Source organism: Methylobacterium sp. P1-11, assembly GCF_008329595.1.
GTDB lineage: Bacteria > Pseudomonadota > Alphaproteobacteria > Rhizobiales > Beijerinckiaceae > Methylobacterium.
Map to the genome: position 1 here is coordinate 1 of NZ_NPKS01000022.1, position 109,184 is coordinate 109,184.

Below are 109,184 nucleotides of genomic sequence, written 5' to 3' on the forward strand. Positions count from 1 at the left end.
GGCACGCGTGTCGGCCTGCGCGGCTGCGGTGGCGAGAGGGGACGCCGTGGTCTGGATCGTGGTCACGCTTTCACTCCGGGTAGTCGGCCGTTCGTAGCCATGTGGCTGTGGTGGCTCAGTCGCGGGTGGCTCAGTCGCGGGTGGCGCTGACGAGCAGGCCGAGGCCGAAGCCGACGGCGCCGGCGATGAGCAGGGAGGCGAGCGGGTACTCGGCGACCTGATGGCTCACCTCGCGGGTGCCCCGGCGCAGGACGTGGCCACCGCGCTCGTAAGCGTCCTCGGCGTAGTCGGCGGCCTCGTCCGCCGCCCGGTACACGGAGCGCTGAGCCCGGTCGACATGATCCTCGGCGCCACCCTGGACCCGGCGGGCGCGGAATCCGAAATCATGCCCGTCGACACCAGCCGTCACAGTTCACGAGCCCCGTCATGCGGTCACTGCGCCGTCAGCAGTGGGGCACAAACGGGTTGCGCACAAGGCGGTTCCGCCGGCCTCGCAAATTTTCCTGGTGTGGCTGCATCATTGATAACGTCATTACCGACCAGAGATAAGTACACAGCTCTTTGGCGTGGTTATCCGCCCGCCGCGACAATATCCCGAGTTCGACGACTCCAGACCTTTCTCGCGTCGCTCGCTTACGAAGAGCTGCACCGGGGCGACACGTCCGATCCCGTCATTTCGTATGTCCACGCGCAGCTTGCCGACAGTCTGCGGCAATACTATTCAGAAGTTGCAGCAGCCGAGGCCGGCTCCCGGCTCGCGGCCATGCTGGATCGGTCATTCGCGGCTGTGGATGTGACCGCGGTGGTGTCAGAATCGAACTCCATGCGAGACTGAACCGATCGCCCGGGCTCCGGGTCTTCGAGGCCGAAGATCGCGTGCCGTGTTCTCAGTCCGGCCCCGATTGATCGTCTCGCTGTTCACGATGCTTGCGACAGCGCAGGATCTGCGCGTCGAGCTGCGCTTGGCCACGGGCTTCACGGACGAGCCCTTGGCCGCGGCGGGCGACGGCCGGACTGTGCCCGCAGGACGTTCACACCCGCGATGCCTTGGCCGAATACGAGGGCACCCGCGGCGTGACGCTGCACAGATCGATGCGCTCGGCATGAGTATCCCGGGCTTGCGGCGTCACTCACAATGGTAGACCGAGCATAGGCCCAGACATGCTCGGATTGTCCATGAAGTTCCGATTGCCGATTCCGTCCCACCGGCGCCGTTCGCTGTTCGGCAATCCGCTTCCCGGCTTCGATTCGGCCTATTACCTGGCCCATAACCCCGATGTCCGAAAGGCCGGGCTGGACCCGCTTCAGCACTTCCTCGCTCATGGCTGGAAGGAGGGACGAGACCCGAGCGCGGGTTTCAGCACCTCGGGCTATCTCGCGGCAAATCCGGACGTGGCAGCCGCAAACCAAAATCCTTTGATTCACTTCCTGCAGAATGGGCTTGCCGAGGGCCGAACGGGATTCACCGTCGGCGACGCTTGGGTGCCGACAGCAGAGCTGAGCCCCGACCAGGATCACCGGGCGCCCGGCTCATCGGATTCTCAAACCAGCGTCGCTCTTCACGGCTTCATCGATGAGGTCGACCACATTCGGATCCGTGGCTGGGCGTTCAATCCCGCGTCACCCGATTCGCCGGCGATCGTCGCCATCATTGTCAATCAATCAACTGTCAACACGGTAATAGCTGGAAAGTATCGTCCCGATCTGCGGGAAGCGAAGATCGGCAACGCGCATCACGGCTTTACCTACGCGTTCTTTCCGCCCCTGAGCACCGACGTTGAACAGACAATCGTGGTTCGCCGTTGCGCGGATGGCCATGAAATCGCGCGCGCCGTGTTGCCTGCAAGGCGCAAGATCTGACACGCGAACCTTTCTCGCTTCACAGTGATCGAGCGAGATGACGTTCCCGACGCTACGGCTGCGTTCTCGCGGCGCTGACGCCAGCGCCAATCCTTGCACCCGAGATCTCGGGTGAGCGGAGGCTGGGAATTGGCACTCTGCGGTTCCGATCCATCCATGCTGTCGATGGGCATTGTCGGATCGGCGAAAGCGAGACGACATTGGCCGTCGGATTCCCGCACCCGCCGAGACGGGCGCCGTCGCCGTTCGGCAACATCACGCGCAGGTCGCACCTGAGCGCGCGGGATCCGCCTCATCGGGTTAGCGCCTTCGAGGTTCGGCCGATGCAAATCATGTCGGTCACGGACGGCGCCGTCCTCGCGTCGTATGCCCAGGGCTGTGCGGCGCCGAGCACCGGACGAATAGCTAGGGTAGGCCTTGGCGCGTCCTCGAAGGCCCGCCTTTCAGCCGTTCCCGGGTGACGCAGCCTTGTCTCGGATCGCCCTGCATCTCTGATACGAAGGCACAGACTGGGTCGTGACGCGGTCGAGCCCAAGGGTGCCGTCCGGTGGCTTGGAACCTGACGTGCATAGCGCTCGCCGGCTCAGCCAGAGCGCTCCTGTTCAGAGAGAAAACCTGACACGTCAATGCGTTGGGGTGCGCGATATGCGATATCGGCAAGGCCGCGCCACGTCACCGCTATCCTCGCTGACCACAGGCTGGACGCCGGCCGGCCCCCGCCGATGACCGGGGAGCGCCGAACGGTGCCGATACGCTTGATGGCGCCAATACATCTTTTGATGAAGACAGCGACGGCCGTTGTTGGGCGTAAGGCGCCGTTGTCGCTGGCCGCATCCATGGAGCGTTCAGTCCCCCACCCATGGGGCCGCCATGGATGCGACCGGCAGGAGGCTCCGACATCCTTTGTACATGGAACAGATCGCGCTCGAGCGCCGCAACGGCATCCGCAAGAAGCCACACCCGGCGCTGGTTGTTGCCTCGATCAGCTTGGCCGTGGGCCTCTGGTTCGTCATCTACGCGGTCTCCGGCCGCGTCATCTGGTTGTGGTAAGGCGTGTCCCGTCCAAGCGCGCTCGGGCCGACCGGTATGTCCGAGGGATTGGAGTGCCACAGCCCGACCGTGATCGTGGCGTGCGGCCGATCCAGGCCAGGATGGCGCGCGCCGCGGACTGGCCGCATTCGCCAAGGTTCGGCGCGGACCCGCAGGAGAAGCAGGCCCGGATCCCGCTTGCGCGAGGTGCCGTACGAGAATGCGGAAACTGCGCTGGTGGCGCTCCCAAGGGGACCGCGCCGAGCCTGATGCATCAATAGCTTAGGGCAGACTGGGACCCGAAATCCGCCCACGGAATCGATGAGCTTTTTGCCCCTGAGGTCCCACTCGCTGGCGCCTCTTCTGCCCGCGCGAGCGTGAGGTGCGCCGTTCTACCAAGGCCGCTGGCACCCCTTCTGATCGCAGACGTAGATCCCCGTATCCGCTTGCATCGTGCAAGGCTTCTTCGGCGGATCGCGGAGCGCAGCGTCTCGGTGGTTCGTCCACTCCTTGACGAAGCGCTCCGAGCAGGCGGTCGGGAACTTCTTGGACTGAGCCCAGGCCGGTGCGGTAAGCAAGGTCGAGATCGAGAGTGTCAGCACGACTTGGGTCATGGACACCGCTCGGAATGATATAGGGGACATTGGCCCGCATAGACGCCTATCGCCAGCCGCGCTAGGCCACTGCCATGGCGAAAGAACCCGCGACCGTCTCCGAGCTGCTCAAGGCCGCCGAGATCACTGACCAGGAGATCGACGCTGCGGTCGACGCCGTGCTCGCGGATCTGGCGGCCGAGGCCTACCCGCTCGCGAAGGGCTAGACGCTCGACCTCGTCGAGACGCTCCGGACGAGCACCCGTGCAGCCGAAGCGCTGACCAACGACAAGCCGGCCTGGAAGCGCAACATGGTCCGGACCGCAATCCTGCTGGCTCACCCGGTGAAGGGATGAGCGCGCCCGATCCGGGTGACGTGCGCTGCCTTTCGGCAGCAGTCGACCAAACGCAGCCGTGCCGAAGGCCATCGGCGCCTCCCGAAAGCGGTCGTTCGTCGCGAGTACCGCAACTTCAGTTCTCGGCGGTGACTCGTCATTGGATTGCGGCCCAAAAGCCGACCGCACGTTCGGCAGCCGCGGCCGGCTTGAGCCGCCTATAGACCGATCCGCGTCAGGCGGCACTCCGCTTGGCGCCAGCCAGCGCAAAGGCGAGCGCATCGGCAGCGCCGAGCGGTTGGCTGAACAGGAAGCCCTGCACCTCCGTGCAGCCCTCCTGCCTCACACGCTCCAGTTGCTCCCAGGTTTCAACGCCCTCTGCCACCACACGCTTGCCGAGCCGCTCGCCAAGGTCGGCTACAGCCCGCACGATCGCTGCTGTCTCCGGTTCGGCGATGTTACAGACGAAGGTACGGTCGATCTTGATCTTGTCGAACGGGAACCGGCGCAGGTAGCTCAAAGACGAGAACCCGGTGCCAAAGTCGTCGAGTGCCACACATATGCCTAGTCCGCGCAGCCGATGCAGGCGTGCCAGCGCGTCGTCCGCGTCGCGCATCAGCATACTCTCCGTCACCTCTAGCGTCAGGCGCTGAGCGTCCAACCCTGCTCCCGCTAGTGCGGTCATCACCGCCTCTTCCAGCCCGTCGCGGATCTGAACGGTCGATACATTCACTGCGACCTGGATCGGCTCAGGCCAACGCCGCGCCTCGCGGCATGCTTGGTCCAGTGCCCAGGCGCCGAGCGGCACGATCAGCCCGGTCTCCTCAGCCACTGGGATGAAGTCTGCTGGTGAGATCGCGCCACGTTCGGGGTGGTGCCAGCGCATCAGCGCCTCGAAGTTCACCACCGCGTTCGTGGTCACGTCGATCACCGGCTGGTAGACGAGCGAGAAGTCGCCGCGCCGGATCGCCTCCTTCATATCGAGGGCCAGCGAGCCCCGCACCGCAGTCCGAGCGTGCGCTCCGGGCCGGAACAGGCGGTAAGTGCCGCGCCCGGCTGCCTTGGCCTCGTAGAGCGCGGCGTCGGCGCGCCTGAACATCTCGTCCGCGTCCGCGTCTCCCACCGGCACCATCGCGAGACCGATGCTGATGCCGACTTCGACGCGCGCGCCGTCGATCTCGACAGGGGCACTGACTGCCGCGATGATCCGCTCCGCCACGCGTCGCGCGCCGCCCTCGCCGTCGAGGCCGCCGAGCACAAGCGCGAACTCGTCACCGCCGAGGCGGGCTGCGGTGTCGGCCTCGTTCAGAACTGCGCGCATGCGTGCGGCCACCACGCAGAGTAGGCGGTCGCCGACGACGTGGCCGAGCGTGTCGTTGACGACTTTGAATCCATCGAGGTCGCAGACTAGGACAGCGAAACGATCATGCGTAGTCGCGGCTGCGCGGATCGCCCAGTCGAGCCGTTCCCGGAACAACAGGCGGTTGGCTAGGCCGGTAAGCGCGTCGTGGTACGCCATATGCTCGACGCGCGCTTCGGCCTCCTTGCGCCGCGAGATATCAATCTGCGTGCCGACCATCCGAGTCGCTTGACCCGTGTCGTCGCGCTCGACGACACGGCCGCGGGTTAGGACCCATGGGTAGCCACCATCCCGGCGGAAGAGCCGGTGCTCGCAGGCGAACGCGGGCGTCAGGCGCTTAAGGTGTTCGCGCAGAGCGGTGGCCACACGCTCGCGGTCCTCTTGATGCACGAACTGCACGTAGGTGGACATCGCGATCCGTTGGCGGCCCTCGTGTCCCAGCCGGTGCATCCAGTGATCCGAGATCCAGATCTCACCGGCCTCGAGATCCCAGTCCCAGATCCCGTCCTCGCCGCTGTCGAGCGCGAGTGCGAGCCGCTCCTCGCTCAGCCGCAGCCGCGCCTCGGCCTCACGGCGGCGCGTCGTGTCGGTGTAGGTGCGCAAGTAGCCGCCTTCCGGTAAGCGCACGACGCGCACCTCTAGACTCGTCCCATCCGGTCGCTGCCGCTCGAACACGTCCGGCAAAATCGCGAGATCGGCGGCCACGAGCGCACCCTCAAGTGTGTTCGGGCTAGTCCGGTACTCTCCGCGCGCAACCTGGAAGGCGTTGATCGCGCTGTAGGGGCTGCCGTCGTACAGGACGGTGTCAGGCAGATCGAGGAGTTCGCGCGCGTCGGTTGTGTAGGCGCACGCGGAGATCAGGGCCATACAGGATCAGCCCCTCGTCCATCGTTTCCAGGGTCGCGCGCAACAGTGCCGCCGTTTCCGCCAACTCCTTGCGCGCAGTGGCAATGTCGTCGATGTCAAGGGCCGTACCGATCCACTCGACGATTTCCCCAGCGCGACGCACCGGGATCACCATGAGCCTGTGCCAGCGGTAGACGCCGTCGTGACGACGCAAACGGCTTTCCTCACTGTGAGCCAGGCCCTTCCCGATGGCTGCGGTCCGCCTCTCTGCGAGGCGCTCAGCGTTGTCAGGATGGTGGGCCGCCAAGCGGTCGGTGTGCGTCGAGCCGATCGGGCCGAGATATGCCTCGAACTGCGCGTTATGGTAGACGGTCGCGCCTGCCTCGCTGTCCATGGCCCAGACCATTTGCGGCAGAGCGTCAGTCAGCGCACGCAAGCGCCCCTCACTCGCCCTGGTCTGCGCATCTGAAGCCTGACGCTGCTCGATCTCACGTGCGAGCAGGAGCAAAGCGACCACGAGCACGATGGTGAGGCTGCCGGCGACAACACCTTGCGTCAGGGCCGACCGACGCCAACCGGCGAGCACGTCGGCGCGGGAAAGAGCGGCGCCAACGTAGAGCGGGTAGCCGTCGAGGAAGCTGTAGGCGATCACTCGCACAACTGCATCCGTTAAGCCCGGCGACCAGAACGGCTTGTCGTCTCTGGGTAGCACGTGCTCCCTGTAGTTCGCCCTGTCCGCGAAGTTCTTGCCCACCAGCTCCGGCATTCTGGGGGAGCGCAAGAGCAGCGTACCGTCCGCGCGCCACAGGTTGAGGGTTGCTCCTGGACCATTGTCGATCTTGGCGTAGACGGCCTGGAAGGTCTCCAGATCGAGCATCGCCTGGACGATGCCCGCGAACGAGCCGTCTGGATTGTCGATGCGGCGGGCTACCGGAAGCAAGAGCTTGCCGGTCAATCGCCCGACCACCGGGCGGCCGATTATCAGTCCATCATCCGGCCGTTCGCGCAAAGCTTGGAAGTAGTCGCGGTCGTGCACGTCGAGCGACCGGGTCGGGAAGGCAGCCGCCTCGACGATCGCCCTTCCATCACGATCGATGATAATGATGTTGTTGAGACGCGAGTGAACGAACTGCTCGTGCAGGGCGGCATGGAGTGCTTGCGACGGTAGGGCATCCGCGCGCGGACCGACGAGGGACGCGACAGCGCGCAGGTAGGTGTCGATGGTCTCGAAGCTGCGCGTGGCGTGCTGCCCCAGAGCGCGAGCGGTGTTGACGGCGCGCGTTTCGGCGTCGGTGAGGTCTTGGCTGTACTGCCGGTACATAGTCCAGGTGACGAGCGCCGGGATGCCCAGACCAACCAATATAGCCGCGACGCGCAGCCAACCACTTAGTCCCAGGGTCGCGTCTGATCTCCTGATTGGTGACAGCATCGTCTCCGCCCCCGCCACATACTAAACCTGCACGGTGGCTGGCAGCAGCACAGCATAGAAACGTAAAGGAGGCTTTCAACTTCAAGGACCTGCCGCTCCGGGTCATCGCGCCGCGCTCCCGAGCCTTGGAAGCTTGCCACTCGCAGCAGCGCTCTCCCGCGCCCGCTTCAAGGTGCCTCTCGGCCTTGGTGAGCACCGAGCAGGGGTCCTGCCCCTTGGTCTTCGCGAGAAACAGCAGATCGGCTGTTAGACCTATAATCTCACAGCCTTACACGTCGCACTGATCAGCTTCTACGCAACACTTGTGCTAAACGGCCCCTTCCGCTTTCGGGCGGGGAGTTGCCAAAGCAAACCCGTCGGATTGCCGGGTGGCTTCAGCGATCATCGGCGCGAGTGCGGCGAGGGGGGCTGGCTGTCGCGTCGCAGGACGCGGGCTCATCCCCGTGACGCCGAGTTCCTGCACGAAGCGTGGCGCATCCCCGCGGTAGGCCGCGAGCAAGCCCCAAGGCATCACGGTCAGGGCCAGCAGGACGAGGCCGCGGTATGCATCATGAGGTGGTACGGCAGGGCCGGCACCCCGAGGATGTTGTGCGCGTCGAGCCAAGCGCGACGTCCTCCTTTCTTCGGCCGGAAAGTGAAGAAGTCCGCGAAGATCCGGCGGTGCGTGATGACCCCGCTGATCAGGGTCACCAGCATCGCCATCGTCGCAGCTCCGACGAGCCAGCGCCCCCAGACGGGCGGCATGTGCAGTTCGTAGTGGAGCCGGTACAGAAAATCGCCGCCGAACGTGTCGCGTACCCGCGCGGGAGTACCCATCGCGGGGTCGAGGAGCAGGGTCTCCCGCGTCCCGCCCCGGCCACGCCGTTGCAGACCGATCGAGGGGTCCGAAGCGCCGGGTAGGCGTTTGAGCCTTCAGTCCGTACGCCGGTCTCGTCGCAGGCGACGACCTCGGCCTTGCGCAGGGCCGAGACGGCCGCGTCACGACCGGCACGGAAGCGGCCTTGCGCGCCGGAGCAGGTTCATCAAGCCGCCCTGGTTGAGCGTCAGGCCGAACAGGTCGGACAGCGCCGCCTGCAACCATTCATAAGACAGGGCTTGGAAGGTCTTCAGGTAGGTGGCCACCGCGCGCAGCCGTGGGCCGAAGGGAGTGCCGCGCGCCGCTTCCGGTACCGGTGCGACGACCCGCTCCCCGCAGCTCGGGCAACATACCGCGAGCCGGCGGTGCTGCGTCATGATCGGCGCCCTTCGGGCAGCTCAATTTGCTCAGAGACGCTGACGACCTGCGCCGGAAGAGCGACGTGCAGGCTGCCGCCGCAGCGTGTACAAGCCTCAGGACGATGCTCCACGATCGTATCGGGATCGGTGCTCAGCACCCGGCTGTGACCCTCATGACCTGGCTTGGCGCCGCCCGGCCTGGAGTGCTCGCGCTGCTCCTTGCGGTCTGTTGCCGGCGGCTTCGAGGAAGTGCGCGAGGTCTTCTCTGGCGGCTGCAGCCGCAGCACCAGCTCGATCACCTCCTCCCGGCTCAGCCGTTCCAGTTCGCTGCGGCCCATCTCGCAACGGAATCAGCGAAATGGGCTCCCGGCAGGTGGCGCCACGAGCGCTCCACATCGCCCCCCGCAGGCGTCACGCCGTGCTTCCGCATCCCTCGTGGGTAATTACTGCGCACTAAATATGATCTTTGATAAAGTGTGCGGCGCCTCCCACAATGCCGCCGTCTACAGCGCCACTCAGGCCGGTGACTAAACCCATGGTGGCGGCAGACCCAGCTACACCAGCAACCGTCACTCCCGTTGCGATCGCCAGAGGTGCAACCGCCACAACTGCTGCAACACCAGCGATAGCGCCAACTGTTCCACCAGCAATTGAGCCAATCTCGGCCCAGCTCATGCCACCATTAACATCGGACAGGATTTCATCAGAGAGCTTCTGATCCGTAGACATTTTGTTTTCCCGTTAGTTTAAATTATCGCTCTATCGAGTGTCCCAATGGGACGCGGCGGAACTCAGCTCCAATACAAATCAAAAGGCAACCAGAATTTTTGGTAAATGTGCCCGATGATTTTCAGTTTGATAAATAAAAGTTAAAATCATATTATTCTACTATATTTTTATTTGATACGGAATGAGGAGATCCGTCTCACTTGCCTATCTTGCAAGAGGTTCGACTTGTCACGAGGCTTAGCTGATGGATGCTGCAGGGCATAGAATCCAATGTATGAGGTATTAGACATGAAAACCAATCATAAACCTTTTTAGTTTACAAAATTAAATCAAATTTCTTGAAAATACAATTTTAATACAAGTCAAGTATCAAGTGTCAAATTTCCCGCAGGCGTCATTGATGACCACCGCTCTCTACCGCGCGGAAGCGCTTGATGAGTTGGCGGGACCTGACCAGCTCGACGAAATGATACACGTCACCTCTCCTCTCGGCTGGGCAGCCTTGAGCACGGCGCTCGTCATTGTCGGCAGCTGCCTTGGTTGGTCGATTTTCGGCACCTATCGCACAACGGTGAGCGGTCAGGGTCTACTTGTGCCGGCCGGAGGGGCCTTCGTCAGCGTATATGCCCCTAAAACCGGGTGGCTCGATAGGTACCGCCAGCGCGGCGAAGCTGTGAAGAAGGGCGACGTGCTCGCCCGACTCAGTTCGCCTGAGGATGCCGCACGGCTTTTCGATGCTGACGGACGCTACAATCAGCTTACGACGCAGCACGCGGCATTAGTCGAACGAATCGACAATCAGATTACCAAAGAAAATGTCGCTGCGCAGCGTAAACGTGAGGCATTACAAGAGACGATTGAGCTTGGCGAAGCGCGAGTGCGTGAGCTCAAGGCACTTCTAGAACAGCGTGAGTTACTTCTATCCAAGGGATTAACGCCGTCAGACCGCGTAATCGATGCCCGCGAACGGCTGTTCGCAGCTCGCGAGTCAATCTCGCGAGCCCGCACGGAATTGGTTTCTCTCGACGCCTCTCTCGTATCCTTGCGCAATCAGTCAGATCAAGAGCTTGCTGCCCTCGACCGGCAGCTGCGTGATGCGGAAGGGCAGCGCGCGCAAATACATTTGAGCGACAAGCTAGCCACGACCATCGTGGCGCGGACCGATGGCATTATCACGACCAACGAAGTCGGGGACCAATCCCTAGTCAGTGCCGGTCAGAAACTGATGGTGATTGAGCACGGTGGCCCACGCCTCGACGCACTGCTCTACGTGCCTGCGGATAGCGGCAAGGAGGTCAGGCTCGGTATGGGGGTGCGCCTGTCGCTCTCGACCGCCAAGAAGGAGGAATACGGAACGCTCATCGGCACCGTCATTCAGGTTGACGAGAGCCCGGAGAATGAAAGCGCGCTCGCGCAACGTCTCGGCAATCCCGATCTCGCGCGCCTCTTCACACGGGCGGGGCCGCCGCTCCAACTCGTGGTACGGATCAACGCCGGACCTCAAGGCCCCGACAGCTACGCCTGGACATCAAAACGCGGTGAGAAGGTCGCACTCACATCAACGACCCTCCTAGAAGGGCAGGTCACAGTGAAGTCGGGCAGGCCGGTCAGCCTGTTCGTCCCCGCTCTGCGTCGGTTCGTCGGCCTATGAGCCGGCAAATCCCGATGCGCTTCCCGCGGACCGCGCGTAGTCGGGTTCCAACCGTCTTGCAGATGGAGGCCGCCGAGTGCGGTGCCGCCTGCCTTGCGATGGTGCTGGCTTATTACGGCAGATGGGTGCCTCTTGAGGAACTACGGGTAGCCTGTGGCGTCTCGCGCGATGGCAGCAAAGCCAAGAACGTGGTGCGGGCCGCCCGCCGTTACGGCCTTGACGCCGAAGGCTGGCGTACGGAGCCGAGTAAGCTCGTCGGCAAGCCTCTACCCGCGATCTTGTTCTGGGAATTCAACCACTTCGTTGTATTGGAGGGTGTCGGTCGCAACGTCGTCCACCTCAATGACCCGGCGAGTGGTCCGCGCACGGTCTCGCACGAGGAGTTCAACCGCGCCTTCACCGGCGTGATGCTGACGATGAAGCCCGGCGCCGAATTTCGGCCTTCCGGCACTCGGCCCGGCGCTTGGCGAGCGGTACGCGATCAACTTGCGTCCTCACGCGGCGCTGTGATGTTCCTGGTCCTAGCCGGCGTGGCAGCGTTGATCCCCGGTGTCTTCGTGCCAGCGGCAATCAAGATTTTTGTCGATGACATCCTCGTCCGCCACCTGACCGATTGGATCCGGCCGCTGCTTCTCGGGCTCGCCTCCGCGGCGCTTCTGGGGGGCTTGCTGACTGGGCTGCAGGGTTATTTCCTGGCGCGATTGAAGTGGAAGCTAGGAGTGTCCTTGGGCCTGCGCCTGACCTGGCACCTGATGAGGCTCTCGCCCAGCTTCTTTTCTCAACGCTACGCAGGCGACGTGGCGAGCCGGCTCGCCACGACGGAGCGGGCCTGCGACCTCATCGGCAGTCAGGTCTCGGCCTTGTTGGTGACGGGGCTAGCGACCGTGTTCTACGGCGCCTTAATGGTTCTCTACGACCCGGTACTCGCTGCGATTGGCCTAACTCTCGCGTTGATTAACGTCACCTTTACCCGCCTCATATCCAGGCGGCAGGAAAACGCCGCCCGTGCGGTGATGCGTGAACAAGCGGTTCTAGGTAGCCTCTCGATCACCGGCATCCAGTCTATTGAAACGCTCAAGGCGACGGCTTCCGAGGACGACTTCCTCAATCGCTTGGCTAATGCCCAGGCCCGCACCATGAATGCGGTCCACCGAATGCAGGTGCCACTCCAACTCCTTAGCCTGATCCCGAAAGCGCTTGGCGCGCTGAGTATAGCGGTAATACTCGGTGTCGGCGGACTGCGCGCCATGGAAGGACTGATCACGATCGGCACGCTTGCAGCGTTCCAGACCGTGCTGTCGAGCTTCCTGTTTCAAGTGAGCGGGCTCGTCGGCGTCGCCTGCGGCATGCGCGAACTCCGCGTTGCAATGGAGCGCGTCAACGACGTACTGCGCTACCCCCTCGATCCCCGTGTCGAGCCGGAGGTGCGGAACGGCGCAGCGAACGACGATGGGGCTCCCCCGCCTCGCTGCCTGTCCGGCGCGGTCGAGATCCGCGATCTCACCTACGGCTACAACCCACTCGACCCGCCGCTTTTCCAAGACTTCTCCCTCTCAGTCATCCCAGGGGCACGCATTGCCCTTGTCGGTCCATCTGGTAGTGGCAAGTCAACAATCGCACGCCTCCTCGTGGGGCTCGCCGAGCCGTGGTCGGGCAGTATCGAGTACGATGGTCATCAGGCCAATCTCATACCGCAGAGTGTGCGGAGTGCCTCGATCGCCTATGTCGGCCAGGGCATCGTCCTAATAGAGGGGAGTGTTCGCGAGAACCTGACCTTGTGGGATCCGCAAATCCCCGAGCGGATCATGGTCGAAGCCGCTCGCGACGCTGGGATTCATGAGATTATAGCCGCCCGTCCCGGCGGCTACGACGCTCCGGTAAGTGAAGGCGGCAACAACTGGTCGGGTGGGGAGGCCCAGCGGCTCGAAATCGCTCGCGCGCTCGCTCTGGAGCCCAGCGTTCTCGTGCTCGATGAGGCCACCTCGGCCTTAGATGCGGCGACCGAAGGGGCGATCCTCGATAATCTCTGGCGACGCGGCTGCACCACCATCCTAATCACCCATCGCCTCAGCGCGATCCGCAACTGCGACGAGATCCTAGTGCTCGACCGCGGCCGGATCATCGAGCGCGGCTCCCATGACGCACTCTTCAGGCAGGCAGGCACCTACGCGGAGTTGATCCGTGCTGCATGAGCTTCTCCACCGGGTAGCCACCTCAACCGCGGCACCGATCGCCCGCACGGAGGCTATAAGCGTCGAGTCCCGCGGCCTGCGGGTCGAGGCCGGGGCGGTCGACCTCTACATCGACTGGCCTAAACGCACTGGGCTCCGGCGTCGCCTCACCACACTTGGGCCCGGTGAGATCGCATTGCCGATCACACCAGCACCTGGAGTCGGAACGGCGCGGCTTCTCGCCTTCCCAAGCTCAAATGCCCAGCTATCGACTTTCGCGCCCAATGCCTTCCTGAGCCGCCTCGAGATAGGCGACCCGGAAGCGATCGCTGCGGCCGAAACCTGGATAGAGCGGACACTTCGTGCCGCCGGTAATCCGCTGCCCGGAGCGCCCGCCCTCCTCGGTGAAGGGACCGGCCCACTCGATCCGGGTCTCGTTGCCCGTCCGGTCCGGGGATTGCTTTGGGTTACCGTCATCCAGGGCGCAGTCCTGAATGACCTTGCCGGTGCCGGCTCCATCCTGCCCGGTGAGCCGCCGGTTCCGGTCACCGCGGCTACTGGTGGGATCACTGCCGAGCGCGGCGCCTTGATTAGCTGCTCGATGAGCGCTGGGCTTGCCGGGGGAGGAATTCTTGCCCGCGCAGTCCTGGCGCACCAGGACCGGCTCGCCCGCACTCTGTCGGTGTCGGAGGTGGACCGGGAAGCTAACGAGACTGCCGCCATCGCTGGTAAGGCTAACCGTGACCGCACCATTCTGGCTGCGACCGTTGCCCCCCTTGTAGCTCGCTCGGTCAAGGGAACACGGAGCGGAACCTCGCTTGAGGCGGCCTTCTGTGCAGTCGCCGAGGCGGCCGCGGTTGTTCTGCCCTCCACGCCGCTGCCCGAAGGCAGCGAGACCGGCACCATGCCAGCCGAAAGACGGTTGGCGCTTCTCGCAGCTTGGGCAGGCGTCCGATTTCGCCGGGTCCGGCTCAGTCGGGCTTGGTGGCGCCGAGGCGGCCAGCCGATGCTTGGTTTTCGCAAGGATGGCGCCCCTGTCGCGCTGATAGCCGGAACCGGATGGCGGGGCGGCTACCACCTATGGGTTGATGGTCGGCCCCAATGCTTCGGGATGCGCGAGGCAATGGCCCTCACCGGGCACGCCGACGTGCTTCAGCGCCGTCTGCCAGACGCACCGATCGACGGTCGCGGCCTGCTGCGATTTGCTGCCCCGCTCGCTTGGCCGGCGCTTATCGCAATCCTGATGATCGGGCTCGCCAGCAGCTTTCTTGGCCTCGTGACGCCAATAGCGACTGAGATCCTATTCGAGACAGTAATACCGGCGGCATCACGCCCAGAACTTATCCAGCTCGCCGCCGGCATCGCTGCGCTTGGGCTCGGTGGCGTCGTGTTCGAACTAGTGCGTAGCTTCCTGCTACTGCGGCTTGCCACCCTCCTGAACACCGACCTCGAAGGGGCGGTGTGGGACCGACTGCTGCGCTTGTCGGCGTCCTTTTTCCGTGACTATTCTGCAGGCGACCTCGCGCTTCGCGCCGCAGCGATCAATCAGATGCGCGATGCGGTGAGCGGGACTGTGATCAGTTCCCTTCTATCCGCAGTCTTCTCAATCTCCAGCCTTGCGCTGATCTTATACTACGAATGGCGACTTGCCCTCGTAGCCATCGGATTGTTGATCGTCCAACTCGCCGTGATGATGACGGTGAACCTCCGGTTGCTTGGTTGGAAGCGGCGTGCCTTGGAAACGGAAGGACGTCTCCAGGCTCTGACACTGCAGCTTATCCAGGGAATCGCCAAGCTGAAGGTCGCGGGAGCGGAGGCGCGAGGCTTTGCCCGCTGGGCGCCATTGTTCATTGAGCGGCGCGCGTTGGATTTCTGGCAAAGCCGCCTCGCGGCCGGCTACTCAGCCTTCGGTACCACCTTCGGCATCGCCGCAGTCGCCCTGATGATCGGGATTGTAGGTCTTGGAGGAATTGAGATCGGGATCCCCCGCTTCATCGCCTTCAACGCTGCCTACGGGCAGTTTATGTCCGCAACCTTATCGCTTGGCAGCACTCTGCCCGCGCTATTTTCTTTGAGACCCCTTTACGGCCGCGCTGCACCTCTTCTCGCCGCACACCCCGAAAACCTCGGCACTCGGGGTGTGGCACACGACCTGAGGGGCAAAATCGAAATCAGCGATGTCGTTTTCCGCTACCAGGCGGATGGCCCGGTGATCTTGGATGGTGTGTCGATCACCGTGCGTCCTGGCGAGTTCGTTGGCATCGTCGGTGCCTCAGGCTCAGGTAAATCGACCTTGATGCGCATTTTGCTCGGCTTCGAGACGCCGGCGAGTGGATCGGTATTCTTCGACGATCAAGAGATGGGTAGCCTTGATCTACGCGTAGTGCGTCAGCAGATGGGCGTCGTACTTCAGTCAAGTCGTGCGATTGGCGGCACCCTCATGGAGTGCATCCTCAACGGTGCCCCGCTCACGGAGGCCAACGCCTGGGAAGCGGCGAGGCTTGCGGGGCTCGATGGCGACATCCAGTCAATGCCGATGCGCATGCACACCTTCGTTGGTGAAGACGGAACGCTTCTGTCAGGTGGTCAGCGACAGCGCCTGCTGATTGCCCGGGCGGTAGTTCGCCGTCCTCGAATCCTGCTCTTTGACGAGGCGACAAGCGCCCTCGACAACCGCACTCAGCAAATTGTCTCCGAAGGACTGGAGCGGCTTGACGTCACTCGCGTCGTTATCGCTCACCGCCTTTCAACAGTGCAGAACGCCAACCGGATCTATATGCTAGACGGTGGCCGCGTAGTCGAGCAAGGCACCTACCAAGAACTAATCGAGCACAACGGCTCGTTCGCATCGCTATTACGTCAGCAGATTGCATGAATTTCAACCTTCTCACATTTCAAGATTTACAATCAAAGCTTTCACTCGCGCTGTGGCGGCGCGCCGATGCGGATGGCAGCTCAAGCTATGGCCAACAATTCTCGGAGCTAGTGCGTGGCTGATGTGCTGATGGCGGCCGGCTCTTGGATTGCGGATATCGCCTGGGCCAATGCGGGAAAGCCGCCGCGCAGATCGGCCGCTCCTACCCAGTATCCGTACCGTCCGAAGACTCGGTTCAAACGGGCCATGCGCCGCGCGCGCTTTGTCCAGGGCAGGCCCGCCTCGGCCACCGGATCGACATTCAGGATCAGCATCCGCTGCCGCTGGATTTGGACCGGCGTCACGCTGCGGATCGCCTCCCACGGAATCCAATCGGTCGAAAGCCTGCGATCGTAGATCCCCCGCGGCCCGACCGACACGACGGGCCCGCGCTGGAACAGCTTCGGGACGAGCAGCACCGTGCCGAGGCCGAAGAACGCGACGCCGACATAAGCCGCGAGCTCGTTGAAGCTGCCGGGCGTCACGACCCTGCGACCCGTTCCCGGGTGGGCATAGATCATCCAAGCGGAGAATGCCGTGAAACAGGCGGAGCCCAGAAAGAGGCAGACGGTCCGCCACGGCGAACGATCGATCTCGACGACATCCACGTAGGCGAACTCCGCAATGGGATCGACACGACAGCGCCCGACGCGGCGTCTCGGCATGGGACTATCGCCCTGCCGAGAGCGATCGCAAAGCTGGGTGGGTCCACTAAGGTAGGTGAAAATCCCCGGGTGGTCCAAACCCGACGCTTGGTACCCGCGGCGAGGGGGCGCTTGCGACCCAACTCCGCCGTAGGAACGCACCGGAGCTCACCTCGGAAGCAGACGCTTCAAGTCCATCAGCCAAGAGTTGTCCGAGGCATCGGTGCACCAGCGATCGCCCGATGGGCCCGACGAGCGCCTCTTTCTTCTTCGTTTGCTCGCCTTCAACACCACGTCCGCGTTGCCCCCGGCGATGCGCATGCGCAGGAACAGCGCCGAACTCCTAATGCAAGTGCTGTCTGGATGCTTGCCGGTACTCAGTGGGTGTCGAACCGAAGCGATCCTTAAAGCGGCGGCAGAAGTGGGATTGAGTGCTGAATCCGCATCCATAGGCAACGGTGCCGACCGGAAGGTGGAGGAAGTAGCGATCGGCCAAGCGATTGGCTGCTAGCGCAAGCCGGCGCTCCCAGATCCAGTCGGAAATGTGCTGGCCGCGCTCGTGGAACAGCTCCTGCAAACGGCGCAACGAAACACCCATTGCGACGGCAAGCTGCCGTGGATCGAGGGCCGGGTCACCCAGGTTCGCCTCGACGTAAACCTTGGCACGCTGGACCAGGAGCGTGCCGTGAATAGGCCGTGGCGCCTCTTGCGAAATTCTCTCAGCAAGGCAGGCCACGATCAGATCAATACCGATCTCCGACATACGGAGAGCTGTATCCGGGGAGAGTTGATGACGGTTCTTGATCAGATCCAGGAAGAACGTCCTTGCAAGGGATGTCGCGCCGAGGATGGCTCCGACCGTCATGGTTGTGAATAGCCGAGCCGGGCCAAGCACCTTCTCGAGCCGCTCACGCGGAAGTTCCAGGTAGAGGGATCGATGGCCTGCACTGGTGGACAGGACGCCCGGGCGATGGTCGAGGACAACGAGATCACCGGCGCGCTGCTCCGAGGACCTATCATCCTGAAGGCTCTTCAAAACATCCGCGAGCTGAAAAATAACGATCAAGGGGTTCGCTTGACCACTTCGCCAGAGCATGGCTTGAGACGTATTTGCTCGTACGGCCCCCTGCGAGAGACGCGTTAAGTTGATCGAGCCTACAGTCGCGGCCTCGATCTTGGCATGAAATGGCACATCTTCGAGCCGCTCCAGCTCGATAGGCAGGCCGCGACCGGACAGCGTTTCGCGCCGGATCTTAAAATTGTTTTGTCTACGCGTTCCTTCTGTTGAGAACAGGGTCTGCATCTCGGTTGTCGGGGTCGGTGCCATCAAATCAGGTGATTTGAGAGAGACTCATTAAGTGTAAGCGCGCCAAGTAATATCTGGCGCCGATCGTCTGATGCCTCGAACAAGGTGATCACAAGAAAAAATCTTTTAATGGATTCACCCAGGCCGAAGTATTGCAGATCCTTTTCTTATTCGGCAGGTCATGATCCGAGGCTCTCGGTCCACGGCTCTTTCGGTCGCTGCGGCGGACGACCGCAACTGTTTTAAACTCATCATTCGCAACCCACACGCCCCCACGGGCGCACTGGCGTTGACCTCAGCAAATTTGCCGACATGCCTGAACCGCAGCGCTTCGACTCTGAATCTTAGGGATGTGCTTTGGCGCACTATGGAGTGTCCAGAGGAGTAGACCGCTTTCATAGCCCCTGCCGATGAGGGACTGAAGCGCGATCCAATCTCAATGAAAGCCATTCTTCGGAGCCCATTCGCGGCGCATAATGTCGCACCAGACTAAAGTTTTTTTAGGCCTCAATGACCGATTTCATGCCATGAATGAAAGCCAATCTATATTGATTTTAATTATCTGCTATCCCGGATATCTATAGACGTGCACTGGTTTCGTTATGTCGTTCGGTGTCATATCATGTTGCGCAGCACCAAGGTTCTCTTCAAGGCAATCGCTCCTATCTTGTTGATGGCGGCAGTGGCCGCCGTGTTGATTGCCTACGCCACTGTCAATCTCAACGCCCTCGCAACACAGACGCGGGAGATTGTCGACCTTCAAGCAGTTCGGCTCGAGAAGATCCTAGGCGTCCGGGTCAACGTGAACGAGGCCGCAGTCCAGGCCCGAAATGTCATCATAGAGACTCGCCAGGACGAAATGGCCCGGTACCGGGAACGCTATAACGCCGCGGTGAAGGCGACCCTTGATGATGTGAACACGCTCATCGCGCTGGCTGACTCCCCTGATCGCAAGGCAACGAACCAGTCGCTCAAGAGCTTGCTTGAGGACTTCTTCGCCGCCTTGGACAAGTCGAATGCTCTTAGTCTCAGCAACGATAACGACGCTGCCATCCACGTACTATTGACCGATGGGGGCGCGGCCCGCGGCAAGGTCCGGGACTTCGTTCAAGGGCGCATCGATCGCTTGACGGCCGAGTTGCGGCAGGCGCGCGACAATGCCGAGCAAGCGGCGGCAACGACGATGTTGGTCCTGATTGGCGCTGCTGCAGCTGGTCTTTTCGGTACGGTCGCTCTGTCTGCCCTGATCGTCGTATTCGGTATCACGCGCCCGCTCGGCAGCCTCGTCGGCGTGCTGCAGCGTATGGCCCGCGGCGAGGTCGACGCCGAGATCGGCGAGGCCGCCCGCGGCGACGAGATCGGCGCCGTCGGCAAGGCAGTGGAGGGCATCAAGGCCATGGTCGCACGCAAGGCCGCCGAGGAGGCCGAGGTCAAGCGCCGCGCCGACGAGGCAGCCGCCGCCGAGCGCCGCCGCACCATGGTCGAGCTCGCCGACGGCTTCGAGCGCGCCGTCGGCGGCATCGTCGGCCTGGTCTCGTCCTCGGCCACCGAGCTCCAGGCCACCGCCCAGCAGATGACCGCAACTGCCCAGGAGACGGCGAGCCAGTCGACCACCGTGGCGGCCGCCGCGGAAGAGGCTGCCACCAACGTCAACACAGTCGCGGCGGCGGCCGAGGAACTCGGCTCGTCGGTGCAGGAGATCGGCCGGCAGGTGCAGGGCTCGGCCCATCTCGCGCAAGCCGCGGTGGGCGAGGCCGACCAGACCGCGCACCTCGTCCAGGCGCTCAGCCAGAACGCCGCGCGGATCGGCGACATGGTCGGGATGATCTCCGGCATCGCCGGCCAGACCAACCTCCTGGCGCTCAACGCGACGATCGAGGCGGCGCGGGCGGGGGCGGCCGGGCGGGGCTTCGCGGTGGTGGCCACCGAGGTGAAGGCGCTGGCCGAGCAGACCGCCCGGGCGACGCAGGAGATCTCGGGGCAGATCGCGCAGATCCAGGCCTCGACCGGGCAGGCGGTGACGGCGATCGGCGGGATCACGGGGCGGATCCGTGAGATCGACAGCGTGGCGACATCGATCGCGGCGGCGGTCGAGCAGCAGGGTGCGGCCACCCAGGAGATCGTGCGCAACGTCAGCCAGGCGGCGGTAGGCGCCAGCGAGGTGACCGGCAACATCGCCGGTGTGGCGCAGGCCTCGGAGGAGACGGGCGCGGCGGCCGGCCAGGTCCTGTCGGCGGCCTCCGAGCTGTCGCGGCAATCCGAGCATCTCGGCGCCGAGGTCGCCCGCTTCCTCGCCACCGTCCGCGCCGCCTGAGGAGGTCATGGCCGATCTCCTCCACTTTCCGGCCCGACCGCTTGTCCGGGACGAAGCAAGCCGGCTGCACGCGGATCCGGCCGCAACGCATGAACGTGGCACGGATCTCGGCCCCCGAGCTCCACACATCCAGGTCGGTGCCGAAAGGCTGCTCGAACTGACCCGCGCCTTGGAACGCGCGATCGAGGATCTGGACCTCACGCTGATTGAGCTCGGTCTCCAGGATCCAGACACGCGTAAAGCCCTGCGGGGCTTCATCGTCAACGCGGAGAGCCTCGCCAACACGGCGCAGAGCGTTGGTCACAGCGCACAGGGCCTCGCCGGTATGGAGCAGCGGCTTCCGGCCGCTCTCTGACCGAGCCCGCGACTTCGAGCCGGACACAGCACCGGCCGCATCATCGAATGGAGGCCGGCATGGGCAGGCTGTTGTTGATCTCGGACGACCTAGCTCGGACCGGGCGCCTAGCTCGTTCCCTCGGCCCGGCCCGTCGCTGCACCGTGCAAAACCTCTATGACGACGCCGTGCCGTCGGGGCAGCCGGACTTGATCGTCGGTGACGTTGCCCGACTAACCTCCGAGGCAATCATGTGCCTGCGGCGGATGCTGGAGCCGCTGCGTTCGGCCGGTGCCCCGTTCCTGTTCCTGACCCACGGCAGCGCCGCCCGCGCGGAGGCCCAGGCGCGGGTCCTCGCCCCGACCGACTTCCTCCCGGCCCTGTCCGTGCTCGAGCGTCTGCTGGCCCGGATCGATCGGCTCCAGGAGGTCGGTGGTTCCGCCATCGCTGCCCGGATGGCGGACGAGGCCCGGCAGTTTTTCGACCGAACCTTCTTATCCGGTCATACGATCACCCCCGAGTTGGCGAGCACAGGCACCGGCCTGATCGCCCGGGCCGTGCAGCATTGTGGCATACGCGACTGGATCGGAGCCGTGCAACGCTTCGACGAGGCTACGCACCGGCACTGCCTGATCGTCACAGGACTGGCCGCCGCGTTCGCGACCAAGCTCGGCTTTGCTGATCTCGACAGCTACCGCCTGACCAAGGCTGCGCTGCTGCACGACGTCGGTAAGACCCAGATCTCGACCGCGATCCTGAACAAGCCCGGCCGGCTCACCGATGAGGAAATGGCCGAGATGCGCACGCATGCGGCACTCGGCTACGACATGCTGGTCGGCAGCGGTTTCTCGCCGGAGATGCTGCAGGTCGTGCGCTCGCATCACGAAATGCTGGACGGCTCCGGCTACCCGGACGGGGTCCGGGCACCCGAGATCCCGAACCTCGTCCGGCTGGTGACGATCTGCGACATCTACGGTGCGCTCATCGAACGGCGCCCCTACAGGGCACCAATGTCGGGCGGGGAGGCCTACGGGATCGTGCAGTCCATGACGGGACGGCTCGACCCTGATCTAGTCACGGCATTCCGCCCGGTGATGACCGCGTTCGATCCGGCCATCACTGCTGCAGCCTAGGGGAGGAATTGAGCGGGACAGCGACGTCCGCGTCGATGCGCTTGCTGCTTCAGAGCTGACCGGCGGCTTTCCACCCTGAGCGGTCAGTCCGATGGCGCCCCATGCCAGCTGTCCCGACGGCCGCCAATGCTTCCCCAAGGCATCGGTCGCCTGGCAACTTCGTCTCGGGAGTAAGCGGCCCCTGCTGGTCGGCGATCAGAGGTTCGACAGCGTGCGTCCGTGGGCTGCCTTGATGACTTCGTGCGCAGGAATGTTGACCCAGGCGTCGCCACTGAGATCGGCCCCCGTCTCCAGCCAGTCGCCTACGATCCGGTAGCCGAGGGTGTAGCCGAGCCAGCGCGGATACCGTCCCCCGAGGCCGAAGAACCATGCGCGGTGGTCGTGTCCGTTGCTCACGAGCGTCGCGTTGTCCGGCAGGTTGGCCGCAAGCACCTCGTCGGTCACGGCGCATTCCCATGGCTCGGGCGGCGAGTTGAACAGGTGGCTGACGAACTGCCCCGCCAAGCCCTCACTCACGAGGGCCTCGCCCAGCGTCCAGCCGTAGCCGGGGCCGGCCATGCGCATGCAGTGGTGAGCCTCGTGCGCCACGGTCCGACGCAGATCCCCATCACGCAGCGCGGGCGCAAAATTGGGGTTGTCGGGATCGATGGTGAGGGCGAACAGGCCAGGGCGCATGGCTTGTCCCGTCGTGCCCGTCTCCGGGATCACCGCGCCAGGCCTGCGCTGCACGAGGATGTCGAGCGGCGACACCGGCAGCACGCCCGCTACAGCCTTTCGAGCGATCTCGACCTCCCCGACGATGGTGCTACGCCAAGGCTCCAGATCGCCGGACGCCTCAAGCCAATGTAGCTGCCACGTCATTTGATACCTCGTCGGCCCACATGGCCTCATCCTGCCGCGGCTGGCACGACGGGACAATTCCGCCTACGAGGCTGAAAATAGGCGAGGCGGCGATGTCCGCTTCAAGCCACTGCCGCCCTGAAACCGGACCGGCTGAAATCCACCGCGAGCGGCCCTTACGGAAACGAACCCGCGCTGCCAGTCTGATAGCGACCCGCAGCAGCCATTCCGATCCCGACCCAATTCGGGCATGCAGACAGCGATCGGCGCTTCCCGAAAGCGGTCATTCGTAAGACATCCATCAGCCTCGGCTTGGGGTAGGAAATACTCGTCCGCTCAACGCGGAGGCGGCACTGTCACATGTCGACCGTCATCGACAGAAGGTAAGTCCGCGGCGCACCTTGGAAGAACGTCCCAAACGAGGCGACGCCGGTCCAATAATTCGTCCCGGTCACGTTGACCACATTGGCACGGAAGGTCGTCCCCGTGCCCTCGATGAGGGTCGTGTAACGCACCCCCAAATCGAGGCGCATCCAGTCCGGCAGGGCCTGTGTGTTGGCGGTGTCGACAAATTGGCGGCTCGTGTAGACCAGCGCGCCGTTGAGGGTCAGGCCTCCGACCCAGGGCAGGTCGTATTCTGCTCCGAGGTTGAGCTGAACCTTGGGAACGCCGATGGGCGTGTTGCCGATGTTCGACGCCAACGCCGTCTTGGTCAGCACGCCGTCGAGCAGGGAGAGGCCGCCGAGCACGCGAAGCTCCGGCGCGAGCTGGCCGTAGACACTGAGTTCCGCCCCCGAGACGCGCTGGACACCGCTCTGTGCGAACACCCGCGTCGAGCTCAACTCGCCGATCGGCCTGTCGATCTGGAAGGCGGCAAAGCCCGCGCCAAACGTGCCCCAATCCAGCTTGAGACCGGCCTCGATTTGGCGAGCGACGTAGGGCGCGAGGATCTGCCCGGAATTTGTCGCCACAGCCGGCGCCACGTCGCCGCGGCTTAGGCCCTCGATGTAGTTGGCATAGACAGAAACGTTGTCGTTGGGCCGCACTACGAGGCCGAAGAGCGGCGTGAGGGCGCTCTTGTCATAGGATGACGCGAGCGTTCCGACATTGGCGGTGTAATTGTGAGCTTCGATGCGCTGCTGGCGCCCGGCCACCGTAAACAGGACGTGCTCATTGAGGACCGAGAGGGTGTCAGCCACCGAAATGCCCGACAGGGTGCTGTCCGAGAGGCGCGGACGAGCGTCGCTCATCGTCACCGGGCGATAGGGCATGAGGCTCGGAGCGTAGATATTCGAGCGGTAGATGCCGCTGCTGGCGGAGAGGAATCGTCCGGTGTCCTCGTTGTAGGCTGAAGCCTGCACGACGAAAGCGTGATGGACGAAGCCCGTATCGAAGTTGGCCCGCATGCCGCCGTCGTAGGTCAAGCGGTCGACGCCCAAGCCGTAGAATTGCGGGCTCGACGATGTGTCGCCCCGTGCGTTGAGGATCGTTGGGGCGGACGTGAAGTAGCGATCGACGTCGGTCCGCGAGCCGCCGACGTCGGCAAACAGCGTGATCTGATTGGTAAGGTCATACTCTGTGCGCAGCAGGCCACCGCGGTCGTAGACGTTTGCGTATTCCCAAGGCTGCGTGAGGTTCAACTTGCCGTCGGGCGCCCTTGGGACTGGCACGCCGGCGGTCAGCAGGAAAGGGCGCAGCGGCGCGGTAAAACTGTCGGTCTGCCCGAGCACGTAGAGCCACGCCCGGAACCGGTCGCCCTGATAGTCGACCGCGAGCGCGCCGACACCGGTCAACTCGGACTGGCGGTCGATCTGCGTATCTCCGCCGCGCACACTCCCAACCAGCCGGACGCCCCACTCTCGCGCGTCACCGTAGCGCCGCGCTACGTCGAACCCGCTGCCACCGCGCGATACCGAATTGTAGTCGAAGGTGACCCGGGTCAGGTCTTCGGAGGCGCGTTTGGGCACCACGTTGATGACGCCGCCGACGCCACCGTTTGGGGCGACGCCGGAAAGTGCCGCGGACGGTCCCTTCAGCACCTCGATGCGCTCAGCATAGTCGGTGAAGACCCGGAAGCTCGGTGCGACGCCATACAGCCCGTCGAAAGCAATCTCGCCGCTGGTGCCCTCGTTGTAGGGAAAACCACGGATGTAGAACGAATCGAACGGTGCGCCGGTCGTCTGGGTCGCCCGCACCGACGGGTCGAGGATGATAGCCTCGGAGACCGTCTTCGCCTGCCGGTCCCTGACGAGCTTGTCGGTGTAGCTCGAAACGCTGAAGGGAGACTTTTTGGTCTCGACGTTGCCGAGCACACCCAGTCGACCACCTTGTGCCACCTGACCGCCGGCATAGGCCGGCACGACACCGCGCGGGCTGCTACCGCTTCCCGCAGCATAACCGGCGGGCGAGCCCGGCGCTCGACCTTGGCCAATCGGCTCCGCAGTGCCTTCGACCGAGATTTCATCGAGCTGGACGCTAGCTTGCTGCGCGATGGCGATCGTCGAGGCAGCAGTCGTTGCAGTCGCGATCGAAATGAATGCTGTGGCTCGGCGGATAGAATGTGTTGGCATTACAGGAGGGGCCTTCCCCGCGCCGAAACTCGGCGCATTCACTCTCGTGGTCTTATGCGCCCAAGACCGCAAGTCCTGTTCCGTGCTATAGAAGCAACACTTTCCTGTTTAATATATTTTTATTGTAATTATTCTAACAAAATATGGCAGATATAAATCATGGGTATGCGGATCAATACTTGCATATATCGAGCGACGAAAGTTTACAGAACCTCTGAATTTTTGCGTTGCGCCGTCGCATTCGGCTATTCACAACGCGAAACTTGAGCATTTCCGCCAGAATACTTTGAGAGCTTGAGGGGCGCAGCGGGACTGTCCGCTTCCGGGCATGGCCACCCCGAAGCGGGCGGGCCGAAAACCACCCGCAGCAGCCATTCCGATCCCGACCCATCTCGGCCGCGCGGACAGCCGTCTCCGCTTTCCAAAAGCAGCCATTCGTCGGTCGTCTGGCAGTTTCGGCTTGGGGCGATTATTAGACATAGCAGGCTGGTAAATCCAACGTCGCTTTAACGGAGAAACGTTGCACATGCAGAACCGGATTAGCCCGACAAGAGCAGGAGCAACTTTTTTACTATTCGGCTTGTGCCTGGCCGTGCTGAAATTTGTTGCGTGAGCCATTTGGCATATAATCATAACTGGTATTATTAAAAACAACCCTCACCGTTCTATATTTCATGTCCTCACCGTTCTTCCGGCAATGAGCGCGATTGCTGGAACAATTACAGTCATAATTCATTTCGCAGGGACAATTTTGCTGGCGGGCTGTGTTGGCGCTATACCGGCCGCGATTTTTGGCCGCGTCCCACAAAGGGGCGCTGGCCTTGATTGTCGCATTGTGTGTTCCGGTGGTCTTCGCGCAAGATGCCGCACTTCCTGATTTCAAATGGTTTAGCGCCCCACCCGAGGATCCTCCTTCTTTAACTTCACCATTTTACCGGCAGCTGAATTTCAACTTATTTCTGCTTCCAGATTTGATCGGTAATGGGCTTAAGTTGCGGATGAAGTCTTCTGCTTAGGCTCGCGAGCGGGCGCGACGGTTGCGGCCGCTTCTTCCATTTCTCACTCAGGAGCGAATTATCGCAAAACCACGCAATCCGCTCCTCCCGCATCCGACCCAACCAAGCCGCTCGGACGGCTGCCGGCATTTCCTGAAAGCAGCCATCCGCAGATCGTCCGGCGGCATATCCGCTCGTCGCTTGTGGACCTACGATGTCTCTGTAGTCCGAGCAGTTCGATGGTTGCCGTACCGCCTTTGCAACGTCACAGCGATGGCCGATCGCCTCTCCGAGTAGCCGGGGGCCACCATCGGGTAGTCGATCGGAAGGCCCCACTTGGCCCGGTACATCTCCGGGGTCAGGCCATAGGCGGTGAGATGCCGCTTGAGCGTCTTGTAGCGCTTGCCATCCTCAAAGCTGATCAGTGCTTCGTGCGTGATCGATCGGCGGATCTTGGCCTGCGACATATCTTCAGCTGCTGAAGCAGCTAGCACATCGGGAGTTGCGAGACCGATAAGAGCATCGGCCGTACTCGTAATCAGCTCAGCCAAGTCCGAGGCCGGCACGCCGTTATGCTTGACGTAGGCGCTCACGAGAGCGGCAGTCATACGTCCATAATCGGCCACAGAAACCACGTTGGCAGTCTTGTTTCGGTCCATGGTGCCCCCACCAGTTGCAGAGACTGTGGCCAATAGCACAACTCAGTTGCCCACAATCTTGATGATCGACGATTGTATCCAAATGTTGCCAACAAGGCACAATAGTATGCTTTCAGACAAAAATGGGAAAATCCTCTGCCAGGGGCCGTACCTGCCAAGATAAACGGTCGTGTGATCTCGCCGTGAAGAACTATTGACCGAGCCTTCGGCGAGCTATTGACCGACTCTTCCAGATCGAGCTCTCGTCGCCTTTTAGATGATCAAGAAACGGCAAGGGCGACGGCGCTGCGGTCGGTTGGTATATCCTGTGCTCGGTATAGCCGAGAGCTCTTGCAGATCAGCGGGAGCGGCTTGGTTTGATGGTGCGGATAATTTCGCCGCGGACGCTTGCCCGCAGGCAGAACCCTGTTGCCCAACCAGCCGCCCTTCCTCTCTCCGTTCGACGCTGTCGACCAGCATTCGAGGCATAAATATCTTCCTCAATACACCTAAATGACACACTCATCATACATATATGCAGCCAACACCAAATGAATATAAGCAATATTATCGCCGCCGACCGCGTGCGCAGCTTATTTACTCCCAATATGGATTTCAGTTTCGGGACAGCATCACTTTATACTAATCCAGCATTAATATCTAATTAGGAGGCGTTATCTATGGTTAGAACGCTAAGCCAGTAACAGTGATAAAATTATGCTGCGCAATTCCAAAGTTCTAATCAAATCAGCTATTCCGCTCTTGATCATGGCAGCAGTCGCCGCCGGCCTGATGTTCTATGCCATCAGCGGGCTCAATCAACTTGCTGCCCAGGCCCGCGACATTGTCGATCTTCAGGCCGTTCGGCTTGAACGAATTATGAGCCTGCGCGTCAACGTCAACGATGTCGCTGTGCAGGCGCGAAATATCATCCTTGAGACCCGCGAGAAGGAGATGGCCGCCTTCAGAGCTCGCTACGATGCGGCGGTGAAGGCCGCGCTCGGAGACGTCGACGCCCTGATCGCTATGGCCGACACACCTGAGCGCAAAGCCGCCAACGAAACACTTCAGAACCTCACTAAGGAATTCGTCGCCCAGGACGACAGGGCAAATGCTCTCGGCCTCAAGAACGACAACGACGCCGCCGCCAAAATCCTGCTGACCGATGCGTCGGTCGCCCGCGCTAAACTCCAGGACTTTCTCGAGAGCCGGATCCGGCAGCTGAGTACCGAGCTGCGGCAGGCGCGCGATGATGCCGAACAGGCGGTAGCTACGGCCAAGTCCGTGCTGATCGCCGCCTCCATGACCGGGCTGCTGACAGCCGTCGCCCTCTCCATCCTCATTGTTGTGTTCGGCATCACCCGTCCGCTTGGTAACCTCGTCGGCGTTCTCCAGCGAATGGCGCGCGGCGAAATCGACGCCGAGATCAAGGAAGCGGCTCGGGGCGACGAGATCGGCGCCGTCGGCAAGGCGGTGGAGGGCATCAAGGCCATGGTCGCCCGCAAGGCCGCCGAAGAAGCCGAGGTGAAGCGCCGCGCCGACGAGGCTGCGGCCGCCGAGCGCCGCCGCACCATGGTCGAACTCGCCGACGGCTTCGAGCGGGCGGTGGGTGGCATCGTCGGCATGGTGTCGTCCTCGGCCACCGAACTGCAGGCCACCGCCCAGCAGATGACTGGCACAGCCAACGAGACCGCCTCGCAATCGACTACGGTCGCCGCTGCCGCGGAAGAGGCCGCCACCAACGTCAATACCGTGGCGGCGGCGGCCGAGGAGCTCGGCTCGTCGGTACAGGAGATCAGCCGGCAGGTGTCCGGCTCAGCCCAACTCGCCCAGGCGGCGGTGGGCGAGGCCGATCAGACCGCACGGCTCGTCCAGGCACTCAGCCAGAACGCCACCCGAATTGGCGACATGGTCGGCATGATCTCCTCGATTGCCGGCCAGACGAACCTGCTGGCGCTCAACGCCACGATCGAAGCAGCGCGCGCCGGCGAGGCTGGACGTGGTTTCGCGGTGGTCGCCGCCGAGGTAAAGGCGCTGGCCGAGCAGACCGCGAAGGCCACATCGGAGATCTCGGGCCAGATCGCCCAAATCCAGGGCTCAACCGGTCAAGCCGTGACAGCGATCGGGGCCATCACTGGGCGTATCCGCGAAATCGACAGCGTGGCGACCTCGATCGCGGCGGCGGTGGAGCAGCAGGGTGCGGCCACGCAGGAGATCGTGCGTAACGTCGCGCAGGCCTCGGCCGGCACCAACGAGGTGACCGGCAACATCGCCGGGGTGGCGCAGGCCTCGGAGGAGACGGGAGCTGCGGCCAGCCAAGTGCTGTCGGCGGCCTCGGAGCTGTCGCGCCAATCCGAGCACCTCGGCGCCGAGGTCAACCGCTTCCTCGCTACCGTCCGGGCAGCCTAACCCGAACTCATCGACGCGATCTCGCGATAAATCGACTGGCTCCTTGAACGTCCGCTTCCGCCTCATCTTCGAGCGGAAGCGGACGGGAAGAAAACCACCCCGTGCGGCCCTTACGGAAACGAATCCGAGCTGCCAGTCTGATAGCGACCCACCCCAGCCATCCGGACCGCCCGCGGCACTTCTCCAAAGCGGCCGTTCTTCAGCCCTCGGGAACTTCGGCTCGGGGTCGCAAGCAGTCGGTGAAGACCGACTGTGCCCCGTTCGGCGATAGCCTGCGGCCCGGGAGGCGATCGGCACTTGCTGATCTATGAGGAGCCGCAGGCCGTCGCCGAGGCGCGGGCGCCGCAAATGACTCTCAGACGAGCTTCGGCTCTGGTTTGGTCGCTCGCGTCAGGCTCTGGATAACCCGCGGCGGTCGACCGACCTTCAGAGAGACCTCAGCCTCTTGCTGCTCAATGAGATCGTGGGCCGGCTGATCACCGTTCAGGCCGCCAAGGATCTCCAACGGCACGCGCCGGTTTGAGGCGCGGCTACCGTCCTCGAAGCCGACGTTAAAAATGGACGAAGCCTCGATCCTGAGGCAGTTGCTTCGCGCGCTTGGCCATGCAGGGCTGATACGCCGGCAGGCTCGGCAGCGCCAGATTGGCGGGCGGCGACAGGCGGCTAGTTGCGGTCAGGGATAAAAAAGGACCGCCCCCGAAAGGTGGACGGGGACGGTCCTCCGACGATGGTGGCTTCAGCTGAAGTGACGAACTACCCTCGCTCAGGCCGCCCGAACAGTGGCGAGAAAACGCCCGACCTCGGCGGTGAGATGCTCGGATTGACGCGACAGTTCCGAGGCCGCGCCCAGAACTTGGCTCGCCGCTGCTCCGGTCTCCTCGGCGGCGCCAGCCACACCGGCGATGTTGCTGGTCACCTCGCCTGTGCCCATTGCCGCCTGGCTCACATTGCGCACGATCTCTTGCGTCGCTGCACCCTGCTCCTCGACGGCGGCCGCGATCGAAGTGGCGACATCGCTGATCTCTCGGATCCGGCCGGTGATACCCGCAATCGACGTCACTGCTTGACCGGTCGAGGCTTGGATCTGCGCGATCTGTCCCGAGATCTCGTTCGTCGCCTTTGCAGTCTGCTCCGCCAGCGCTTTCACTTCCGAGGCCACCACCGCAAAGCCCTTCCCCGCCGCCCCCGCGCGCGCTGCTTCGATGGTTGCGTTGAGCGCCAGAAGGTTGGTCTGCCCGGCGATGGTCGAGATCAACCCCACCACATCGCCGATCCGGGACACGGCCACACTTAGCTCCTGCACCAAGGTGCCGGTCTGGTCGGCCTCGTGCACGGCGCGCTGCGCCAATTCGGCCGAGCCTGCGACCTGTCGGCCGATCTCTTGGACCGAGGAGCCCAGCTCCTCCGCCGCTGCAGCGACGGTGTTGACGTTGGAGGCGGCCTCTTCGGCAGCAGCCGCCACGGTCGTCGATTGGCTGGCGGTCTCCGTCGCCGTCGCGGTCATGGTCTGCGCGGTGGCCTGCAACTCGGTAGCCGAGGAAGACACCATCCCGATGATGCCGCCGACAGCCTGCTCGAAGCCGTCAGCCATCTGGCGCATGCCGGCCTTGCGCTGCTCTTCGACTGAGGCGCGGGCTTGAGCGGTCTCCGCCTCCAGCGCCTGGGTGCGGATCAGGTTGTCCTTGAACACCTGCACGGCAGACGCCATTGCGCCGATCTCGTCATGGCGTCCGATACCCGGGACAGCGACCGTGCTGTCACCAGCAGCCAAGTTACCCATCGCTTCTTCCAGGCGAACGATGGGTTGGGAGACCCACCGCTGCAGGATCAGGAAGCTGACAATGGCAACAGCGAGTATGCCGACTGCTATCCCGGTGAGCATGAGCATCCAAGTCCAAGCCTGACCCGCGGAAGCGGTGGCTTGAGCAGCCAGGACTTCCATCGCGGCAGTCGCAACGGCGAAGACGTTCGATTGCGCATCGCCGGCCAGCTTCAGCCACGTCTCCATGCTGAAGGCGAGCGGTTGGCCGGTCACAGCTGAGGTGTCGATGTCCTTGCGCAGATTCACGAAGGCGCTTCCAGAGAAGCTGTTCTGCGCGGCAGTCAAGGCCGTGCGCAGCTCGGCGGGAGTGTGCTCGTCGATCAGGTCGGTCATGACAGCGAGACCGGACGTGACCTGGTGCGCATATTCGCGCAGCGTCGTCGCCTCTTCCGGCCGCACCGCTCTGTTCTGCGCCAGGATCGTCCGCACCTGGAACCGGAGCAGACCGGCGTTGAGCCGCGCCTGCCACGCTGTCGCGCCGATCTGAATGAGGGGAAACGTCGTTGCATCAAGCGCCGCCATGCGCCGCCCCAGGAGCTTGGCTCCCTTCGAGAGCGCGACCAGCACCGGCTCCAGCCGTTGATCAAGTCGGGTCCGCACCGACATGTCGCGTGCGGCTAGCTCCTGCCCGAGGCCGCGGTCAACCTCTGAGCGGACCGCTTTCCAATCCTCGTAGGTGGCGGCGAGTTCGCGATGGACTTGGCTCGCGCCATCCAGTGACAGGCCGGCCAACCCGTTCAGGCCGGCCTCCAGCGCTTTCGTGGCGACCTGACGGTACTCCAGGGCGGCTTTGCGCTCATTCGCGTTCCGATCGTTTCCGATCAGGAGTGCGGCTGACGAGGAGCCCCATTCGAGACGCGTGGAAGCGAAGCTTTCGAAGATAGCTTTGTCGAGTTGAGCCAGCTTGGCGACCTCACTCGCACTCTCTCCGGCCGTGAGGGCCTGTCGGATGCCGCCGCCTGCGAGGCACAGGGCGATGATGCACATCAGGCCAAACAGGCCTGATAGGAGCGCACGGACCGAGATCTTCATCGCAGGGCCTACGTCAATACGCTGCGCAGCATTCAGCGGCAGCTTCCAGATCATAGCTGGCAAACCGGTTGACGAAGATTTAACCTTGATGGCTGGGCCAGCGAGGCTGCCCGCCTTTGCGTAATTTGATCAGGCTGCCCTCGGCGTGAGGGAATTCGTCAACAGATTGGTTGCCTCGACACGCGCCCCGTCCAAGCCACTCTGATCAAGCCGAAAGAGGGCTCAGCTGCGATGCCGAAGTGCCACCCCGAGGCTCCTGACGCCCCGGCCGTGGTCCCCGTCAAGGTAGTGCCTCGACGCGGGCTGAGCCGGCAGGAGGCTGCCCGCTACAGTGGGGTAGGTGCAGCCAAGTTCGACGAGTCGGTGCGGGATGGACAGGTGTCCGGGCCTTTTCGGCAGCGAATCTCGGGTTCATCTGGGATCTGCGAAAGCTGGACGCTGCCTTCGGCGTGCTGCTCCGGCCTGAGGAAGCCGAGAGCTTTACCGGATGGAAAGACTTGAATCCCTCCTTGCGGGGGAAGAGCAGGGCCCAGCAGAAGAAGCAGCCGGCCAAAGATAATGCGGAGAGGATACAGACTTGAAAAGATGTCAGACGTCGCCATACTGCCCGGATTGTGCCGTCTGAGGACTATCCAAGACGCCCTCAAGTCTGCGACGCTGTGTCGTTGGCCGAGCAGTGGCGCTGCAGCGCGCAGCACATCCGCAACATGATCTGGCGATGCGAGCTACAGGCGTTCCTGCATGGTGGGATGCTGATCCGTATCACGCCGGCTGCCGTCATCGCCTACAAGGAAGCGAAGACGGTCGACGCAACGTGCCAATAGCGGATGCCGTCCGCTTCGGTCGTGAGCGGGGGCAACTTCCGCTTTGATGCCTTTCCGGTCGTAAGCGGACCGACGGAAATCCACGCTGAGCAGCCATTCCTGTAGCGGCCCAACCCGGTCGTACAGTGCCTTTTTGCCAAGTCCGATAAGCAGACGTGCAGGCGCAAGGACGTCGACGGCGATCCTGCGCCAAGACCGACGGAATGACCTTTCGATGTTTCAACGCACCACCCCGGTGATGTAGAAAAGCGCTATAGGACAGGACCCGGTGAAAGCCCGGGTGGCTCTTCCGGCCGCCGATCCGCCGGACAACGCAAATCGTGGTGCCTAAGTCGCGGTCCTCCGAGGAGGCCGACCGGCCCTGTTGCGTGCCCATGCGCCGAACCGAACGCGCTTGGGACAAGGAAAGCTTCCCACAACAATGGATCTCGTCCACCTTGGGAGTGAGTGGGCTCCGAACGTCACGCGCGAGTTGCTCGCGGGCGCAGTCGTTGCGCTAGCGCTCATCCCCGAGGCCAGCGCCTTCTCCATCATCGCAGGCGTCGACCCGAAGGTCGGCCTCTACGCCTCCTTCTGCATCGCCGTCGTCGCCGCCCTCGCCGGCGGTCGGCCCGCGATGATCTCCGCCGCCACGGGCGCCATGGCGTTGCTGATGGTCGGCCTCGTGAGGGACCACGGCGGCCGGGGGCGGCCCTCAGCGCACCCGGCCACTCCGAGCCGCGGGTTGTGCCTGTCGCGGTTCGATGCGATAGGCCCGGCAGGGTGCACGGTCCGTCAATCGGACCGGCAGGTCGAGCGCTGGTCGGGCCGCCAGCGCCGGAGACCCGTGCCCGTGTCGTTGCCCTCCCATGCCGTTCCGCGGCCCCGCCGCCCCCTGTCGGCCGTTCGCAACCTGCTCGTCAGCGAGGCCGGCGGCGGTCTCGTCCTGATGGCCAGCGCGGCGCTGGCGCTCACCGTCGCCAACTCGCCGCTGGCGGACATCTACTTCGCGGCGCTCAAGACCTACCTTGGACCGCTGTCGGTGCTGCACTGGGTGAACGACGCCCTGATGGCGGTCTTCTTCCTGCTCGTCGGCCTGGAGATCAAGCGCGAGGTCTTGGATGGTCGCCTGCGCACGTGGCCAGACCGGGTTTTGCCGGGACTGGCCGCGCTGGGCGGGATGGCCGCGCCGGCAATCGTCTACGCCGCCGTGAACTGGAACTCCCCGGAGACGCTGCGGGGATGGGCCATCCCGGCCGCCACCGACATCGCCTTCGCCTTGGGCGTCCTGGCGCTGCTCGGCTCGCGCGTGCCGGTCTCGCTCAAGATCTTCCTGACGGCGCTCGCCATCATCGACGACCTCGGCGCCGTTCTGATCATCGCCCTGTTCTACACCGCCGATCTTTCGCTCCCGATGCTGGCCGGAGCCGCGGCGACGTTCACCGTGCTCTACGGCCTCAACAAGGCCGGCGTGTCGAGGCTGTAGCCCTACCTGCTGCTCGGAGTCGTCCTCTGGGTGTTCGTGCTCGCCTCGGGCGTCCACGCGACCATCGCCGGCGTGCTGCTGGCCCTGACCATTCCGTTGCGCCTGAGCGTCGGCAAGCCGGACGACCCGACCTCGCCCCTGCACATCCTGGAGCACGCGGTCCATCCCTGGTCGGCCTACCTCATCCTGCCGATCTTCGGCTTCGCCAACGCCGGTATGTCGCTGGCTCGGATCACGCCGCACATGCTCCTCGACCCGGTGACCCTCGGCGTGGCGCTCGGCCTGTTCGTGGGCAAGCAGATCGGCGTGTTCGGCCTCGTCCTCGCCGCCGTGAAGCTCGGGCTGGCGCAGCGCCCGGCCAATGCGGGATGGTGGCAGGTCTACGGGGTCTCGCTCCTCTGTGGCGTCGGCTTCACCATGAGCCTGTTCATCGGCCTGCTCGCCTTCGCGAACGCGCCCGAACTTGAGGCCGAGACCAAAGTCGGCGTGCTGATCGGCTCGCTCGGCTGCATGGCCGCCGGGGCGCTGGTGCTGCGGTTCGCCCCGGCCCGTCCGTCTCACCGCTGAGCCGGGACCGGCCGCGCTCCAACGAGGCGCGGCCCCCTTCTCCAACATCCGAGAACAGGTGAGCATCATGCCTCGTCAGTTCCCACGGCGTCGTCCTGGCGCCGTCGACGGCCGGTTGTCGGACCTCGTCCTCGCCCTCACCGGGGTCCTGCTCCTCGGCATGGGGATGCTGATGCTGCCGTCCTGGCTGTCGGGGGATGCCGAGGGCGCGACGGCCGGGTACGGCATCATGCGGGATTCCTGAACCCCTCCCTCGCCGGCCCGAAGACCGATGACGACTTTCACCGCGACGCTGCGCGAACTCTACGAGGAGGACACCGGGCGGGCGCACCGCTTCCGTTATGCCCTGCTCGTGTTCGACGTTGCGACCATCGCCTTCGTGGTCGTCACCTCGTTCCTGCCGCTGAGCTCCTGGATCGTCGCCTGCGACGTGGCGGTGGGGCTGTGCGTGCTCCTCGACTTCGCAGCGCGCTTGCGCATCAGCCGCGCACCATTGCGCGAGTTCCGACACCTCAGCACTTGGACGGACCTCGTGGCGGTGGCCTCGTTCCTCGCCCCGTTGCTGGTGGAGGGCATCGGCTTCCTGCGCATCCTGAGGACGCTGCGCATGCTGCGCACCTACCACTTGCTGGAGCGGCTGCGGCAGGACAGCGGGCTGTTCCGCCGCAACGAGGACGCGATCCTGGCCGCGACCAACCTCGTGGTGTTCGTGTTCACGATGACCGGCATCGTCTACGCCACGCAGCACGGCTCCAACCCGGCCATCCAGACGCCTATCGACGCCCTGTACTTCACGGTCACGTCGCTCACGACGACGGGCTACGGTGACATCACCCTGCCGGGGCCGACGGGCCGGCTGCTGTCGGTGTTCGTGATGATCTGCGGCGTGACGCTGTTCTTCCGCCTCGCGCAGGTGGTGTTCCGCCCCTACAAGGTGCGCTTCCCTTGCACCGCCTGCGGGCTGCAGCGCCACGAGCCGGACGCCGTGCACTGCAAGGCTTGCGGCACCATCCTCAACATCCCCGACGAGGGGGCATACTAGGCGCCGACCGGGTCGGCGCCGCCGAACCGCCTGTAGCGGTCCTCCAGGTCGGCGAGGTCGGACGGGTCCGCGACGTCGCGGCGGGCGGCGGCGATGACGAGGCCGGCATGGCGTGACAGCTCAGCCTCCCGGTCCGGTCGCCTCTCGACCTCGGCGACGCGGGCGAGCACGTCGAGCATCCGGCCCAGCACGTGGACCGACCCGGCCGCGTTCTGGCGGATCATGTGAAACATGGCGTCACACAAGCCGTCGTAGTCCGTGACCGGATGGACGAGCACGGGGCGGCCCTCCCGGAGCACCACGCCGGCCGGCAGGTGCCGCGGCGCGATCCGGCACAGGGCGTCGCCGAGATGGTCCACGACGCTGCCGGCGGTGAACGGGTCGTTGATGCCGGGCGAGAGCGCACGGACCGCGATCTCGACCAACTGCCGCACCGAGTATTCCGGGTCCTGGAGCGCGGCGGGGCGGCGCCCCAGCGTCACCGCGTCGAGAATGGCGGCCTCGGCGCCATCGACCGGCTTGGACAGGAACCCGATCGGGAAACCGCTCGGCACGTAGTCGCCGGGCCGTACCCGCAGGGTGACCGTAATCCCGCGCTCGTGGGCCCAGTCCGCCAAGGCATCCTCGTCGATGGCCTGCACGTAGCCGCCCCCGGTCGCGGCCACGGCCCGTCCGGCCGGCGCGTCGTCGGGACGCGCGGCCCCGGGTTCGTCGCGTGTATGGGTCGCGATGGCCCGGCAGAGGTCCTGCTGGACGGCGTCGACCACGGTCTCGATGTTGATGCTGGTGGCGATGTGGTGGACGAACCAGACCAGCGTGCCGACCGCGACCAGCGCCAGCACGAGGGCGCCGGTGATGGCGAGATGCGGGACGAACGGGTCCTCCTCGACGGTACGCACCGTGCGCAGGACCATCAAGGAGTAGGCGAAGGCACCGAGGAAGATGCCGAGCACCGTCTGGTTTCGGCCGTCGCGGATGAAGTTGCGCAGGAGTCGGGGGCCCATCTGGCCGGAGGCCAGGGTGAGGGCGGCGATGGTGATGGAGAAGGTCGTGCCCGCGACCCCGATGGTCGAGGAGGCGATGGCGCTGAGCAGCGCCCGCGCGCCCTCGGCCCCGCCGGAATAGCCCCAGTTCGTGTCCGGCGAGGTGGGGTCGGAGGCGGCGACGTGGGCCGTCTCCAGCCAGACACCGAACTGAGCCAGGAGGATGCAGCCGAGGACGACCAGTGCCGGCCGGAGCCAGAACAGATCGCCGAGGATCTCCAGCCAAGCTTTGACGCGCGCGCTCATCGTTGCGGACGGACCCCTTCCGAGCCCGGCAACGACTGGCACGATGAGGCGTTCCGGAAGACCGCAGGCGCGAAGGACTTGCCTTGATCTCGATCTTCGACCTCGCGGCGATGCTGCTCACCCTCTCGGCCTTGTTCGGCTGGCTGAACCGCCGCTTCCTTCGCATGCCGCACAGCATCGGCCTGCTCGTGATGGGCCTGCTCGCGTCGCTCGCCCTGGTGCTCGTCGACGTCGCCTTCCCGACGCAGCACCTCTACCAGGACCTGACGAGCGTCCTCGATCAGGTCGACTTCACCGGCGTGGTCATGAATGGCATGCTGGCCTTCCTGTTGTTCGCCGGCGCCCTCAACCTCGACCTCGGCGCCCTGCGCGACCGGACCTTCGCGGTGGCCACCCTCGCGTTGCTCGGGACCGTTATCTCGACCGCCTTGGTCGGCGGGGCGTTCTGGGCGGCGGGACAGGCGCTCGGCAGCCCGGTGCCGCTGGCCTGGGCCCTGGTGTTCGGTGCGCTGATCAGCCCGACCGACCCGGTGGCGGTGCTGGCCACACTCAAGAACGTGCAGGTGCCGGAAGCCCTCGAAGTCGAGATGCAGGGCGAGGCGCTGTTCAACGACGGCATCGGCATCGTGCTGTTCACGGTGCTGGTCGCCTTCGCGACCGGCCGAGGTGGCGAGGCGACGAGCGTGGGCGGGGTGGCGACGCTGCTCCTCCACGAGGCCGGGGGCGGCGTGCTGCTGGGCATCGTCACCGGCTACGTCGCCTACCGGGCGATGAAAGCCATCGACGACTTCCCCGTGGAGGTGCTGATCACGCTGGCCCTCGTGACCGGGACCTACGCCATCGCGCAGAACCTCGGGGCGAGCGGGCCGCTCGCGGTGGTGGCCGCCGGTCTGCTGATCGGCGAACGGGCCCCTCGCTATGCGATGAGCGACACCACGCAGAAGTACGTCTCGGCCCTATGGACGCTCGTCGACGAGGTCCTGAACTCGGTGCTGTTCCTCCTGATCGGCCTGGAGGTGCTCGTCCTGCGCTTCCAGATCTCCGGGCTGGCCCTGGCAGCCTGCGCCGTGCCCATCGTACTCGTCGCCCGCCTCGTGGCGGTCACGACGCCTGTCCTCTTGTTCCGCTGGGGCGGCAACCTCTCGCTCGGCAATGTGCCGTTCCTGACCTGGGCGGGCGTGCGCGGCGGCATCTCGGTGGCGCTGGCGCTCTCTATGCCGGAGAGCAAGGCCAAGCCCACGATACTGGCCGCGACCTACGCGGTGGTGCTGTTCACCATCGTCGTGCAGGGCTCGACCCTCGGCTTCGTCGCCCGGAGGACCCTGCGCGCGACCTAGTTCGACCCGAATGCCTTTCAGGCGGCCGAACGGGTCGCCGACAAACGTCACCAGCTACGGCGCCCTGCCTGACGAGGCCATACCGGAGGTCTCCGACAGGAGCACGGCCGGTCCCCATGTAGCCGCCGAGCTTGCCTGGGCCAGCGCTCCCCGGCGGCATGTGCCACTCTGGCAAGACGGAACGCACACATCATATTAGGGTTAGCTAATTAAGCTGGGATCACGGATTCAGGACCGGGGCCTATGGACGCCGTCACGCCCAACGAACTGATGCGGCTTCAGGACAAGGCCGGCGACGCGGCGCGCCTGCTCCGCCTCCTCGCCAACGAGAAGCGCCTGCTCATCCTGTGCCTGCTGGCCGCCCGGGGCGAGATGGACGTGACGAGCCTCGCCGAGGCGGTCGAGCTGAGCCAGTCGGCCCTGTCGCAGCACCTCGCCAAGCTCCGCGAGGACGGGCTGGTCGCGTACCGCCGCGAGAGCCAGACGCTCCACTACAGGCTGGAGGACCCCCGCGCCGCCCGCGTGCTGGCGACCCTCAAGGACATCTTCTGCCCGGAACTCGGCTGACCGCATCAGGCGCGGAGGATTTCGGCCTCAAGCCCCTGGCGGTCCGCCCGGTTGCGCAGCCGCAGGCTCAGCCCGCTCCGGCGGGACGCCATCTCGGCGATAGCGAGGCCGAGCCCGCTCCCGGTCGCGCTCTTGTGGCGCCCGCGGAAGAAACGCGTCGTGACATGGGGGAGCTCCTCGGCGGGAATCCCGGGGCCTTCGTCGCGCACGAGGACGCCCTCTCCACCGGGACGCGCGAGCCATTCCACCGTGCCGGCTTCCATATGCTGCACGGCGTTCTCGTGCAGGTTACGCACCGCGAGGCGCAGGCTCTCGGGATCGGCCCGCAGGATATAGCCGCGCAGCCCCGGGTCGATCAGGGTTCGGACCCCCGCGGGCATCCGCATGCCGTCCACGGTCTCGGCCACCAGCGCGCCCACGTCGACCTCCGCCAGTGTCGGCGTCTCTCCGGCGGCGTCGAGCCTGGCGGCGTCGAGCAGTTGCCGGACGAGGCGGGTGGTGCGGTCCACGGCCGCCAGGATCTGGCGCAGCGCCGCCTTCGCCACGTCCGGGTCGCTGGTAGCCATGGCGACCTGGGCCTGGGTCTTCAGCCCGGCCAGCGGCGTGCGCAACTCGTGCGCCGCGAAGGCCGTCACCTCCCGCTCGTGCCGGCGCGCCGCCTCGACCTTGAGGAACAGCCCGTTGAGAGCGTCGGCCAACGGCCGGACCTCGGCGGGGGCCCGGCCGACATCGATGGCATTCATGTCGTCGGCGTCGCGGCCTGCGAGGTCGCGGGCCATCAGGTGCAAGGGGCGCAGGCCCCGCCCGAGGCTCGCCCAGATCAGCATCCCGAGGAACGGCACGACGAGGAGCGCGGGCGTGACGAGGCCCATGATGAGGTCGGTGACGAGACGCTCGCGCAGGCCCAGGCGGTCCCCGACCATGACGCGCACGCCCTTCGCTGCGTCCTCGACCGTGAACACCCGCCACGTCTCGCCGTCGACCTCGCGCTCCGAGAAACCGGCCGGCGCGTCGGTCAGGCGCCGCTCCGGAGCTCCGCTCGATCGCGCGACCATGCGTCCGTCGAGGGACCAGATCTGGCAGGAGAGCTGACGCTCGTAAGCCGTCTGCGCCGGGATGGCGCCGACCGCCCCGTCCGGTCCCGAGCCGCCGACCGCCCCGACCAGGGAGCTAACCATGCGCGCTGCTTCCTGTAGGCGGTTGTCGAGGACCTGTTCCACCTCGCGCTTGGAGCCGAGATAGATCCAGGCGACCGCGCTGAGCCAGATCAGGCCGGTCGCGACGAGCAGGATGGCGAAGAGCCTGACGCGCAGGGAGTTCATGCCAGCGCCCTCATCCGGTAGCCGAGGCCGCGCACCGTCTCGATGGCATGCTTGCCGATCTTGGCGCGCAGGTTGTGCACGTGGACCTCGACGGCGTTGCTCTCGACCTCCTCCTGCCAGCCGTAGAGGCGCTCCTCCAACTCGGCCTTGGAGCGGAGGACGTCCGGGCGTTCCATGAGCGCCGCCAGCACCATGAACTCGCGCCGGGACACGCCGACCGGCACGCCGTCGACCGTCACGGCGAGGCTTCCGGGATCGAGCCGGATGCCGCCGTGCTCCAAGAGGGCGGCGGCCCGCCCCGAGGCCCGCCGGACGACGGCGCGGATGCGGGCGGAGAGTTCGTCGAGGTCGAAGGGCTTGCCGAGGTAGTCGTCGGCGCCGCCGTCGAGCCCGGCGATCCGGTCGGCCACCGCGTCGAGCGCCGTGAGCAGGACGACGGGCGTCCGGTCCTTCCGGCGGCGCAGGCCGCGCAGCACGTCGAGGCCGGAGCCGTCGGGCAGCATCAGGTCGAGCACGATGGCCGAGAACGCGCCCGTGGCCAGCGCCGCCTCGGCGTCGGCGCAGGTCGCGACGCAATCGACCGTCGCCCCGCCGAGGCCGAGCCCCGCCCTGAGCCCGTCCGAGAGGATAGGATCGTCCTCGACGACGAGGATGCGCATGCGTGTCTCCCCCTGACCGTCCCTCATCCTCCGGGCCTGGCTTAAGCCTGGCTTAAGCTGCGTTTCGGACCCGCGGCGGGCCGATCCGGACCCCGCCCATGCCGAAGCCCCTCGTTCAGCTCATCCTCGCCGCCCTGGTCTGGGCTGGCGCCGCGCCGTGGTCGCCGGGATGGTCCGAGGACGGAGCCGCACGGCAGACGCCCTTCACCCTCGTCGCGACCCGCGACGCGAACCTTGCCCTCCACCTGCGCTGGACCATCGCTCCCGGCACCTACCTCTACCGGGACAGGATCCGCGCTGAGGCCGGTGCCGGCGCGGAGCTTCCCGTCAGCACGCCGCCCGCGGAGACCAAGGACGACCCGAACTTCGGGCCGACAGAGGTCTACCACGACACCGTGGAGGCCATCGTGCCCGACGCGGCGCTGGCCGGCCTGCGGGAGGTCCGGGTCACCTACCAGGGCTGCGCCGAGCGGGGCATCTGCTACCCCCCGGTTACGAAGCGGCTGGACCTCGCCTCCCTGGCGAGCGACGGCACATCCCCAGTCGGCGATGCCGTCCCCGCCGCCGAGCCCGCAGGCGGGACGGTCGCCGCCGCCCCCCGCCAGGGCGTCTTCCCCGCCGGACCGGCTCTCTTCCTCGTCGGTGATCTCGCCGGTGTCCTGGCGGGGATGTTCGGGCTCGGCCTTCTCCTGGCGTTCACCCCCTGCGTGCTGCCGATGGTGCCGATCCTGTCGGGCATGCTCGTCCGCTCGGGCCGGGACCTCACGCCGGGGCGGGGCCTCGCACTGTCCGGAAGCTACGTCCTGGCCATGGCGGCGGCCTATGCCAGCCTCGGCGTCGCGGCGGCGTGGCTCGGCCGCAACATGCAGGTCGCCCTCCAGACCCCGCTCGCCCTCGGCCTGATGGCCGCCGCCTTCGTCGCGCTCGCCCTGTCGATGTTCGGCCTGTTCGACCTGCAGGTGCCGCGCTGGTGGCGGGGCCGGTTCGGCGCCCCGGCGGCGCATGGAGGATCGGTCGCTGGCGCCGCGCTCCTCGGCTTCAGCTCGGCCCTCGTCGTCGGGCCCTGCGTGACGCCCCCCCTTGCCGCCGCCCTGCTCTACGTCGCCCAGACGGGGAACGTCCTGCGCGGGGCGCTGGCCCTCTTCGCCCTCGGTCTCGGGATGGGCGCTCCGCTGGTGCTCGTCGGCGCGTTCGGCGCCGGCATCCTACCCCGGTCCGGCCCATGGCTGGTTCGGGCGAAGCAGGCTTTCGGCTTCATCTTCCTCGCTCTCGCGGGCTCGCTCGTGACGCGCCTCCTTCCGGACGGGCTGTCGTTACTCCTCTGGGCGGCGCTCGCCATCGGGCTCGGGCTTGCGCTCGCGGGGATCCCCACGAACGGCCGCCCGTCGCGCGGAGGGCGAGCAGCGGGCTTTGTGGCCGTCGCCTATGGGGGCCTCCTACTCCTCGGGGCCGCCACGGGCGCGGACGACCCGCTGCGGCCCCTCGCCGGCCTCGGCCAGTCGAAACCGGACCGCGTCGCCGAGGCCCGCACGGTCTCCACGCTTCCCGCGTTCGAGGCGGCCCTTCAGGCAGCCCGAGCCGAGGGCAAGCCGGTGCTCGTCGAGGTCGCCGCCGACTGGTGCACCGTCTGCAAGACGAATGAGCGCGCGGTCCTGGCGGACGCCGGCGTCCGGGAGCGGCTGAAGGCCGTCTCGGTCATCCGGGCCGACGTGACCCGCGACGACGAAGCCACCCGCACCCTGATGCGCCGCTTCGAAGTGGTCGGACCGCCGACCCTCATCCTGATGCGTCCCGACGGCCACGAGGTCCGGGAGGCCCGCACCGAGGGCGAGCTGACGGTCGAGGACCTGAAGCGCCGTCTCGCCCTCGTCGGAGCCTGAGCTCCCCCTCTCGACCTACCCATACCCACGGAGACCGTCATGGACCGCAGGACCCTGCTCGCCCTTCTGCCCGCCGCCGCGCTCGCGCCAGCCCTGCTGTCGCTGGCACCCCGTACCGAGGAGGCCTTCGCCCAGGGCATCGACCCGAACGCCATCCTCAACGACCCCGAGGCGCCGATCTCAGGCAACCCGAAGGGCGACCTGACCATCGTCGCCTTCCTCGATTACAACTGCCCCTTCTGCAAGAAGGCCGAGCCCGACCTGCTCCGGCTGGTCCAGTCGGACGGGCGCATCCGCCTCGTTCACAAGGACTGGCCGATCCTCGGCGACGCCTCCGTCTACGGCGCCCAGCTCGCCCTCGCGGCGAAGTACCAGGGACGCTACGACGACGTGCATCGCGCGCTGATGGGCATCCCCGGCCGCAAGATCCCGAAGGAGCGGATGTTGGAGGCGGTGTCCGCCTCCGGCCTCGACATGGCCCGTCTGGAGGCGGACCGCACGTCCCACCAGGGCGAGATCACCGCCCTGCTCCAGCGCAACCTCGACCAGGCGGACGCCCTCGGCCTGCAGGGCACGCCGGTCTTCCTGATCGGCCCGCTGAAGGTCGCGACTGCCCTCGACTACAACGGCTTCAAGCAGGCGGTCGCGCAGGCGCGCGCCAGGGGTCGCTCGTGATGCGGCGAGTCCTGCGCCTCCCGGCGTTCCTCGCGCTCGCCTCGGCGCTCGGAGCCTGCTCGGCCTCGATCGGCGCCCCCGGCCCGGTCGCGGAGGCGGGGCCGCGCCTTCCGGCGGATGCCGTGCGCCGCTACGCGGCCATCACGGACGAGCCGTTCCCGGTCGCGGCGGTTGAGCCGCGCGACCTCAAGGCCCGCAACGTCCGCCAGGTCGTGGATTACCCGACCAAGCAGCCGACCGGCACCCTCGTGGTCGACCCCTACCGGCGCTTCCTCTACCTCGTCATGGAGGGCGGCAAGGCGATGCGCTACGGGGTCGGGGTGGGCAAGGCCGGCTTCGAGTTCACCGGCGAGGCGACGGTCGCCCGCAAGGCGTCCTGGCCACGCTGGACGCCGACCCCCGACATGCTCCGGCGTGACCCGGAGCGGAACGGGCGCTGGGCCGGCGGCATGCCCGGTGGCGCGCGCAATCCCCTCGGGGCCCGAGCGCTCTACCTGTTCAAGGACGGCAAGGACACGCTCTACCGCATCCACGGCACCACCGAGCCCTGGAGCATCGGCGAGGCGGTGTCTTCGGGATGCATCCGCATGCTGAACCAGGACGTGATCGACCTGCACCGCCGCGTGCCCACGGGCACGAAGGTGGTCGTGCTCGGGTCGCAGGGCACCGCCCAGGCCGCGCGGCCGGCGGCGTCGGAGACGACCGGCAGCCTCGGCGGCGACGCCGAGACCGGGCCGGCCGTGAGAGACGGCCTGGACCATGCGGGCCTCGACGACCTATCCCGCGGCGCCTCGGAGGCGCCCGAACCCCTGACGGACGAAGGAGTGGCGGATGACGACGGTCTTTAGGAGCCTGCTGCTCGCGGCCGTCCTCGCGACCATGGGCATCGGGACAGTCCGCGCCGGCTCGGAGGCGCCGGCCGGCTACTACGCCGACCAGAAGGTGGTCTACCACAACGGCGGAGGCGGCCCGGACGGAGCGATCTACTTCAAGCGCCTGCTCGGCAACCTGCGCAACCACGTCGAGGCCCTGGGCAAGACACATGTCGAGATCCGCGTGGTGAGCCTCGGCGACGGGGTCGGGCTCTTCCAGTCGGCCGCGAACGACAAAGAACTCGCCGGCCGCATCGATGCCCTCAAGGGGATGGGCGTCCGGTTCCTGGTCTGCGCCATCACCCTGCGCGAACGGAAGATCGACCACAGCACCCTGTACGGCGTCAGCGAGGACGACATCGTCCCGAGCGGCGTCGCCGAACTGGCGCGCCTGCAGGGCATGGGGTTCGCCTACATCCATCCCTGATCCGGTCGAACGGTAACACGCGCTTCCCGCCGGCATCCCGTCGGCGAGGGGCCGTCCATGAGCTAAGGGGCCCGTGTGCCACCGCACCCACTTCGCGCATCCCGCGCCGGGCCACTGGTTTCGCGCTTGACAATACATTAGATATTGCTAATTAAGTGTCGCCTAATGTTTTGGCTGGCCAGAGGAAGATGTTCCCTGCGGCCATCCGGGCATCGGCCCGGACCACCGCGTGGGAGCGACCGCCATGGATGGCTTCACGCCTGTCAGCGCCCTCGCCGGCGGTGCCATGATCGGCGCTTCCGCAGCCCTCTTCCTGCTTCTCAACGGACGGATCGCGGGCATCAGCGGCATCCTCGGCGGACTGCTCGCCCCGCCCTCGCGCGAGACCGGCTGGCGCGCCGCCTTCGTGGCAGGCCTCGTTCTGGCACCGCTCGCCTACGCCGGCCTGGGGGGCAGCGTGCCGCCGGTGACGGTCGGGGCATCGATCCCGCTCCTGATCCTCGCGGGCCTGCTGGTCGGGTTCGGGGCGCGCCTCGGCGCCGGCTGCACCAGCGGCCACGGTGTCTGCGGCATCGGCCGCGGCTCGCCCCGCTCACTGGCCGCGACCGGCACCTTCATGGTCGTTGCCATCCTGACCGTCCTCGTCATGCGCCATCTCATCGGAGCCTGAGCCATGGCCAAGGTCGCCTTCTCCTTTGCCGTCGGGCTCCTGTTCGGCCTCGGCCTCCTCGTCTCAGGCATGGCCGACCCGGCCAAGGTCCTCGCCTTCCTCGACGTGACGGGTCGCTGGGACCCGAGCCTCGCCTTCGTCATGGCGGGCGCCGTCGCGGTCTCGGCCGCCGGCTACCGCCTGGCGCGGCGGCGCGGCCGACCGGTTCTTGCGCCCAGGCTCGATGTCCCGGCCCGTCGCGACCTCGACGCGCGCCTGATCGCCGGGGCCGCGATCTTCGGCCTCGGCTGGGGACTGGCCGGCCTCTGCCCCGGGCCCGCCCTCACCATCCTGACGGTAGCCCCGGCCGAAGCCGTGACGTTCGTGGCGGCGATGGTCGCCGGCATGCTGCTGTTCCGCCTGGTGCCGGCGGCGCGATTGAAGCCGACCGCCGCGCTGGGAGCCGACGTATGATGCCCGGTCCCCTCACATCCGGTCTCGCCGCCGGCTCGGGCGGGGTCGTGGGCGTGATCCTCGGCCTCGTCGGCGGGGGCGGCTCGATCCTCGCGGTCCCGCTCTTGACCTACGTGGTCGGCGTGTCCTCGCCCCACGTCGCCATCGGGACCAGTGCCCTGGCGGTCTCGGTCAGCGCGGCGGGCAACCTCGTCCCGCAATGGCGGGCCGGGAACGTGAAGTGGCGCTGCGCGGCGGCGTTCTCGCTCGCCGGGGTCGTCGGCGCCCTCGTCGGCTCGGCGGCCGCCAAGGCGGTCGACGGGCGGAGCCTGCTCGTCCTATTCGGGGCCGTCATGCTCGTGGTCGGAGGCCTGATGCTGCGCAAGCGGCGCGGCGAGGGCGATCCGGACGTGCGCCTGACCAGGGCCAGCGCCCCGGTGGTCCTGCCCTGGCTGCTCGGCATCGGCCTCGCGGTCGGCCTGTTCTCCGGCTTCTTCGGCGTAGGCGGGGGATTCCTGATCGTGCCGGGCCTGATGCTGGCGACGTCGATGCCGCTGACCATGGCCATCGGCACCTCGCTGGTCGCGGTGAGCGCTTTCGGGGCGGCGACCGCCGCGAGCTACGCCGCCTCCGGCCTGATCGACTGGCCCCTGGCTGGCCTATTCATCCTGGGGGGCGTGCTCGGGGGCCTCGTCGGATCGCGGTTCGGCCAGCGCCTCGCCGGGCGCAAGCGCGCCCTGACCGTCACCTTCGCCGGCCTCGTCATCCTGGTCGGCCTCTACGTCGTCGCCCGCGGGGCCCTGCCGCTCCTCGGCCTGAACGCCTGAACCCGGAAAGGAGGAGACCCATGTCGAACCAGGCCGTCGGAGCCCTGCGCGGGCATCCCATCGTCACCGGTTTCCACGACGAGCCGACCGGCAGCATCCAGTACGTCGTCGCGGATCCCGAGACGAAGCGCTGCGCGATCATCGACCCGGTCCTCGACTTCGAACCGAAGTCCGGCGCGACCGCGACCCGGTCCGCCGACGCCCTGCTCGCCCATATCGAGCGGGAGGGCTACGCGCTGGAGTGGATCCTCGACACGCACCCGCACGCCGACCACTTCTCGGCGGCCGGCTACCTTCATGACCGGACGGGCGTCCCGACCGCCATCGGCGAGAAGGTCGTCGAGGTCCAGCGGCTCTGGAAGGGGCTCTATAACCTGCCCGACACGTTCCGGACGGACGGCTCGCAATGGTCCCGGCTCTTCGCCGACGGCGAGCGCTTCCGGATCGGCAACCTGGAGGCCGAGGCGCTCTTCACGCCGGGCCACACCATGGCCTCCATCGCCTACCGGATCGGCGACGCCGCCTTCATCCACGACACCCTGTTCATGCCCGACAGCGGTTCGGCACGGGCCGACTTCCCGGGCGGCGATGCGCATGCGCTGTGGCGCAGCATCCAGCGCATCATGGCCCTGCCGGACGACATGCGGCTGTTCACCGGGCACGACTACCGCCCTGGCGGCCGGATGGCGGCCTGGGAAAGCACCGTCGCCCGGCAGCGGAGCGAGAACCCGCACCTCGTCGAGACCCCGACCGAGGAAGCGTTCGTGGCGATGCGCGAGGCGCGCGACCGCAAGCTGCCGATGCCGAAGCTCATCCTGCATTCCCTGCAGGTGAACATCCGCGGCGGACGCTTGCCGGAACCCGAGGCGAACGGCCGCCGCTACCTGAAGATCCCGCTCGACGCCCTCGACGGCGCGGCGTGGGGCGAATGAGGGAGACGACCATGACCACGACCAGCGCGAAGGACCTGGTGGCGCAGGCCAGCCGGGAGGTGGAGACCCTGTCGGCCGAGGAGGCGCTGGCGCGTCTCGGCCAGCCGGACACGGTGCTCGTCGACGTGCGCGAGGGCGAGGAGTTGGCCAAGACCGGCAGGATCGCCGGAGCCGTCCATGTGCCCCGCGGCTTCCGGGAGTTCCAGGCCGATCCCGCGAGCCCGACCCACCGGGCCGAGCTCGGCGGTGGCAAGCGCCTGTTGCTCTACTGCGGCTCCGGCAACCGCTCGGCGGTGGCCGCCAAGTCGCTCAACGACATGGGCCTCGGACCGGTCGCCCATGTCGCGGGCGGCTTCCCGGCCCTGGCGAAGGCCGGCGGCACGGTGGATCCAGCCTGATCGCGACCGGCAACGCGACAGGCCGCAGGTCACCGCCTACCCGCGGCCTCCAAGCAGGGGCGGTCGACGATCTCGACTGCGCCACGCCGGACCTCGATCAGGCCCGCCTCGGCCCATTGCCCCAGGATGCGGCTTACCGCCTCGCGCACGCTGCCGATGTCGTGCGCGAGCTTCTGGTGGGTCACCGCGGCCACGCCCCGTGGGTCCGCCTCGGCCAGACGGGCCGACCTTGTAGATCAGCACCTCGCGCCCGCCCTCCGACCTGCGGAAGATGCGCGTGCGGCCCTCCAGGCACATCCGGTAGTTGGCGCATCCGCCATCCAGCTCGTAGGCGACGGCGCCCGCGTCCAGCACTGGGAAATGCACGGTTCCCCGGGCGATCTGGAGATACGCCGGGCTCAGCGCCTGAAGGAGCGGGAAACGGTCGATCCACCATTCGACCTTCTGGGCATCCGTCATGGCTGACGTGGTCCCCCGGCCATGACGACGGCTCGATCGTCCGGCTCGCGTTGCGTTTTTCTCCCGCCGCGCCGGTTTTGTGTGACCTGGGTTACCGCCGGAGCGCCGGTCATCGGCGCGAGCGGGTCGGGGCGCGGCGGCGCGGCCGGGACGGGACCGGGCCATCCGGCGCGCCCTGGCGCGGAATCGCCCCGGCGGGCGTAGACGGCACCGTAGGCCGCGAGCGCCGTCTGGTCGCGCTCTGCCTGCCGGCGCGCGAGGATCGCGACCGGCCGGTCCCACATCAGGAACGCCTCGACGGCCCGGGGCAGGTCGCCCGCATTGGCCGGCCGCACGACGCCCGCGTGCGCGAAATTCGGCGCGCTGACGTTGAAGCAGAGCGAGCAGCAGGCGTCGAAGAACGGCTGCGGCACCGGCCCCGCGAGGGCGGCGCGCACGGCGGCCACGGTGGGCGCGAGATCGACGGCGAAGAGCGCGTCGGCCTCCGCCTGGGTCAGGACGAGGTCGGGCGTCACCCGTGGCGGACCGGCCGCGCCGGTGTGGCCGCGGCCGATCGTGAGCGTGCCGACGCTGTCGCGGTAGGCGCGCAGCCGGCAGCCTTCGCGCGCCGCCAGGGCGGCGCGTCCGAGGGGCGAGAGATCCATGGGGGCTCCTGTCCGGCGGGCGCTTCCGGGGGCGGGGCGCGCTAGAGCGGTCTCCGCCGAAGTGGATACCGGTTCGGCGCAAGAGAGCGCGTCAAAACAAAGGCTTAGAGCCGTGCCCGATTGCAACGCGATCGGGCACGGCTCTAGTTCGCGCATTCCAGGTCGCCGGTGAGCAGCGGCTGCGTGCTGGCGCCGGGCGTCGAGCCGTCCGCGTTGTAGATGTAGACGCTCGGATCCGCGAAGCCGATCCGGCCCTGGACGCTCAGCCCGGTCGCCCGGTCGAACCCGGTCAGCACCGTGTCCTTGAACGGCGCGCAGGGCAGCGAGGCCCGGATGTAGCCGCTGCCGCCGGTGACCTTCACGTCCAGGCGAATGCCGAGGATCTCGCGGCCGAACCGGCGGTAATCGGCCGCCGCCGTGGCGCTGGTGGCCGCGCTCGTCCCGCGCTTCAGCTCCGGGGTGTAGCCGGTGCGGGCCTGGTTGACCGTGAAGCCGACATTGCCGATCGGGTAGCCCTGGTCGTCCGTGATGGTGATGCCCGCCCCGGCCTCGTAGACCGGGCCGGCCTCGCCGCTCTCGGTGTTGTACTTGGCCACGACGTTGCGGGTGCTGGGATGCGCCCCGCCCCGGGCGACGAGCCCCGCCGCCGCCGAGACCGTGCCGAAGCGGTTGGCGCGGGCGGACGAGGGCAGCCCCCAGAGGCCGCCGCGCAGCTCCAGGCCGTGGCCCGTGCTGCCGATATGGTCGCCGCGGGTGAACAGGAACTCGTTGGTGTCGGCGTTGCCGATCTCGAAGCCGGTGCCGGCCTCGGTCAGGGTCAGCACGTTCAGCCACTGGCTGGAATTGGTGTCGAGCCACGGCGAGCCGGGTCCGATGCGCACGCCCTGGGCGTCGGCGCTGGCGGCGCCCTGCTGGGTGACGCGCAGATTCCAGACGTTCTGCGACGTGTCGAGGAAGGAGGTGGCGGCGTTGCCGCAATTGCCGACCGTCACGGTGGCGCCGGTCGTGCCGCCGATCCGGGCGGCCGGCAGGCTCAGCACGTCGCCGAGCACGTAGTCGCGCCCGCCGGTCCTGATCGCGATGGCCGAGACCGCCCCGTCGGCGACGGTGATGTCGGCCGTGGCGCCGGCGCCCTCGGTCCCGCCGGCATTGCCCAGCGGCACGTCGGTGTAGGTGCCGTCCGTCCCGCCCGATCCCGGCGTGAACGCCGCCCAGACCGTGCCGGTGAGCGAGCCGGTGACCAGCGGTCCCTTCGCCTCGTCGACGTCGATGTCGACGCCCGGCCCCGTGGTCTCGCGGACCAGCAGGTCGATATTGGAGTATTTCAGGCCGCGCACGTAGAGGCCGGAGCGCGCGGTGCCGCCGCCGTTGAGCACGAGGCCGGAGATCCGCACGCCCGAGACCGGCGTCTGCGGGGTGGTGCTGCGCAGGTCGAGCATCAGCGCGCCGGGCCGGCCGGTCCAGCGCAGCTCCGTGCCCGACCGGTCGAAGGCGCCGACGCCCTGGCCGACGATTGTGACGTGGGACAGGTTGGACGCACGCAGGGGCGTCGCGCACCGGGCGATGCCGGGCGGCAGGGCCAGGGTGCCGCCGCCGCGGCCGACCAGGTCGGCGAAGGCGGCGTTGAGCGCCGGGCAGACGTCGACCGACTGCGTCCAGGGGCGGTTGTCGCCGGCGGCGGCGTAATGCCAGCTCGTGCACCCGGAAGGCCTATGCGGCGGCGCGCGACGGCGCGATGGCGGCCCTGGCGACGAAGGGGGAACGTCCCGCCTCCGGCTCCTTCATCGACGTGCCGCAGCGCTACCTCGCGAGCGCGCCGTTCAAGAAGCTCGATGCCTCGACGCAGGGCTGGCAGAAGCGCGCCCTGAACGCGATCGCCGCGAGCGACACGGGCACGGCGCCGCTCGCTCTAATGCAGCCGCGCCACGTGCGGCGCCTGCGGGATGAGAAAGCCGACACGCCGGCCGCCGCCAACACGATGCTGAAGGCGCTCCGGACCCTGTTCCAGTGGGCCCTGGAGGAAGACATCGTCGAGGCGGACCCGACCCGAGACGTGAACCGCGCCCAGTACGTCACCAAGGGGCACCACACCTCGACGCTGGACGGGGTCGAGCAGTTCGAGCGCCGGCACCCGCTCGGCTCGAAGCCGCGGCTCGCGTTCGCGCTGCTGTTTTACACGGCCTGCCGACGCGAGGACGCGACGCGCCTCGGCCCGCAGCACATCTGCGACGGCCGCCTGCGCTACGTCCAGGCCAAGAACGAGCACCGCAAGCCCCGTCTGGTCGACGTCCCGGTGTTCCCGGATCTCGCCGAGGCTATCGCCGGCCTGCCCTCCGCGCACCTGACCTTCCTAGTCACGGATTACGGCAAACCGTTCTCGGTGGCGGGGTTCGGAAACCGCTTCCGCGCGTGGTGCGATCAAGCCGGGCTTCCGCACTGCTCGGCCCATGGCCTGCGGAAGGCGACCGTGGCGCGCCTCGCCGAGCGCGGCTGCACGCCGCACGAGATCATGGCCGTCACCGGCCATCAGACGCTGGAGGAAGTGGAGCGCGACACGCGCGAGGCGCAGCGCCCGGGGCTCGCCGACAGTGCCTGGAAACGCCTCCCCGCGGGACGACGTGATCCCACCGCTGAAGCGGAATCGGACCCCACTTCCGGTAAACCACTGGCAGAGATGAAGAAAAATGCGCCGGTGGCGCGCCAGTCTGAACAAAAATGCGAACACCTATGTCATTGAGGTGGCGAGATAATTTTTAAGGCCCGGCTGCAACGCGGCACGTCACTGTCAGAGTGAGATCTCACCAAGCCGAAAAGTTTCCCCCGAAACCGGACGTTCCGCAATGCGCCCATCCCGGTCATTCGGTGAGCTGTCACGATTTCCCGCAAGCGGACACGACCATCAATGTTCGGAGGGCGGCTTACGGGGCGAACTAAAGGTACGGAAGCGGCCGCTGCGATGGCCGGACAGTCCTTCATCGTGTCTGTCCCGCGGCCGTCCCGCCGAGCTCCACAAGGATCTCTGACGTTCGCGATTTTGCGTTCCGGAAGCTAGAGGCCACCGCATGGAACGCTTATGATTCGTGGCTTGGATCGTTCCAGTAGGGCAGGCCCTATTGGATCGGCGATGCCATTGCGCGTCGTGCATGGCTACCAACAAGCGAGCCGTAGACGTGCGTAGCAGCTGCTTGCGGAAAGCGGCCATGACGCTCGCCTCTAGCGCGGGTCGGCGAACATGGCTCTGCCTGATAGGTTCGCGGTATGAAGCAATCGCATTCCCACCTGTGGCCGGGTGTGCCGCTGGCCCTCCTTTCTGCCGTGCTGTTCGGAGCCTCAGCTCCTGTCGCCAAGTTGCTCCTCGGCGTGATTCCACCTCAATTGCTCGCTGGGCTGCTCTACCTCGGCGCTGGCAGCGGACTGGCGGCCGTGTATGGCGCCCGGGCGACGCTCGGCGTCTCGGCGCCGGAAGCTCCTCTGCGCCGTCACGATCTGCCGTGGCTGGCAGCGGTGGTGCTTTTCGGCGGGTTGGCTGGGCCGCTGCTGCTGATGTTGGGGCTGGCGCGCACCTCGGCCGCCTCCGGCTCCCTCCTGCTCAATCTCGAAGGGCTAGCCACCATGCTCATCGCGTGGGTGGTATTCCGTGAGAACGTCGATCGGCGTCTCTTGCTCGGTGCGTTCGCCATCCTCATGGGCGCGGTCGTGTTGTCGTGGAACGGCGAAGGCGTGCGCCTCGATGCGGGTGCGGCGCTGATCGCCGCGGCCTGTCTGGCCTGGGGCATCGACAACAAACTGACGCGCAAACTCTCCTCGGCCGACCCGGTGGTGACGGCGACTATCAAGGGTCTGGTGGCTGGCGGCGTGAATGTCGCCCTGGCTCTCCTGCTGGGTGCGACCGTGCCGCCCATTGCTACGATCGGCGCGGCGGCCATGGTCGGGTTCCTTGGGGTCGGGGTGAGCCTCGTCCTATTCATGCTGGCATTGCGCCACCTCGGCGCGGCGCGCACCGGGGCATACTTCTCGCTCGCGCCCTTCATCGGTGCGGTGATTGCCGTCGCGCTGCTGAGCGAGCCGGTCACGATCCAGGTCGTCGTGGCCGGTCTGCTGATGGAGATCGGCCTGTGGCTGCACCTCGCGGAGCGCCACGAGCACGAGCACGCTCACGAGGTCATGGAGCACGAGCACATCCACGTCCACGACGAGCACCACCAGCACGAGCATGACGGTCCGGTGATGGAACCACACTCGCACTGGCACCGGCACAAGCCGCTGCGGCACACACATCCGCATTATCCCGATCTGCATCACCAGCACGGGCATCGTTAAGTGCAGGAGCCAATCCTGTAGCGCCCTTCAGAAGCAGGGCCGTTGCGTGCAGAACGTCAGCTGGCGCCCGCCGGCCTGAGGAGGTTGCGGAACTCAAGCGCTTTCTCTGGTCCAAAACCCGCGGCCGCGGCGAGAACCACCGCAGATACCGGCCGTGATCAGTCTCGTCGAAGCGAGAGAACCCGACCCGTTGCGACCCGAGCAATAGCCGCGAAGGCATGTGAGAATATTCGTTAACGAAACATCTTCATCCTGCCGCTCGACTCGATGTCAAATCGTTTGTTGTGAGCTACGTGGATGAACAAGGCAGTGGCTCCAGCCGAACTACGCTCCGGAGCCCCATCGCAGGCAAACTCCACCTCGAAGCCTCGCAGCGACCTGGGTACGATCGTTATCCATTGGCTGACGGTCGTCGCCATGGTGGCGAGCTTGTTCACCGGCCTGCGCATCTCGGCCGACGCCCGCACGGCCGTGTTCGCCAAGTGGATCGCGCCCATCCTGCCGCAGGGTGAAGTCTGGACCGTGCACTTCCTCGCGGGGCTCGCGCTATTCTTCTGCCTCAGCGCCTACGTCCTGTACCTCGTGCTCGGCGGCCTGTTGGATCGCAACGCGCCGCGCAGGATGCGTGCTATCGCGCTGCCCGGGTCCACAGCCACCGCTCGAAAGGCGCGCTGGGGCGGCGTCAACGTGCTGCTGCACTGGTTCATCTATGCCGTCGTGTTGATCATGACCGGTACGGGGATCGCCCTCTATCTGGGCTTCGGTGGGTGGGTCGTCTGGCTGCATGCGACCTGCGCCCTGATCGCGCTCGGTTACATCGCGATCCACATGACGACCCACTTCCTGTACGGCGGCTGGCAACAACTGCTCCGGTTGTTTCGTCCAGCAGCGCTCGTCGGACCCGCGGCTTCCCGCAAGCCCCTCCTGATCGCGTCCTTGGTCGGCATACCGGTGATTACCGGTCTCGCGGCCGTCGACGTCGCGACACGCGACCACCTCGACGTCCGACCGGTCAACCGCGCTCCGGATCTCGCGAAGCTCCTGGACGACGACGTCTGGAAAACCGCTCGTCCCGTGACGATCCGGACGATGCAGGGCATCAACCTGAAGGACGGATTGGGCGAGTCGACCGTCGAGATCCGTGCCGTTCGGGACGAGGCCCGCATCTACTTCGCGTTCCGGTGGGAAGATCCCTCCAGATCGACCCGACGCCTGCCGATGATCAAGCGCGAGGACGGATGGCACCTGCTGGGCGACAGCCCGTTCATCGACGACGTCACCACGTTCTATGAAGACAAGTTCGCCGTCATCTTCTCCACGAGCGACGCATTCGGATCCGGCGGTGTCTCCCATCTCGGGCCGAAGCCGCATCCCGACTTCCCCGGCTCGCGCAACGGGCGCGGGCTCCACTACACGGACGGCAATATGGTCGATATGTGGCAGTGGAAGGCCTCACGCGGCGGCCTGCTCGGGGAGGTCGATGACATGTATATCGGCTCGCCCCGACAGCCGACGCAGAACGAGGCTGCGCAGCTCAACCGGTATCAGGCCGGCTACTGGGGCGATCCGGGCGACACGCCCTACACGTATAATTTCAAGCTCATGACGCCCGCGGACTACAAGGGCGGCCCGGTCACACCACTGAAGCTTCCGAAGGATCATGTCGCCATGACCCGGGCGATGGGCACATGGAACGATGACCCCAACGCCGGGACGGACGAGGGCTCGAAATGGTGGATGCTGCCTCAGGACACCGTCGACTACACCGCTGAAGCGGACGCGAAGGTGCCGGTGGGAACGATCATGCCGGCGGTCTTGATCACCGGTAACCATTCCGGGGACCGCTACGATCTCAAGGGGGCGGCCGACTGGCGCGACGGCCATTGGACATTGATCGTCAGCCGAGCCCTGAAGTCGGAGAGCAAGTACGACGCCTCCTTCGTCCCCGGCACCCACCTCTACATGTGGGTCGGCGTCTTCGATCATACCCAGACCCGACATACTCGGCACACGCGGCCGGTCGTCATGGACGTACGTTGAAGCCAGATCCCGGTCGAAGAGAAAGCTTATGGATCGACGTCTGTTCGAAATGTACCGGGCGCATTCGTCTTGCTCGAAACATCTGCTTTGTGCATCTTACCGTCAATAATTTTTAGGGATCACCTGCGAGCGTCGGCCAGCCGCCGGAGCGTCGTCGCAGCCAGGACGTCAGGCGCCTCATCGGGGATCGGGAACACCGAGCTCACGTTGATTTCGCAGAGCACGTAGGTGTCCTCGCCGCTGGCATCCTTCGGCCCGAGCAGGAAGTCGGCGTCCCAGATGAGGGGCAGGTCGTCCGGCTTCAACCCGAGCAGGTTCGTCATCTCGGGTATCCAGTCCTGTTCGAGCAGGCATCGTAAGCGCTGGAACCGCTCGTCCTCCGGTCCGGAATAGAGGCGTGGCGGTGCCCGTCCGTGCTCAGGCGGCGCCAGGGCAGTGACGAGCTGGGTGCCGAACCCCGCCGCGCGCGTGCCGCTGACATAGCAGCGGACCATCCCCTCCTAGTGCCGCGTCTGGAACGGCTGGTCGACGAGGGTGAGGCCCGCCGCGAAGTCGGAGGCGCGCTGCGCCAGGAATGCGTCGAGCGGCACGGTACGCCGGCTCCTGTCGCTCGCTTCCTGCACCAGGACCTCCTCCGCGCTGGCGGCGCGCTCTACCTTCCACACGCCAATGCCACCGTTGCCGCGGCTGCGCTTTAGCACCCGCGGCCCCTCGGCCAAGCGCCGGGGGAACGCTGCCGCGAGGGCGGCACAGCTTGCATAGAGGTGCGTATCCGTTCCCCAGCCCATCTCCCGCGTCCGGTACAGCACCTCCTTGGTGCCCATCCGGTCGATCACGTCAGGGTGGGCGCTGACGATGATCCCGGCGGCGGCGACCTCCCGCAGCAGCGCGTCGAGGGCGCCTCGGACCTCGCCGGTGTCCTTCGTCACGGGGTTCACCCAGACCAGCACCGCATCGACAGCCAGTAGCTGGGTCAGCAGGACGTTGGCCTGGCCCTCGACCCAGACGGCGGGTTCGCCGGCGAGCCCGTGCCGCTCCAAAGCGGCGAACACCGCCGCGAACCGGCTGGTCTCCGGACGCGCCGCGGCCCGAGCCTGGGCGTCGCCGCGCCAGTCGACGGCGACCTTGAAGGGATGCGGACCTGGAACAGTCATCGTCAGCACCGGGAGGATGGCTGGGGCGGCTCTAGAGCGAGAGGTGGGTGCGCTCGGTTTACCCCCCGCAGGGCCAGCGCTGCCGGAAGGCGAGGCTGGCCACCGCCAGCATGTCGGTCCGAAGCAGCGCCTCGTTGGCGTGCGCCCAGGTCATGTACGTCTTGGCCAGAGCCTCGATGGTGTAGTCGGCGGCGCAGATCCCGCCCTTGTCGCCGCCATCGCCGAAGGCCGCCAGCGTGTCGGCGACACCCATGAGGTAGGCGCTGCACCAGCCCGAGGCCTCGCCGCGCTCGGCGAGGCAGACGCGGTACAGGTCCCCCGACCGCCTCTCGCGGATGTCGACCGAAGCGGCCGGCGGCACCGCCGGGGCACTGGCACCCTGGCTACCCTGATCCAGGGTGCAAGACGTGCCCTCGCATCCGGCGGCGCTCGCTTGCGGAACCGTTGCCGGAAGGGAGACGGTGCTTGCGGCCGCCACGACGACCGCGAGGCACCGCCGCCTGGAGTTCACCGACATCGTCACCATGGCGACGCTCCTGCGCATCAGCCCTTCGCGACCTTCACCCGGTCGAGCGCGTCCCTCAAGCCCTTGGCCAGCTTGCCCGCGTCGTCGTTCGCCCAGAAGTGCATGAAGAACAGCCTGGGCTCGTCGTCGAGCATGTGGTTGTGCAGTGCCGTGACCTCGATGCCGTTCGCCCGTAGCGCCTTGATGACCGGGTTCACCTCGTCCACCGTCAGGACGAAGTCGCCGGTGATGGCTGCCTTGCCCCCGCCGGTCGGCTGGAAGTTGATGGCGATCGCCGAGCCCATGGCTTCGGGCACGGTCATGCCGTGATCCTTCGGGGTCTCGGAGCGCGGCACGCTCACAGCGTAGACGCCGCCGTTGACCTTGCCCTTGCGCCCGATGGCCACGTCGATGGCCGCCGTGTCGAGGTCGAGTGCCTGGTCCGGCGCGGTCGCCTTCGCCGGCACCGGTCCCTCGCCGGCAGAGGCCGGTTCGGTTTTTCCGGAAGGCGGGGAGCCACCGGCAGTCTCGCCGCCGAAGGGTGTCCGGCTGGCGCCCAGCGCCCCGGCCAGGACGGTGGCGAGCTTGCCGGGCTCGCCGTGCCCGGAGATGTGCATGTAGAGGGTGCTCGGCGAGGCCCGCAGCAGGTGGTTGTGGATGGCGGTGATCTCGACCCCGTTCTCGACGAGGCGCTTCATCACCGGGCTCACCTCGTCCTCGGTCAGGACGAGGTCGCCCATGACCATGACCTCGTTCCCGCCCCCGTGCCGCACAAAGGCGAGCCAGGAGCCCAGGGCGAGGGACGGCTTCAACTGTACGCCGTCGAGGGTGACCGTTAGGTCGGTCCGGGGCAGGCCGACGCGGTAGACCCCGCCCGGCATGGCGGTTCCGGGTTTGCCGAGCCCGGTGGCGATGGCGTCTTGCCAGGGCTCCGCGGCCGACGCGCCGGTCGCGAGGACGCCCAGGAGGGCGATGGATGCAAGCAAGCGGCTCATGGTCGTCTCCTACTCTGGGTTTCTTGTTTGTCAGGGCCGGCGTGCCGGCGCCTGCAGCACGCCCTCGTCCGGTAGGGTGCCGTCGCTGCGCCGGAATTCGACGCGGTTGCCGACCATCCAGACCTGGACGCAGCAGTCGGCCTCCAGACAGAGCCCGTTTCCGTCGATCCGCCACCGTGCGTCTCGCGCCCGTCCGAGGGACACGACGTGCAGGCGACCACCCGGCTCGAAGCGGTAGGCCCAGTGCACATCGTCGGTGACCTCCTTGCCGACGAGTCGCGCCCGGATCTCGGAGGCGGTCAGTTGGCGGAACGCCTCGCCGGTGGGCGCCGAACCTGACGCCAGGACGAGCAGGGTGACCGCCGCGGCGCGTCGCCCGGTTCCCATCACACAAGACCTCCCAGATGCAGGGCGACGCCGGCCGCGGCGCAGGCCGCGAGCGTCTGGACCATGCCGACCGTGAACCGGAACACCGCCAGGACCGCCGCGGCCGCCAGGACGAGCGCCCACGGGTTGAGGCTCGACGGGACTGGCACATCGAAGCCGATAGGCCCGACTGCGAACGGTCGCGTCTCGGCGAAGACAGTGTGAAGGGCGAACCAGACCGCGAGGTTCAGGATCACGCCGACCACCGCCGCGGTGATGGCCGAGAGCGCGCCGGCCAAGGCCCGGTTGCCGCGCAAGCGCTCGACGTAAGGGGCGCCGACGAAGATCCATAGGAAGCAGGGCGCGAAGGTCACCCAGGTGGTGAGGAGCCCGCCGAGCGTGCCGGCGAGGAGCGGCGGCAGCGAGCCCGGTGCCCGGAAGGCCGCCATGAAGCCCACGAACTGGGTGACCATGATCAGCGGACCCGGCGTAGTCTCGGCCATGCCGAGGCCGTCGAGCATCTCGCCGGGCTTGAGCCAGCCGTAATGCTCCACCGCCTGCTGGGCGACGTAGGCGAGCACCGCGTAGGCGCCCCCGAACGTCACCATCGCCATCTTCGAGAAGAACACCGCGATCTTGCTGAACACGTCGTCCGGCCCGACGGCGAGGAGGATGGCGACGACCGGCACCAGCCAGATCGCACCCCAGGTCAGCAGCATCCGCAGCGTGTGTCCGGTGGCCGCACGTTCCTGCGGGAGTTCGTGGTCGTCGAGGAGGAAGGGGCCTTCGACGGCCTTGCCGCTACCCCCGTGCCCGCCGGCCTTGAACTGCGGCAGTCCGGCCCGGCCGCCGAGATAGCCAATGACGCCGGCCGTCAGCACGATCAGCGGGAAGGGCACATCGAGGAAGAAGATCGCCACGAACGCCGCCGCCGCGAGCCCGACCATGACGGGACCCTTGAGCGCTCGCTTGCCGATGCGGATCACGGCCTGGAGCACGATGGCCAGCACGGCCGCCTTCAGCCCGAAGAACAGGCCGGCAATGAGCCCGACGTTGCCGTAGAGGGCGTAGATCCAGCTCAGCGCCATGATGGCGACGATGCCCGGCAGGACGAACAGACCGCCCGTGACGAGCCCACCGCGGGTGCCGTGCATAAGCCAGCCGACATAGGTCGCGAGCTGCTGCGCCTCGGGGCCAGGCAGCAGCGTGCAGAAGTTCAGGGCGTGCAGGAAGCGGCTCTCGGAAATCCAGCGCCGCTCCTCGACGAGGATGCGATGCATGACGGCGATCTGTCCCGCCGGGCCACCGAACGAGAGCGCGGCGATGCGGGTCCAGACGGGCAGCGCCTCGGTGAGGGTGATGGGCGCGGGCGGTACGACCGGAGTCTCCGCCGCGCGTGACGCGGCATCCATGACGGCGCTGCCCATGATCAAGCCCCTGGCCGAGGCTTGTTGATCGGCCAGTTGTGACCCTCGTCGGTTGCGTCACGGCACCAGCGGTAGAAGGCGTCGTAGAGCAGCATGCCCGCATCGAGCTGCGCGAGATCATCGGCGTAGATCCGCGACAAGCCGAGCGAGGCGGCGAGCAATCCCGCGGCCTCGGGTGCGAGGTCCGGCCGGGCGGTATCGGCGCCGCGAACCAGCGTGGCGAGGTGCAGGAGCGGCGGCGTGGCTAACCCTAGCTCCTGCACCATGACGTCGAAGGTGCACAGCTCGCCCCGGTGGCTCCAAAACGCGTCGGGCGCGTCGATGTCGAACGCCTCTCCGTTGAAGCGTCGCGCCACCTCCTCGACCTCGGCGGTTGGAACGAAGAGGAACACCGCCTCGGGATCGACGAAGCGCCTGATCAGCCAGGGGCAGGCGATGCGGTCGACCTTGGGGCGAGCGCGCGTGACCCAGACAGTTCGCCCTTGAGCATCGCAGTTTTGTAGCTTGTCGGCGGGTACCATCGGCAGCCCAGCCTGTGCCCACGCCGTGGTGCCGCCATCGAGAACCTCGGCGGGAATGCCAGTCGTACGCAGCCAGGCAGCAACTCCGTGGCTGAGCTTCTGACCCTGCTGGCAGATCACGACGGCGGGCCTGCCGCGCAGTCCAGGTGCCCACTCAGCGACAGCATCCCATTGGCGCGGTCTCGATCCTGGGATCAGGCGCGGCTCCTCCGCGAAGTCGCGAGCGGTGCGCACGTCGATGAGGACCGGGCAGGCGGGCGTGCCGACGAGACGAGCGAGTTTGTCGACGGGGATTGCGTTAGGCGTAGGCATGGCGCGTCCTTGCAGCGAATGCAGATTGGACGCGATTCTTCAGCCGGAGCCTCGTCGGGAGATCGCTTCCCGAGCGCCCATTCACCGCCGCCGAGAGCACGATGTCAAGCGGAGACCGCTTGGTTCGTAAGCGCGCCTTATGCGAACGCTACAGCTGAGTTCCAGCTGCACCGTTCCGCTGCGCTTGCCCTATTGGAACGCTGCACTCCGCGCCCGCATTGGAGCGAAATATCGGGTTGCGGTTTCCACCCGGAACCGAATTTGCCGAACGGCAGGCGAACGGCCGCTTTGTCCGGAGGCTGTCCACGGTCCTACCGGCAGGGTTGGGTCGGTAGGAGGCCGTCCGATTTTCCGACAAAACGGCTTCGAAGGGGACCAGGCGCTTTCGGCCAGACTACGCCATGCCGGATCGCCGATGGGCGCAAAACCGGCCGTTCGGCTTCGCGCCCATCCCGGTCATTCAGAGCAACGAGGCGAAAGCTTCTAAGTGGACATGAGGGCCTTGTCTTTTGCCATGGCGGTTCGCGGGGGAACACAAAGCTGCAGACCGCGCGGGGAGGAATGCCGGGATTAGCGTTCAGCGGGATGCTTCCGGCCGGCGACGCGCAGAGCGATGCCGGTGAGGATGACTGACGCAAATAGGATGAGCGGGAGTTAACTTCTTATCGCGGATGCCGGCGGCGAGCCCGATGTCAAGAACCGGCGTCGCTAGCACCCCGAGGGAGGCAGCAGTGGCGGCTACCCTCCTTCTTGGAAGCGGACGTCCACACATCCCCAAAACCAGGAACAAGTTGGAAGAAGCTGAGGCCTACAAAATACCTGGGACGGAAGCCGAACACCTACCTGCGGAAGCGACCACCACCGTGGAAGCCTCGGCCGCCTCGAAACGCTCCCCCCCTGTAGACACCGACACGCCGCCCATAGACGCCCCGGCCGCCATAGACCCGGCCGCCGCGATATCCGTAGACCCCACCGCGGCGATAACCGTAGACCGCGCCGCCCCGATAACCATAGACGCCTCGCCCGCCATAATAGGCCGGGCCGCCATAGTAGCCCCCGTAGACGTTCCGCCGGCAGCCGCCATACGGGCCGCGGTGGAAGCCGATGCCGCAGCCTCCGGCCGCCTCGGCCACGCCGACGCCGAGCCGTCCCTTCTCCAATGATCCTAAGCTGAGCCAAGCTCCGAAGAGCAAGGCGGCGAACGCCACCAACCTCATGCGTCGCATCCCGTACACTCCAGCGTGAGCCGCGGCGGGCCAGAGGGCGGCCGCGCCGGCGCTTCTTCCACCGTTCGCGGCTCATCATGAGGCGCGAGGCGGGGAACGGACTAGAGCGCCACGTCCGGCGGGTGTCATCGCTGTAACAGTAACAATGATGACTTTGGGCCTCACGACGGTCGAGGATCGGCCCAGGGCCGAAGGGCGGCCGAAGTCGAGGGAACAATGGTGTCCCGGTCCGACGAAGCGTCCCCAGGGGGCCTCAAGGTTCGCTGGGCCTGCCGGGCTCTTTCCCTCATCGAGCTGAGGAAGCGTGCATGGACATCCGCAAGTGCGGTGCCGAGGCCATCGGCACCTTCTGGCTCACCTTCGCCGGTTGCGGCAGCGCCGTCATAGCCGCCGGCTTCCCTCAAGTCGGCATCGGCCTGCTCGGGGTCTCCGCTGCCTTCGGCCTGACCGTAGTCACCATGGCCTACGCCATCGGGCACATCTCGGGCTGCCACCTCAACCCGGCCATCACCATCGGGCTCGCGGCGGGCGGGCGCTTCCCGACCCGCGACATCGCCCCCTACGTCATCTCGCAGGTTGTCGGCGGCGTTTTTGCCGCGGCACTGCTCTACGCCATTGCGAGCGGATCACCGGAGTTCGACCTGGCAAAGGGCTTCGCGGCCAACGGCTACGGCGAGCACTCGCCAGGACATTACGGCCTGGTCTCGTGCCTCTTGGCCGAGGTGGTCCTGACCATGATGTTCCTGTTCGTCATCATGGGGGCGACGCACGGCAAGGCGCCGGTCGGCTTCGCGCCGTTGGCCATTGGGCTCTGCCTAACGCTCGTCCACCTCGTCGGCATCCCGGTCACCAACCTCTCGGTCAACCCGGCGCGGAGTACCGGGCCGGCCCTGTTCGCGGGAGGCTGGGCCATCGGGCAGCTATGGCTGTTCTGGGTCGCTCCCCTCGTTGGCGGGGCCCTGGGCGGGATCCTTTACCGCTGGCTCAGCGAGCAGCCCTCGGCGCAGGTGACCGGCATCGCGCCGGCCGCTCCGGCCGAGTGAGCGCCATTGTGGAAACAAGCGACGCCACCCGCGGAGCGAAGCCGATCATGCGGCGTGCCGCTCTATGGCTTGAGTAGGTCACGGACCCGGTGAGGCGCCAACCCCTCGCATAGCCAACCATCCCGTTCTCGGCCGCCCAATCAGCGAAGGGCGTCGACGCCTCTACGAGACGTGATCACGAGAGGACATCATGAGCGACGAGACATCGTGGGACGGCCAAGGCCCAAAAGCTCGAAAAGGCGCCCGCCTTAGTCGCCGCCATATGCTGCTCGCCGGAACGACATTGGCAGCGTCGAGTCTGTCGGCCGGCAACACCCTCGCTCAGACCCAACCCGCCCCCTCACCGGCGCCAGCCTCTCCTTCGCCCTCGCCGGGCAGGCCTTCCGGCGCGGCCAAGCCGAACATCTTGGTGATCTGGGGCGACGACATCGGCATCGCGAACATCAGCGCCTACTCCAATGGCCTGATGGGTTACGAGACCCCCAGCATCGACCGCATCGCCAAGGAAGGTATCAAGTTCCAGCACTACTATGGCGAGCAGTCGTGCACGGCGGGCCGTTCCGCCTTCCTCACCGGGCAGCACATCATCCGGACCGGCCTCAGCAAGGTCGGGTTCCCCGGCGCTCCCATGGGCATGAGCCAGCTCGACCCCTCCATCGGCGGCCTGCTCAAGAACCTCGGATACGCCACGGGCCAATTCGGCAAGAACCACGTCGGGGACCGGAACGAGTCCCTGCCGACCGTGAATGGCTTCGACGAGTTCTTCGGCAATCTCTACCACCTCAACGCCGAGGAGGAGCCGGAACTCCCCGACTACCCGAAGGACCCGGCCTACCGCGCCAAGTTCGGGCCGCGCGGGGTCCTGAGGTGCAAGGCGACCGACGTGGATGACCCAACGGTCGACCCGCGCTTCGGCAAGGTCGGCAAGCAGACCATTGAGGACACCGGCGCGCTCACCAGGAAGCGAATGGAAACCATCGACGACGAGACCTCGGCCGCGGCCATCGCCTACATGAAGCGGCAACAGGCGGCGGGTAAGCCGTTCTTCGTCTGGTTCAACGCGACCCGTATGCACCTGCGAACGCACGTCCGCGCCGATCATCGCGGCCGATACACGCATGGCGACAGCGAGTACATCGACGGCATGCAGGAGCACGACGACACCGTCGGCACCCTGCTCAAGGCTCTCGACGACATGGGCGTCGCGAACGACACCCTCGTCGTCTACTCGACCGATAACGGCCCTCACATGAACACCTGGCCGGACGGGGCCATGACGTGGTTCCGCTCGGAGAAGAACACGAACTGGGAAGGTGCCTTCCGGGTGCCGTGCCTCGTGCGCTGGCCGGGCACGATCAAGCCCGGCACCGTGACCAACGAGATCATGAGCCACAACGACTGGATCCCGACCCTGGCCGCCATCGCCGGCGAGCCGGACCTCGTAGGCAAGCTCAAGGCCGGCTACGCAGCCAACGGCATCACCTACAAGGTTCACCTCGACGGGTACGATCAGTCGGCGTTCCTGAAGGCCGTGAGCGGCACGGCCGGCAACAACAACGGCACGAAGAGCGCCCGCAGCATATTTTTCTACGCGGACGACGACGGTCTATTAGTCGGCACACGGCAAGGTGACCTGAAGTACGTCTTCTCCGAGCAGCGCATGCAGGGGACGATGGGCCTGTGGGCAGAGCCCTTCACGACCCTGCGGCTGCAGAAGATCTTCAACCTGATGCAGGACCCGTTCGAGCGGGCCGACATCACCTCCAACACCTACTGGGATTGGAACCTGAACCACGTCGGGTCCGCCTACGGCATGATGGATGAGGTCTTCCAGTTCGTGGCGACCTTCAAGGACTTCCCGCCGCGCTCGTTCCCGCCGAGCTTCAACCCGGCGAACATCCTGGAAAGCACGTTGGACACCATCAAGCAGAAGGAGGCCTTCAGGAAGGGCTTGGACCTCGACAAGATCCGGGGCGGCCTGAACAGGATGATCGACCAACGCATCCCAATGCCCGGTTCGCAGTGACGGGCTGCCCCGGTTCCCGCCCGTACCCCGGAGTGAGCGATGACCGATGCGCCCCTGCTCGACGGACGGAAGACCGAACCGGCGACGTCGGATGAGATGGTTTTCGTGCCCGGCGGCACCTTCCGGATGGGCTCGGACCGGCACTACCCCGAAGAGGCGCCCGTCCATCGTGCGAGCATCGACGCGTTCTGGATCGACCGGACGCCGGTCACGAACGCGCAGTTCCGCGCCTTCGTGCGGGACACGGGACACGTCACGGCCGCCGAGACGCGGCCGGACCCGAAGGACTACCCCGGAGCCCTGCTGCACATGCTCCAGGCCGGCTCGCTCGTATTCAAGCCGCCGAAGGGGCCGGTGGACCTGGGGGACTGGGGCTCGTGGTGGCGGTTCAGGTTCGGTGTGCACTGGCGCAAGCCGTACGGGCCCAGCTCGTCCATCGCCGGCCTCGACGCGCACCCGGTGGTCCACGTCGCTTGTGGGGACGCCGAGGCCTACGCGGCGTGGGCTGGCAAGGAATTGCCGACCGAGGCCGAATGGGAGTTCGCAGCGCGCGGTGGCCTGGACGGAGCTGAGTTCGCCTGGGGCGACACGCTCACACCCGGCGGGCGTCACATGGCCAACACCTGGCAGGGCGCCTTCCCGCACCAGAACCTGGCCGAGGACGGCTTTGAGCGCACCTCACCGGTCACAGCCTTCCCGCCGAACGGCTACGGCCTGTTCGACATGATCGGCAACGTATGGGAGTGGACGGCAGACTTCTACGTCCCGAGGCACCCGGCGGAGGCCCCGAAGGCCTGCTGCATTCCCCAGAACCCCCGGGGCGGCCGGGCCGAGGAGAGCCACGACCCGAGCCAGCCCGAGATCCGGATCCCGCGCCGCGTGGTCAAGGGCGGCTCACATCTGTGCGCGCCGAACTACTGCCGGCGCTACCGTCCGGCCGCGCGCCATCCCCACCCGGTCGACACCTCCACCAGCCACATCGGCTTCCGCTGCATCCGGAGGAAGGACCCATGACATTTCCGATGTCACTCAATGGAAAGGCTTCGGGGTCGCACGGCGGCCATCTGGGCCGAGCTAAGGATGCGCGACGTTCGAGAGGTGATGCCAGCGTCACCCACCGCTTCATCGCCGCGGGCTTGTTCATTGCGTTCGTTGCGCCGAGCGGCGCGGCACCCGCGCAGCCCACGATGCCGCCGGCTGACGAGGTCCGCGAAATCGCCACCGACGCCTACGTCTATGCCTATCCGCTCGTGCTCATGGAGCTGACCCGGCGCAAGACGACGAACGTCCTGCAGGCGACCACGACGATGTCGGCACCGGTCAACCAATTCGCACACCTGGCCGCCTTTCCGGACGCCAAGTTCACGGCGGTCGTGCGGCCCAACGCCGATACGCTCTACTCCGTGATGTGGTTCGACGTGACCAAGGAGCCTCTGGTCATCAGCATTCCGGACTCAGGGGGCCGCTATTACCTTTTGCCGATCCTCGACATGTGGACGGAGGTCTTCACCTCGCCGGGCTCACGTACGACCGGCAATGGGGCCCAGACCTTCGCGCTGGCAGGGCCGGACTGGAGTAGCACCATCCCCGAAGGCATCGACTTCGTTCGTTCCCCCACCGGCATGGGCTGGGTGATCGGCCGGACGAACACGGCTGGTCCCGCCGACTATGATGCCGTGCATCGCTTCCAGAGGGCGATCAAAACCGCGCCCCTCAGTGCCTGGGGCAAAGATGAGCCTCCACGCCCGGGCTCGGTGAACCCGGAGTGGAAGAGCGAAAAGCCGCCTGTCGAACAGGTGGAGGAGATGGATGCGCCAGCCTTCTTCACGCTCTTCAGCGAAATCGTGAAGGCCAACCCACCGCACGATGTCGACTACCCGATCTTCGACCGCATGCGGCGGATCGGGATCGTGCCGGGCGAACCCATCGACTTGGCTCGATTAACACCAGAGGCCCAGCAGGCGATCTCAGAGTCGAAGGCTCCAGCCCAGGAGCGGATCAAGGCCCAGTTCCGTGGCTCAGGCGAGTTCGTGAACGGATGGCGCACCAATTACACCGCCATTGGCACCTACGGAGCGGACTACACGCACCGGGCCGGGGTGGCCTATGCCGGGCTTGGCGCCAACACCATCGAGGACGCGCTCTATCCCACCGCCCTGGTGGATGCGGACGGCAAGCCGTTCGACAGTGGCCGGCGCTACGTCATCCACTTCGACAAGGGCGAGCTTCCACCCGTCCGGGGCTTCTGGTCCCTGACGATGTACAACGAGCGTCAGCTCTTTGCCGAGAACGCCATCGGCCGCTACGTCATCGGCGACCGCGACAAGCTCACCTACAATCCGGACGGCTCGCTCGACCTCTACGTTCAGCGCGACAGCCCGAGCGAAGACAAGGCGGCGAACTGGCTGCCGGCACCGGCAAGCGGCCCCTTCACCATGAACCTGCGCCTGTACTGGCCGAAGCCGCAGGCCCTCGACGGCACATGGAAACCGCCCGCAATCAAGGCAGCGGGTGCTCCATGAAGCTGGCGTTCGCCGTCTTGCAGGATAGCAGCTCGGTCCCTTCGCCAACCCACGGCTTGGCTCGCCTGCTGTCAGACGACGTTCGAATGCTCCGCGGCTGCTTCGTCTGAGCCGACGCGATCCTCGATTACGTCTCCATGGAGACCTGAGATGCGCATTCGCCCGGTCACCAGAGGCATGTTGGCCGTCCTCGTTTTGGTGTTCCCGACCGCAGCCGGGGCTCAGACGTCTGCCCCGCCCTCGAACGGCTGGGATAATGCCTACTATCAGATCTTGGCGGAGAGCCTGCGCCGGACGGGCGCGGGCAAGTGGGTCTACACCGCCGACGGCCACGCCATAGGCAGGATCGCCGATGTCCGGACAACGCCGGACGGCCAGCACGAGGTGGCCGTCGTCCGCGTTCGCCGCCTGATGGGCGGCGGCGCGGTGGCCCTTCCGTTCTACCGCTTGTCCCGTCGGAAGGATCGGATCGTCTCGAAGGATGACCGGGCGGCACTGATCGCGATGGAGCGGCTCGACGCACCCCCCGTAGGAAGGCGCTGATGCGTGCCGGGGCCTGGAGCGTTGGCTTTGTGCTCGCGGCCATTGCCCTCCCACCTTGTGCCGGGGCCAAAGGCGGGTCGCACGATGGCGGCCGTACCCGGGTAATCTACGAAGCCCCGAAGAAAACCTCCTACCGCGAGATCTACGACGCGATGCGGGAACGGCGCGTCCTGGAGCGGGTCGGGGGCATCATCGGCCTCGTGCGGCTGCCCACCCGCCTGACCTACCGGCTGAAGGAATGCGCGGGCGAGCTCAACGCCTGGTACGCACCCGAGACCCATAGCGTCACCGTCTGCTACGAGCTCATCGACAGCATCGTGAAGGCCGCGCCGCGAACGCGGTCGCCTGCCGGGGTGACCCGTCAGGAGGCGATCCGCGGCCCGGTCTTCCAGATCCTGCTGCACGAGAGCAGCCATGCCCTGTTCGACCTCCTCGGCGTGCCGATCCTCGGGCGCGAGGAGGATGCCGCCGACCAAGTCGCCGCGCTGATCCTTCTGCACCTATCGCCGGCCGACGCCCGCATGGTTGTCTCCGGAAGCGCCTACTTCTTCGCGACGCAGGCCAAGGACGAGCCCGTCGACCAGGGCGCCTTCTCGGACGTGCACGGCCTGTCCTGGCAGCGCTTCTACAATCTCGCGTGCCTGGCCTACGGCTCGGACAAGCGGCGCTTCCGTGACCTTCTGGTCAAGGACTACCTGCCGAAGGAACGGGCCGAGGGCTGCGAGGAGGAGTACGGGCAGGTCGCCTTCGCCTTCGCGAAGCTCATCGTCCCTCACCTCCGGGTTCGTCCAAAGGCTGGTGAGCGCCTCCGGCGCCTGTTCCGCTCCGCGTTCCGGTGAGGGAGCCCGACCGATGCCGTTCATCGACATCTTCGCCTGGGTCGTCCTGCTGGTGGTGGTCGCCACCCTCGTCGCGTCCTTCGTGGCGCTCGGGGTGATGCCGGGCCGCATCGCGCGCGGGCGCGGCCATCCCTGGGCGCAGGCGGTGGCCATCGGGAGCTGGGCCACCTTGGTCTTCGGGTTCGTGTTCTGGCCGCTGGTCCTCATCTGGGCCTACGTCGACATTCCGGCCAAGCGGGAGACGTCCCAATGATCGTCTTCCTGCTCAACGCCTATGTCGCGCTCCTCGTCCTGTTCGTCTGGCTCGGGTTCGTCCGCCTGAACCTGTTCTGGAAGCTCTCGCCCGTCCTCGTGCTTATCGCCCTTCTCGTCGGGCTGTTCATCCCGATGCAGTGGGGCGCGCCCGCCGGCCCGGCGGCGGTCATCCGCAACTCGGTCCAGATCATTCCGTCCGTCGCCGGCGAGGTCGTCGACGTGCCAGTCATGGCCAACGTGGCCCTCAAGGAAGGCGAGGTCCTATTCCGCATCGACCCAATCCCCTACCGGGCGCAGGTCGAGGCCATCGAGGCGCAACTCAAGTTCTCGGAGCTCAGGCTCGCCCAGATGTCCGAGCTCCAGGGGCGCGGGACCGGCCGCGCCTTCGATGTCGAGCAGCGCCAAGCCGAGGTCGACCAGCTGAAGGCACAGCTGGAGGGCGCCAAATGGAACCTCGACAAGACGACCGTGCGCGCCCCGGCCGTCGGCTACGTGACCAACCTCACGCTCCGGAAGGGCGCCCGCGTCACCGCTCAATCACCCGTGATGGCCTTCATCGACACTTCGGAGACCATCCTTGGGGCGGAGATCCCGCAGATCGACGCACGGTACATCGAGCCCGGGCAGCCGGTCGAGGTCACGTTCAAGACCTTCCCGGGCGAGGTCCATGCTGGTCGGGTCGAGGCGGTGCTGCAGGCCATCGCGACGGGGCAGGCACAGTCTGGTGGCCTCGCGGTCGCGCCGTCGGAGATCCAGGCGGCGCCGTTCGTCGTCCGTATCTGCCTGGACGACCAGGATCTTGCGAGACGCCTGCCGGCCGGAAGCACCGGTACTGCCGCGATTTACACCGAGCATGTTCAAACCGCGCACGTCATCCGGAGGGTCGTCCTCCGGCAGGCGGCGATCCTGAATTACGTCAACCCGTTCTGAGCGTGGAGGAACGTCATGCGGAGGATCGTTCTTGCGTCGTTCGTGTTCGCCGCGGCGCTGTCTTCCGCCGACGCGCAGACCTTCTCATTGGAGGATCTGACGCGCCGCGCCATCGAGCGCCGGGCGGTCGAGACCGTCAACTGGGGCATCACGGCCGTGAACTTCGACCGCATGTTGCAGGCCGCGATCCATGACGCAGGGGCCGGCGTCAACCAAGTGGTCTATTGGTCGAGGTTCCTGGACTCGAACAACCAGACCCTGACCCCGAATCCGGACACGATTTACCTGCAGCCGTTCTTCGACACGCGGGATGTCGGACCCATCGTGATCGAGATCCCCCCGGCGGAGGGAGGCTCGATCACCGGCACCATCATGGATGCCTGGCAAGCCGCGCTCGAAGACGTCGGCCCGGCGGGCGTCGACAAGGGCAAGGGCGGGAAATACCTCATCCTGCCGCCGGGCTTCGCAGGTACCGCGCCGAGCGGCTACATCGTCCTGCCGTCGATGACCTACCAGGGCTATGCCCTGCTGCGCTCGGCCGTGAAAGGCTCAAGCGACGCCGACGTCGCCGACGCGGTCGTCTACGGCAAGCGGATCAGGCTGTACCCGCTCTCGCAGGCCGGCAGCCAGCCCGAGACCAAGTTCGTCGACGCGGCCGGGCGACTGTTCGACTCGCGAATTCCCTACGACCTGCGGTTCTTCCAGTCTCTCGACCGCTTCGTGCAGGCCGAGCCCTGGCTGGAGCGCGACAAGGCGATGATCGATCCGTTGAGGTCGGTCGGCATCGAGAAGGGCAAGCCGTTCGCGCCGAACGATGCCACGAAGCAGATCCTCGAAGGGGCCGCCAAGGAGGCGCAGGCATGGCTGAGCGCCCGGTACGAGACCGCTTTCCCCCCGTACTTCCCGGGTCGCCAATGGGCCGTTCCGGCAGCCCCCGAGCTGATGGAGGTGGCGTCGACGTTCTACGAGAAGCCGAACACCTACACCGTCGATGCGCGTGGCCTGACCGATTACTGGGCATTCAGCACGGTCAAGCACCTCGGCGCTGGCCAGTTCTACCTGATGGGCATCAGGGACAAGGATGGACAGCCCCTTGAGGGCGCCGGCACCTATCGCCTCACGGTGCCGGCCGATGCGCCCGTCTCGCAATATTGGTCGGCCGTCGTCTACAGCCGCGAGACGCACACGCTGATCCGGGGCGCCTCGCGGCTGAGTCGGTCGTCCTTGAACCCCGAGCTGCAGAGGAACGGCGATGGCTCGGTGGATCTCTATTTCGCTCCGAAGGCGCCAGCGGGCAAGGAAGCGAACTGGGTGGCCACCGACCCGGCGAGCCGCTTCGAGGTTCTGTTCCGGCTGTACGGCCCCCGGAAGCCTCTCTTCGAGAAGACCTGGATCCTGACCGACGTCGAGAAGGTCGATTGAGGAGGCGGACGCGATGAGAACGAAAGTGGTTGCTGCCCTCGTCGCGCTTGTGATGCTTCCGGCAAACTTCGCGCTCGCGCAGACCGCCGGGCCCGCAGCGTTGTCACCCGAGCAGGCACGCGAGCAGGCACGCGAGGAGAACGCGTACGCCATCGGCCTGCAGGCGTACCTCTGGGGCTACCCGCTCAGGTACTACGCCCTCAGCAGTCCGAAGGCCGTGGCGGTGGGCGGGGCCTTCCTCAACGACTTCAGGAAGTACACCGAGCTGAAGACCGCTAAGGACCGCTTCGTCGTCACCCCGAACAACGTGACCATCGACGCCTACGCCGAGCTTGATCTCACGGCTGAGCCGGTCGTGCTCGTGGTTCCGCCTCTGGCGGAGCAGCGGTGGTACATCGTGCAGATCGGCGACAGCTTTGACGAGATCACCCGTAACATCGGTGGGACCAAGGGACCCCAACCCGGCGTGTACGTGGTAACGGGGCCGGACTTCGCAGGCGCGGTGCCGGGCGACATGACGCAGATCAAGAGCCGCACCAAGATCGGTGTCGCGGCGGTCCGCATCCTCGCGAAGGGCAATGCCGACCTGCCCCACGCCGTCGAGGCTCAGAAGGGCTTCCGGCTCATGCCCCTGGCGGCCTACCTGCGTCAGGGTCTCGCCTACGTCCCGCCCGAGCCCCGACAGCAGATGGCGATTTATGACGGCAAGGCACCGGCTGACCTCCGCGCCTTAGACGAGCTTGGGTTTGCCATGAGCAAGCGTCTGCCCGCCTCGGCCGACAGCGACGACAGCTTGGTGGCCTCCTTCCGGCAGGTTGGGCTCAGCGTCGGCAAAGGGTTCGAGTGGCAAGCCCTCGACGAGCCGACGAGGCGCGGCTTGGCCCGCGCGATCAGCGCTGGCGACAAGATCATCGACAGCAAGTGGGCTGCCGCCGGCGTAACCGTCAACGGGTGGAAGTATACCTTCGCGGGAGGCCGGGCTGGGTATGACGCGGGCCTCAGGGCGGCACTCGCCAAGTATGAACTCGGCGCCCAGCTCTCGGATCAGGTCCTCTACCCAAACACCGGCGTGGATGCCCGGGGCGAGACGCTGACGGGCGAACGGAAGTACGTCCTGCACTTCGAAGCAGGCCAGCTTCCGCCAGTCTCGGTCTTCTGGAACATGGCGATGTACGCGTCCGACATGCTGTTCGTGGAGAACGAGTTCGGACGTTACAGCATCGGAAGCACGACCGATGGCCTGAGGAAGAATCCCGATGGCTCTCTGACCATCCTCATCCAGAAGGACCGCCCGGCCGACACCGCGAACTGGCTCCCCGCCCCGGCGGGCGGCTTCAACCTGACCATGCGCTTCTACGGTCCGGAAACGCCGATCCTCGACGGCTCTTATCGATTACCGGGCATGATGCGGGTGCCTTAAGTCCGGCAGCAATGTGGGACGTCTGAGAGACGCGACACGAGGAGGGTAGAAGTGCAGCAACCGCCGCGAGCGGGAATGCGAGCGCGGTCACCGAGCCGACGACCCGGGTGACCTCGTCGACTGGAACGTCCTTGAGCATCGTCTTCCGAATGGAATGCGAGCAAGCGGCGGTCGTGTTCGCCCACCTGTTCATGCCCGCATTCGTGAGAGGATCGGTTGGGAACGGGGCCTCGGGCTGCACCCCTGCATCTCACTGAGAGCTGGCCGATCTCGTACGACGTGGGACGCCTACCGTTCTACCAGCCGCCCCAAGTCAAGTCTGTTACCGTAACAATGCTCGAAGCCCCCCGGCCGTCGCCCTTCGCGGTGTGAGTGTGGCTACCGGGACATAGACCGGTGCGAACTCAGGGCCGCAACTTAACGTGGATTGGCAGGGCCCTTCCCCGGATGCCGCTCGCTCACCCGGTATCCAGGGCCCAAATGACATCGAGAGGGCCAGTCATGGGACCCTGCGCGCGTCGCCTCGCCGGCGGCTTGATCCTTGGAGCTTTGATGGCCTCCTCGGCGGCCGAGGCTGCCGAGGGCGGCCTCAGCTTCTACATCGAAGGTCAGGCCGTTCCCCTCGGGGGCGTCGTGCCGCCGCCGGGCCTCTACTTCGACAGCGATACCTACTTCTACAACGGCAAATTCGGGGGCAACCGGACGACGCAGCTCGGGGGCAACATCGTCGGAAACGTCAACGCGAACATCGTCGCCAACTTCGCGACCGCCCTCTGGGTTACGCCGGTCCAGGTCCTCGGCGGCGATCTCGCGTTCGCCTTCGTGATGCCGTTCGGCGAGCCGGCCGTGCGCGCCGGCGTGCTGCTAGACGGCCCTCTCATCAACCGCGCCCGCGGCGGTCCGCTTGGTGCGAGCGTGAGTGACGCGACCCTGAACCCTGGCGACCCCATCGTGTCGGCGAGCCTCGGCTGGCATTCCGGCAACTGGCACTGGAAGCTGGCGGGCGTCCTCAGCATCCCGGGCGGGGGCTACGAGCCCGGAGAGCTCTCTAACATCGCTCTCAACCGCTACATCGGCGACATCTCGGCCGCCGCGACGTACCTCGACCCTGCGCTCGGGATCGAGCTCTCCGCCGCCGCCGGCTTCACGCTCAACGGGACGAACCCGGCGACGCGGTACACGTCGGGGGACGAGTTCCACGTCGACGTCTCGGCCTCGAAGTACCTGACCAAGGAGCTGTCGGTCGGCGTTATCGCCTCGCATTACCAGCAGTTCACGGGCGATAGCGGTCCCGGTGCCCGGCTCGGGCCGTTCAAGGGTCGGGTCACGGCGGTTGGCGGGACGGTCGGCCTGACCGCTCCGTTCGCTGGCATCCCGGTCTCGGCCCGCATCAAGATTTTGCGTGAGGTCGAGGTGGAGAACCGCTTCCAGGGCACCATCGGCTTCCTTGAGGTCTCGTTCCCGCTCTGGGTGGCACCACCGAAGGCAGCCCAGGAAGCCAAGCCGCTGATGGCCAAGTTCTGACCGCGCGGCAGGGCTCTGCTGGAACGAGGTTGGCGGGAACGCCAAGAAGGGAGCGCTCGGGAGCTTCTCTCAACGCGCCAGAGCTGTAACCGTTACAAGCCTTCAGAGGGCTTGCCGGCGCCTCGGCCGACCTCAGAGGACGACGTTCGCGACCCGGCGAGCGACCGCCTCGGCCCGCGTGTTTATCCGTGTGGCCGCCGGCGGTTCCTCATCTACTTGATCGACGAAGTCCGAACCACGAATCTCTCCGCTGCGCAGGTCGGAGAGCGACCAGGCATAACGTCGACCCTCGGCTATCCCGTGCACGGAGATTTCGAGTGCGAAGACCGCCGTGGAACACCCGAGAAGGTCCTGGATGGTCTGGGCAGCAGCCCTGCGCTCGGGATGCGGGATGACGAAGACCCGGAACCCGTGGCCTGCGGCGGCCCGAACAACCGCCTGCACGTACATCTCACCGGTCGCCATCGCGCACCGGTCACGCCGGTTGGTCCGGTGGATGACGACCAGGGAGATCCTGGCCATGTCGGGTGGGACAGGAACCGCGTCTGGTTCCTGCTCGACCGGTTCCGGGACCGACAATGGCACCGGTTTGGCGAGCTCGAATTCGGGGATGTACGAGCCAGGGCGTAGGACGATGCGGAACGGGTCGTTCGCGCCAGGACCTTCGTAATACGCCGCCAGTGCGGTCCTAATCCGGGTCGCCTCGATGCGGACGATGGGATCCGTGCTCGGATCGAAACAGGGGCCGCGCCCGAATACGTCCACGCCGATGGCGTAGGCCTTGATGCGTTCGGAGCGCCCGCACAGGGTCTCGTGGACCACGAAGGCCAGGAAGCGGCGATTTCGTTCGGACAGGCGGAGGGCGCCTCCATCTACGAGGGCGCGCACGGCTTCCTCGACGTCAAAACCCGCGAACGTAGCGGATGCAATCGGTGACGACGGGCCGGTGTCCATCGGAACCCCCGCAAACTGCGACCGAACCGGGAGATACTGCCTGCAACTTCAGATCAGCCCACGCGCTTTCGCGAAGCGAGCCTAAATTCATGTTAAAGGCTTACACCGCTTTGCGGAGTATGTCTTCCTCGACCTCGCTGGCAAGCGCTCGGTATTCGTGCGTACGATCCGCTGCGACCGGCTCGCTCGATTTGGACCAATACTCCGCCGCCTCGCACGCTGCCTCGTAGGCCTCGCACAGTTCCAGGAAGTAGGGATCATCCGCGGCCTTGCGGCGAAATGCAGCTCGGCGCTCCGGATACCGGAGCATGAGCCTCGCCAGGCCGCGTCGTTCGGAACAACCCATCGCAGTCTCTGGGTAGGGAAGCTGTCCTCGCAAATCGGTGACCCGCCATCATGCGCCGTGATGGCGCGCGCGGGGATTGTTACGGTTACGAAGCCGAAAGGGTTTCTGGGGACTGACCTCGACTATCCCGCTGCCGGTCGATGATTGTGCACGGTTCGGCTTCCCCCTGAAACAGGTTCTCCTGATCGTCGACGTCCAGCCGTACTTCGGGCCGTCCGATTGGCAAGTTCGGAAGACGGCTATCGACCGTAGACGCGAAGCGCACTCAGACGTCGGGTTGAGCTGCTTGGAAGGTCCGCTTCATTAGGTTCAGGCGCTGAAAGCAGACCAGCCGCTTTCGGCCAGATCACGCCACGCTGGACCACTTATGCTCGCAAAACCGGCCATTCGGCTTTGCGCCCAATTCAGCCATTTGTCGGGGTCAACCGCGTTCCCGAAAGCAGACGCTCGTTCCACGTGAGACCCAGGCTCTCAGCACGTGTCTCATGAAGGCTGATTGGTCTTCTTGAAGTGTGGATCGGTGTCGAAAGATGAGCCCTTCCCCAAATCTGCTTAAGTCATTGTATTTTTCGAAAAATTATCTGAGAAGCAGGGTCGCAATCGGCGCCGATCGCGACCCCGATCAAAGCTTATATGTTCTCTTTTCATCACACAGTTAACGGCAATTATGCGAGGGTCACGGTTCGACGCCTATCCACAATCGACCTCGTTTCCCGTCCCGACTCGAGCGGACCTTGATTGCTTCATTGCGAATAGGGGCAATTGCCGCCATCTCTATGCAGGCAAGAGGCCGTGGACGCCATCGGAGCAAGAGGCACATATGGACGACCTGCCACCGGAGGCTTGCAGTTGCTCCGCCCTTAGGCAGGCGGCCAGGCACCTGACGCGTCTCTACGACGGCGTGCTGGCGCCCACGGGCCTCGGCCTCAACCAGTATTCCATCCTGGCCAAGGTCGACCGCCACGGCGAGCCGTCCGTCCAGCAGCTCGCCGCGCTTCTGGTCATGGATCGCTCGACCCTGGGCCATCTCCTGCGACCACTGGAAAGGCGCGGTCTCCTGACCGTCTGGCCATCGACGAGTGATGGCCGGAAACGGGTCGTGGCGCTCACCCCGGAGGGGAGCGCGCTCCTCGGCTCGGCCAAGCCGTTCTGGAAGTCCGCCGAGGAAGGCTTCCATGCCAGCTTCGGGCAGGATGAGGCGGCCGGTCTCAGAAGCCTGATGCGCCAGGTTACCACGACCGATCTCCCGGATCCGGCGGGTACGACGCGCTAGGCGTGTCGTTGCCGGACAACGGGTGGAGTCGGTTTGTCTCAGGCGTTTCCGAGCCTGTTCTGGTAGACCGAGAGATGCGTGTAGGCGGCGGCCAGCAGCGGCGTCTCGATGCCGGCCCCCGCTGCGGCGCGGACGAGGTCGCCGATGATGTTCTCGACCTCGACCGGGCGTCCCTTCAGGAGGTCTCGGTACATCGAGGAGGTAAGGGGTGAGCCCTTGGCGGTCAGTTGATCGCGCGTTGCAGTCAGAAAAGCCTCCGAGGGGCCGGTGCCTATGGTCCGGACGGTCGCGACGGCCTCGTCGAGGACATCGAGCGCGAATGCCGTACCGCCGGGCGCGGCCTCGATCTCCCCGATGGGCCCGCGCATCAGGCAGGTCACGGCACCGATGGTCGCCAGAAGGATCCACTTCTCCCACATCTCGCGGCGGATCTCATGGGACAGGCGTGGCTGAAAGCCGCCCGCCTGCATCAGGTCGTGCAGTGCCTCGATGCGTGGCGTCGTGCCGCCGTCAAGCTCCCCGTAGGCGAGATCCTGAAGTGGCGTGAGGTGCACCACGCGTCCCTCGTCGTCGAGAATGGTCGCGATCTTGAGGGCGCAACCGACCAGGTTCCTGGGCGAGAAACGCTCCGCCAGGATCTCCATGTGCCGCATGCCGTTCAGCACCGGCAGGATCATCGTTTCCGGCCTCACGGCCGGGCCGAGGTCGTCGAGCGCCGCATCGAGCTGGAAGCCCTTCACCGATAGCAGGACGGCGTCGAAGGTTTCGTCCAGGGTGTCGGCGGTCACGAGCTGCGGCTCGACGGTCGCGTCGCCGACTGGGCTGACGATCCTGAGGCCGTCGCGACGCAGCCGTTCGGCGCGGCCCCGTCGAACGAGGAAGGTCACGTCCCGGCCCGCTTGGGCGAGCCGGCCCCCGATGTAACCGCCGGTTGATCCGGCACCCACGACGAGCAGGCGCATGGTGTTCTCCTGTTGAGCGACAGCGAGTTTACGCCGTGGTGCCGGTCACCTGTTCCGCGAGGGCGGCGAGCTTGGCATCGAGGCCTCCGGCCGCAGCGAGGCACGCTTCATCCGCGATGTTGCCCATCAGCGTGGAGGGCACGTCGTAGGCGAGGCGCGTCGTGCCCGAGGCCTCGTCATGGTAGATGACGAGCCGGACGGGCACGTTGAGGCCGGCCCGGATGTCATGGCGCAGCATCGTGATGGCGATGAGCGGGTTGCCGAGGGTGTACATCATCACCTTGGCATCTTGCCCGTAGAGCTTGAGCTAGTCGCCGTGGTCGAGCGTGAGGAAGCGGGTGAAGCCGCTCGGTCCAAGATGCTCCTCAACGCGGCTCCGGAACTCCCCCTCGTCTCGCGCACCGCCTGGGAGTGCCGGCCAGCCGGCCTCCTCGATTGACCCCACGGCGTGTTCGAAGGCGGCGACGACCTTCTCGAACGACCGCGTGGTGACGTGCTCGATGTGTTGGACCCGCAGTTCCTGGATCATCTTCGTTCGTCCGTGATCACGCGTCCGGGCAGGGCACCCGTCGGATCAAATATGTGCAATTACCCCTATTCGACAAGCCGATTTTGAGCGGCTCGTATCGATCACGCCACCTCACTTCGTCCCGGAGGTCTGTCCGAACCGCCAGCCGGCCGACATTGTGCGCTCTGGCACGCCGACGAGGAAGACCGGACAGCGGCGGCATTGACGTCCGTCTCGCATCAAAATAAATGTCTCACATAATGAATGTTGCGGTCGGGAACGGCCGTGGAGGAGCGGTGCGATGGACCTCAAGGCCTTCCTTGTGCTGACCCCGCTGTCGCTGGCAGCATGCTCGCCGGCCGAGACCGCAGTGCCCCCGGAGCCGCCCCTAGTCCAGACCATCGCGGTCGCCCCGGGCGTCGGCGCCGTCGCGCGCTACACCGGTGTCATCCGCGCCCGTACCGAGAGCAACCTCGGCTTCCGGGTCGGCGGCAAGATCTTCGAGCGCCTCGTCGACCCGGGGGACCACGTCCGGCTCGGGCAGCCCCTGATGCGTCTCGATCGGACCGACTTCACCTTGGCCCTCAACGCGGCGCGCGCCTCGGTCGAGGCGGCCCGCGCGCAGATGATCAAGGCCAAAGCCGACGATGAGCGCAGCCGCAGGCTCGTCGGGGACGGCTGGACCTCGAAGCAGACCTACGACCAGAACAAGGCCGCGGCGGACGCGGCCATCGCCCAGTTCGCCAACGCGGAGGCCCAGGCGAGCCAGGTCGCCAACCAAGCCGGGTATTCCGAGCTCCAGGCTGATGCCGATGGCGTTGTCATGGAGGTCCCGACTGAGCCAGGTCAGGTGGTCGCCGCCGGCCAGACCGTCGTCAAGCTGGCGCGTGATGGCGCCCGCGAAGCGGAGGTGTTCTTGCCGGAGGCGAGCCGGCGCCTGGCGCAGGGCGCGGCGTCGGCGACGCTCTACGCAGAGGGCGAGACCACCTATCCGGCACGGCTGCGAGAGTTGTCCGCCACCGCCGACGCGGCCACCCGCACCTACAGGGCACGATACATCCTCTCGGGCGGCGGCGAGGACGCGCCCCTCGGCGCGACCGTGACGCTTCGGCTCAAGCCGGCGGAAACCGGACGCGCCACATCGGTCGAGGTGCCGCTCGGGGCCCTGTTCGACCAGGGGCAGGGTTCAGCGGTCTGGAAGTTCGATGCTGCAACGCGGACCGTCTCCGCCCAACCAGTCTCGGTCGCTCGCATGTCCGAGGAAGGTGCCGAGGTCGTGTCCGGCCTCAGCCCGGGCGACCGCATCGTGTCGCTCGGCGCCCATCTCCTGAAGGCCGGAGAGACGGTGCGCCAAGCCCCCCCGAGCCTGACGGGAGTCGCCCGATGAACGGCTTCAACTTGTCCGCGCTGGCGGTCCGGGAGCGGGCGGTCACGCTCTTCCTCATCATCGCGGTGACCGCCGCGGGCTTCTTCGCCTTTCAGAAGCTCGGCCGCGCCGAGGATCCGGCCTTCACCGTGAAGACCATGTCGGTCTCGGCCGCCTGGCCCGGCGCGACCACCTCGGAGATCCAGCGGCAGGTGGCCGACCCGCTGGAGAAGCGCCTGCAGGAACTCGTCTACTACGACCGCGTCGAGACCACGGTCCGCCCCGGTCTCATGCTGATGAAGGTCTACTTCAAGGACAGCATGCCGCCGGCCAAGCTGCAGGAAGAGTTCTACCAGGCCCGCAAGAAGCTCTCCGACCAGGCCTCCAGCCTGCCGCGGGGCGTGATGGGCCCGTTGTTCAACGACGAGTTCTCGGACGTCTACTTCGCTCTCTACGCCCTTCAGGCCCAAGGCCTGCCGCACCGGCACCTCGTGCTCCGCGCCGAGGACCTGCGCCAGCGCCTGCTGCGCGTGCCCGGTGTCGAGAAGATCAACATCCTCGGCGAGCAGGCGCAGAAGATCTTCGTCGAGATCTCCTATCAGCGCCTAGCCACCCTCGGCATCACCGGACAGCAGTTGCTCGCGGCCTTGGCCAACCAGAACGACGTAACCCCGGCCGGGTTCGTCGAGACCGCCGGCCCGCGCGTCTACCTGCGCTTGGACGGCGCCATCGACGGTCTCGACACGATCCGCAACCTGCCGGTGGCGGTCGGCGACCGCAGCCTCAAGCTCGGCGACATCGCCGAGGTGAAGCGCGGCTACGAGGACCCGAAGGTCTTCGAGATCCGCAACGACGGCGAGCCGGCCCTGATGCTCGGCCTCGTGATGAAGCCGGGCTTCAACGGCCTGGCGCTCGGCGAGGCGCTCAACGCCGAGGAGGTGGCCATCCACCACGAGCTGCCCGCCGGCATCACGTTCGCGAAGATCACCGATCAAGCGAAGGTCATCGACGACGCCATCCACGAGTTCATGGTCAAGTTCTTCACCGCCCTCTCGGTGGTCATCGTGGTCAGCCTCGTGGCTTTGGGCTTCCGGGTCGGCATCGTCGTGGCGCTGGCGGTCCCGATCACGCTCGCGGCCGTGTTCGTGGTGATGATGGTCACCGGCCGCGACTTCGACCGCATCACGCTCGGCGCCCTGATCATCTCTCTCGGCCTGCTCGTGGATGATGCAATCATCGCCATCGAGATGATGGTGGTGCGTATGGAGGAGGGCGTCGACCGCGTCGAGGCCGCGACCCATGCCTGGAGCGCCACCGCGGCGCCGATGCTCACCGGCACCCTCGTCACCATCGCGGGCTTCCTGCCGGTCGGCTTCGCCGCCTCCACGGCTGGTGAGTACGCCGGCAACATCTTCTGGGTGGTCGGCTTCTCGCTGATCATCTCCTGGATCGTAGCGGTGACCTTCACGCCCTATCTCGGCGTCAAGCTCCTGCCCGACATCAAGAAGGTGGAGGGCGGGCACGAGGCCATCTACGCCACCAAAAACTACGAGCGCCTGCGCCGCGTGGTCCGGGCCTCCGTCGACCACAAGTGGCTGGCGGCAGGGATCACGGTCGGGCTGTTCGCCCTCGCCGTCGTCGGAATGGGCAAGGTCGAGAAGCAGTTCTTCCCGAACTCGGAGCGGCCGGAGCTCATCGTCGAGGTGACGCTGCCGACCGGCTCCGCCTTCTCGACGACCGAGGCGAGCGTCAGGAAGGTCGAGGCGGCCGTCCGGCAAATGCCGGAGGCGCGCGAGATCACGAGCTACATCGGGCAAGGCATGCCGCGTTTCGTCCTGTCCTTCGACCCCGAGTTGCCCGACCCAGCCTTCGCGCAGATCGTCGTCCAGACCTCCGACGCCGCGTCCCGCGACGCGCTCCGGATCAAGCTGCGCAAGCTCGTGAGCGACGGGCTCTTCCCGGAGGCTCGGGTGCGCGTGTTGCAGATCGTGTTCGGCCCGCCCATCCGCTTCCCCGTGGCATTCCGCGTGATGGGACCCGACCCCGACGTCATCCGCGGCATCGCCGAGCAGGTCCGCGACGTCATGATGGCGAACCCCAACATGCGCCTCGTCCACCTCGACTGGGGCGACAGGACCCCGAGCCAGCACCTCGTCCTCGACCAGGAGCGCCTGCGCCTGATCGGCCTGACGCCTAAGGAGGCCGGCCAGCAGTTGCAGAGCTACCTCAACGGGACGCCCGCCACCCAGGTCCGCGAGAACCTGCGCTCCGTGGACGTGCTCCTGCGCAGCCCCGGTCCCGAGCGGCGCTCGCTCGGCGACATCGGCGACCTGACGCTGACCACGCACGACGGCAAGCAGGTGCCGCTCTCCCAGGTCGCGCATCTAGAGACCCGTAACGAGGACGCGGTGCTCAAGCGCTACAACCGCGAGACCTACATCCGCGTGCAGGGCGACGTACTCGACGGGAAACAGCCGCCGGACGTCCACGCGCAGATCTTCCCCGAGCTCGACGCGATCAAGGCGAAACTGCCGACCGGCTACCGCATCGACACGGCCGGCGCGGTGGAGGAAAGCGCGAAGGCGATGAACGCCCTGGTCGCGGTCTTTCCGCTGATGCTGATCGTGACGCTGACGGTCATCATGCTGCAGGTCCGTTCGTTCTCGACCATGTTCATGGTGTTCGCCACCGCGCCGCTCGGGCTCGTCGGCGCCGCCCCGACGCTGCTCGTCTTCCACCAGCCGTTTGGCTTCAACGCGATCCTCGGGTTGATTGCGCTGTCGGGCATCCTGATGCGCAACACCCTGATCCTGGTGGATCAAATCCACCACGACCGGGCCGCGGGGCTGTCGGACTACGAGGCCATCGTAGAATCCACGGTGCGGCGGGCGCGTCCCGTGATCCTGACGGCGGCGGCCGCGATGCTGGCCTTCATCCCGCTGACGCACTCGGTGTTCTGGGGCGCGCTGGCCTACGTCCTCATTGGAGGCGTCGGCGTCGGCACGCTCCTGACGCTGCTGTTCCTGCCGGCCCTCTACGCCCTGTGGTTCCGGGTCAGACGGGCGCCCGTCGCAACTTGCGTCGCATCCGGATCCGACGCGATGCCGGTTCAGGCGGAGCCTTGATCCAGAGACACGGGTCGATGTCCCGATGGCGAAACATTCTGGGATCGCGCGTTCAGCGACCGAACGCGCGGTGCATCGGCCGGCTTGCGACCAAGTCCCCCTACGCAGGCCGGCCGATAGTCGTCTCGAAATCAGCTCGCCCCACGCGGCAGCATCGGCCTGCCTTGCACCGATCGCACTTCTTTAGATGACACAATACATCTATATGCACATCACGAAAGCCGGAGGATCAGGCAATGCCCAGGGTCTCGCAGGAACAGGCCAAGATCAACCGCCGACGCGTCGTCGAGGTCGCCGCGTCGCTGTTCCGGGAGCGTGGCATCAATGGCGTCGGCGTGGTCGACATCATGGCGTCCGCCGGCCTCACGCACGGCGGCTTCTACGGTCAGTTCGCCAACAAGGAAGCGCTCGCGGCCGAGGCGTTCGATACCGCGCTGGATGAGGACTACCGCGGGACCGTCGATACCATCATCGCCAACTATCTCTCCCTCGCGCACGTCCGGTCACCCGGGATGGGCTGTCCACTCGCCGCACTGGCGAACGACGTCGCGCGGGAGCCGCGGGGCGGCCCCCTCCGCGCGCGTTTCACACAGGGGGTCGAGCGCATGGCCTCCATCCTCGCCGGCCTGACGCCCAGGGCAGCCAAGGAGCGCCGCAGGCAACGGTCGCTGGCGACGCTATCGACGATCGTCGGTGCCGTCGTCCTGGCGCGGGCTGTCGACGACGAGGCGTTGGCGACCGAGCTGATCGAGGCGGCGCAGACTTCCGTCTCGGCATGACATCCATGGGACCGGGCCGGCCGTGACGGCTCGCGCTTGATGGCAGTGCGTCCCTGACGACCTGAAGGAATGCCGGGACCCGGCCTGTCGGGATCCATCTGTGCCGTGCGCCGCCCCCGCGCGCACGAGCTCTGCGAGAGGACATACATGCGCGAACGGATCGTGGTCACCGGTATGGGCGTCGTGTCCCCCCTCGGCTGCAGCGTCGAGGGCATGTGGCGCAGGCTCGTCGCATCCGGGTCCGGGCTGCGGCGCCTGCCGGACGACCTCGTCCCCGACATCGACGCAAAGGTCGCCGGGCTCGTGCCGTCCAGGGACGAGGACCCGGACGGGTTTGATCCGGACTTGCTCATCCCGGTGAAGGACCGCCGCAAGATGGACCGCTTCATCCAGTTCACGCTGGCGGCCGCGGACCAAGCGCTTCGACAGTCTGGCTGGATCCCTTCCTGCGAGGCGGAACGCGTCCGCACCGCGACGATCGTGGCCTCCGGCATCGGGGGCTTCCAGAGCATCACCGACGCGGTGGAGACCGTACGCTCCCGCGGCGCGCAGCGCCTGTCGCCCTTCACCGTTCCGTCCTTCCTAGTCAACTTGGCCGCCGGCCACGTCTCCATCCGGTACGGCTTCAAGGGACCGCTCGGCGCGCCCGTCACCGCCTGCGCGGCGAGCGTCCAGGCCATCGGGGACGCCATGCGCCTCATCCGCGCCGGCGAGGCGGATGTCGTCGTCTGCGGCGGCGCCGAGGCCTGCGTCACCCGCGTGGCGCTCGGAGGCTTCGCGGCAGCGCGCAGCCTCTCCACCGCCTTCAACGAGACCCCGTCCGAAGCCTCGCGCCCGTTCGACCGGCGCCGCGACGGCTTCGTCATGGGCGAGGGCGCCGGCATCCTCGTGCTGGAGACGCTGACCCATGCGCAGGCGCGCGGCGCCGCTCCGTTGGCCGAGTTGGTCGGGTACGGTACGAGCGCCGACGCCTATCACCTGACCGCCGGCCCGGCCGATGGGAGCGGGGCGCGGCAGGCGATCACCACGGCCCTGGCCATGGCGGGGCTCGAACCCGCCGCCATCGGCTACGTCAACGCCCACGCGACCGCGACCGCGGTCGGCGATGCCGGGGAATTGGCGGCGCTCAGATCCGTCTTCGGCGAAGGCGGCCCGGCGATCTCGTCGACGAAATCCGCGACCGGTCACCTCCTCGGGGCCGCCGGTGGCCTGGAGGCGGTCATCACAGTTCAGGCGCTGCGCGAGGGCGTCCTGCCCCCCACGCTCAACCTCACCGACCCCGACGAGGCCGCAGCCGGCCTGGACCTGATCGGTCCGATGGCGCGCCGGGCACCCGTGGACTACGCGCTGTCGAACGGCTTCGGGTTCGGGGGCGTGAACGCGAGCATCGTCCTGAGACGGATGCCCACGGGGAAGGAGGCCTTCGCGCCCGGAAGTTAGTCAGGCGCGACTGGAACCTCATGGCGGTTGACGCGTCATCCATACTCAAATAGATGTCAGTCATAATATTAAGTTGGACGTGGGTCGCTGTATGGACCTCGTCCTGACTGGCCCGGCACGGTATGGGAGTTCGCACCCGATGAGCAGCGTCAACCTGGCCGCTGACCGGACATCGTCCGACGGCAACACGAGCATCGACGTGCCCGAAGCGCAGGGTGAAACCGGTCGCGTCGGCACCGGTTCTGGCCTGGACCTGCTCCGCGCCATGGCCGCGAACGAGATCCTGTCGCCGCCTGCGATGGCCCTGCTCGGCATCGAGTTCGTCTCGATCAGAGACGGCGGCGCGACGCTGCGTCGGGAGCCGGGCGACTACCTCTACAATCCCGTCGGGCCGGCCCACGGTAGCGCCGTGGCAGCCCTGTTAGACCTGGCGCTCGGCTCCGCGATCCAGTCCGCCCTGCCAGCCGGACGGACATACACGACGCTGGACACCCGGATCAGCTACCTGCGTCCGCTCACGGCCGCGTCAGGGACCCTGACCGCGGTGGCGCAAACCCTCGACATCGGCGAGCGGCGGGCGGTGGCAGAAGCGCACCTCACCGATGCCGACGGCCAGGCCTGCGCCACGGCAACGATGACTGGCCTCGTCGTGGAGAAGCCCCACGAAGTCTCCCCGGAGAAGCCTGACCGGACGTGGGACGTCTCTGATTGGTTCAAGATCTCCTGACCCCTCGCTCACCCTGGCTTTGGAGGCCCGACCATGCGTGACATCGTCCTCTGCAACCCCGTTCGGACCGCCATCGGCGGCTACGGCGGCAGCCTGAAGGGGATCACCGCGACCGAGCTCGGCGCGGTCGCGATCCGCGAGACGCTCCGTCGTTCGGGGCTCGACGCGGGCAGGCTCGAAAGCGTCACGATGGGCAACGTCGTCCAAGCCGGGAACCGCATGAACCCGGCCCGCCAGGCCGCAGTGAACGGGGGCGTGCCGGTCTCGGTGCCGGCCATGACGGTGAACCGCGTCTGCGGCTCCGGCGCCCAGGCCATAGCGACGGCGGCGGACGAGATCCGGCTCGGCCACCACGACGTCGCGGTCGCGGGTGGCATGGAGAACATGGACCGGGCGCCGTACCTGATGGAGGGCGGGCGCTGGGGCCACCGCATGGGCCATGCCCTGATCCTCGACAGCATGTTGAGCGACGGGCTCAATGACGCCTTCTCAGGCGAGCACTCCGGGTGGCACACCGAGGACCTAGCGACGCGCGCCCAGATCGGCCGCGATGCCCAGGATGCCTGGGCGGCCCGCTCCCAGGCGCGGTTCGAGAAAGCTCGGTCCACCGGCGCGTTCGATGCCGAGATCGTTGCCGTCGAGATCAAGGGTCGCAAGGGGGTGGAGACCTTCGCTCTCGACGAGGCGCCACGGCCGGAGACCACCGTCGACACGTTGTCGAAGCTTAAGCCCGCCTTCCGCAAGGACGGGACGATCACGGCCGGCAACGCGCCCGGCCTGAACTCCGGTGCGGCGGCGATGCTCGTGGCCGAGCGGGGTTTCGCCGAGGCCAACAACCTGGAGGCGTTCGGGCGGCTCGTCGCCTACGGCATCGGGGCCTGCGAGCCGGGCCTGTTCGGCCTGGGTCCGGTGCCGGCCGTCCGCCAGGCGCTGGAGCGTGCCGGGTGGTCGCTCGGCGACGTCGAGCGCTTCGAGATCAACGAGGCTTTCGGGGTCGTGCCCCTGGCCGTCGCCAAGGAGCTTGGCCTGCCCGAGGACATCGTCAACGTCGAGGGTGGCGCCATCGCACACGGCCATCCCATCGGCGCGACCGGCGCGGTTCTGACGACCCGCCTGCTCCATTCCATGCGTCGCGACGGCATCCGGTGCGGCCTGGTCACGCTCTGCATCGGCGGGGGACAGGGCATCGCGCTCGCGGTCGAGGCCACCTGACGGGCCTATTCCAAGCTGCGCTTGGCCTTACGGGCTTCGGCGAGGTGCTCCGGACCCGAACCGCCCCGCCACCCGGCGAACGAAGAGGTCATGCCATGATACGCATCGAGACGGCCCGGCACGCGCTCAGGATTACTGTGCTGTCGCTGGCGATTGCCTGGGCGGCCTTGCCCGCGGCCGCCGCGGATGGGCCGACTGCGATACGGCTGCCGGACACCACCCATTTCCCGGAGAGCGTGACGTCCCTCGCCGACGGCACGCTCTTCGTCAGCAGCATCGCCGATGGAGGCGTTCTGAGGATCGCGGGCGGCGGGGCGGCGACGCTTTTCCTGAAACCCGGCGAGCATGGGACGCGGTCGACCTTCGGCCTCCTGGCCGACGAGCGGCGCGGCAACCTCTGGGTCGCCTCGAACGACGCCACGGCCATCGGCGCACCCGGACCGGCTGCCACGGAAGGCGGGTGGGTCAAGGCGTTCGACCTCGCGACGGGCGCACTCAAGATGAGCGTCCGGCTGCCGGGCGGGAAGGCCCTGGCGAACGACTTCGCCCTGGACGGGGACGGCGCGCTCTACGTCACCGACACGTTCGCCCCCCGGATCCTGAGGCTTAAACCGGGCGCCACGGCGTTCGAGGTCTTCGTCGAGGACGACGCGCTCAAGAACGGGCTCGACGGCATCGCCTTCGGGACCGACGGGAACCTGTACGTCAACACCTTCCTGGGCGGGGAGATGTTCCGCATCGGCGTGACGAACGGCGTCACCGGCCCGGTCACCAGGCTCGGAACGACGCGGGCCCTGAAGTTCCCGGACGGGCTGCGCCCGTTCCGTGACGGCTTCGTGATGGTCGAGGGCAGTGGCGCCTTGAGCCGGGTCACCGTCTCGGGCGACCAAGCGCGGATCGAACCCATCGCGCAGTTCGCCGGCCCGACGGGCGTGACGGTCGTGGGCCACAGGATCTGGGTCGCCGAGGGCCAGCTGTCGCTGCTCTCCGCGGCGTCCAAGGACGGCCGGGAGGCGCCGAGCTTCCACCTGCGCTCCGCCGACGTGAAGTAGGCGCCCCCCGGGACTCTGGAAGCGTCACGCATTCCGGCCGCTCCAGAACCCGCCGCACGCAAGCGAGGACATGGCCATGATCGGGTCCACGGTTCGGAAACTGCTCTCGCCGGCTACTTGGCGAAGCCTTCGCGAGGGGCTCGGAGCGATGGAGGCCGCCCTGGCCACGACCGAGGCGGAGATCCACGACCGACGCATCTCGCGACTCGAAGCCGAGATGGCCGAGTTGCGCGCTCGGACCGGCCTCCCGCCTCTTGCCGCCCAGTCGAGACCGGCGGGGTCGTCATGCCCACCGTGAACGGTTCGCCCGCCATCGACGAGGAAGCACCGACGTTGGGCGGCATCGGAGGCCGGGCTCTCAACAAGCGCGAGATGGTCGCGAAGGTCTGTTTGCCGAAGGGAGCCGTTGTGATGTCGCAAGTAACGATCGATACCGTGGAGGATGATGCTCGGAAGTACACGCGCCGCTGGCTTCACTCCGGGGACATCGCCTACGCCACGCTGAAGGATGGGACCCGGGTGCGCTACGTCCGATCCGGCGAAGGGCCACATCTCGTCTTGACGCACACAGTGCGCACGCAACTGGACATCTTCCAGTTCGTGATCCCCCTACTGTCGCGGCACTTCACCGTCTACGCCCTCGACCTGCCGGGATTTGGCTGGTCCGACCTCCTGCCGGAGCGCCCGAAGGATGAGCCGACGCTCCGGGCGCAGCTCAGGGAGTTCCTGCAGGTGCTCGGCCTCCGCCGTCCGATACTGGCCGGCGAGTCGATAGGCGCCACGCTCTCGCTCTCGCTGGCGGCGGAACTCGGGGACGGGGTAGACCGCGTCGTGGCCTTCAACACCTACGACTACCTGCCCGGCCTGGAGCGGGCCAACCTCCTCGCGTCGGTCATCATAAAGGGCGTGCGCGCCCCTCTGATCGGCCCGGTGTTCGCGTCGAAGGAGAACCGTTCGATCACCGGCGGCATCCTCAAGGGCGGCTTCGCCGACCCGAGGAAGCTGCCCGACGACCTGCTCGACGAGATCTCGCGTGTGGGCATGCGTCGGGATTACGGGAAGGGCATGCGGCGGCTGCTCAAGGCGCTTCCGAGCTTCGTCGCGGCCCGTTCGCGATACGGCGCGATCAAGGTTCCCGTGACACTCGTTTGGGGCGACCACGATTGGTCCTCCCTTGCGGATCGCGCCGGCGTCGAGCGAAGCGTACCCGCGCCGAAGGTGATGACCCTCGCAGGCACGGGCCACTTCAGCGCGCTTGAGCGCCCTCAGGACTGGGCGAGCATCATCATTTCCGCGGCGAAGAACTGAACGTCGAAAGCTCGATATGTCCGATGCCACCATGGTCTCGCCGGTTTCCTGCCGACGGCGGTCATCGAACGCCGCGAGACGGAGGCGACCACCCGGCGACCTGACGGTGCGCCATGAGGCGACGAGCAGGGGCCGTATTTCAAACCGCTCCCGGGAGGTTCGCGGATCTCTCGGGCGACCACCGGCCCATCGCGCCGAACCGTGTTGTTCGGCAGTGGAGCCTTCGTGCTTGCCGGTAACACCGCTCATGGTGCCAGGCATTCTCTAGGAGGAGCAGGAGACCCGATGAAGAACCCCGAGATCTCGTCCGTTCCCGTCACGACCGAGCACGTCACGATCCGGTCAGCGAAGCCGTTCGAGGCGGTGCGGGCGGCGTTGGAGGCCGCGTTGTCCTTGATTGACAATGCCTACGTTCAGCTTCTGGCCGCCGGAAAGGTTGATGCGGCCCGCGATCTTCTGGGGAGGCAGGCACCCCTCTCGATCTTCGGCACGCGAAATCATGGCCAACTGCTGCAGGTCGCCGGACTGCAACGCCGGGCGATCCAGTACGACATCGGCAACCCGCTCACGGCTTCGATGATGACGCGACACGTCCTCTCGTCCGCGCTCTACGCCCCGATCAGGGTACTTCTGAGCGAGGATCAGGACGGACGCGCCGTCTTCGAGTACGACCGGCCGAGGAACAGTTTCGGTCAGTTCGGCGACAAGGACGTCGATGCGGTGGCGGGCGAACTCGACGGACGCCTGCGGGAGGCGCTGGTGGCTGCGTCCACCTGAGACGTGAAGCGTCCAGGGAAGACAGGGCCACACGATGGTCTCGGACGGTTCCGGCACGCAGGCGCCGGCGAGCGTTCGTGACGCGATCCGGGACCACCGGTCGTGACGTGTCCTGGTCTCTGGCCTGTCGACGGCGCGACCGGGTCACGGTCGGGGCCGCGACGATGGCTCTGCACGCCGGTCCCATCCGGCGCGCCTCTGGCGATGTCCCACGCGCCGATCATGGCTCAAGAGCCCTCGCCACCCGGAGGCCGAGGGTGGCGCCTCAGCGGTTCACCACGCTGCCGGCCTCGGCGACGACGGGCCGGGATGCGGCAGCGGGCGGCACCACGGAGGGCGTGGTCGTCAACTCCGAGGTCGGATGCACCGCCGCCGTGGTGCGGGCCTGCTCACGATAGAGCGGCGGCATGACGTGGATGCGGTCGTCCGCCGATGCCGCGCCGGCCAGGGTGGCGGTCGCGGCGGCGGAGAGAACGAGCGAGCGCATGTTCATGGCACCATTCCTTTGAGATGCACAGGGCTGGAGCCCCGGTTCAATTGAGATATGCTTTGCCGAATGCCGAGGTCCCAGCGGATGTCATTGACGTACTCATCAATGACATCCGTCTTGCTTGCGGCGCTTGGCGATCTTCGGTGGAGACGTTTCAGTAATTCGGAGCGTTGAGCCTCGCGCCCCAGACGTTGATGGTCCGGCTTGCCTGTCTGTCACCCGCGGTCGCGCTCGCGCCTGACGACGCCGCCAGGCCCGAAGCGTAGGCACGTTCGGGAGCGACGAAGGTTTTGGCAGTCGCGGCCCGGTTGCCGGACGCCGCGGCGGGCACGCCCAGGGATGAGCCCGGGACATTGAAGGTGTGTCCCCAGGCCTCGAACGTCTGTGCCTCCTGGGCCAGGGCCGGAGCGGCGATGGCGGCCAGGCTGACGGCGACAGCTGCGGCTGCGAGGGCGGATCGAACGGTCATCGGGGTTCTCCTTGTCAGGTGAGCGTCGGCAGTGGCGTGATCCCTGTGGACCGGCTCCTCGACTCGCTGCGATTACGTTGATATAAACCTTATTTCACGCACCGCTGTGCGCTGTCGCACATTAGTTGATATCAACTCTTTTGGCGGGACTGGTGGATTTCCGCCATCAGAGATTGCAAGAGGCGGCGATGATCCTCATATTGTTGGTATCAACTTTTTCTGGGGAGCTTCCCATGGCGCCCGGTGCCGACCTGACCCCCACCATCGCGGCGGCTGTCGAGCAAACCTGCTTCAGCTTCGCGGCCCAAAGGGCGGCGCGCGCCATCGGGCGTCGGTATGATGCCGCCCTCCGTCCAACGGGACTGTCAAACTGGCAGTTCACGTTGCTGATGATGCTTATCCGCGACGAGGCACCGACCATCGGCGCCCTCGCGCACGACTTGGCGTCGGACCGCACGACCATCACCGCCAACCTGAAGCCCCTGGAACGTCGCGGGCTCCTCGCGATCCAGCCCGACGCCGAGGACCGGCGCATCAGGCGCGTCGTGCCAACGGACGAGGGCCGAGCGCTCCTGGCACGGGCGTACCCCCTATGGGAGAACGCCCAGGCGGCCTGCGCGGGCCAGCTCGGCAAGGTCGGTCAGAAGGCTTTCCGTTCCGCCGTTGACGCGCTGTCGACGTGAGCAGGCCCGGCTGTCCCAACTCGTCTAGCTGATCCGGAATGCCCTGATCGGCGCAAGCCTTGCGCTCATACGGCACCAAACCCTTACCGTGCCCTCAGCGGTCCGAAAGGTCGACAACCAATCCCGGACGAACTCCCGAAGCCTCGTCTGCCTGCCCTCGGGTGTCGAGCAGGGTCCAAAGGGTCGTCAGCCCGCGCGCGAGCACGGGGACGGAGACATCTAACACGGGAAGGGACATGCGGACTCTGCCAAAGGATCTCGAACGAGGGGCGGGCAAGGTACCGAGGGTGCCCCAGCACGCGGGCGGCTCACGGGCGCTCACCGCACTAAGTTGACGGTGCTTGTCATCGGGCGTGCGAACGCGGTGACCTCAGGAGCGCGAGCGGGAGGAGGCAAGCGAGCGTCAAACCCGCCATCAACCACCACGTGTGCTCGAAGGCGACCAACCGAGCAGCTGGCGTGCCCGGCGTGCCCGTCACAGCGACGAAGATCGCCACGCCGAGAGCGAGGGCGGTCTGGCGTGCCATGTTCAAGACGCCCGAGCCGGTGGCGAAGGACGAGGGGGGTAGCGCGGCCGTCCCGGCGCCCATCAGCGTCGGGAAGGCCAGCCCGACGCCAACGCCGAGGAACGTCATGCCGACAAGCGCTGCGGGAAGGTTGGGGTCGAGCCCCGGCACGAGAGCCCACCAGATCAGGCCGCCGGCGAACAGGACGATGCCGAGCGCCACGACGGCCGCCTGACCGATCCGGGCGATCAGAGGGCCCGCGACCAGAAGCGACGTTACTGGAACGAGGAACGGCCCCGGCGCGATGGTCAGGCCGGCCTTGAGTCCCGACCAGCCCCAGCCCTCCTGAAGCCAGAGCGCAATCGACAGCAGCATGGCGCCGAAGGCGACAGAGTATGGCGCCAGGATCAGCGCCGCGCCGGTGAACGGTACGATGTGGAACAGCTTCGGGTCGACCAGTGGGTTGTCCGACCGCAGGCAATCGACGACGAACAAGGCCAGGAGGACAACCGCCGAGGCGAGCGTCAGGATGGTGGCGCCCGATGCCCAGCCCCACTCAGCCGAGCTCATGATCCCGAAGGTAAGGAGGCCGACGCCGAGCGTGACGAGCAGCGCGCCCCAGGCATCCGGCCGGCGCACGGCGTGACCGGGGATGGACGGCAGCTTCCGTATGCCGATGACGAGTGCGAAGACGCCGATCGGCACGTTCACGATGAAGATCCAGCGCCAGCTCCACGCCACGAGCAGGCCGCCGATGACGGGGCCCAGCGCCGCGGCGAAGCCGCCGATGGCCGTCCAGGTCCGCACCGCGTGACCGCGCCGCTCGGCCGGGAAGGTCGCGAGCAGGAGGCCGAGCGACGTCGGCGTCATCAGCGCGGCGCCGGCGGCCTGGACAATGCGGAATGCCACCAGCATCCCGACGCTCGTCGCCGCGGCACAGGCCGCCGAGGAGAGCGTGAACAGCGCCACGCCGAGCAGGAAGCTGGCGTCGCGGCGATAGCGTTCGGCGAGCCGTCCGAAGAACACCAGCAGCGCCGCGTAGACGATGGCGTAGGCATTCAGGATCCAGGACAGCTGCTGCAGGTCCGCACCCCGGAAGTCCCGGGCGATGTCCGGCAACGCGACGTTGACGATGAACAGGTCGAGGTTGGCCAGCACGATGCCGACGCAGACGATTGCGAGCACTTGGTTCGGCCGAGCCATCCGCGCCTCCGCTGGAACGGGCGACTCGCCTTCGGCGATGGGGTCGACGGAACTCGCGGCGAGCTCACCAGGGTGCATCGTCGTCTCCAATTACCACTGCCCGACGGGACATTTCATCGGGATCGTCGACCGGCGGCGCGCTGCAGCTCGGTGCATCGAAACCGGGGCGGGCGGCCCGGCCCGGATCGCCGGGATCCTCGCTTCCACAAGGCCAGCACACTCCTGCGTGCCGGCCTTGCGCGAGGCGAGACCGCGTCGGCGGAGCATCGACGCGTACCCATGCGCGACGGATACGCGCCGCCGAGCCGCAGGCCTTGGACCGGTGCCGAGCATCACCTTCAGGCGACCTTCGTGTCCCCCGGACCACGGCGCCGGCGGAACGAACTCAGGCCGCGACCGGGGTGCGATAGCGTCCGGCGACGTCCCGCTTCGACAGGTTCGGTCCCATCGCCAGACGGGCCTCGTCGAAGGCTTTCCATTGGCCCTCATCCGGAAGCGGTGGGATGGTCACGATCTCGCCGTGGTCGAACCCGACCAGGGCGGCGTCGACCAGGTCGTCCACCCCCATCACCATCTCGGCGGGGAATGCGTCGATGTCCTTGCCCGACCGCTCCCAGATCTCGGTCCGGGTCGCACCCGGGAGCACGGCCTGGACCCGCACGCCCGTGTCCTTCGTCTGGCTTGCGAGGGACAGAGTGAGGTTGAGCAGGTGCGCCTTGGATCCACTGTAGACGCCATCGAACATCTCGGGTGCGAGCGCGAGCACGGACGCGATGTTGATGATCCCGCCGGTACCCCGGGCGACAAAGGCCTTGCCGGCCGCGGCCGCGAGAAGCGTGGGGGCCGTGATGTTCAGGGCGATCAAGCGCTCCAGCGCCATCGGATCACTGTCGAGCAGGCCGCCGTGCAGGGACATGCCCGCGTTGTTGACGAGGAGCGTGATCGAGGGATCGTCCGCAAATTTCGCCTCGACGGCCCGCAGGTCCTCACGATTCGTGAGATCAGCCCTCATGACCTCCACGGTTCGCCCCGTGGCCTGCTTTAGCCTGGCGGCCAGGGCAACCAGACGCCCTACGTCGCGCGCCACCACGACGAGATCGTAGCCACGGGCGGCGAGACGGTCCGCATAAACCGCTCCGATCCCGGACGACGCTCCGGTGACGACCGCAGTCCCCTTCGCTTGCATGCTCATGTCGATGTCTCCCGGCGCCCGTGCCGGACGTCGCTTGCAAATGAGTAGCGAGTCGCTATTCTTTTGCAATGGACATCGAAAAACTTTCATCAAGCACGTGCCCAATCGCACATGGCTTAGCGCGTGTCGGTGACATCTGGAGCATGCTGGTCCTGCGGAATGCATCCGCCGGACAGACGCGCTTCGACCAGTTCCGGACGAGCCTTGGGATCGCACCCAACATCCTGTCCCGGCGCCTCAAGGCGCTGACCGATGCCGGCCTCTTGGAGAAGCGGCGCTACAACGAGCGGCCGCCACGAGACGAGTATGTGCTTTCGGTATCCGGCCGGGACTTTCTTCCCGTGCTGTTCGCGCTCGGCGAATGGGAGCGTCGACATCATGTTGGAGGACCTCTGAGCCGCATCGTTGACGCCAAGACCGGCGAAGAGATCACGGCGGTCGTCGTCGACGCGCAGACCGGCGAAAGATTTGCGGATCGTCCAACGCGGCTCCTCCGCCCAGGCGATGGGAACGTGTCCGCGATTGACACTGCGTCGACGCCGGCTCCGGCCTTACGGCCCCGATGACAGCTACGACGGACGGGCTGTTGTTGCCCCTTAAAGACCGGACAGGGTCTCCTGGGTTAATCGGGCGATGAACTCGCGCGGCGAACGGTAGCCGAGCGCACGATGAGGATGAAGGTTGTTGTAGTGCGCCAGCCAGACAGGAAGCTGGCGCAGCACGCTCTCGGCATCCGGCAGGGCCGAGACACGCACGTAGTCGCGTTTCAAGGTTCGCACGAACGCCTCGGCCATGCCGTTGCTCGGCGGGCTCTCCAGCGGCGTCGTTCTCGGTACCAACCCGAGGTCGCGGGCGAAGCGGCGAGTGTCGCGGGCGACGTAGCAACTGCCGTTGTCAGTCAGCCACTCGATCAGGCTTGGCAACTGGTTGACCGGCCCGAAGCGGTGTTCGACGGCGGCCACCATCAGGTCGCGGACGTCCTCGCCCGTGATGCCCGCCGTGGTCGCCACGTAGCTCATCGCCTCTCGATCACAGCAGTCGAGCGCGAAGGCGACCCGAACCCGCTCGCCGTTCTCCGCCGCGATCTCCAGTCCGTCCGAGCACCAGCGCGTGTTGCGCGCGGCCACCGCCACCTTGCCCTCGTGACGGCGCGTCTCGGCTCCCCCCGCATGTCGCTGGAGCAGGAGGCCGTGCACCTTCATGACCCGGTAGACCCGCTTCACGTTCGGCGCGGGCCGCCCATCCCGCTCGGCCTGCCGGCGCAGAAGGGCATGGACGCGCCGATAGCCGTAGGTCGGCAGATCTGCGATGAGCGCCTGGATTGCGGCCAGTAGCTCAGCGGCGGGTGCAGGCGGACGGCCGCGTCGGCCCATGGGCTTCCGGGCGGGGTAGCCCTGTCTGGACGAGGCGAGGTGCGGGCGCGACACACCCAAAGCCGAAGCCACCGCGCTCACCGGCCGTCCCCCGGCCACGAGGTCACGCGCGAGGGCAACTTTTTGGGGGCGGCGACCCGCTCCATCGCCTCGCGCAGGATCTCGGTCTCGAGCGTCTTCTTGCCCAGGAGCCGCTGCAGCTCGCGGATCTGTTGCTGGGCAGCACGAAGCTCGGAGGCTGGTACCACCTCCTCGCCGGCACCGGCGGCCGTGAACGCGCCGCGCTCCATCAGCCGACGCCACGTGAACAGCTGGTTGGCGTTCAGCCCGTGGCGGCGGGCGACGAGCGAGACGGACTGACCGGGCAGATAGGTCTCCTCGACGAGGCGCACCTTCTCCTGCGTGGTCCAGTGCCGACGCCGCTGGACGGAGGTGATCACCTCGATGCGCTCGGCGTGGGGCGGGTCGTTAGAACTCACCATACGGTCGGTCATAGGCACACACTTCCACAAGCGTGAGCCCCTGTCCGGTCATTTAGGGGGCTACTTCACGGGCTGCGCTCCAGCCCATCGCGCATGGCCATCCCATCGGTGCAACCGGCGCGGTGCTGACGACGCGCCTGCTCCAGTCCATGCGTCGGGACGGCATCCGCCGTGGACTGGTCACCCTCTGCATCGGCGGGGGTCAAGGTATCGCGCTGGCGCTGGAGGCCATTTAATCCGGCAGCCGGCCCAAGAGGGCGCGCACCGGTCGGGGCACGCAAACCTCGTCGACCCGCCCCGAAGCCTTCCTGGCCATCCCCAACTGCCAGCCCTCGCCACCGCCCCGCTGCTGCACGAGGTGGGACCCCCGAAAAGACCGAACGCCGATGTCGCCGTCGAGCCCGCACCGTCCCGCCGCCGAGTCGTGGAATGGTCCGACTCCGGCCTCATGGCACGCACCGGGTAGGACCTGGATGGTCTCTCGTTCGTGCGTGCCCTCATCGCCGGCGAGGTTCCGCCGCCGCCGATGATCGCGCTGCTCGGCATCGACATCGTCTCGGCCGAAGCGGGTTGCGTGACGATGCGGATGGAGCCGGGCGAGTACCTCTACAATCCCCTAGGCTCGATCCATGGTGGCGCGACCGCGAGCCTGCTCGATACCGTCATGGCCTGTGTAAAGGGTGGGTCGAGCGGGTCACCGACAAAGGCATTCCAGCAGGTCGACACGGCCGAACCCGACGCTTAAAATTCATTCCTGCGCCGAACGGCCGACCTCCCGCATTCGACGGATTCGAGCCGCCGGATCGACCTTCCCCATCGGGGCGCCTGTCAAGGTATCAGTCGCATTTCTCGTAGCCTGGTGAGCTGCCTCAGGAAGCTATCGTGGGTATCCAGGCTTTCGCCGAAGCCGGCGTGGCGGATCTTGATCGTGCTCAGGGTCGTGTCATCGGAAAAGTTCAGCATGTAATCAAGGAACGCCCAGTTCGCGATCTGCCCGTAGGACGTGGGGACGAGCCCGTGCCTGGCGACGATCGTGTCCCAGAGATCCCCTTGGCCGCCCATCTGCTCGGTCAGCGACATCGGCAGCGGTTCGGCGACCGGAATACCGTAGAAATCGGCGAGGACGGTCCAGAGCTGGCGCCAGCGGAACTCGTCGCCGTTGGTGATATTGAAGATCTCGTTCCGCGCCGTCGCCGCACCGAGCGCCCATATGGTCGCCCGTCCAAGAACCTCCGCGTCCATCGTCTGCTGCAGGGCCGACCAGCCGGCCGCGCTGCCCGGGAAACGCAGCGGGACGCCCCGTTCCCGGCTCATGGCCGCATAGGTCGCCAAGCCCGTCACCAGGTTCATCGGCGAGTTGACGCTCGGACCCATCACGACATGAGGGCGCAGGACCGTGAACGCGCCGCCGGTGCGGTTCGACCACTCGGCGAGCATGTCCTCCTGCTGGTGATAGTGGATCGGCGCCAGGATGCGGGCTTGGCTCTCCTTCGCCGGCGCGTTGAACGACCCGAGATGGAAGCCGTACGACTTGGCGCCGCCCATCAGCACGACATGTCGGAGGGGCGTGTCGCGGTTCGAGAGGCCGTCGAGCGTGTTGGCCATCATCCGACGGTTTGGTTCGACGCCTGCGGCCATCGTCTCGCCCTCGACGTACGCCGCGAACACCAGGTCGGTGACGCCGCCGAGGGCGGAAAGCGCGGCCATCGCGGATGGCCTATCGAGCAGGTCGATGCCGACGTGGCGAGGAGCTTCGCGCCCGACGAAATGGTAACCCGGGGGCGGACGACGGGCCGCGGTCACCACGCCCCAGTCCGGATCCCGGAGCGCCGCGTCGATCACGCCCGTGCCGAGCACCCCGTAGGGCCCAACGACAAGCATCTCGTGGGTTGTACCGTTCTCGATGGGCGACGTCATGGGGGATCTCCTTCTCGGACAGGCGCACCCGCATCGGGTCGATCGCCTTGGCGCACCGGTTTCGGAACACCATCACGGCAAGTTAGCCCCGACGATTATTCGCGGTACCTATGGAGATGGAGCTTCTCTTATTCCCGGAGGTCTCGAATGACGACGATCCTGGAAAAGACGACGGGACTCATCGCCTTCGTCCGCACTGCCGAGGCTGGCTCGTTCAGCGCTGCCGGCCGCGTGGTAGGCTCGACCCAATCCGCCGTATCGAAGAGCGTGGCCCGGCTGGAGCGGCGTCTCGGCGTGCGCCTCATCCAACGGTCGACCCGCATCCTCAGCCTCACCACGGAGGGACAGGCCTATTACGAGCAGGTCGCCCCGCTGCTCCGTGCCATCGAGGATGCGGAGGACGTCGTGCAGGCCGCGACCACCGCCCATGGCCAGCTTCGGGTCTCGGCGCCGCAGGAGCTCGGACGCATGCTGATCTCGGCCTGGGCGGCCGAGTTCGTGCGGCGCCATCCCGGCGTGCACCTTGAGCTGAACATCAGCGACAGGAAGGTCGACCTCATCCGGGAGAGCTACGACATCGCCGTGCGGATGAGTCCGTTACGCGACACCGAGATGGTGGCGAGGCCCCTTGGGTCCTGTCGCTTCATGCTCGTCGCCTCGCCCGCCTACGTTGAGCGGCACGGGCGGCCGGACACGGTGGACGACCTGCAAAAGCACGCCTGCCTCCGCTATCTGCTGGCCGGGCGACCATGGCCCTACACGTTCGGTGATGTCGCCGTAGTGCCGGACGGGCCCTTCGCTTCAGACGACAGCGGGTCGCTCCGCCAGGCCGCCCTGATGGGCACGGGGGTCGCCTATCTGCTTCGGATCGCCGTCGCCGACGACCTGATGGCGGGGCGCCTCGTCGAACTGCTGCCGGGGCTGCCGACGGCCAGCAACACGGCGTATGCCGTTCACGCGTTCGGCCGGCGACTGCCGGTCCGCGCCCGTCTGTTCATCGAGTTCCTGTCCGAGCGTATGAAGGGCGCCGATACGTGACCGTCACGACGGTGTCGGTCCGTCCACGCCGCACCGTGCCCCTATCCGGGTCGGCGATTTGTGGCGCGCGCGACCAGGTCGTCGACCCGTGACAGGAACAGCCTCAGGACCTCCGGCGAGTGCTCCTTGCGATATCCGAGGACGAGGTCGATGCCCGGCGGCTGGCCGATCGTGGCCAAGGGGCGGCTGACGACCGACCAGGGCAGGAAGTTGCGAGCGTAGGCCGGCAAGAGGGCGACGCCCCTGGTGGACGAGACGAGCGACATCGCCATCGAGAGATTGTCCACCTCATGCGTCGGCGTGATGTCGAGGCCGGACCGCGCCAGGCATTCGTCGATGATCAGGCGCAGGGTCGGGGCGGTCCAGGCCACGATGATGTGTGGGTCATCCGCCAGGTCTTCGAGGCGGATCGCATCCCGTGTCGCCAGGCGATGGTCACTGGGGAGAATGACGATCAGCGGATCCTTCGTAAGGGGGACGAACGCGAGGTCCGGCATGTTCGCCTCAGCCCTCATGAAGGCGACGTCGACCTTGCCCTCCATCAGCGCCGCGGCGAGTTCGGGCGAGGTCCGGCTGGATATGGTGACGTCCACTTCCGGCAGCACGTCGCGCAGCACGCTGATAGCGCCCGCCAGCCAGTCCACTTCGTAACCCGTTAGAAAGCCCAGCACGAAGGCGGCCTTGACCGGGCGCGCAGCCTTGCGTGCAGCGTCCTTGGCCGCCTCGACCTGCGCAAGGGCCAGGCGAGCATGTTCCAGAAAGGCGCGGCCGGCCTCCGTCGTCACGACACCGCGCACACTGCGGTCGAGCAAAGCGACGCCGACCTCGGCTTCAAGGTCCCGGATCTGCCGGCTGAGCGAGGGCTGCGCGGTGTGCAGCCGTCGTTCGGCGGCGAGCGTCAGGCTGCCCTCCTCGGCAACGGCAACGAAGTAACGCAGGTGCCGCAGTTCCAAGACACGGCTCCATGCCTGCAAGGTATGCCCACCGTCCTACAAAGTCTTTTCCGCGACCGCCAGAACCACCTAGCCCTCTCTCCACCGGCGCCGGATACCGCGGCGCCAGGATCGGGACGGGGTGCCTCCGGCACACGGCGTCCGGGGTCCGGATGGAGGCTATCATGAGCAAGCAAGTCGTTCTCGTCACCGGCGGCCTCACGGGTATCGGCCGCGCCGCCGCCCTCGGTTTCGCCCGGGCGGGCGGCACCGTGGTCATCTCCGGGCGGCATGAGGATGCGGGTCGTGCCCTCGTCGCGGAGCTGGAGGCGACCGGCGCCGATGCCGCGTTCATCATGGCGGACGTCCGCAGTGATGAGGAGGTCGCCAACCTGGTCGATCAGGTGGTCGAGCGCTTCGGTCGCCTCGACGCGGCGGTCAACAACGCCGGCACCGAGGGCCGTCCCGGACCGGTCACCGAGCAGACGGCGGAGAGCCTAGCCGCGACCTTCGACACGAACGTCCTCGGCACGCTGCTGAGCATGAAGCACGAGCTGCGCGTCATGCAGGCGCAAGGATCCGGGAGCATCGTCAACGTCTCGTCGACCTACGGCCATGCCGGGGCGGCTGGTGCCTCGGTGTACGCGGCCAGCAAGCACGCGGTGGAGGGACTGACCAAGTCGGCCGCCCTGGAGGCGGCGGGCTTCGGCGTGCGCGTGAACGCGGTGGCCCCGGGGCCGACCGACACCGGCATGCTCGATCGCTTCACGGGAGGCGCGGAAGGCAAGGCCGGGCTCGTCTCCACGGTGCCGATGCGACGCGTGGGGACCACCGACGAGGTCGCGAACGCCATCGTGTTCCTGTCCTCGGATCGATCCTCGTTCACGACCGGCCAAATCCTGTCCGTGGACGGGGGTAAGTCCCTGGTGTGATCCCACGGCGCCACCGAGAACAAGGAGATGACATGGAACAATCAGCCCAGAGCGGCGGCAAGCCGATCAAGGTTCCCGGTCCGGACCACCCAATCGATATCGTACTCAACCCGAACCGCGTGGTCGTCACCGTGGCTGGTCGGGTGGTAGCCGACACCCACGAGGCCCTTACCCTGCGCGAGGCCGCCTATCCGCCCGTCCAGTACATCCCGCGCAAGGACGTCGACATGACGCTTCTCGCGCGGACCAATCATTCCACCTACTGCCCCTACAAGGGTGATTGCGTCTACTTCAGCGTGTCGCATGGCGGCGAGCGCTCCGTGGACGCCGTGTGGTCCTACGAGGCCCCGTACGCAGCCGTAAAGGCGATCAAGGATCACCTCGCCTTCTATCCCGACCGCGTGGATGCTCCCGTAGACCGGCCGGTGTCTTAACGATCCTCGTACCTCGGCATCCCGTGCCGGCTCAGCTGCATGCTCCCCGAACTCGCAAGGGACACCGCGGGAGCATCGGCGAGGGCGGCCGGTCGAGCGACCCCTTCAATCGTCAGGAGATCTGTCATGATCAACCTCACCGGGAAGACCGCTCTCGTCACCGGCGGCTCGCGCGGCATAGGCCGTTCCGCCGCCCTGGCGCTCGCAAAGGCCGGCGCTCAGGTGCTGGTGCATTACGGGCGCGCCGAGGCGGAGGCTGCAAGCCTCGTCGCCGAGATCGAGGCGGGTGGTGGTCGCGCCGACAAGATCGGCGTCGATCTCCAGCAACCGCAGGGCGCGCACACCCTGGCCGAGCATGCGCGGACCATCGTCGGCGAACGCCTCGACATCCTCGTGGCCAACGCCGGGATAGCCACGGCCGCGACCATCGAGGAGACGACGGTTACCGACTTCGACGCGCACTTCGCCGTGAACGTACGGGCGCCGTTCTTCCTTGTGCAGCAACTCTTGCCGATCCTCGGCAGTGGCAGCGGCATCGTTTTCACCGGCTCGGTCGTGGCCAACACCGTCGTCCCGAACCTCGCGGTCTACGCGGCCACGAAGGGCGCCATCGATACCTTGGTGAAGCACCTCGCCGCCGCGCTCGGTGGGCGCGGGATCCGCGTCAACGCAGTCGCACCGGGCGTGATCAACACCGACATGTCGCACTTCGCCAGGACCGAGGAAGGACAGGCATACATCCTCGGAATACAGGCCCTGCAACGCATCGGGCAGCCCGACGACGTGGGCGAGGTGATCGCGTTCCTCGCCTCGGACGCGTCGCGTTGGATCACCGGGGAAACGGTGCGAGTCGACGGTGGGTCCAAGCTTTGAGGCGGTTCAGCGGCGCGAGCCCGGACCCCGCCCGGGCAGCGAGGCGGGTGATCGCCGCCGCACCGTCATATCGGTCGATCACGGATCCACTTGCTCATCGAGTGCCAGTTCCCGCCTTCAGACCGGCGTCGTTGAACGCGTCTTGGAACTCCGGCGAGGTCAGGAAGCGCAACTCGGATTTGAGTGCGACGGCTCGCTCCATGCCGAAGACCGCTTCGAAGCGATCCTGGGCTCCGCGCCACAGCCGCGCCGTCTCGACGAGCTTGGCCTCTCCCTTCTCGGTCAGCGTGATGCGTCGGGCGCGACGATCCCGCGGATCGGGCACCAGTTGAAGATACCCGTCCCGCGTCAGCGGCTTCAGCGTGTGGCTGAGGCCGGACAGGTCCATGACCGCCCGTTCGGCGAGTTCACGCATCGTCGGCGAGCCCATCTTCCGAACTGTCGCGAGCAACCCATGCTGCGTGGCGCGCAAGCCGCTCGGCGCCAGAGCGTCGTCGTAGAGCTGGCCGATGCGGCGCATGGCCTGGCGCAGGACGGCGTTGCTGCAGGTGCTGGGATCGTCGGTCATGGTCGCGTCCTATCGCGATCGCTCGGTCGGGTACACGCGCCGCTGCGGACGAGCGTCGCGCTTTCCCGACGAAGGCTCGGCGGCTGGCTTGACCCGTCCGCGCAGGAACGTGCATATGCAAGTTATAGAAACTTGCATATGCACCTATATCCACTCGGTTCCGGCTTCATTCAATCGCGGCGTTGCCGCGGGTCCGCCACCTGTCGCCGTCGAGGTCACACGATGGACGCACGCACACGAGCGCTGCTGCACGATCCGGTCACGCCGACGTTGCTGCGCCTGGCAGCCCCGAACGTCCTGATGTCGGTGGTGCAGGCCTCGATCGGCCTGATCGAGACCTACTTCGTGGCCGAGCTCGGCACCGACGCCCTCGCCGGCATGGCCCTGGTCTTCCCGATCCTGATGTTCGTGCAGATGGTCTCGGCGGGTGCGGTCGGCGGCGGGATTCTCTCGGCGATCTCACGCGCGCTCGGCGGCGGTCGCGAGGACGAGGCGAACGGACTGGTATGGCATGCGGTGGCCATCGCGGTGGCCCTTGGCATTTTCACCACGGCGTTGGTGCTGGCGTTCGGACCTGAGCTGTTCCGGGCGATGGGCGGCACGGGCTTATCCCTCGATGCGGCCACGACCTATTCCGCCGTGGTGTTCTCGGGAGCGTTGCTCGTCTGGCTGTTCAACGCGCTGGCCGCGGTGATCCGGGGTACCGGAAACATGACCCTGCCGGCCACGGTGACGTGCGGGGGAGCGGTCGCGCTCGTTCCCCTGTCGCCCGCCCTAATCTTCGGCTGGGGGCCGATCCCACAGCTCGGCATCTTCGGTGGCGGCGTCGCGGTGCTCGCCTATTATGCGGTCGGCGTGGCGATCTTCGCCACCTACCTCTGGTCGGGGCGCGGCGTGCTCCGGCCACCCCTGCGCCCACCGGCGCTGTCCGGTGCGGCGCTCGGCGCGATCCTCCGGGTCGGCGCGGTCTCAGCGCTGGTCACCGCCACAACCAATGTCACGATCGCGACGGCGACCGGTCTCGTCGGACTGCAGGGACCAGGAGCAGTCGCCGGCTACGGCACCGGGGTACGCCTCGAATATCTCCTGGTCCCGATCGTGTTCGGTTTCGGCGCCCCGCTCTCAGCCATGGTCGGCACGGCGGCGGGCGCCGGCGACATCGGTCGGGCACGACGCTCGGCCTGGACCGGGGCGATCATCTCGGGATGCGTCACGGAGGTGCTGGGCATGGCCGCAGCCGTGGCGCCCGATGCCTGGCTCCGCCTGTTCGGCGATGACGCCACGATGCTGGCGACGGGAGCGGCGTACCTGCGCATCGTCGGCCCCTTCTACGGCTTCTTCGGTTTCGGCCTGGCGCTGTACTTCGCCGCGCAGGGTGCCGGCCGCGTCGGTTGGCCCCTGGCTTCCGGCATCGTCCGGGTCCTCGTGTCCCTCGGCGGCGGGGCCCTGGCGCTCCACCTCGGCTGGGGAACGAACGGCCTCTTCCTGGCCCTCGGCCTCGGACTGGCCGCGATGGGGACGGGCAACGCCGCGTCGCTGGCCTCCGGCGCCTGGCTTCCCCCGCGTCGCGCATCCCGGCCCACTACCGTCCAAGCCGACGACTATCCCGCCACGGCGAAATTCTAGGAGGCGCATCATGCAGACCCTCACGATCAACGGCACGCGGCACGACGTGGATGTCGAAGGCGACACGCCCTTGCTCTTCGTCCTGCGCGACACCCTCGGGCTGACCGGCACGAAGTACGGCTGCGGCATCGGTCAATGCGGGGCCTGTACCGTGATCCTCGACGGGCAGGCCACGCGCTCGTGCCAGATCCCGACGGAAAGCGTCGGGAACGCCAAGATCACGACGATCGAGGCGATCGGGCAGGACGCGGTCGGCAAGCGCGTCGTGGAGGCATGGGTCGGCGTGCAGGTGCCGCAATGCGGTTACTGCCAGTCCGGCCAGGTCATGGCCGCCACCGCCCTCCTGCAGCAGAACCCGAGACCTACCGACGGCGACATCGGGCAGGCGATGACGAACCTGTGCCGGTGCGGAACCTACAACGCCATCGCCGCCGCCGTGCGGCAGGCCGCGGCTTGAGGAGCGACGCACCATGAACGATCTCACCCCCCTGCGCCTCACCCACGCAACGCCGGCCGCGAGCCAGAAGCCGATACGCAACCTCTCCCGCCGCGGCTTCCTAGGCGCCGCGAGCGGCGCCCTGATCCTCAGCGTCGGACTTCCGGTGGATCCCGCTTTCGCTCAGGCGGAGGGCGCCGCGGCCATCGCCCCGAAGCCCGGAACGCGGGTCGCCGCGTTCCTCGAAATCCGTCCGGATGGCACGATCAAGCTCCTGAGCCCGTTCGTCGAGGGTGGGCAGGGCATCAACACCGGTCTCGCCCAGACCATCGGCGAGGAACTCGACATCGACCCGAGCCGGTTCGTGGTGGAATGCGCGCCGCCCGGCCCCGACTACGCCGTCGTCAACGGCCTGCGTCTGACCGGTGGCAGCTTCTCGACCCGATCGAGCTACGCCGTCATGCGCCGCCTCGGCGCCACCGCCCGGGAGATGCTGCTGCGCGCGGCCGCCGCCCGGCTCGACGTGAAGCAGGAGACGCTCACCACCGATGACGGCAGGGTGGTGCACAAGGCGTCGAACCGCAGCCTCGGGTACGGCGAACTGGCCGCGGCTGCCCTCACCCTACTGCCGCGCGAGGACGTGCCGCTCAAGGATCCCAAGGACTTCCGCTACATCGGCAAGCCGGTGGCCCGCCTCGACATGCAGGACAAGTCGACGGGCAAGGCCACTTACGCCATCGACCTCAAGGTCGAGGGCATGCTCCACGCCGCCGTGCAGCACGCCCCCCACCTCGGGACCGAACCAGAGGCGCTGACGGATGAGGCAGCGGTGAAGGCGATGCCGGGCGTGCACTCGGTCCACCGCCTGCCCGGCGCCGTGGCGGTTGTCGCCGACAGCTGGTGGCGGGCCCGCAAGGCGGTAGAGGCCTTGAGCGTCGCCTGGACGAAACCCGCCGCCGACGGCCTTGCCACCGTCTCGGGCACGTTCTCGTCGACTGCCATGCTGGCGGCCCTCAAGGCCACGCGCGAGCCCGGATTATCGGCCGAGGCGGAGGGGGACGTCGCCGGGGCGTTCGCCAAGGCAAGCCGGGTGGTCGAGGCGGAATACGACGCGCCCTACCTCGCCCATGCGCAGTTGGAGCCGCCCTCGTCCATCGCCCGCTTCAATGCGGACGGCACTCTCGACGTCTGGCTGCCGAACCAGATGCCGGAGCTGTTCCAGTCCGTGGCTGCGAAGGTCGCAGGGCTCCAGCCCGATGCTGTGCGCATCCACTCGCCGATGCTCGGCGGGTTCTTCGGGCGCCACTTCTACTACGGCTCGTCTAACCCGTTCCCGCAGGCGATCCTGCTCGCCAAGGCGACGGGCCGTCCGGTGCGGGTGCTGTGGTCGCGCGAGGAGGAGTTCGGCATGGATGCGGTGCGGCCCATCGGCTTCGCCCGCTTCCGCGCCGCGCTCGGGGCCGACGGGATGCCCCTTGCGATCCAAACGACCGCCGTGGGCGAGGGGCCGATCAGCCGCTGGTTCGGCTCGATCTTCAAGGCGCCGGTCGATTCCTCTGTGGTGGAGGGCCTCGACAAGAAGCCCTACGCGATCGCCAACCGACGCCTCAACTACGTGAAGGTCGCGCATCCCGTTACCATCGCCTTCTGGCGCTCGGTCGGTCACTCCATGAACGACTTCTTCTACGAGAGCTTCCTCGACGAGTTGGCCGATGCGGGCTCCAAGGATCCCTTTGCCTTGCGCATGGCGCTGCTGAAGGACAGCCCACGCCACGCCACCTTGCTCAAGGCCGTCGCCGACCTCGCGGGCGGCTGGAAGCGCGGCCCGTTCCAGGCCGCGGACGGGACCCGGCGCGCACGCGGCGTCTCCATGGCATCGCCCTTCGGCTCGGAGACCGCCACGATCGCCGAGGTGTCGCTCAAGGATGGCGAGGCAAAGGTTCACGACCTGTGGATCGCCATCGATCCGGGCAGCATCGTCAACCCGGCCATCGTCAAGCGCCAGGTCGAGAGCGCCGCCGCTCTCGGGCTCTCGGCAACCTTGCTAGAGCAGGTGGTCTATGAGGGCGGAACGCGGCAGGCCCGCAACTACGATACCTACCCCATCCTCGACCGGGACCGCATGCCGCGCGTGCACGTCACCATCATCGAGAGTGGCGCCCCCATGGGCGGCATCGGCGAGCCGGGCCTGCCCGGCGTTCCACCCGCGGTGGTCAACGCGGTCGCCGCCCTGACCGGCCGCCGCGTGCGCAGCCTGCCGCTCGCCAAGGAAAAGCTTTCGGGCGTTTAGTGCACAGGCTGGTGCAGGTTGCACACACTCATCGAGACTGGGGATCGATCGTCCATGGACCGCCCCAGCATCGAACAGCGATGAGACGACGTCGGCGAAGAGAGGCGAATCGATCAAATTCGGCGGTGAAATCAAATCCGGCGGAAATCAACGAAATCGATATCTGCCCCTGTCTGGATGCGAGACCTCCTTGGCGCGTGCAACTACCTTGAGAGCTTTCGGGAGTGCCTCCGGGTCCGGCGGTTTGGTGACCGGCTTGGCGAGCTCAGGCTTCGCCTTCAGCCGCTCGCGCAGGACCCTGTCGGGTGAGCGGCCCTTCAGGACGCGCTGACGGCGGCCGTTGTAGGCGACGTTGAAGCCGGTCAGCAGCGTCTCAAGATCCTGGTGGCTCCAGAGCGTGATGCCCAGCACCTCGCGCTGCACGCGGCCGTTGAAGCGCTCAACCATGCCGTTGGTCTTCGGCGTGTAAGGTTTCGTCGTGCGATGCTGCACACCGTGCCGCTTGCAGGCGTGCTCGAAGGCGTCGGCCGTGAAGCACGAGCCGCGGTCAGTGAGCACGTGCGTAACCTTGAAGGGAAAGGCGCCGAGCGCCTCGTCGAGGAAGGCGACGGCGGAGGCGGTGGTCTCGTCGTCCTTGACGGCCAAGTGCACGTAGCGCGAGGCGCGGTCGATCGCGACGTACAGGTAGCGCTTGCGCAGGACGCGATCACAGTCCTGCAGCTTGGGCAGGTGTTTTACGTCGACGTGGATAAAGCCGACCTCGTAGTCCTTGAAGCTGCCGTGCGGCTTGCGGGCCTTCTCAGCGGGCGGCAGCCGGTTGAGGCCCTCGGCCTTGAGGATGCGGTAGACCGCGTCCCGGTTCAGGTGTGAACCGCCCCGGGTTTCCCGGAGGCTCCAACTCTTGAGAGACTGGAGCCATGACGAAGCATACCCCACCGTTTTCCCCTGAGGTCCGCGAGCGGGCTGTCCGGATGGTCCGGGAGCATCAGGGCGAGCACAGCTCACCCTGGGCCGCGATGCAGTCGATCGCCGCCAAGATCGGCTGCTCGGGCGAGACGCTGCGG

The 109,184-nt window shown here is 66.7% G+C and carries 93 protein-coding genes, 9 pseudogenes and 1 other annotated feature; of the genes and pseudogenes, 62 read left to right on the forward strand and 40 right to left on the reverse strand.

The genetic code is table 11. From position 1 onward, the window contains the following. Positions 1-130: 130 nt before the first annotated feature. Positions 131-409, reverse strand: a complete 279-nt coding sequence (locus CIW48_RS21000; protein ID WP_246695352.1) for a hypothetical protein — start codon at positions 407-409, stop codon at positions 131-133. Positions 410-1,176: 767 nt separating this feature from the next. Between CIW48_RS21000 and CIW48_RS34735 the strand changes: the two genes are divergently transcribed. Both CIW48_RS34735 and CIW48_RS33390 read left to right on the forward strand, forming a co-directional pair. Then, positions 1,177-1,860: a hypothetical protein gene (locus CIW48_RS34735; protein ID WP_197739363.1), complete on the forward strand. Its 684-nt coding sequence runs from the start codon at positions 1,177-1,179 to the stop codon at positions 1,858-1,860. A 909-nt stretch (positions 1,861-2,769) separates the two neighbouring features. Then, positions 2,770-2,910, forward strand: a complete 141-nt coding sequence (locus CIW48_RS33390; RefSeq protein ID WP_173009339.1) for a hypothetical protein — start codon at positions 2,770-2,772, stop codon at positions 2,908-2,910. A 371-nt stretch (positions 2,911-3,281) separates the two neighbouring features. On the opposite strand, the gene CIW48_RS21010 is transcribed toward CIW48_RS33390, so the two are convergent. Then, on the reverse strand, positions 3,282-3,503 hold the full coding sequence (locus CIW48_RS21010; protein WP_149312508.1) for a hypothetical protein: 222 nt from the start codon (positions 3,501-3,503) through the stop codon (positions 3,282-3,284). Positions 3,504-3,577: 74 nt separating this feature from the next. Between CIW48_RS21010 and CIW48_RS34590 the strand changes: the two genes are divergently transcribed. After that, the gene (locus CIW48_RS34590; RefSeq protein WP_281407372.1) at positions 3,578-3,709 is read left to right on the forward strand and encodes a hypothetical protein; all 132 of its coding nucleotides are present in this window, start codon (positions 3,578-3,580) and stop codon (positions 3,707-3,709) included. Positions 3,710-4,052: 343 nt separating this feature from the next. Here the strand turns inward: CIW48_RS34590 and CIW48_RS21020 are convergent, their stop codons facing one another. From CIW48_RS21020 to CIW48_RS21040, 5 genes and pseudogenes are all read right to left on the reverse strand, one after another. Then, complete coding sequence (locus tag CIW48_RS21020; protein WP_149312509.1) at positions 4,053-6,044, reverse strand: EAL domain-containing protein; 1,992 nt, start codon at positions 6,042-6,044, stop codon at positions 4,053-4,055. Next, a complete protein-coding gene (locus CIW48_RS21025; RefSeq protein ID WP_149312510.1) occupies positions 5,983-7,452 on the reverse strand; it encodes a cache domain-containing protein in 1,470 nt (489 codons plus the stop codon). Before CIW48_RS21025 ends, CIW48_RS21020 begins: the two co-directional genes overlap by 62 nt. 379 nt (positions 7,453-7,831) lie before the next feature. Next, a pseudogene (locus tag CIW48_RS21030) lies at positions 7,832-8,286 on the reverse strand (PepSY-associated TM helix domain-containing protein); the annotation flags it as partial. 62 nt (positions 8,287-8,348) lie between these two features. Further along, a pseudogene (locus tag CIW48_RS21035) lies at positions 8,349-9,005 on the reverse strand (transposase); the annotation flags it as partial. Positions 9,006-9,120: 115 nt separating this feature from the next. After that, positions 9,121-9,396, reverse strand: coding sequence for a hypothetical protein (locus tag CIW48_RS21040; protein WP_149312511.1), 276 nt, complete (start codon positions 9,394-9,396; stop codon positions 9,121-9,123). A gap of 400 nt (positions 9,397-9,796) precedes the next feature. On the opposite strand from CIW48_RS21040, the gene CIW48_RS21045 reads away from it, so the two are divergent. From CIW48_RS21045 to CIW48_RS21055, 3 genes are read left to right on the forward strand one after another with little or no spacing between them, the layout of a single operon-like run. Then, positions 9,797-11,047 carry an NHLP bacteriocin system secretion protein gene (locus tag CIW48_RS21045; RefSeq protein WP_149312512.1) on the forward strand — a complete coding sequence of 417 codons (1,251 nt, stop codon included), beginning with the start codon at positions 9,797-9,799 and terminating at the stop codon, positions 11,045-11,047. A 14-nt stretch (positions 11,048-11,061) separates the two neighbouring features. Then, on the forward strand, positions 11,062-13,239 hold the full coding sequence (locus tag CIW48_RS21050) for an NHLP family bacteriocin export ABC transporter peptidase/permease/ATPase subunit (protein WP_281407374.1): 2,178 nt from the start codon (positions 11,062-11,064) through the stop codon (positions 13,237-13,239). Then, positions 13,229-16,093, forward strand: a complete 2,865-nt coding sequence (locus CIW48_RS21055) for an NHLP bacteriocin export ABC transporter permease/ATPase subunit (RefSeq protein WP_149312514.1) — start codon at positions 13,229-13,231, stop codon at positions 16,091-16,093. Before CIW48_RS21050 ends, CIW48_RS21055 begins: the two co-directional genes overlap by 11 nt. A 107-nt stretch (positions 16,094-16,200) precedes the next feature. On the opposite strand, the gene CIW48_RS21060 is transcribed toward CIW48_RS21055, so the two are convergent. Both CIW48_RS21060 and CIW48_RS21065 read right to left on the reverse strand, forming a co-directional pair. Next, positions 16,201-16,740, reverse strand: a complete 540-nt coding sequence (locus tag CIW48_RS21060; protein ID WP_246695353.1) for an STM3941 family protein — start codon at positions 16,738-16,740, stop codon at positions 16,201-16,203. A gap of 379 nt (positions 16,741-17,119) precedes the next feature. Beyond that, positions 17,120-18,079, reverse strand: coding sequence for a helix-turn-helix domain-containing protein (locus tag CIW48_RS21065; protein WP_149312515.1), 960 nt, complete (start codon positions 18,077-18,079; stop codon positions 17,120-17,122). Positions 18,080-18,704: 625 nt separating this feature from the next. On the opposite strand from CIW48_RS21065, the gene CIW48_RS21070 reads away from it, so the two are divergent. The 3 genes from CIW48_RS21070 to CIW48_RS21080 are packed head-to-tail and all read left to right on the forward strand — an operon-like array spanning position 18,705 to position 21,863. Next, positions 18,705-20,396: a methyl-accepting chemotaxis protein gene (locus tag CIW48_RS21070; RefSeq protein ID WP_149312516.1), complete on the forward strand. Its 1,692-nt coding sequence runs from the start codon at positions 18,705-18,707 to the stop codon at positions 20,394-20,396. Positions 20,397-20,403: 7 nt separating this feature from the next. Next, entirely contained in the window at positions 20,404-20,751 is a 348-nt protein-coding gene (locus tag CIW48_RS21075) for a hypothetical protein (RefSeq protein ID WP_149312517.1), read from the forward strand. Between the two features lie 59 nt (positions 20,752-20,810). After that, complete coding sequence (locus tag CIW48_RS21080) at positions 20,811-21,863, forward strand: HD domain-containing phosphohydrolase (protein WP_173009340.1); 1,053 nt, start codon at positions 20,811-20,813, stop codon at positions 21,861-21,863. Between the two features lie 195 nt (positions 21,864-22,058). On the opposite strand, the gene CIW48_RS21085 is transcribed toward CIW48_RS21080, so the two are convergent. The 3 genes from CIW48_RS21085 to CIW48_RS21095 all read right to left on the reverse strand — a co-directional run bounded on the left by CIW48_RS21085 (position 22,059) and on the right by CIW48_RS21095 (position 26,927). Then, positions 22,059-22,724 carry a DUF2268 domain-containing putative Zn-dependent protease gene (locus tag CIW48_RS21085; protein WP_149312519.1) on the reverse strand — a complete coding sequence of 222 codons (666 nt, stop codon included), beginning with the start codon at positions 22,722-22,724 and terminating at the stop codon, positions 22,059-22,061. Positions 22,725-23,059: 335 nt separating this feature from the next. Next, positions 23,060-25,273: a TonB-dependent siderophore receptor gene (locus CIW48_RS21090; RefSeq protein WP_149312520.1), complete on the reverse strand. Its 2,214-nt coding sequence runs from the start codon at positions 25,271-25,273 to the stop codon at positions 23,060-23,062. 1,204 nt (positions 25,274-26,477) lie between these two features. Continuing rightward, positions 26,478-26,927, reverse strand: a complete 450-nt coding sequence (locus CIW48_RS21095; RefSeq protein WP_149312521.1) for a MucR family transcriptional regulator — start codon at positions 26,925-26,927, stop codon at positions 26,478-26,480. 696 nt (positions 26,928-27,623) lie between these two features. On the opposite strand from CIW48_RS21095, the gene CIW48_RS21100 reads away from it, so the two are divergent. After that, positions 27,624-29,315, forward strand: a complete 1,692-nt coding sequence (locus CIW48_RS21100; protein WP_149312522.1) for a methyl-accepting chemotaxis protein — start codon at positions 27,624-27,626, stop codon at positions 29,313-29,315. A gap of 355 nt (positions 29,316-29,670) precedes the next feature. On the opposite strand, the pseudogene CIW48_RS34160 reads toward CIW48_RS21100, so the two are convergent. Both CIW48_RS34160 and CIW48_RS21110 read right to left on the reverse strand, forming a co-directional pair. Next, positions 29,671-29,920, reverse strand: a pseudogene (locus tag CIW48_RS34160) (hypothetical protein). Positions 29,921-30,078: 158 nt separating this feature from the next. After that, positions 30,079-32,223: a methyl-accepting chemotaxis protein gene (locus CIW48_RS21110; protein WP_246695354.1), complete on the reverse strand. Its 2,145-nt coding sequence runs from the start codon at positions 32,221-32,223 to the stop codon at positions 30,079-30,081. A gap of 611 nt (positions 32,224-32,834) precedes the next feature. Between CIW48_RS21110 and CIW48_RS33395 the strand changes: the two genes are divergently transcribed. From CIW48_RS33395 to CIW48_RS21130, 5 genes and pseudogenes are all read left to right on the forward strand, one after another. Beyond that, positions 32,835-32,993, forward strand: a complete 159-nt coding sequence (locus CIW48_RS33395; RefSeq protein ID WP_173009341.1) for a hypothetical protein — start codon at positions 32,835-32,837, stop codon at positions 32,991-32,993. A 258-nt stretch (positions 32,994-33,251) separates the two neighbouring features. Continuing rightward, positions 33,252-33,307: a sequence feature (sul1 is cis-regulatory element that is thought to sense ions involved in sulfur or methionine metabolism; They are found in Alphaproteobacteria), on the forward strand. Positions 33,308-33,414: 107 nt separating this feature from the next. Further along, positions 33,415-33,651, forward strand: a pseudogene (locus CIW48_RS21120) (SulP family inorganic anion transporter); the annotation flags it as partial. 174 nt (positions 33,652-33,825) lie between these two features. Beyond that, positions 33,826-35,025: pseudogene (gene nhaA / locus CIW48_RS21125) on the forward strand (Na+/H+ antiporter NhaA). 67 nt (positions 35,026-35,092) lie between these two features. Continuing rightward, on the forward strand, positions 35,093-35,269 hold the full coding sequence (locus CIW48_RS33400; RefSeq protein ID WP_173009342.1) for a hypothetical protein: 177 nt from the start codon (positions 35,093-35,095) through the stop codon (positions 35,267-35,269). 27 nt (positions 35,270-35,296) lie between these two features. Further along, positions 35,297-36,067 (forward strand): potassium channel family protein, encoded by a 771-nt coding sequence (locus CIW48_RS21130; RefSeq protein WP_149312523.1) that lies wholly within the window; start codon positions 35,297-35,299, stop codon positions 36,065-36,067. Here CIW48_RS21130 and CIW48_RS21135 read toward each other — a convergent pair. Continuing rightward, positions 36,064-37,356, reverse strand: a complete 1,293-nt coding sequence (locus CIW48_RS21135) for a DUF2254 domain-containing protein (RefSeq protein WP_149312524.1) — start codon at positions 37,354-37,356, stop codon at positions 36,064-36,066. The genes CIW48_RS21130 and CIW48_RS21135 overlap by 4 nt on opposite strands. Positions 37,357-37,439: 83 nt before the next feature. Here CIW48_RS21135 and CIW48_RS21140 point away from each other — a divergent pair, with 83 nt between their 5' ends. After that, positions 37,440-38,693: a sodium:proton antiporter gene (locus tag CIW48_RS21140; RefSeq protein ID WP_149312525.1), complete on the forward strand. Its 1,254-nt coding sequence runs from the start codon at positions 37,440-37,442 to the stop codon at positions 38,691-38,693. Between the two features lie 243 nt (positions 38,694-38,936). Then, the gene (locus CIW48_RS21145) at positions 38,937-39,260 is read left to right on the forward strand and encodes a metalloregulator ArsR/SmtB family transcription factor (protein WP_149312526.1); all 324 of its coding nucleotides are present in this window, start codon (positions 38,937-38,939) and stop codon (positions 39,258-39,260) included. A 5-nt stretch (positions 39,261-39,265) separates the two neighbouring features. Here CIW48_RS21145 and CIW48_RS21150 read toward each other — a convergent pair whose 3' ends face one another. Together CIW48_RS21150 and CIW48_RS21155 are read right to left on the reverse strand one after the other, a co-directional pair. Next, entirely contained in the window at positions 39,266-40,582 is a 1,317-nt protein-coding gene (locus tag CIW48_RS21150) for an ATP-binding protein (RefSeq protein ID WP_149312527.1), read from the reverse strand. After that, the gene (locus CIW48_RS21155; protein ID WP_149312528.1) at positions 40,579-41,241 is read right to left on the reverse strand and encodes a response regulator; all 663 of its coding nucleotides are present in this window, start codon (positions 41,239-41,241) and stop codon (positions 40,579-40,581) included. The genes CIW48_RS21150 and CIW48_RS21155 overlap by 4 nt, the downstream gene beginning before the upstream one ends. 98 nt (positions 41,242-41,339) lie before the next feature. Between CIW48_RS21155 and dsbD the strand changes: the two genes are divergently transcribed. The 9 genes from dsbD to CIW48_RS21200 all read left to right on the forward strand — a co-directional run bounded on the left by dsbD (position 41,340) and on the right by CIW48_RS21200 (position 48,354). Next, positions 41,340-43,121: a protein-disulfide reductase DsbD gene (gene dsbD / locus CIW48_RS21160; RefSeq protein ID WP_149312529.1), complete on the forward strand. Its 1,782-nt coding sequence runs from the start codon at positions 41,340-41,342 to the stop codon at positions 43,119-43,121. A gap of 39 nt (positions 43,122-43,160) precedes the next feature. After that, positions 43,161-43,796 (forward strand): DsbA family protein, encoded by a 636-nt coding sequence (locus CIW48_RS21165; protein WP_149312530.1) that lies wholly within the window; start codon positions 43,161-43,163, stop codon positions 43,794-43,796. Further along, on the forward strand, positions 43,796-44,644 hold the full coding sequence (locus tag CIW48_RS21170) for a L,D-transpeptidase (RefSeq protein ID WP_149312585.1): 849 nt from the start codon (positions 43,796-43,798) through the stop codon (positions 44,642-44,644). Before CIW48_RS21165 ends, CIW48_RS21170 begins: the two co-directional genes overlap by 1 nt. Next, positions 44,628-45,095 carry a DsrE family protein gene (locus CIW48_RS21175; protein WP_149312531.1) on the forward strand — a complete coding sequence of 156 codons (468 nt, stop codon included), beginning with the start codon at positions 44,628-44,630 and terminating at the stop codon, positions 45,093-45,095. Before CIW48_RS21170 ends, CIW48_RS21175 begins: the two co-directional genes overlap by 17 nt. Positions 45,096-45,339: 244 nt before the next feature. Beyond that, entirely contained in the window at positions 45,340-45,765 is a 426-nt protein-coding gene (locus CIW48_RS21180) for a YeeE/YedE family protein (RefSeq protein ID WP_149312532.1), read from the forward strand. 3 nt (positions 45,766-45,768) lie between these two features. Next, on the forward strand, positions 45,769-46,218 hold the full coding sequence (locus CIW48_RS21185; RefSeq protein WP_149312533.1) for a DUF6691 family protein: 450 nt from the start codon (positions 45,769-45,771) through the stop codon (positions 46,216-46,218). After that, on the forward strand, positions 46,215-47,024 hold the full coding sequence (locus tag CIW48_RS21190) for a sulfite exporter TauE/SafE family protein (RefSeq protein WP_173009343.1): 810 nt from the start codon (positions 46,215-46,217) through the stop codon (positions 47,022-47,024). The genes CIW48_RS21185 and CIW48_RS21190 overlap by 4 nt, the downstream gene beginning before the upstream one ends. Positions 47,025-47,044: 20 nt before the next feature. Beyond that, positions 47,045-47,956, forward strand: coding sequence for an MBL fold metallo-hydrolase (locus CIW48_RS21195; RefSeq protein WP_149312535.1), 912 nt, complete (start codon positions 47,045-47,047; stop codon positions 47,954-47,956). Positions 47,957-47,967: 11 nt separating this feature from the next. Then, positions 47,968-48,354: a rhodanese-like domain-containing protein gene (locus CIW48_RS21200; RefSeq protein WP_149312536.1), complete on the forward strand. Its 387-nt coding sequence runs from the start codon at positions 47,968-47,970 to the stop codon at positions 48,352-48,354. A 29-nt stretch (positions 48,355-48,383) separates the two neighbouring features. Here CIW48_RS21200 and CIW48_RS34165 read toward each other — a convergent pair whose 3' ends face one another. From CIW48_RS34165 to CIW48_RS21215, 3 genes are all read right to left on the reverse strand, one after another. Then, positions 48,384-48,539 (reverse strand): helix-turn-helix domain-containing protein, encoded by a 156-nt coding sequence (locus CIW48_RS34165; RefSeq protein ID WP_246695355.1) that lies wholly within the window; start codon positions 48,537-48,539, stop codon positions 48,384-48,386. Between the two features lie 270 nt (positions 48,540-48,809). Then, the gene (locus CIW48_RS21210) at positions 48,810-49,457 is read right to left on the reverse strand and encodes a lysozyme (RefSeq protein WP_149312537.1); all 648 of its coding nucleotides are present in this window, start codon (positions 49,455-49,457) and stop codon (positions 48,810-48,812) included. A gap of 143 nt (positions 49,458-49,600) precedes the next feature. Further along, positions 49,601-50,896: a hypothetical protein gene (locus CIW48_RS21215; protein WP_149312538.1), complete on the reverse strand. Its 1,296-nt coding sequence runs from the start codon at positions 50,894-50,896 to the stop codon at positions 49,601-49,603. Between the two features lie 296 nt (positions 50,897-51,192). Here CIW48_RS21215 and CIW48_RS21220 point away from each other — a divergent pair, with 296 nt between their 5' ends. The 3 genes from CIW48_RS21220 to CIW48_RS21230 all read left to right on the forward strand — a co-directional run bounded on the left by CIW48_RS21220 (position 51,193) and on the right by CIW48_RS21230 (position 55,817). Further along, a complete protein-coding gene (locus CIW48_RS21220; RefSeq protein ID WP_149312539.1) occupies positions 51,193-52,194 on the forward strand; it encodes a site-specific integrase in 1,002 nt (333 codons plus the stop codon). A 521-nt stretch (positions 52,195-52,715) separates the two neighbouring features. After that, entirely contained in the window at positions 52,716-53,777 is a 1,062-nt protein-coding gene (locus CIW48_RS21225) for a DMT family transporter (RefSeq protein WP_149312540.1), read from the forward strand. A gap of 297 nt (positions 53,778-54,074) precedes the next feature. Beyond that, entirely contained in the window at positions 54,075-55,817 is a 1,743-nt protein-coding gene (locus CIW48_RS21230) for an ethylbenzene dehydrogenase-related protein (protein WP_149312541.1), read from the forward strand. Positions 55,818-55,936: 119 nt separating this feature from the next. On the opposite strand, the pseudogene CIW48_RS21235 reads toward CIW48_RS21230, so the two are convergent. From CIW48_RS21235 to CIW48_RS21265, 7 genes and pseudogenes are all read right to left on the reverse strand, one after another. Beyond that, positions 55,937-56,971, reverse strand: a pseudogene (locus CIW48_RS21235) (Cj0069 family protein). Positions 56,972-57,029: 58 nt separating this feature from the next. Then, complete coding sequence (locus CIW48_RS21240) at positions 57,030-57,515, reverse strand: Rap1a/Tai family immunity protein (RefSeq protein WP_149312542.1); 486 nt, start codon at positions 57,513-57,515, stop codon at positions 57,030-57,032. After that, the gene (locus tag CIW48_RS21245; protein WP_149312543.1) at positions 57,515-58,471 is read right to left on the reverse strand and encodes a DUF1259 domain-containing protein; all 957 of its coding nucleotides are present in this window, start codon (positions 58,469-58,471) and stop codon (positions 57,515-57,517) included. The genes CIW48_RS21240 and CIW48_RS21245 overlap by 1 nt, the downstream gene beginning before the upstream one ends. 30 nt (positions 58,472-58,501) lie before the next feature. Beyond that, positions 58,502-58,858 carry a hypothetical protein gene (locus CIW48_RS21250; RefSeq protein ID WP_149312544.1) on the reverse strand — a complete coding sequence of 119 codons (357 nt, stop codon included), beginning with the start codon at positions 58,856-58,858 and terminating at the stop codon, positions 58,502-58,504. Further along, positions 58,858-60,249 carry a chromate efflux transporter gene (gene chrA / locus CIW48_RS21255; RefSeq protein WP_149312586.1) on the reverse strand — a complete coding sequence of 464 codons (1,392 nt, stop codon included), beginning with the start codon at positions 60,247-60,249 and terminating at the stop codon, positions 58,858-58,860. The genes CIW48_RS21250 and chrA overlap by 1 nt, the downstream gene beginning before the upstream one ends. Positions 60,250-60,266: 17 nt before the next feature. Then, positions 60,267-61,097 (reverse strand): sulfurtransferase/chromate resistance protein, encoded by an 831-nt coding sequence (locus CIW48_RS21260; RefSeq protein WP_149312545.1) that lies wholly within the window; start codon positions 61,095-61,097, stop codon positions 60,267-60,269. Between the two features lie 839 nt (positions 61,098-61,936). Next, a complete protein-coding gene (locus CIW48_RS21265) occupies positions 61,937-62,323 on the reverse strand; it encodes a hypothetical protein (protein ID WP_149312546.1) in 387 nt (128 codons plus the stop codon). A 308-nt stretch (positions 62,324-62,631) separates the two neighbouring features. Between CIW48_RS21265 and aqpZ the strand changes: the two genes are divergently transcribed. The 11 genes from aqpZ to CIW48_RS21325 all read left to right on the forward strand — a co-directional run bounded on the left by aqpZ (position 62,632) and on the right by CIW48_RS21325 (position 74,847). Beyond that, positions 62,632-63,366, forward strand: coding sequence for an aquaporin Z (aqpZ, locus tag CIW48_RS21270; RefSeq protein ID WP_149312547.1), 735 nt, complete (start codon positions 62,632-62,634; stop codon positions 63,364-63,366). Positions 63,367-63,628: 262 nt separating this feature from the next. Beyond that, the gene (locus tag CIW48_RS21275; protein WP_149312587.1) at positions 63,629-65,392 is read left to right on the forward strand and encodes an arylsulfatase; all 1,764 of its coding nucleotides are present in this window, start codon (positions 63,629-63,631) and stop codon (positions 65,390-65,392) included. Positions 65,393-65,431: 39 nt separating this feature from the next. Next, the gene (locus tag CIW48_RS21280; RefSeq protein ID WP_149312548.1) at positions 65,432-66,406 is read left to right on the forward strand and encodes a formylglycine-generating enzyme family protein; all 975 of its coding nucleotides are present in this window, start codon (positions 65,432-65,434) and stop codon (positions 66,404-66,406) included. Continuing rightward, the gene (locus CIW48_RS21285) at positions 66,403-67,914 is read left to right on the forward strand and encodes a DUF1254 domain-containing protein (RefSeq protein WP_246695356.1); all 1,512 of its coding nucleotides are present in this window, start codon (positions 66,403-66,405) and stop codon (positions 67,912-67,914) included. The genes CIW48_RS21280 and CIW48_RS21285 overlap by 4 nt, the downstream gene beginning before the upstream one ends. A gap of 150 nt (positions 67,915-68,064) precedes the next feature. Next, a complete protein-coding gene (locus CIW48_RS21290) occupies positions 68,065-68,457 on the forward strand; it encodes a PRC-barrel domain-containing protein (protein ID WP_149312549.1) in 393 nt (130 codons plus the stop codon). Then, positions 68,457-69,296: a DUF4344 domain-containing metallopeptidase gene (locus CIW48_RS21295; RefSeq protein ID WP_149312550.1), complete on the forward strand. Its 840-nt coding sequence runs from the start codon at positions 68,457-68,459 to the stop codon at positions 69,294-69,296. Before CIW48_RS21290 ends, CIW48_RS21295 begins: the two co-directional genes overlap by 1 nt. 13 nt (positions 69,297-69,309) lie before the next feature. Then, entirely contained in the window at positions 69,310-69,549 is a 240-nt protein-coding gene (locus CIW48_RS21300) for a DUF3302 domain-containing protein (protein WP_149312551.1), read from the forward strand. Next, a complete protein-coding gene (locus tag CIW48_RS21305; protein ID WP_149312552.1) occupies positions 69,546-70,481 on the forward strand; it encodes an efflux RND transporter periplasmic adaptor subunit in 936 nt (311 codons plus the stop codon). The genes CIW48_RS21300 and CIW48_RS21305 overlap by 4 nt, the downstream gene beginning before the upstream one ends. 15 nt (positions 70,482-70,496) lie before the next feature. Further along, on the forward strand, positions 70,497-71,903 hold the full coding sequence (locus tag CIW48_RS21310; protein ID WP_149312553.1) for a DUF1254 domain-containing protein: 1,407 nt from the start codon (positions 70,497-70,499) through the stop codon (positions 71,901-71,903). A gap of 13 nt (positions 71,904-71,916) precedes the next feature. After that, positions 71,917-73,323 carry a DUF1214 domain-containing protein gene (locus CIW48_RS21315; RefSeq protein ID WP_149312554.1) on the forward strand — a complete coding sequence of 469 codons (1,407 nt, stop codon included), beginning with the start codon at positions 71,917-71,919 and terminating at the stop codon, positions 73,321-73,323. A gap of 552 nt (positions 73,324-73,875) precedes the next feature. After that, positions 73,876-74,847 (forward strand): transporter, encoded by a 972-nt coding sequence (locus CIW48_RS21325; protein WP_246695357.1) that lies wholly within the window; start codon positions 73,876-73,878, stop codon positions 74,845-74,847. A gap of 132 nt (positions 74,848-74,979) precedes the next feature. Here the strand turns inward: CIW48_RS21325 and CIW48_RS21330 are convergent, their stop codons facing one another. Further along, complete coding sequence (locus CIW48_RS21330) at positions 74,980-75,801, reverse strand: hypothetical protein (protein WP_149312556.1); 822 nt, start codon at positions 75,799-75,801, stop codon at positions 74,980-74,982. Positions 75,802-76,967: 1,166 nt separating this feature from the next. On the opposite strand from CIW48_RS21330, the gene CIW48_RS21340 reads away from it, so the two are divergent. Then, the gene (locus CIW48_RS21340; protein WP_149312558.1) at positions 76,968-77,420 is read left to right on the forward strand and encodes a MarR family winged helix-turn-helix transcriptional regulator; all 453 of its coding nucleotides are present in this window, start codon (positions 76,968-76,970) and stop codon (positions 77,418-77,420) included. 38 nt (positions 77,421-77,458) lie between these two features. Here the strand turns inward: CIW48_RS21340 and CIW48_RS21345 are convergent, their stop codons facing one another. Genes CIW48_RS21345 through CIW48_RS21355 form a run of 3 tightly spaced genes read right to left on the reverse strand, consistent with a single transcriptional unit; the run spans position 77,459 to position 78,911 of the window. Then, complete coding sequence (locus tag CIW48_RS21345; protein WP_149312559.1) at positions 77,459-78,382, reverse strand: ketopantoate reductase family protein; 924 nt, start codon at positions 78,380-78,382, stop codon at positions 77,459-77,461. A 28-nt stretch (positions 78,383-78,410) separates the two neighbouring features. Beyond that, positions 78,411-78,662, reverse strand: coding sequence for a DUF302 domain-containing protein (locus CIW48_RS21350; RefSeq protein WP_348645136.1), 252 nt, complete (start codon positions 78,660-78,662; stop codon positions 78,411-78,413). 27 nt (positions 78,663-78,689) lie between these two features. Continuing rightward, positions 78,690-78,911, reverse strand: coding sequence for a hypothetical protein (locus tag CIW48_RS21355; RefSeq protein ID WP_149312561.1), 222 nt, complete (start codon positions 78,909-78,911; stop codon positions 78,690-78,692). A 280-nt stretch (positions 78,912-79,191) separates the two neighbouring features. Between CIW48_RS21355 and CIW48_RS21360 the strand changes: the two genes are divergently transcribed. From CIW48_RS21360 to CIW48_RS21400, 9 genes are all read left to right on the forward strand, one after another. Continuing rightward, positions 79,192-80,277, forward strand: a complete 1,086-nt coding sequence (locus CIW48_RS21360) for an efflux RND transporter periplasmic adaptor subunit (RefSeq protein WP_149312562.1) — start codon at positions 79,192-79,194, stop codon at positions 80,275-80,277. Further along, positions 80,274-83,381, forward strand: coding sequence for an efflux RND transporter permease subunit (locus CIW48_RS21365; protein ID WP_149312563.1), 3,108 nt, complete (start codon positions 80,274-80,276; stop codon positions 83,379-83,381). Before CIW48_RS21360 ends, CIW48_RS21365 begins: the two co-directional genes overlap by 4 nt. A gap of 236 nt (positions 83,382-83,617) precedes the next feature. Then, complete coding sequence (locus CIW48_RS21370) at positions 83,618-84,160, forward strand: TetR/AcrR family transcriptional regulator (RefSeq protein ID WP_149312564.1); 543 nt, start codon at positions 83,618-83,620, stop codon at positions 84,158-84,160. Between the two features lie 147 nt (positions 84,161-84,307). Next, positions 84,308-85,600, forward strand: a complete 1,293-nt coding sequence (gene fabF / locus CIW48_RS21375) for a beta-ketoacyl-ACP synthase II (RefSeq protein WP_149312565.1) — start codon at positions 84,308-84,310, stop codon at positions 85,598-85,600. Between the two features lie 139 nt (positions 85,601-85,739). Next, entirely contained in the window at positions 85,740-86,327 is a 588-nt protein-coding gene (locus CIW48_RS21380; RefSeq protein ID WP_173009344.1) for a PaaI family thioesterase, read from the forward strand. 33 nt (positions 86,328-86,360) lie between these two features. Next, positions 86,361-87,539 (forward strand): acetyl-CoA C-acyltransferase, encoded by a 1,179-nt coding sequence (locus tag CIW48_RS21385; RefSeq protein ID WP_149312567.1) that lies wholly within the window; start codon positions 86,361-86,363, stop codon positions 87,537-87,539. Positions 87,540-87,634: 95 nt separating this feature from the next. Further along, positions 87,635-88,591 carry a hypothetical protein gene (locus tag CIW48_RS34170; protein ID WP_149312568.1) on the forward strand — a complete coding sequence of 319 codons (957 nt, stop codon included), beginning with the start codon at positions 87,635-87,637 and terminating at the stop codon, positions 88,589-88,591. 411 nt (positions 88,592-89,002) lie between these two features. Beyond that, complete coding sequence (locus tag CIW48_RS21395; RefSeq protein WP_149312569.1) at positions 89,003-89,899, forward strand: alpha/beta hydrolase; 897 nt, start codon at positions 89,003-89,005, stop codon at positions 89,897-89,899. A gap of 285 nt (positions 89,900-90,184) precedes the next feature. Then, the gene (locus CIW48_RS21400) at positions 90,185-90,676 is read left to right on the forward strand and encodes a DUF302 domain-containing protein (protein ID WP_149312570.1); all 492 of its coding nucleotides are present in this window, start codon (positions 90,185-90,187) and stop codon (positions 90,674-90,676) included. 265 nt (positions 90,677-90,941) lie between these two features. Here CIW48_RS21400 and CIW48_RS21405 read toward each other — a convergent pair whose 3' ends face one another. Next, positions 90,942-91,169, reverse strand: a complete 228-nt coding sequence (locus tag CIW48_RS21405; protein ID WP_149312571.1) for a hypothetical protein — start codon at positions 91,167-91,169, stop codon at positions 90,942-90,944. A 151-nt stretch (positions 91,170-91,320) separates the two neighbouring features. Continuing rightward, positions 91,321-91,635 (reverse strand): hypothetical protein, encoded by a 315-nt coding sequence (locus tag CIW48_RS21410; RefSeq protein ID WP_149312572.1) that lies wholly within the window; start codon positions 91,633-91,635, stop codon positions 91,321-91,323. Positions 91,636-91,868: 233 nt separating this feature from the next. On the opposite strand from CIW48_RS21410, the gene CIW48_RS21415 reads away from it, so the two are divergent. Beyond that, a complete protein-coding gene (locus CIW48_RS21415) occupies positions 91,869-92,318 on the forward strand; it encodes a MarR family winged helix-turn-helix transcriptional regulator (RefSeq protein WP_149312589.1) in 450 nt (149 codons plus the stop codon). A gap of 344 nt (positions 92,319-92,662) precedes the next feature. On the opposite strand, the gene CIW48_RS21420 is transcribed toward CIW48_RS21415, so the two are convergent. Together CIW48_RS21420 and CIW48_RS21425 are read right to left on the reverse strand one after the other, a co-directional pair. Then, on the reverse strand, positions 92,663-94,105 hold the full coding sequence (locus tag CIW48_RS21420; RefSeq protein WP_197739364.1) for a DHA2 family efflux MFS transporter permease subunit: 1,443 nt from the start codon (positions 94,103-94,105) through the stop codon (positions 92,663-92,665). A 307-nt stretch (positions 94,106-94,412) separates the two neighbouring features. Continuing rightward, positions 94,413-95,219, reverse strand: a complete 807-nt coding sequence (locus CIW48_RS21425; protein ID WP_149312573.1) for an SDR family NAD(P)-dependent oxidoreductase — start codon at positions 95,217-95,219, stop codon at positions 94,413-94,415. Between the two features lie 74 nt (positions 95,220-95,293). On the opposite strand from CIW48_RS21425, the gene CIW48_RS21430 reads away from it, so the two are divergent. Beyond that, positions 95,294-95,785, forward strand: a complete 492-nt coding sequence (locus CIW48_RS21430) for a helix-turn-helix domain-containing protein (protein ID WP_149312591.1) — start codon at positions 95,294-95,296, stop codon at positions 95,783-95,785. A 30-nt stretch (positions 95,786-95,815) separates the two neighbouring features. On the opposite strand, the gene CIW48_RS21435 is transcribed toward CIW48_RS21430, so the two are convergent. Next, positions 95,816-97,074 (reverse strand): IS3 family transposase gene (locus CIW48_RS21435; RefSeq protein WP_246695360.1). Its coding sequence is split into 2 segments (ribosomal slippage): positions 95,816-96,724 and positions 96,727-97,074, totalling 1,257 coding nucleotides; the frame shifts between segments, so codons are not numbered across the junction. A gap of 86 nt (positions 97,075-97,160) precedes the next feature. On the opposite strand from CIW48_RS21435, the pseudogene CIW48_RS21440 reads away from it, so the two are divergent. Beyond that, positions 97,161-97,310 (forward strand): annotated as a pseudogene (locus CIW48_RS21440) (acetyl-CoA C-acyltransferase); the annotation flags it as partial. Between the two features lie 251 nt (positions 97,311-97,561). After that, positions 97,562-97,819, forward strand: a complete 258-nt coding sequence (locus CIW48_RS21445; RefSeq protein ID WP_246695358.1) for a PaaI family thioesterase — start codon at positions 97,562-97,564, stop codon at positions 97,817-97,819. A gap of 83 nt (positions 97,820-97,902) precedes the next feature. On the opposite strand, the gene CIW48_RS21450 is transcribed toward CIW48_RS21445, so the two are convergent. Then, positions 97,903-98,916 (reverse strand): SDR family oxidoreductase, encoded by a 1,014-nt coding sequence (locus CIW48_RS21450; protein ID WP_197739365.1) that lies wholly within the window; start codon positions 98,914-98,916, stop codon positions 97,903-97,905. A 222-nt stretch (positions 98,917-99,138) separates the two neighbouring features. Between CIW48_RS21450 and CIW48_RS21455 the strand changes: the two genes are divergently transcribed. Then, a complete protein-coding gene (locus tag CIW48_RS21455; RefSeq protein WP_149312574.1) occupies positions 99,139-100,029 on the forward strand; it encodes a LysR family transcriptional regulator in 891 nt (296 codons plus the stop codon). Positions 100,030-100,070: 41 nt separating this feature from the next. Here CIW48_RS21455 and CIW48_RS21460 read toward each other — a convergent pair whose 3' ends face one another. After that, the gene (locus CIW48_RS21460) at positions 100,071-100,982 is read right to left on the reverse strand and encodes a LysR family transcriptional regulator (protein WP_149312575.1); all 912 of its coding nucleotides are present in this window, start codon (positions 100,980-100,982) and stop codon (positions 100,071-100,073) included. 164 nt (positions 100,983-101,146) lie between these two features. Between CIW48_RS21460 and CIW48_RS21465 the strand changes: the two genes are divergently transcribed. The 3 genes from CIW48_RS21465 to CIW48_RS21475 all read left to right on the forward strand — a co-directional run bounded on the left by CIW48_RS21465 (position 101,147) and on the right by CIW48_RS21475 (position 103,200). Continuing rightward, on the forward strand, positions 101,147-101,893 hold the full coding sequence (locus CIW48_RS21465) for a glucose 1-dehydrogenase (RefSeq protein WP_149312576.1): 747 nt from the start codon (positions 101,147-101,149) through the stop codon (positions 101,891-101,893). A gap of 32 nt (positions 101,894-101,925) precedes the next feature. After that, positions 101,926-102,327 (forward strand): DUF427 domain-containing protein, encoded by a 402-nt coding sequence (locus CIW48_RS21470; RefSeq protein WP_149312577.1) that lies wholly within the window; start codon positions 101,926-101,928, stop codon positions 102,325-102,327. 126 nt (positions 102,328-102,453) lie between these two features. After that, positions 102,454-103,200 (forward strand): SDR family oxidoreductase, encoded by a 747-nt coding sequence (locus CIW48_RS21475; protein WP_149312578.1) that lies wholly within the window; start codon positions 102,454-102,456, stop codon positions 103,198-103,200. Positions 103,201-103,294: 94 nt separating this feature from the next. On the opposite strand, the gene CIW48_RS21480 is transcribed toward CIW48_RS21475, so the two are convergent. Further along, complete coding sequence (locus tag CIW48_RS21480; RefSeq protein WP_149312579.1) at positions 103,295-103,768, reverse strand: MarR family winged helix-turn-helix transcriptional regulator; 474 nt, start codon at positions 103,766-103,768, stop codon at positions 103,295-103,297. Positions 103,769-103,990: 222 nt separating this feature from the next. Here CIW48_RS21480 and CIW48_RS21485 point away from each other — a divergent pair, with 222 nt between their 5' ends. From CIW48_RS21485 to CIW48_RS21495, 3 genes are read left to right on the forward strand one after another with little or no spacing between them, the layout of a single operon-like run. Beyond that, positions 103,991-105,394, forward strand: a complete 1,404-nt coding sequence (locus CIW48_RS21485; protein WP_149312580.1) for an MATE family efflux transporter — start codon at positions 103,991-103,993, stop codon at positions 105,392-105,394. A 10-nt stretch (positions 105,395-105,404) separates the two neighbouring features. Further along, positions 105,405-105,851 (forward strand): (2Fe-2S)-binding protein, encoded by a 447-nt coding sequence (locus CIW48_RS21490; RefSeq protein WP_149312581.1) that lies wholly within the window; start codon positions 105,405-105,407, stop codon positions 105,849-105,851. Positions 105,852-105,864: 13 nt separating this feature from the next. Next, positions 105,865-108,120 carry a xanthine dehydrogenase family protein molybdopterin-binding subunit gene (locus CIW48_RS21495; protein ID WP_149312582.1) on the forward strand — a complete coding sequence of 752 codons (2,256 nt, stop codon included), beginning with the start codon at positions 105,865-105,867 and terminating at the stop codon, positions 108,118-108,120. A 147-nt stretch (positions 108,121-108,267) separates the two neighbouring features. Here CIW48_RS21495 and CIW48_RS21500 read toward each other — a convergent pair. Further along, a pseudogene (locus CIW48_RS21500) lies at positions 108,268-108,987 on the reverse strand (DDE-type integrase/transposase/recombinase); the annotation flags it as partial. 50 nt (positions 108,988-109,037) lie between these two features. On the opposite strand from CIW48_RS21500, the pseudogene CIW48_RS21505 reads away from it, so the two are divergent. After that, positions 109,038-109,184 (forward strand): annotated as a pseudogene (locus tag CIW48_RS21505) (IS3 family transposase); the annotation flags it as partial.

Excerpts from the sequence above, each read along its gene's own strand:
- CIW48_RS21185 (WP_149312533.1), top strand. The coding sequence starts at position 45,769 with ATGGCCAAGGTCGCCTTCTCCTTTGCCGTCGGGCTCCTGTTCGGCCTC.
- CIW48_RS21290 (WP_149312549.1), top strand. The coding sequence starts at position 68,065 with ATGCGCATTCGCCCGGTCACCAGAGGCATGTTGGCCGTCCTCGTTTTG.
- CIW48_RS21275 (WP_149312587.1), top strand. The coding sequence starts at position 63,629 with ATGCTGCTCGCCGGAACGACATTGGCAGCGTCGAGTCTGTCGGCCGGC.
- CIW48_RS21415 (WP_149312589.1), top strand. The coding sequence starts at position 91,869 with ATGGCGCCCGGTGCCGACCTGACCCCCACCATCGCGGCGGCTGTCGAG.
- CIW48_RS21245 (WP_149312543.1), bottom strand. The coding sequence starts at position 58,471 with ATGAGCCGCTTGCTTGCATCCATCGCCCTCCTGGGCGTCCTCGCGACC.
- CIW48_RS21210 (WP_149312537.1), bottom strand. The coding sequence starts at position 49,457 with ATGGATCTCTCGCCCCTCGGACGCGCCGCCCTGGCGGCGCGCGAAGGC.
- CIW48_RS21260 (WP_149312545.1), bottom strand. The coding sequence starts at position 61,097 with ATGCCTACGCCTAACGCAATCCCCGTCGACAAACTCGCTCGTCTCGTC.
- CIW48_RS21130 (WP_149312523.1), top strand. The coding sequence starts at position 35,297 with ATGACGACTTTCACCGCGACGCTGCGCGAACTCTACGAGGAGGACACC.
- CIW48_RS21410 (WP_149312572.1), bottom strand. The coding sequence starts at position 91,635 with ATGACCGTTCGATCCGCCCTCGCAGCCGCAGCTGTCGCCGTCAGCCTG.
- CIW48_RS21485 (WP_149312580.1), top strand. The coding sequence starts at position 103,991 with ATGGACGCACGCACACGAGCGCTGCTGCACGATCCGGTCACGCCGACG.
- fabF (WP_149312565.1), top strand. The coding sequence starts at position 84,308 with ATGCGCGAACGGATCGTGGTCACCGGTATGGGCGTCGTGTCCCCCCTC.
- CIW48_RS33400 (WP_173009342.1), top strand. The coding sequence starts at position 35,093 with ATGCCTCGTCAGTTCCCACGGCGTCGTCCTGGCGCCGTCGACGGCCGG.
- CIW48_RS21180 (WP_149312532.1), top strand. The coding sequence starts at position 45,340 with ATGGATGGCTTCACGCCTGTCAGCGCCCTCGCCGGCGGTGCCATGATC.
- CIW48_RS33390 (WP_173009339.1), top strand. The coding sequence starts at position 2,770 with ATGGAACAGATCGCGCTCGAGCGCCGCAACGGCATCCGCAAGAAGCCA.
- CIW48_RS21080 (WP_173009340.1), top strand. The coding sequence starts at position 20,811 with ATGGGCAGGCTGTTGTTGATCTCGGACGACCTAGCTCGGACCGGGCGC.
- CIW48_RS21405 (WP_149312571.1), bottom strand. The coding sequence starts at position 91,169 with ATGAACATGCGCTCGCTCGTTCTCTCCGCCGCCGCGACCGCCACCCTG.
- CIW48_RS21230 (WP_149312541.1), top strand. The coding sequence starts at position 54,075 with ATGAACAAGGCAGTGGCTCCAGCCGAACTACGCTCCGGAGCCCCATCG.
- CIW48_RS21025 (WP_149312510.1), bottom strand. The coding sequence starts at position 7,452 with ATGCTGTCACCAATCAGGAGATCAGACGCGACCCTGGGACTAAGTGGT.
- CIW48_RS21475 (WP_149312578.1), top strand. The coding sequence starts at position 102,454 with ATGATCAACCTCACCGGGAAGACCGCTCTCGTCACCGGCGGCTCGCGC.
- CIW48_RS21300 (WP_149312551.1), top strand. The coding sequence starts at position 69,310 with ATGCCGTTCATCGACATCTTCGCCTGGGTCGTCCTGCTGGTGGTGGTC.
- CIW48_RS21420 (WP_197739364.1), bottom strand. The coding sequence starts at position 94,105 with ATGCACCCTGGTGAGCTCGCCGCGAGTTCCGTCGACCCCATCGCCGAA.
- CIW48_RS21215 (WP_149312538.1), bottom strand. The coding sequence starts at position 50,896 with ATGCTCGACCTGCGCAGCACCACCCCGCAGACGCCGGTCTCGGGCGTG.
- CIW48_RS21145 (WP_149312526.1), top strand. The coding sequence starts at position 38,937 with ATGGACGCCGTCACGCCCAACGAACTGATGCGGCTTCAGGACAAGGCC.
- CIW48_RS21045 (WP_149312512.1), top strand. The coding sequence starts at position 9,797 with ATGACCACCGCTCTCTACCGCGCGGAAGCGCTTGATGAGTTGGCGGGA.
- CIW48_RS21370 (WP_149312564.1), top strand. The coding sequence starts at position 83,618 with ATGCCCAGGGTCTCGCAGGAACAGGCCAAGATCAACCGCCGACGCGTC.
- CIW48_RS21425 (WP_149312573.1), bottom strand. The coding sequence starts at position 95,219 with ATGAGCATGCAAGCGAAGGGGACTGCGGTCGTCACCGGAGCGTCGTCC.
- CIW48_RS21285 (WP_246695356.1), top strand. The coding sequence starts at position 66,403 with ATGACATTTCCGATGTCACTCAATGGAAAGGCTTCGGGGTCGCACGGC.
- CIW48_RS21455 (WP_149312574.1), top strand. The coding sequence starts at position 99,139 with ATGACGACGATCCTGGAAAAGACGACGGGACTCATCGCCTTCGTCCGC.
- CIW48_RS21165 (WP_149312530.1), top strand. The coding sequence starts at position 43,161 with ATGGACCGCAGGACCCTGCTCGCCCTTCTGCCCGCCGCCGCGCTCGCG.
- CIW48_RS21295 (WP_149312550.1), top strand. The coding sequence starts at position 68,457 with ATGCGTGCCGGGGCCTGGAGCGTTGGCTTTGTGCTCGCGGCCATTGCC.
- CIW48_RS21170 (WP_149312585.1), top strand. The coding sequence starts at position 43,796 with ATGCGGCGAGTCCTGCGCCTCCCGGCGTTCCTCGCGCTCGCCTCGGCG.
- CIW48_RS21265 (WP_149312546.1), bottom strand. The coding sequence starts at position 62,323 with ATGCGACGCATGAGGTTGGTGGCGTTCGCCGCCTTGCTCTTCGGAGCT.
- CIW48_RS21365 (WP_149312563.1), top strand. The coding sequence starts at position 80,274 with ATGAACGGCTTCAACTTGTCCGCGCTGGCGGTCCGGGAGCGGGCGGTC.
- CIW48_RS21220 (WP_149312539.1), top strand. The coding sequence starts at position 51,193 with ATGGCGGCCCTGGCGACGAAGGGGGAACGTCCCGCCTCCGGCTCCTTC.
- CIW48_RS21095 (WP_149312521.1), bottom strand. The coding sequence starts at position 26,927 with ATGGACCGAAACAAGACTGCCAACGTGGTTTCTGTGGCCGATTATGGA.
- CIW48_RS21340 (WP_149312558.1), top strand. The coding sequence starts at position 76,968 with ATGGACGACCTGCCACCGGAGGCTTGCAGTTGCTCCGCCCTTAGGCAG.
- CIW48_RS21385 (WP_149312567.1), top strand. The coding sequence starts at position 86,361 with ATGCGTGACATCGTCCTCTGCAACCCCGTTCGGACCGCCATCGGCGGC.
- CIW48_RS21325 (WP_246695357.1), top strand. The coding sequence starts at position 73,876 with ATGGCCTCCTCGGCGGCCGAGGCTGCCGAGGGCGGCCTCAGCTTCTAC.
- CIW48_RS21330 (WP_149312556.1), bottom strand. The coding sequence starts at position 75,801 with ATGGACACCGGCCCGTCGTCACCGATTGCATCCGCTACGTTCGCGGGT.
- CIW48_RS21240 (WP_149312542.1), bottom strand. The coding sequence starts at position 57,515 with ATGCGCAGGAGCGTCGCCATGGTGACGATGTCGGTGAACTCCAGGCGG.
- CIW48_RS21155 (WP_149312528.1), bottom strand. The coding sequence starts at position 41,241 with ATGCGCATCCTCGTCGTCGAGGACGATCCTATCCTCTCGGACGGGCTC.
- CIW48_RS21480 (WP_149312579.1), bottom strand. The coding sequence starts at position 103,768 with ATGACCGACGATCCCAGCACCTGCAGCAACGCCGTCCTGCGCCAGGCC.
- CIW48_RS21395 (WP_149312569.1), top strand. The coding sequence starts at position 89,003 with ATGTCGCAAGTAACGATCGATACCGTGGAGGATGATGCTCGGAAGTAC.
- CIW48_RS21360 (WP_149312562.1), top strand. The coding sequence starts at position 79,192 with ATGGACCTCAAGGCCTTCCTTGTGCTGACCCCGCTGTCGCTGGCAGCA.
- CIW48_RS21310 (WP_149312553.1), top strand. The coding sequence starts at position 70,497 with ATGCGGAGGATCGTTCTTGCGTCGTTCGTGTTCGCCGCGGCGCTGTCT.
- CIW48_RS34590 (WP_281407372.1), top strand. The coding sequence starts at position 3,578 with ATGGCGAAAGAACCCGCGACCGTCTCCGAGCTGCTCAAGGCCGCCGAG.
- CIW48_RS21175 (WP_149312531.1), top strand. The coding sequence starts at position 44,628 with ATGACGACGGTCTTTAGGAGCCTGCTGCTCGCGGCCGTCCTCGCGACC.
- CIW48_RS21020 (WP_149312509.1), bottom strand. The coding sequence starts at position 6,044 with ATGGCCCTGATCTCCGCGTGCGCCTACACAACCGACGCGCGCGAACTC.
- CIW48_RS21040 (WP_149312511.1), bottom strand. The coding sequence starts at position 9,396 with ATGTCTACGGATCAGAAGCTCTCTGATGAAATCCTGTCCGATGTTAAT.
- CIW48_RS21305 (WP_149312552.1), top strand. The coding sequence starts at position 69,546 with ATGATCGTCTTCCTGCTCAACGCCTATGTCGCGCTCCTCGTCCTGTTC.
- CIW48_RS21355 (WP_149312561.1), bottom strand. The coding sequence starts at position 78,911 with ATGATCCAGGAACTGCGGGTCCAACACATCGAGCACGTCACCACGCGG.
- CIW48_RS21070 (WP_149312516.1), top strand. The coding sequence starts at position 18,705 with ATGTTGCGCAGCACCAAGGTTCTCTTCAAGGCAATCGCTCCTATCTTG.
- CIW48_RS21225 (WP_149312540.1), top strand. The coding sequence starts at position 52,716 with ATGAAGCAATCGCATTCCCACCTGTGGCCGGGTGTGCCGCTGGCCCTC.
- CIW48_RS34735 (WP_197739363.1), top strand. The coding sequence starts at position 1,177 with ATGAAGTTCCGATTGCCGATTCCGTCCCACCGGCGCCGTTCGCTGTTC.
- CIW48_RS21050 (WP_281407374.1), top strand. The coding sequence starts at position 11,062 with ATGCGCTTCCCGCGGACCGCGCGTAGTCGGGTTCCAACCGTCTTGCAG.
- CIW48_RS21010 (WP_149312508.1), bottom strand. The coding sequence starts at position 3,503 with ATGACCCAAGTCGTGCTGACACTCTCGATCTCGACCTTGCTTACCGCA.
- CIW48_RS21490 (WP_149312581.1), top strand. The coding sequence starts at position 105,405 with ATGCAGACCCTCACGATCAACGGCACGCGGCACGACGTGGATGTCGAA.
- CIW48_RS21090 (WP_149312520.1), bottom strand. The coding sequence starts at position 25,273 with ATGCCAACACATTCTATCCGCCGAGCCACAGCATTCATTTCGATCGCG.
- CIW48_RS21200 (WP_149312536.1), top strand. The coding sequence starts at position 47,968 with ATGACCACGACCAGCGCGAAGGACCTGGTGGCGCAGGCCAGCCGGGAG.
- chrA (WP_149312586.1), bottom strand. The coding sequence starts at position 60,249 with ATGGATGCCGCGTCACGCGCGGCGGAGACTCCGGTCGTACCGCCCGCG.
- CIW48_RS21195 (WP_149312535.1), top strand. The coding sequence starts at position 47,045 with ATGTCGAACCAGGCCGTCGGAGCCCTGCGCGGGCATCCCATCGTCACC.
- CIW48_RS21110 (WP_246695354.1), bottom strand. The coding sequence starts at position 32,223 with ATGATCTGGAAGCTGCCGCTGAATGCTGCGCAGCGTATTGACGTAGGC.
- aqpZ (WP_149312547.1), top strand. The coding sequence starts at position 62,632 with ATGGACATCCGCAAGTGCGGTGCCGAGGCCATCGGCACCTTCTGGCTC.
- dsbD (WP_149312529.1), top strand. The coding sequence starts at position 41,340 with ATGCCGAAGCCCCTCGTTCAGCTCATCCTCGCCGCCCTGGTCTGGGCT.
- CIW48_RS21075 (WP_149312517.1), top strand. The coding sequence starts at position 20,404 with ATGGCCGATCTCCTCCACTTTCCGGCCCGACCGCTTGTCCGGGACGAA.
- CIW48_RS21085 (WP_149312519.1), bottom strand. The coding sequence starts at position 22,724 with ATGACGTGGCAGCTACATTGGCTTGAGGCGTCCGGCGATCTGGAGCCT.
- CIW48_RS21315 (WP_149312554.1), top strand. The coding sequence starts at position 71,917 with ATGAGAACGAAAGTGGTTGCTGCCCTCGTCGCGCTTGTGATGCTTCCG.
- CIW48_RS21135 (WP_149312524.1), bottom strand. The coding sequence starts at position 37,356 with ATGAGCGCGCGCGTCAAAGCTTGGCTGGAGATCCTCGGCGATCTGTTC.
- CIW48_RS21065 (WP_149312515.1), bottom strand. The coding sequence starts at position 18,079 with ATGCAGACCCTGTTCTCAACAGAAGGAACGCGTAGACAAAACAATTTT.
- CIW48_RS21470 (WP_149312577.1), top strand. The coding sequence starts at position 101,926 with ATGGAACAATCAGCCCAGAGCGGCGGCAAGCCGATCAAGGTTCCCGGT.
- CIW48_RS21100 (WP_149312522.1), top strand. The coding sequence starts at position 27,624 with ATGCTGCGCAATTCCAAAGTTCTAATCAAATCAGCTATTCCGCTCTTG.
- CIW48_RS21465 (WP_149312576.1), top strand. The coding sequence starts at position 101,147 with ATGAGCAAGCAAGTCGTTCTCGTCACCGGCGGCCTCACGGGTATCGGC.
- CIW48_RS21280 (WP_149312548.1), top strand. The coding sequence starts at position 65,432 with ATGACCGATGCGCCCCTGCTCGACGGACGGAAGACCGAACCGGCGACG.
- CIW48_RS21190 (WP_173009343.1), top strand. The coding sequence starts at position 46,215 with ATGATGCCCGGTCCCCTCACATCCGGTCTCGCCGCCGGCTCGGGCGGG.
- CIW48_RS34170 (WP_149312568.1), top strand. The coding sequence starts at position 87,635 with ATGATACGCATCGAGACGGCCCGGCACGCGCTCAGGATTACTGTGCTG.
- CIW48_RS21250 (WP_149312544.1), bottom strand. The coding sequence starts at position 58,858 with ATGGGAACCGGGCGACGCGCCGCGGCGGTCACCCTGCTCGTCCTGGCG.
- CIW48_RS21400 (WP_149312570.1), top strand. The coding sequence starts at position 90,185 with ATGAAGAACCCCGAGATCTCGTCCGTTCCCGTCACGACCGAGCACGTC.
- CIW48_RS21380 (WP_173009344.1), top strand. The coding sequence starts at position 85,740 with ATGAGCAGCGTCAACCTGGCCGCTGACCGGACATCGTCCGACGGCAAC.
- CIW48_RS21345 (WP_149312559.1), bottom strand. The coding sequence starts at position 78,382 with ATGCGCCTGCTCGTCGTGGGTGCCGGATCAACCGGCGGTTACATCGGG.
- CIW48_RS21150 (WP_149312527.1), bottom strand. The coding sequence starts at position 40,582 with ATGAACTCCCTGCGCGTCAGGCTCTTCGCCATCCTGCTCGTCGCGACC.
- CIW48_RS21495 (WP_149312582.1), top strand. The coding sequence starts at position 105,865 with ATGAACGATCTCACCCCCCTGCGCCTCACCCACGCAACGCCGGCCGCG.